The sequence below is a fragment of the Colwellia sp. KU-HH00111 genome (genome assembly GCF_040362745.1).
Classification (GTDB): Bacteria; Pseudomonadota; Gammaproteobacteria; order Enterobacterales; family Alteromonadaceae; genus Colwellia.
Map to the genome: position 1 here is coordinate 1 of NZ_BAABWO010000010.1, position 115,343 is coordinate 115,343.

Consider the following 115,343-nt stretch of genomic DNA (forward strand, 5'->3'; position numbering starts at 1 on the left):
TTCCCATGTGAGAGTAGGACATTGCTAAACGTCTAATTTGTACTTAGGTACTAGAAAAGCCCGCAACTTTGTTGCGGGCTTTTTGTTTTTATAACATTCCTGTATTAAAATTCTGGAGTCTTTACCTTCAATGAGAACGTTGTTATCTTCCCCCGCTAAAATGGCATTATCTGATACTGAAAATTCACTATATCAAAAATCGTTAACCTATATAGCTAAGATCAGCTTAAATTTACTTGCAGTCAAAGTCAGTAATAAACCTGCAGACTTTCTAGGCTGGTGTGTTGAGTTGCTTTCAATATGTAAGCAAGGGGTTAATCGAGATTTATTAGAGGCCGATCAGTTCAAACCGTTAGAAAAGTTAGAGGCAGTATTAGAGCTTGGGGCGAGTGCTAGTCAATTAAAAATGCTACGTATTGCGCCATGGCCTGTTTTTGTTAGTTTTATTGAGCAACAAACCGAAGTTCATGCGTTTGAAGAGCGGCTTCGATTACTTGATTATATGAGTGTTCAGAGGGAGGCATTATTGCAAGAGATGACTGAACTCGATCGCTTGGCTTTTGCAGGTAAGCATACTAGTAAGCATGCACATACCAAATATGATTTTGATGTAGAGTGGTTTACTTCAACTAAAGGTGCGAAAATTTTCCATTCCTTGTTAGCAGAGCAAGCAAGTGATTTCGATTATGCGCTTAGTTTTATTCCATTAACAGGTGATGTTACCCCTGCTCAATACCAGCAGTTTGTACATGCTTATAAAAATATATTTACTCGATATACCAAGGATAAAAAGAATGGAGAAAAAGCGTCTTTAATTCCTGCTACGCGTTTATTAGCAATGCGGCGCCCAGATCAATTTATTGCGTTAACCAACGCTAAAATTGATGTTTTATGCCAAGGGCTTGGTATTGTAAAGTTTAATAGTTACGATTTTGACGGTTATTGGCAATATTTGATAGGTACATTGCGCACCTTTGCTTGGTGGCATGAAAGCGAACCAAGTGATGAAAGTGAACATAAGATATGGTGTTCCCGCGCTATTCTTATCGACTTATTCTTGTATGCGGATCAAGATACAGCTTTTAACTCTAATTATTTACGTTTGCGTGAGAAGGCGTTAAATATTACTGACGGCACTTACAAACCTTCAAGTAAAACACGTACAAAATTGACTGTAGATGAACAAGTTGATCTGGCTTTATCTGCTGATGATTTGCCTGAGTATATTGTAGCAAAGCGAGAATCAATTATTACAGAAGTTAAAAAAGGTAAAAGTGTTGATCATGTGATTGGTTTAATGCGCGCTATTTTTGGTTAAGCGAACATTTTTATATTGGGTGAATATTTACTCTTCTTGTATCTGAGAACCTTGACATTATTTATATAAAAAGCCCGATGCTTAATAAAGTATCGGGCTTTTGTTGTCAGAGACTATTTAGTCGCAGCCTTCATTGAAGCAATAAATTGTGTTAGCTCAGTTATCATTCTGGCATGATCATTTAAGTTGTCTTCAATAATCCTTACAACAGCTGAGCCACTGATTGCGCCGCTAGCGCCCGCAGATAACGCGTCTCTAACTTGTTGTGGCGTAGAAATACCAAATCCTAGTACTGGAGAAGCTCCCTGGTATTTATTTAACGTGCTAATTAGACTTTGTGCAGGGGAAGCTGTAGTTGTATGCTCTGTTTGCTGTTCTACATCAACACCGGTGACACCTGCTCTACTTAATACGTAAGTATAACCATGACTGTAAGCACAAACATCTTGCAACGTTTCATCACTGGCATTTGGAGGGGCAATAAAAATTGGGGCAACGTTATACTTTAATGCCGCCTCTCTAAAAGGTTGGCTCTCGCGAATAGGGATATCTGCGATTAAAACCGAGTCAACACCGACTTGTGCCATATCACGATAAAAATTATCAATGCCACGGGCAAAGACCAAATTACCATACAAGAGTAGACCAATTGGGATGTTCGGCGCATACTCACGCACTTTTGCTAGGACTTCGATGCATACATCTGTGTTGATTCCCGCTTTTATCGCACGCAAGGCGGCCATTTGTATGGTGACACCATCAGCACTTGGGTCTGAAAAAGGGATACCTAATTCAAGAGCATCTGCGCCTGCATCAATTAATGCTTTGATAGCGGACAAGGACTGCTCAGCATTCGGGTCGCCAATCATAACAAAAGGGATGAACGCTTTTTCATTTTTAGTGGCTAGGTCGTTAAAAGTTTGTTGATAACGAAAGCCTACTGGCTGTTGTGCATTAGTCATTACGCTTCCCCTCTGTGTTTAACGCTGGTTTGTTCGTGAGCTTGCTCATCGGGATGTAATACCGCGTGAACATGGGCAAGATCTTTATCGCCACGCCCTGATAAGTTAACTAGATATATCGTTTCCGTGGTCGCTGTTTCAGCCATTTTAAGGGCTTGTGCTAATGCATGTGAAGACTCTAACGCAGGAATAATGCCTTCTTCTTTTGCTAAGGCTTGAAAAGCATCTAACGCTTCATCATCATTAATTGGCACATACTGAGCTCGGCCAGTTTCTTTCAAAAAAGCATGCTGAGGGCCTACTGCAGGGTAGTCAAGTCCTGCAGAAATTGAATATGACTCTTCAATTTGACCGTATTTGTCCTGCATTATGTAAGTGTAATTACCGTGTAACATGCCTTTGCTACCTGCTACTAGTGTGGCGCCATGTTGGCTAGTATCAATTCCTTTACCGCCCGCTTCAACGCCAATAATGTTAACCTCTTCGTGTTGAATGAAATCATTAAACATACCAATAGCATTTGAACCACCGCCCACTGCGGCAATGACATAATCAGGTAAGCGACCTTCTTCAGCTAAAAACTGGGCCTTAGCCTCTTCTCCTATCATTTTTTGAAACTCTCGGACGATTGTTGGAAATGGGTGAGGGCCAGCAGCTGTACCTAATAGGTAATGCGCATTTTCATAATTAGCAGACCAATCGCGTAAGGCCTCATTAACCGCATCTTTTAATGTACCTGAACCGGCTGTGACCGGTATCACCTCTGCACCCATCAACTTCATTCTAAATACATTTGGTTGTTGGCGTTGACAATCAACTGCACCCATATAAACTCTACATTTTAAACCTAGCAACGAACAGGCTATAGCAGTTGCTACGCCATGTTGACCTGCACCCGTTTCTGCGATCACTTCAGTTTTACCCATGCGCTTGGCGAGTAAAGCTTGACCAAGCACTTGGTTGGTTTTATGCGCTCCACCATGAAGTAAGTCTTCTCGTTTTAAATAAATCTTTGCTAGTGGGTTTTTAACAATATTACGACAACATGTCAGTGGGGTTGGGCGACCCGCATATTTTGTTAGTAAGTTATTAAATTCTGTTAAAAAGGCCTCATCAGATTGTGATTCTATGAACGCTTGCTCAAGTTGCTCTAATGCCGGTACCAGTAATTCACCGACAAACATACCGCCAAATTCGCCGAAATAGGCTGGTAGCGTTTCTTTAGCTGTATTGTGTTTAGTATTGCTCATTTCTAGTAATTCCTTATTTGCGTAAAAACTTTATTTAGCTTTTCGCTAGATTTTTTACCTGGACTTGTCTCAACACCTGAGTTGAGATCAAAGCCAAATAAATCTAAATGGGTTAGCTGTTGTATGGCTAAGTCGATATTGTTGCTATTAAGCCCACCTGCAAGTAGGCTGTTAGATAAGTTTTGCTCGCTATCAGCTAACACTTGCCAGTTGAAAGTTTGGCCAGAGCCAGGTGACTTACCATCAAGCACATGATGTGCAGCCTGTGAGCTTAACTGCGGCACTTGCTCTAGAACAGATTGAGCTTGCCAAATATTACAATAGGCACAGTTTTGTTCACTTAACTGTGCTTTAAGTGATCTGATATAAGCTTCATCCTCATTACCATGAAGTTGAACAGCTGTTAACTTTAAGCTTTTGACAAGGTCAACAACCCCAGTTCCTTGGTCATTAGTGAGTACTTGGTTAACAAATACCCCCACGTACTCTAGATAAGGTTTTGTAGCGATAATATTTATTGCTTGTTCTTTAGTAATACAACGAGGTGATTTTTCAGCAAAAATAAGCCCACCAAATCGTGCCCCTGAGACTGCTGCGCTAGTTGCATCTTCAGGAGTGGTTAAACCGCACACTTTGTGGTTGCCAAAGATAAGCTTACGACATGCTAAATCAATGTCGTGATAGACATTGTTGTCCATGGCCATTAATGAACTACCAACCAGAAAACCATCGACAGCTGGTGCTAACTCACGAACTTGAGCATTGTTGTAAATGCCCGACTCTGAGATGATTATTCTATCATCTGGGATCGTGGGGGCAAAATCAAAGGTACGCGAAATATCAGTACTTAAATCACGTAAATTACGATTATTTATGCCGATCATTTTTGCATTTAATTTAATTGCGCGATCACGCTCTTCATCGGTAGAAATTTCAGTTAGCACTGCTAAATTGTATTGCTGTGCAACCTCAGCAAGTGCGAGGTATTCATCGTCTGATAACACACTTAACATTAATAAAATTGCATCAGCGCCATAATATCGGGCTAAATATACTTGGTAAGTATCAAAGAAAAAATCTTTATTAAGCACGGGGCATGCTACTGTATTTGTGACAAGCCTTAAATATTCAAAGTCGCCTTGAAAATATTTTTTATCCGTTAGCACCGAAATAGCTGCAGCGTATTTGTCATAGGTTTGGCAAATACCTTTGACGTCAAAATCAGGGCGGATCAACCCTTTTGATGGAGAGGCCTTTTTACACTCTAAAATAAAACCTGCTTCAGGTTTTTCTTCAGTACGTTTCAATGCGGCGTACATATCTTTTTTAGTTGGTGTTAAGTCATCAATAAAGCTTGCTAGTGGTTTAGCCTTCTTAAGAGCGTCAATTTCAATGCGTCTGTTGGCAACTATTTCGTCTAATATATTAGCCATGATTATGTATTTTCCTGTGAAGCCGTTGATACATCAGCAATACTTTCGTTAGATAAAGACACCAGTAACTCAAGCGTTGTAAGGCCTTTTCCGCTGTTAAGCACCTCACTAGCAAGTTGTGCTGCAGCTTTTAAATCATTGGCTTTATCATGAAGATAAAGCAGCGCTGCACAGTTTATTATTACCGCAGCATTATGCGCTTGTTCACCCTTGCCAGATAAAATTGCTTTGATAATAGCGGCATTTTCTTCTGGGGAGCCACCTTTAATATCATCTAGATTATAATTTTTCAAACCAAAGTCTTCAGGCGAAATAGTATGCTCTAACAATTTTCCATCTTTAATTTCAACCACTTGAGTGTCGCCATGTAAGGCTATTTCATCTAGCCCACTGCCGTGTACAACAAACGCGCGGGTTACACCAGTAAGTTGTAAAGCTTGAGCGATTGGCTGAAGTAGTTCTGGGGTATATACACCTAACAGCATTACTTTTGGCGTTGCAGGATTAACTAGTGGCCCTAAAATATTAAAAAGCGTGCGTACGCCCATGGCTTTTCTAACTGGTGCTGCATGTTTAAAGCCACTGTGATAAGCAGGAGCAAATAAAAAACACAAATTAGCTTTGTCCAAGCAATGGCTAGCTGTTGCCGGGGTCATGGTTAAGTTTACACCTAACGCTTCTAATAAATCAGCGGAGCCAGACATACTAGATACACTGCGGTTACCATGTTTCGCCATTTTTAAACCACACGCGGCACTTAATATTGCGGCAGTGGTAGAAATGTTAATGGTATTTGCGCCATCACCACCTGTGCCAACACAATCAGCAACAGAATAGTTTTTGGCTGGAAAATGGGTCGCAGCGCCACGAATAGCCACGGCTGCGCCGGCAATTTCTTCGGGGGTTTCACCTTTAATTTTTAATGCAGTCAAGACACTAGCTAATAAAGCAGCTTCAACATTACCCTTAAGAACTTCGGTGAAAAATGCTGTTGTTTCTTGTTGAGAAAGGTGTTCATTCTCAAGTAACTGAGTGAGTGGGTTAGTCATGAGCAGCTCCCTGTTGGTTCGTCTTTAAGTGGTTACTTAAGGTAAGTAAATAATCAAAGCTTTGCGCTAATAATGTTGCGCCATAAGTGGTTAAAATAGATTCGGGATGAAATTGGTAAGCTAAAACCGCATCACTCTCGCGGCATATAGCCATAGGCATGCTGTTATAGCTGGCAATAACATCAACAGCAGTAGGTATAGTTATACCCACCAATGAATGATATCGGGCTACAGGTAATGGGTTTTGAATACCTTCGAAAGCGCCACGACCACAGTGGTTTATAGGTGATGCTTTACCGTGCACAATTTCATCAGCTCGGCCAACCCTACCGCCATAGTGCTCAATTAGCGCTTGATGGCCAAGGCAAATACCAAGTATTGGCATTTTACCCACGCATAACTTGATTAACGCCATTAAACAACCTGCATGCTGAGGATCACCTGGACCAGGTGATAACACTAGAATGACTTTTTCGCCAGTATGGTTAGTGTGCTCAAGCATTTTATTAAAAATGAAATCAGCACTTAGAGTATTTCGATAAATCGTTGGTTCAAAACCCAAGCATTGAAATTCGTCAACTAGGTTGTAAGTAAAAGAGTCTAAATTATCTAACATAAACAACTTAGGTTTGATGGGATGATTGGTGGTAGCCATTAGCTCGCTCCTTGATTAAGTAACTGCTGGATCTGTTTATTTGCAATCAGCACAGCATTAATCACGGCTTGAGCTTTTTGTTTGGTTTCATCTGTTTCAGCTTGGGGAATCGAGTCATAAACAACGCCAGCTCCCGCTTGTATGTGGGCAATGTTATTCTTTACAAAAGCTGAGCGAATAACAATGCAAGTATCCATTTCGCCATCACCTGTTAAATATCCTACAGCCCCACCATAACTACCCCGGCGTTTACCTTCAATCTCTCTAATAAGCGATGTTGCTTTTACTTTTGGGGCACCAGAAAGTGTACCCATATTCATGCAAGCCTGATAGGCATGAAGCGCGTCTAGCTCTTCTAGTAAGGTGCCACAAACGCGAGAGACTAAGTGCATAACATGAGAATATCGGTCGACTTTTAGTAAATCGGCAACATGTCGGGTGCCGGCTTTACATACTCGGGCGATATCATTACGCGCTAAATCTACCAACATAATATGCTCTGCAGACTCTTTCTTATCTTGACGTAATTCAAGTTCAATACGTGAGTCTAAATCTAAAGAGATACTTCCGTCGTTATTACGACCGCGAGGCCGAGTACCAGCAATAGGGTAAATTTCAACTTGGCGTTCTCCTTCTGATGAATTATTTTGATATTTTATTGCTGACTCAGGTGACGCACCAAACATACAAAAATCGCTGTCATTAAGATAAAACATATAAGGACTTGGATTACTAATTTTTAAAGCCTGATAAGCAGCAATACTGTCAAAGCACGTTAAGGAAAATGTACGCGAAGGTACAACTTGAAATATGTCGCCAGCACGAATATTTTCTTTTAACTGGTCAACGTTTTGACAAAATTGTTGGTCGCTAATATCAACTGACACCGTTTGTGTTGCAGCATCTTTGATCTGTTCTGCGCTCATCTTTTTTTCTATGTTAAGTAAAGCGACTTCAGATGCGGTAATATCATTTAACAACAGCTGCTTGATTTGAGTAACACGTTCAGCTAATTGTTGCTGTACTGCTTGGGCTTGAGGAGAGTTAGCGCTATCGTCATTAGCAGAAAAAATATTAGCAATCACCTCAGTACTTTGTGCTTCATGATCAATTACTACCAAGGTTTCTGCGAGGTAATAAACAAAGTCAGGGCAGGTATTTTCGCCTTCAGGTACTGAGGGTAATGTTTCACAGAGACTGATCATATCAAATGCAAAGGCACCACCAAGAAAAACAGCAAAATGATGATTATTACTATTATTTAATCGTTTAAATAAGCGCAAACATTCAAAGGAATTAACCGCCATTAACCTTGCTTTTTCATCAAGCTCCGTTGGAATATCGGGAAAAGTCGCGGTTAGGGTCTGTTTATTCTCAGATAGGGTTAATTGCGCGTGGGGTTGTAACTGAGCAACGGCAAATTGCAATGCCGCTTGACCATTGATTGTTAGCGCATTAAAGGTCACAGTATTACCAGAGCATACTATTTTTAACGCGGCATCAGTGAGTAATAAACTCTTTAATAAGTGCTTTTGATCGATTTCTGCTGATTCTAGCAGTAAGTTATTTTCTTTATTATGGCAAAGTAATTGATAAACACTTAACGGGTCACTTTGATAATTGGCACTGTCCGTTAAGGTGCATACGCTTGCTGTCGTTTGAGTATCTTGTGTCATGGGTTTCTTCTTGAAATGGGTAAATTAAAAAATTGTCATCCGGCATAAATTGGCTGAAGCCACCAAAGAAACCATGTTCTTGTTTTATTCATTGTATTTTCTCTATTATTTGTTGTCAAAATCAGTCAGTTAAAACGTAAAAACCCGCTAAGGTTAGCGGGTTTTTGAAATTTGTTTTTTATCTGCTTTAGCTCTTTATTGTTAGCTTTTAGCAAGATACACGCAATTATCACAACCCACTTAAGTAGAGTTATGCCACCACCAACGATGTTGGTTAGAAGTTAAATTAAATTGCTTTGCTAGTATCATTGTTTTGCTCTTGTCAGTAAACTTGTCGTTATGTTTCACCGAGTATTGTTAAAAACTAAGCATACTCACGAGAAAGTCCCTATAGAAGACAATATTATGGCGTTGCTGTCAACCACTGATTTCCCCTTTATTATTGAAAAGCGCGATGGCGTTTCTCATGGTCGTATTGACTTGCACTGTCATACCCATTGCTCAGATGGCAGTTTATCGCCGCAAACCTTAATAGATAGGGCGGTTAATTACCAAATTGCCGTATTGTCAATTACAGATCATGACACGGTTGCAGGTTTTGATATAGCGCAAGATTATATATTGGAAAAAAAAGTTCCAATTAAATTAATTTCAGGCATTGAAATCTCTACAGCATGGCAGGGGTTTGAAATTCATATTGTTGGTTTAAACTTTGATGTTAACAGTGAAGCCATAGTGCAACTCATTGCTAGCCAACAACAAGCGCGTGAGCAAAGAGCCATTACCATAGGTGAAAAATTGGCAAAGTGTGGCTTTGCTGATGCCTACCACGATGCTAAAAAACTGGCGGGAGAAGGCTCTATTACTCGCGCTCATTTTGCTAAAGTTCTCTATCAACAAGGCCATGTTGCTACACTACAAAAGGCATTCGATAATTATTTAGGAAAAAAAGGCCGTAATACCCAAGCCGCTTATGTAAAGCCTAATTGGTGTTCGATAGCTCAAGCGGTTACAGCAATACAGGCTGCTGGCGGTAGTGCCGTGATGGCGCATCCCATTCGATATGATTTGTCAGCGAAGTGGTTAAGACGACTAATTGTTCACTTTAAAGAAAGTCAGGGAGATGGTTTAGAAGTAGTTTTACCGCAAATGAATCCACAACAACGCCAAACAATGCTAAACTACTGTTTAGAATATGATTTGCATGCATCAATGGGTTCTGACTTTCATCATCCCAATAAATGGTCAGATTTAGGGCGTCACTTGACGTTACCTGATGGTGCAAAACCTATTTGGACACTTTGGTCTTAGTAGAGATGCTCTTAGCGAAGGCCTAGCCTTGCAATCAAAAGGAAATTATCATGAGTCAGTTCTTTTATGTACACCCAGACAATCCTCAAGGGCGATTGATGAAACAAGCCGTAGCTATCATCAATCAGGGCGGCGTTATTGTTTACCCAACCGATTCAGGTTACGCCTTAGGTTGTCATCTAGGCGATAAAAAAGCATTGGAGCGAATTTGTCAGATCCGCGATATAGACAAAGCGCACAATTTTACTTTAGTGTGCCAAGATTTATCACAACTGTCAGAATACACACGAATTGATAACAGTGCATATAGGTTATTGAAAGCAACAACTCCCGGGGCCTATACTTTTATTTTTAAAGGCTCTAAAGAAGTGCCGAAAAGGCTATTAAACCCAAAAAAGAAAACCATTGGTATTCGGGTACCCGATAATAATATTTGCCAAGCCTTGTTGGCTGAACTCGGTGAGCCTATAATGTCTACCAGTTTGATCATGCCTGGTGAAAGTATGACAGAATGCGATCCAGAACATATTCGCGATTTGTTAGAGCATCAGGTCGATTTAATTATTCATGGCGGCAATTTAGGAGAACATCCTACCACCGTGATTGACTTTTCTAATGATGATATTGAAATCATTCGTGTAGGTGAAGGTGATCCTTCGCCGTTTGAATAATACTGTGTCATCCAGTGTTTCGATTATAAAAATGAGCCAGAAGTTAGTTTCTAGGGAACTGCTACTGACGTTACAGAGTACAAACTATGTCACAAGACAACAAAACACCCAAAGGTAAGAATACTGCTAAAGATGTAAAACCAGCAAGTAACAAGTATGGTAACCGAGGGACTGGGGGAAAATCTGCGGTTAAAAAGGGCCAAAGTAAACCCGGCCAAAATAAAGGCAAAAAACCGCTAGAGCCAGAAGTCAAAGTCGATTTTCAAAAAGCTAAAGTGAAAGACTCTGAAAAATTACAAAAAGTGCTAGCAAGAGCGGGGAAAGGCTCTCGCCGTGAAATAGAAACGCTGATCAGTCAAGGCCGTGTCAGTGTTGATGGTAAAACAGCGTTTTTAGGCGACAGAATTGATGGCAGCGAACAAATCCGCATAGATGGTCATAACGTTAAATTAACTGCTCAAGCTGAAGATATCTGCCGTGTTTTAATGTACAACAAGCCTGAAGGTGAAATGTGTACCCGCAAAGATCCAGAAGGACGTCCTACCGTATTTGACCGACTGCCACCGCTTGAATCAGGGCGTTGGGTTGCAGTAGGGCGCTTAGATATTAACACCTCGGGCATGTTATTGTTCACCACCGACGGTGAACTCGCCAATCGCTTAATGCACCCCTCACAAAAAGTTGAGCGTGAATACGCGGTACGGGTGTTTGGAGAAATTGATGAAGCAATGCTGCAAAGACTGCGAGCTGGCGTTAAGTTAGAAGATGGTCCGGCACGTTTTCAAAAAATTACTTACCGTGGTGGTGAAGGACGTAACCATTGGTTTCATGTGGTACTTTCAGAAGGGCGTAACCGAGAAGTGCGTCGTTTATGGGAAAGCCAAGAAGTTCAAGTGAGCCGTTTAATCCGAGTACGATACGGCGATATGCAAATGCAGCGTCAATTACCGTTAGGTGGCTGGACTGAGTTAGGCTTAAAAGAAGTCAACTACTACCGCAAATTAGTTCAACTTGATGCTGAAACTCAATCAAAAGTGAAGGTTGATGAAAAAGCAATGGATAACGCTAAAAGTCGCCGTATTCGTCGGTCAGTAAAAAAACATCAACAACGCCATCAGCAATCGACTAGACGCAGAAGACGATAGCTCTAAATACCACAAATGCCAACGAGCGAGAGTTTATCAATATTTAGCGGGATGAAATAAAGAATATATATGCAGTATCAACTAATTGAAGATTTTAACAGTTTACAAATGCTTTGCCAGCAATACAGCACTGCAAAGGTTTTAGCCATAGATACTGAATTTGTTCGTACCCGCACGCTTTATCCTAAATTGGGATTGTTGCAAATATTTGATGGTGAGCAATTAGCACTCATTGACCCCATTGCTATTGAAGATTTAAGTCCTTTTTGGCAGTTATTAACCGATAATGCGATTACTAAAGTACTGCATGCTTGCTCTGAAGATTTAGAAGTGTTTTTAACGTCCGCAAATTGTAAGCCAGTAAACCTAATTGATAGCCAAATTATGATGTCATTTTTAGGATATGGTTTATCTATGGGGTATGCCGCTATGGTGGAGCATTTTACCGGTATTACATTAGATAAGTCTGAATCACGAACCGATTGGACTAAAAGGCCGCTTACGCAAAAACAACTGACTTATGCAAGTGCTGATGTAGAACACTTATTTGCTATTTACCCTAAGCTATTAGCTGAAATCACTGAAGCTGGCTTTTTAGGCTATGCAGAGCAAGAGTCACAAGTATTAATTGAACGAAAGTTTAGTCCCATAGACGAAAATCAGCTTTATCGCCAAATCAAATTGGCCTGGCGATTAAATCCTAAACAATTAAATACTTTGCAATACTTAGCGAAGTGGCGTTATCAGCAAGCAAAAAAACGTGACTTGCCGCTTGGTTTTGTTGTCAAAGAAAATACCTTGATGGCCGTAGCAAAATATAATCCGCAAAGCTTATCAGCAATGAACAAAATTGATGGTGCTGAAGTGCTTGATATTCGCCACAGAGGTAAAGATATGCTTGCAGTCATAAAACAAGCCTCACAAGTTAATGAGGCGGATTATCCACAAAAGATACAACGATTAGATGAATACCCTGGTTACAAACAAATCTTTAAAAAGGTGAAAGATCTGATTATAACCATAGGAGAAAAACACGACTTGGCCATTGAAAATTTAGCCTCAAAAAAACAAATCAATCAGTTTCTAACTTGGCATTTTGATTTGAATGACGCTAAACATTTAAGTCGTGAAACCGGCAATCACCCTGATATTTTGCACGGATGGCGTAATGAACTCTTTGGACAGAGCTTAAAGCATTTTGCTAATAACAACTTTACAGCGTAGCTAAAAACGCTTTAATTTCTTGTTTTAACTCATCATCGTCTATTTGCTCACTGGCAGTTTCTGCTTGTTGAGCATACGTCTTAGCTTTTTCTGTTTGCTCAAATTCTTGCTGTCTTTGTGCCATTGCTAAGTAAATAGATGCAGTGAACACCTCTAGTTTTAAATGCTGTGCTGTGCTCAGCCCTATCTCATAAATATCCATCGCTAAGTCACCATCTTCGGTGAAGTCTGCTAACGCTTCCCATTGCAGTGGGTGATCTTTTGGAGTGCCTTGATGAGTAGCACAGAGCTTTTGTAAATCTTTACAAGCCTGCGCTCTAGCCTCATCATTATCTTTAGCGGATGCATTAGCAATCTGTTGGCAAATGTCGAGAATTTCATTGTATAACGGAGCTTTCATTGGTTTACCTAAAATGCGTTAAAAAAGTTATGATATTTAAGTGTATATTATCGCATATCATTCACAGTGCGTGATATATTAATCATTCATTTATTTTGGTGGTAAACATCAAATAACTAATAATCCCATAGGTCCCCATTATGCTATGTGCCATTTATAAAAGTACCAAAAAAGACCAAACTTACCTGTTTGTAAAAAACCGAGATGATTTTTCAGCTGTTCCTGAGCAACTCATGCTGAGCTTTGGCACGCCCGTGTTAGTGACTATCACAAACCTTGCAACCAAAGACAAACTTGCATTTGCTGATTTAGCTAAAGTAAAAACTAGCTTGGATGCACAAGGTTATTATCTACAATTACCACCGCCACCAGAAAACTTACTAAAACAACATAAAGCAGCCATAGATAAACAAAAACAAGCTGAAAAAGGAGTTTGATTTATGAACATTAAACAAATTGCGGCAGGCGTTGCCGTTATTAGTGTGATCTTATTGCCTTTTAAGAGCTTAAAAGCAAAAGAGCTAAGTGAAAGCGGATTTAATCAATATATTGCAGAGTTGAAAAAAGAAGCATTGACGCAAGGATTCAGTCAAAATTTAATTGAAACAAGTTTTGCTAAAGTGAAATTTCATAAACGTGCGGTCAAAGCGGATCGAAAACAACCAGAGAAAGTAGAAACCTTAGAAGGCTATTTACCTAAACGAGTACCTAGTTGGAAAGTCAAAAAGGCGCGTTCTCTTTACAAGGAGCACCAAGGTATTTTAACTGAAATAGGCGATAACTACGGAGTACAACCACGATTTATTGTTGCTTTGTGGGGGTTAGAAACTAATTTTGGTAAATTTACCGGCGGCTATAACGTTGTTTCTGCACTTTCAACCCTTGCTTATGAAGGACGCAGAGAAAGCTTTTTTAAAAAGCAATTATGGGCAGCATTAACTATTTTAGAACAAGGCCATATCAGCATTAATGATATGAAGGGCTCATGGGCTGGCGCAATGGGGCAAAATCAATTTATGCCTACTTCTTTTTTAGCTTACGCCGTTGATGGCGACGGCGATGGTAAAAAGGATATTTGGCATAACCAAGTCGATATTTTTGCTTCAATGGCTAATTACTTACAAAAAGAAGGTTGGAATGATGATTTAACTTGGGGACGTCAGGTGAGATTACCAACAGAATTTGATCGATCATTAGCCATTCCAAAAAATACTGGCAGCCGAAAAAACTGGTTAAAAGCTTGGGACAATAGAGAAAAAACATTGGCACAGTGGCAAGCATTAGGCGTTCGCCGTACCGATGGAACTAACCTTCCTAATGTTGATATTAAAGCAGCGTTGGTTTTTCCTGATGGTGAAAAAGGGCGTGCTTATTTAGCCTATGATAATTACAAAAGTTTAATGCATTGGAATTTATCATATTACTTTGTTAGCTCAGTTGGTCACTTATCTGATCGCATCAAGTTTCCACCTATTAACTAAAAAGAGCATTACTATGACAGAACAACAAACAGATGCGCCTTTTTGGCAACGTAAAACGTTAGCACAAATGTCGCGAAGTGAATGGGAATCATTATGTGATGGCTGTGCTAAATGTTGCCTAAATAAATTTATCGACGATGAAGCAACGGATGAACAAAGTGAACTACAACCCACAGATCACCTAAACGAGGGTGAAGAAGTATTGTATTCCAATATCGCCTGTTATTTACTTAACGAAAAATCCTGCCAATGCAGTCAGTATGACAAAAGAACAACATTAGTGCCTGACTGCGTACAATTAACTCAAGATAATTTAGCTGATGTTTTCTTCATGCCGCCAAGCTGCACTTACCGACGTTTGCAAGAAGGGCGAGGTATACCATCTTGGCACCCGTTGTTGCATAAAGGCAAAAAATCGGCCATGCACAAGGCGGGTATGTCAGTACGCGGCAAAATCATTAAGGATGATGATATAGCACTAGAAGATTTTGAAGATTACATTGTTAGCTGGCCCCTAAATGATATTGACTAACACAACGGTTATTGACATCCCTACTGATATTTACCCTTAAAAAATAAACACGATAAGATCATACTATGAACGTACAGCAACAAAGTCTTTTGTTTTTGCACACATCAGTACTGCTTTTTGGCGGCACGGCGTTATTCTCAAAACTGATAGGGTTAACCGCGCTAGATATTACCGTATACCGCACTGGCGTTGCAGCAATGGTGTTATTGACATTATTAACGCTACAAAAAAAACGAATTACGCTTGCTAGTGCTAAAGATTATGGTGTTGCGATATTGTTAGGGATGGTGGTAGGTGTTCACTGGGTCACTTATTTTGCTGGTATGCAAATGGCAGGAGTAACGGTGGGTATTATTGCTTTTTTTACCTACCCAGTGATTACTGTTTTTCTTGAGCCGTTATTAAATCGCGCGAAAGTCAGCAGAAAACCTAAAATCAAAGACATCGCGGTTGCCATTATTGTATTAATTGGTATTTTCTTACTTATTCCTGAAATTAATTTGGGTAACCAAGCCACTTTAGGAATAGCGACAGGTGTGCTTTCGGCGTTTTTCTTTTCATTGCGTAATATACTGCACAAAAACTACTTTAGTCACTACTCAGGGCCGCATACTATGTTGTATCAAACCCTCATTGCTTTTCTTATGTTGGGTTTATGGGTTGAAGTACCCCCGATGGATGTAACACAGCAAGATTGGCTATTGATTTTGTTAGTTGGCATTGTTTTCACTGCGATGCCACATGCGCTATTTGCCTCATCGTTACGACATTTGTCTGCAACCACAGCTGGGTTGATTTCATGTTTACAGCCCTTGTATGGCGGTGTGCTTGCCTTTTTATTATTAAATGAACGGGTCAATATACTGACCGTTATTGGCGGATTGTTGGTGATCAGCGCTGCACTTTTTGAAACATGGTCGGTGAGCAAAGGAAGGTAAAAAAACAGCCATTGTATTGATGAATGTAAAGGATAATTTAAGTAAATGTTATTAGTAATTATTTGATTAGCTGGTAAAGATCAGTTTATTTTAAAATGTATGTTTAAAATTGCAACGATAAGTGGTAAAACATTAAACAGTTAGTCTTTTTTATCAACTGTTTAAAGGTGTTTTATGATCATTGGCATTCCAAAAGAGTCGCTAAAGGGTGAAAACCGTGTTGCAGGCTCCCCAAGCGCGACTAGCGCATTATTAAAACTAGGCTTTAGCGTACAAGTACAAAAAGGTGCAGGTACTAAAGCAAGCTTTACCGACGAAGAATACAGCCAGAGCAGTGCAGAAGTTGTTCCTAAGAAACAATGCTGGCAAAGTGACATTATTTTCAAAGTTAACGCACCTACATTAGACGAAGTTGAATTAATGAATGATGGTGCAACTCTCATTAGTTTTATTGCACCGGCACAAAGTCCAGATTTACTTGAAGCATTACGCCAAAAATCAATCACCACCTTAGCCATGGAAATGGTGCCACGGATGACACGTTCGCAGTCAATGGACGCACTAAGCTCAATGGCAAACATTGCAGGTTATCGTGCAGTAATTGAAGCATCACATCATTTTGGCCGATTTTTTACCGGACAAATTACTGCCGCTGGTAAAATGCCACCAGCTAAGATTATGATTATTGGGGCAGGGGTTGCTGGCCTTGCTGCTATTGGCACCGCCAGTAGTTTGGGTGCTATTGTTCGCGCATTTGACACTCGCCCAGAGGTAAAAGAGCAAATTGAAAGTATGGGCGCAGAGTTTCTTGAGCTTGATTATCAAGAGCCTGAAGATACCGGCTCTGGTGATGGTTACGCCAAAGAAATGAGCAAAGCATTTATTGAAGCAGAAATGGCACTATTTGCCGAGCAAGCCAAAGATGTTGATATTATTATTACCACGGCAATGATTCCTGGAAAACCTGCGCCTAAGCTTATTACCGAAAAAATGGTTGAATCAATGAAACCTGGAAGTGTTATTGTTGATTTAGCGGCTGGTGGTGGTGGCAACTGTGAATGCACCATTGCAGGTAAAGTAAACAATGCGCACGATGTTAAAGTCATTGGTTACACCGATTTAGTTTCTCGATTACCCAATCAAGCATCGCAACTTTACTCTAATAACCTTGTTAACTTAGCTAAGTTACTTTGCAAGACCAAAGATGGCACGCTCAATATTGATTTTGATGATGTTGTTGTGCGCAATATGACGGTAGTGAATGGCGATGAAATCACCTTTCCGCCACCACCTATTCAAGTCAGTGCTGCGCCTGCACCCGCACAAAAAGCCGAGACAAAACCCGCTGAAAAAGTGGCAGAAGAGCCTAAATCACCCACTAAAAAATATGCCTTTATGGCCGCAGGGTTAGCACTATTTGGCTGGGTTGCCAGTGTTGCACCTGCTGATTTTATTACGCATTTTACCGTATTTGTTTTAGCCTGTGTGATTGGTTACTACGTGGTATGGAATGTCAGCCACTCGCTGCACACACCTTTAATGAGTGTAACAAATGCCATTTCAGGGATTATTGTTGTTGGCGCGTTATTACAAATAGGCTCTGACAATACCTTGGTGCAAGTGCTTGCAGCCTTAGCAACTTTGGTGGCCACAATAAATATTGTTGGCGGCTTTAAAGTGACGAGTCGTATGTTAAAAATGTTTAGTAAGTAGGGGAGTCGTATGGAATCAACACAGATAGCGTCTAACGGATTTATCAGCGCAGCATACGTAGTAGCCGCGGTATTTTTTATTTTTAGTTTGGCGGGTTTAAGCAAACAAGAAACAGCAAAAAGAGGCAACCTCTTTGGCATGATAGGTATGGCAATTGCCTTACTAACAACCATCATTGACCCGAGAGTGTCTAATGTGTTTGTTATTATCATTGCTATGGTGATAGGTTCGGGCATTGGGCTTAAATTAGCCAACAAAGTTGAAATGACCCAAATGCCAGAGCTGGTTGCTATTTTACATAGTTTTGTAGGTTTAGCGGCGGTATTAGTTGGCTTTAACAGCTTTTATGATGCTGATCACAGCTTGGTATTAACCGCAACACAACAAACAGCGATGAATATCCACTTAACCGAAATATTCCTTGGCATTTTCATTGGCGCAGTAACATTTACTGGCTCTATTGTTGCCTTTGGTAAATTAAGCGGCATGATTGATTCAAGTGCTTTGATGTTACCTCATCGCCATAAAATGAACCTTGCAGCGGGTATTTTTAGCTTTTTTCTACTGCTAGGTTTTGTTAATAATGGCGGTGCAAGTCCAGCCTTATATATTATGACGGTAGTGGCATTAGTATTCGGATGGCATTTAGTTGCTTCTATTGGTGGTGCGGATATGCCAGTGGTAGTGTCAATGCTTAACTCATATTCAGGCTGGGCTGCAGCTGCGGCAGGCTTTATGTTAAGTAATGATTTACTCATTATTACCGGTGCACTAGTTGGCTCATCAGGGGCTATATTATCTTATATTATGTGTAAAGCGATGAACCGGTCATTTATCAGTGTTATTGCCGGTGGTTTTGGTACGGAAGTAGTTGTTGATGAAGACAAAGACTATGGTGAGCACAGAGAAGTTAATGCCGAAGGTGTTGCCGACTTATTACGTGGCGCAAAATCAGTAATTATAGCGCCAGGTTATGGTATGGCGGTAGCACAAGCGCAATACCCAGTTTATGAACTCACTCAACAGCTAATCAATAAAGGAATTAAAGTACGTTTTGCTATTCATCCTGTTGCTGGGCGTTTGCCTGGGCATATGAACGTGCTATTAGCCGAAGCGAAAGTTCCTTATGATATTGTGTTGGGCATGGAAGAAATCAATGATGACTTTAGCGAAACTGATGTGGTACTAGTTATTGGTGCTAATGATACCGTAAACCCTGCTGCCAATGATGATCCAAACAGCCCTATTGCCGGAATGCCGGTGTTAGAGGTATGGAATGCTAAAGAGGTGGTTGTGTTTAAACGCTCTATGAATACAGGTTATGCAGGGGTGCAAAACCCACTATTCTTTAAAGAAAACTCACAAATGCTATTTGGTGATGCAAAAGAAACAACGGAACAGATTTTCAGAGCATTATAACTTAACGCGTTTATGAGCAGTTAAAAAGGTTGGGTGAGGCACTCAACCTTTTTAACTACTATTCACTAGCAGAATACTCAACATTACAGCTAAATAATTAGTGTAATTACTCTTTTTACTTTACTTTAGTTTAAATCAGCGTTTAAATCACAGCATCGAGAAATTAAGCTAGGTTAATAAAATTCATATTTATTATGAATATCAATTGATTTATCATTTCGTTTCTTTAATATAATTTAAAGGCATTGTTCGATGTCTATTCTTCCAATTAGGAGAGCGCTTTATGACAAGTAAAATCTCAATTCCCAGTTCTGGTGACAAAATCACGATAGCTAATGGTAAATTAGTGGTACCTAATAATCCTATTGTCCCCTTTATTGAAGGTGATGGTATAGGTGTAGACGTAACGCCTCCTATGATCAAAGTTGTTGATGCCGCTGTTAATAAAGCTTATGGCAAAGAGAAAAAAATTGCTTGGATGGAAGTTTACGCAGGTGAAAAAGCAACCCAAGTTTACGATTCAGAAACCTGGCTGCCTGATGAAACTTTAGAAATGTTTAAAGAATACAAAGTAGGCATAAAAGGGCCATTAACCACACCTGTAGGTGGTGGCATGCGCTCGTTAAATGTTGCTTTACGCCAAATATTAGATTTATATGTTTGTCAAAGACCGGTGCAGTGGTTTACTGGCGTACCGAGCCCAGTGAAAAAACCGTCTGAAGTTGACATGGTCATTTTCCGAGAAAATACCGAAGATATTTATGCTGGTATTGAGTACCAAGCAGACTCAGAAAGCGCTAAAAAAGTCATTTCTTTCCTTACTGAAGAAATGGGCGTTACTAAGATGCGCTTTACCGAAAATTGCGGTATTGGTATCAAACCTGTTTCTAAAGAAGGCACGCAACGCTTAGTGCGCCAAGCAATTCAATATGCCATTGATAACAACCGAGATTCAGTAACCTTAGTACACAAAGGTAATATCATGAAGTTTACTGAAGGTGCTTTTAAAGATTGGGGTTATGAGCTAGCTTGTGAAGAGTTTGGTGCCGAATTAATTGATGGTGGCCCATGGTGTCGTATTAAACACCCAAAAACAGGCAAAGAAATAATTATTAAAGATGTTATTGCTGATGCGATGTTACAACAAATATTACTTCGTCCTGCTGAGTACAGTGTTATTGCCACGCTTAATTTAAATGGTGATTACCTGTCTGATGCGCTTGCAGCACAAGTGGGTGGTATTGGTATTGCCCCAGGAGCTAATTTAAACGATGAAGTAGCTATTTTTGAAGCGACTCATGGTACAGCGCCTAAGTATGCAGGTAAAAATAAAGTGAACCCAGGCTCTGTTATTTTATCGGCAGAAATGATGTTACGTCATATGGGCTGGGTAGAAGCGGCAGATTTACTACTAAAAGGCATGTCAGGAGCAATAGGTGCAAAAACCGTTACATACGATTTTGAGCGCTTAATGGATGATGCAACCTTAGTGACGTGTTCAGAGTTTGGCGATTGTATTATTGACCATATGTAAGCATTATTGCTTGTTGTAATTACATCAAAAAAGCCAGCGTAATATATAATTACACTGGCTTTTTTTATCGCTTTTTTAATACGTTAACATAGGCGTAAATATTTATCAGAGCAGTCGTTTTAGCCACTGCACTAGCCGGCCTAGACTTTCATGCCAAGCATTGGTTGTTTGCTGTAGTTTGTTACTATTAGGCACATAGTAGCTCCAGTTTTTCTCGCTATTAATATTTTTAACCCAATGCCCCACCGGCGCTGCAACTGGCTCAACACCTTGGTCTTGAAAGTACAGCATTGCTCTAGGCATATGATTGGCATTAGTCACTAACACAATGTTGGTGCCAAAAACTCTAGGGGCAATTAATTGTGCTTCTTCTTCTGTGTCTTTAGGGAAGTTTTCAGTAATTATTTTTTGTTTAGGAATACCTAATAATACTAACGCTTGTTTCATTTTTTGCGCGTGAGAAGTAGGATCAGTATTGTGATGGCCGGAAGTGATTATTTTAGCGTTAGGGTGAAGCTTATGAATTCTCAATACCTCAACCAAGCGCTGCAATGAGTCTGAATTTAATTGACTTGTTACCGGCAATGCTTCGTTACCTTGATGCCAACCACCTAACGCTACAATATAATCGACACGTTTGTTAGTAGGGGAGTAAGCAGGGTAATTATCTTCAATACTAACCATAACACGATCAGACAATGCCGGTATTGATGAAGCAACCAATAACACTAGCGCAGAAAGTAAGCACTTAAAACTGATATGAGGGCGTTTTCGAAAAAAAAGCACCGACAAAAGTAATAAAATCAGCACAATATTAATTGGCATAACAAACACTGAAATGATTTTTTTAAGTAAAAATAAATCCATTACATTGAATAATTATAGTGGGATAGTATCAATACTATATCAAAGTTTATAACAATTTATGTAATGAAATCAGGATATTCAAATAAAGCATATTAGCCGTCTAAAAGTCTATTGCAATTTTTGTTCATTTAAGGTTTAATAGAGCAGTTACTCAATTATGTGTTTGAACACTCTATTAAGTAACACCAGAAGAGGAGCGATAACTAGGTAAATAACGTGATACCCAAGGGTATTAGGAACCACATTCCGATAAGCGTTATTGAGGGAGTTTATCGCCGAGAGTATTAGCAATGTGGCTGTTAATACTCGGTCACTAAGGCTGAATCCTTAGGGCTGTCACCGTATTTTATACCTGAAAAGGTAAAGGTGGAGAGCTTCTGGCTGAAAAAGTTATATTGCGCGTATAAATGTATTAAAATACGTTAGCCTGCCAAACTGCTCAGTCATGCTCTTCCTGTATTAATTCGCCAATGATACTTATTAAATCATAGCACTTAGGAAGAATAACCATGTTTCAACAAGCACAATCTCAATCCTCTGAACAACCTAATCAAAATTTAGCTATGAGTGTGGCCAAATTTGGCGGCACTAGTGTTGCTGACTTTCCAGCAATGTTGCGCTGTGCTCATATTATTAAAAACGATACCCGTAATCGCTTAGTGGTTGTGTCAGCGAGTGCCGGTGTAACCAACCATCTAGTTCGTTTAAGCCAAGCAAATATTTCACTTGAAGAGCAAAACCAAATTATTGCAGCTATTCGAGTAATTCAACTCAACATTACCCAGCATTTAACATCTTCAGTTGAACAGGCTTTAAACACCGAAATTGATAACTTACTTGATCAGCTAGCAACTTTGGCATTAAACCAGTCGCAGCAACACAGCGTTAAACAAAGTGATGCTATTCTTGCGTTTGGCGAGCAACTTAGCTCAAGAATATTTGCCCAAGTATTACAGTCTATTGATGTTAATGGCGCTTATTTTAATGTGCAACAAGTGATGAAAACCAATAGCTTGTATGGCAAAGCCGTGGTTGATGTTGAACAGTTGGCCTTGGCGTGTAATCAATTGTTAGTGCCTAAATTGAGCCAACAAGTACTGGTCACCCAAGGTTTTATTGGTGAAGATGGTTTAGGCGAAACCACCACTTTAGGCCGAGGAGGCTCAGACTATAGCGCGGCTTTGCTTGCTGAAGCACTTAATGCACAAAACCTAGCCATTTGGACCGATGTAGTTGGTATTTTTACCACAGATCCTCGCATTACTGAGCAAGCACGTGCCATTAAAGAAATCAGCTTTGGTGAAGCCGCGGAAATGGCGACTTTCGGCGCTAAAATATTGCACCCAGCCACATTAATACCGGCAATGCGACGCAATATTCCGGTGTTTGTCGGCTCAAGTAAAGAGCCAGAAAAAGGTGGCACCCAAATTAAACAAAAAGTAGCCTCAAACCCTACCTATCGCTCAATTGCGTTAAGACGAGAGCAAACCTTAGTTACCGTTAAAAGCCCAGCCATGCTACATGCCAGTGGATTTTTGGCCCAAGTTTTTGGCATTTTAGCTAAGCATGAGCTGAGTGTTGATTTGATCACCACCAGCGAAATCAGTGTTGCACTGACCTTTGATAACCCGAGTGACTCAACTCAGTCGTTGTTAACCTCAACTGTGGTGCAAGAGTTGGAGCAACTATGTGAAGTGTCAGTAGAGCACGGATTGTCATTGGTTGCGGTGATTGGTAATGGTTTAGACTCTGCAAAAGGCATAGGGCAAAGTATTTTTCAAACAATTAATGACACCAACATTCGTTTAATATGTCATGGAGCAAGTGCCAATAACTTATGCTTTTTAGTTGACGAGCAAGATGCCAACCATGTTGTTGAAAAGCTGCATAGTGCATTATTTGTATAGCATTAACGGGTTTTCATTGTTGTTAACAAGGTGTCTAACTGAGTCGTTAAACCTTGCAAATCATCAATCGACATTCCTGTAACAGAAAACATCTGTGCAGGAATGTTAATTGCTTGTGCTTTTAACTGGCAGCCCGCTTGAGTTAGTTTTATTTCAACACTACGTTCGTCGTTACTATTACGCACCCGACTTAGCAAATCTTGTTTTTCTAATCGTTTCAATAACGGTGATAAGGTGCCAGAGTCGAGATCAAGTTTGTCACCAAGGTGTTTAACTGAAACAACCGAGCGAGTGTTATTATGTTCCCATAACACCAACATCACCAAATATTGTGAATAGGTCAAGCCCAGTTGTTTTAATACCGGGCTATAATGACGATTCATCAATTTTGTCAGGCTATAAAGCCTAAAGCACAATTGGTTTTCTAATTTCAAATTATCATTATTAGGCATAAATTATGACCATCGTTTATAAAAGCTTCTCAATATCAGCTTCAATAGCTGCTGGCTTTGTTGTTGGGGCGTAACGTTTAATGACGTTACCTTCTTTATTCACTAAAAACTTAGTGAAATTCCATTTTATCCCCGTTGAACCAAGTAAGCCAGGTGCTTGAGATTTTAAAAAGGTAAAGAGTGGATGACTATTATCGCCATTTACTTCTATTTTGCCAAACAATGGAAATGTAATGTTAAAGCGCAAATCACAAAATTGTTTAATGTCTTCATTACTGCCTTTTTCCTGCTGTTTAAACTGATTGCAAGGAAAAGCAAGCACCTCAAAACCTTGTGCTTGATGTTTTTGATAAAGCGTTTGCAAGCCTTCATATTGTGGCGTAAACCCACAATCACTGGCGGTATTAACAATTAACATCACTTTGTTTTTATAGCTAGCTAATTCTATAGTTTCGCCGCTGCTATCTTTGGCAGAAAACTGGTATATGTCATGACTCATTATATTTCCTCAGATGAGAACACCTTCTCATTATATTTTTATTAATAAGCTGTTATTCACAGCGCTATCAATAGATTGTCATTCCAGTGGTGTTTTATGCTGGAATGCAAATAAAAACTAAGTTGCTAAAAATTAAATTGTGCACAACCTAATTTCATAGAGTTTATATTGTTTTTATTTTAATTGCAAAAAAGGGTAAACTTCAGTGATAAAAATTAACCTTCAAAAATAACTGATCGGAACTCAAAAAATGAACCCAATTATTCAAATGTTAACTGAACATAATATCAGCGAAGAAAAAATCAGTGAGCTTTTTCAAGCGTTAACCGAAAATCCATTAATGGCAATGGGGATTATTCAACAATTAGGAATTCCACCTGAAAAATTACAAGCGATGATGGGCTTAGTAATGACTCAACCTGAGCTGATTAAAGAAGCTGTAGAAGAGTTAGGTTTAGACTTTTCAAAAGTAGAAGCGGCAAAATCGAAACTTAAAGAAGGGTTGTAATTCGCTAATGTCAGTAAATAATAACAGCGATACCATGAACGATTTGCTTAGCGAAATAAAACAGCAAGCAACAACTATCAACTTTGAGCAAGTCATGCAGGTAATTGCCGATAATTACCATTATCAACCCGCTGACTTTACTAATGGTGAGCTAGTTAACCAAGCGGGCACTAATGAAGGATCATGTAAAATATTTTATTTTGCTCAATTAAATAACTTAACTGAGCAGCAAACACTCGCTTGTTTTGGGCGTTACTACCGAGAAGATGTATTAGCAAACCCAAGCGGTAATGACCATGGTAATATCAGAAACTTCATGAAAACAGGTTGGCAAGGCGTTGAGTTTGCATCGGTCGCATTAGTCAGTAAGTAACTTAAACTAAGACTGACAATAAAACGGGCAATGAATTACCCCTACAAAGGGCACACCATGTCGGGCGGAGTGAAAAACCATTGTAGGGCGGAATTTATTCCGACAAAAAGCGGGCAATGAATTACCCCCTACAAAGGGCAAACCATGTCGGGCGGAAAGTGATAAACCATTGTAGGGCGGAATTTATTCCGACAATAAGCGGGCAATGAATTACCCCCTACAAAGAGCAAACCATGTCGGGCGGAATGAACACTAATGTAGGGCGGAATTTATTCCGACAATAAGCGCGCAATGAATTAGCCCCTACAAAGAGCACACCATGTCGGGCGGAAAGTGGTAAACCAATGTAGGGCGGAATTTATTCCGACAAAAAGCGGGCAATGAATTACCCCCTACAAAGAGCAAACCATGTCGGGCGGAAAGTGAAAAACCAATGTAGGGCGGAATTTATTCCGACAAAAAGCAGGCAATGAATTACCCCCTACAAAGGGCACACCATGTCGGGCGGAAAGTGAAAAACCAATGTAGGGCGGAATTTATTCCGACAAAAAGCGCGCAATGAATTACCCCCTACATAGAGCACACCATGTCGGGCGGAAAGTGATAAACCATTGTAGGGCGGAATTTATTCCGACAATAAGCGGGCAATGAATTACCCCCTACATAGAGCACACCATGTCGGGCGGAGTGAAAAACCAATGTAGGGCGGAATTTATTCCGACAATAAGCGCACAATGAATTACCCCTACAAAGGGCAAACCATGTAGCGTACTCCGACTACGAACTAAATACAGTTAAATTAAAAGTTTAATAAGGAACAGCATAATGAAAGTAGCATTTATTGGTTTAGGCGTTATGGGTTACCCTATGGCTGGTCATCTTCAAAAAGCAGGCCATGACGTTTGTGTTTATAACCGTAGCACTGAAAAAGCAAAAAAATGGCAAAGCGAATACGGGGGCACCTTTGCCCAAACCCCAGCACTTGCTGCCAAAGAGTGTGAAATTGTTTTTTGTTGTGTAGGTAACGATGAAGACGTTCGCCAAGTTGTATTGGCAGAGCAAGGAATATTAGCCGGCATGCCTAAAGGTGGTATTTTAGTTGATCACACTACAGCATCAGCCAATATCGCCCGTGAAATAGCCGAAATTGCAACAAGCCAAGAACAACACTTTATTGATGCGCCAGTATCAGGTGGCCAAGCAGGTGCTGAGAATGGAGTGTTAACCGTTATGGCAGGAGGAGATGCTGAAACTTTTGCTAAGGCACAACCGATAATGGCGGCTTATGCTCGCTTTAGTCAATTAATGGGCGCTGTGGGCAGTGGCCAATTAGCTAAAATGGTTAATCAAATTTGTATTGCCGGTGTGGTACAAGGTTTAGCTGAAGCGTTTAACTTCGCAGAAAAAGCTGGCCTAGACTCCCAAGCACTAGTAGAAACTATCTCTAAAGGAGCTGCAGGCTCATGGCAAATGGAAAACCGTTACAAAACCATGTTTGCTGGCGAATATGATTTTGGTTTTGCCGTTGATTGGATGCGCAAAGACTTAGCCATAGCCTTTGACGAAGCCAAAAAGAATGACGTGCCACTACCAATGACAAAAATGGTTGATGGGTTTTATCAAGAGATTCAAGAAAGTGGTGGTAATCGTTGGGATACCTCTAGTTTAATCTCTCGTTTTAAAAAATAGCTTCACAACCTAGTTAACAACTATGTAGCGTATTCCGATAAAAAAGCGGGCAGCGAATTACCCCCTACAAAGGGCACACCATGTCGGGCGGAAAGTGATAAACCAATGTAGGGCGGAGTTTATTCTGACAAAAAGCGGGCAATGAATTACCCCCTACAAAGGGCAAACCATGTCGGGCGGAAAGTGAAAAACCAATGTAGGGCGGAATTTATTCCGACAAAAAGCGGGCAATGAATTACCCCCTACAAAGGGCACACCATGTCGGGCGGAATGTGATAAACCCATGTAGGGCGGAATTTATTCCGACAAAAAGCGGGCAATGAATTACCCCCTACAAAGGGCACACCATGTCGGGCGGAAAGTGAAAAACCCATGTAGGGCGGACTTTAGTCCGACACAAAGCGGGCAATGAATTACCCCCTACCAAGAGCAAACCATGTCGGGCGGAAAGTGAAAAACCAATGTAGGGCGGAATTTATTCCGACAAAAAGCGGGCAATGAATTACCCCCTACAAAGAGCAAACCATGTCGGGCGGAAAGTGATAAACCAATGTAGGGCGGAATTTATTCCGACAATAAGCTTACTCCGACACAAAGCGGGCAATGAATTACCCCCTACAAAGAGCACACCAATGTCGGGCGGAAAGTGGTAAATCAATGTAGGGCGGAATTTATTCCGACACAAAGCGGGCAGCGAATTACCCCCTACAAAGGGCACACCATGTCGGGCGGAAAGTGATAAACCCATGTAGGGCGGAATTTATCCCGACAATAAACGGACAATGAATCCCTCTAAAACCAATAGATTTTGCTCTGGGATAAATGAAAAGGCATAATAATGTAAAATACGGATGTTTAACACCTGAATGCTAGCAACTAACAACTTGGTTCACACCAAGCTGTTGAGGGGAATTAAATGTTGAAATATCAAGCGGCAATAGCCATTACAGCTTTATTTTTTACTACCTTTTCTCCGCTAGCGCACAGTAGTAACGCCAGTAACCATGAGGATAATGCTAACCGTGTTGATCTGGTTATTTCAGCGCCACCTCAGGGAAAAAAGAGCAGAAATCCTTTTATTGAAGAGCTCTTATCGCAGATTTTTACAACTCAAAACCTAACATTAAACCTTATTTACCATCAGCAACCTTTAGGGCAGAACCGCGCAGTTAAACAATTAAGCAATGATGTTGATATTGATCTTAACTGGTCGGTAACAAACGTATATCGTGAAGAAAAACTAAGGGCCATCAAAATCCCCATATATCAAGGCTATATTGGTTGGCGGGTACTATTTATTCGGCCTGATGCTATTGAAAAATTCAACCAAGTTAAAACTATTAATGATTTGAAGAAATATACCGCAGTACAGCGTTTTGATTGGGCAGATTATGAGATATTAAAGGACAATTTATTACCCGTAGAGGGAAATCTGAGTTTTGTTAATCACTCTAAAGCTGTGCTTGACGGCTTAGTTGATTATTTTCCACGCTCTGTATTAGAGGCCGAAAGTGAAATAAGTGAGACCAGAAATCAGCAATTAATTATTGAGCCTAACTTAGTATTAAAATATCCGTCCGCACATTACTTTTTTGTTAACAAAAACAACTCCGCCTTGGCATCTGTTATTGAAAAAGGTTTTCAAGCGCTTATTGCTAATGGCGACTATCAAGCATTGTTTAACCAATACTTCGGCGCAAGTTTAAAAAAACTAAACCTTGAAAACCGCACCGTGATCCATTTAAAAAACGCTTCTTTTCCTAATAAGTAAATAACACCGACTAGCCTTGCACATATTCATAGAGCGCTTTTAAAACTGACATTTTGCCTTTGTTTTCTTCATGCTCATGTGCCAAGTTTTCAATTTTAATCATAAACTCATCTAAGCTTAGAATGCCCTTGCCACCATATTGTAACTTACCTTTGCAATGGTTTTGCCATTTTGCTTGCTCTTCATTCGTTAAGGTGTGCGGAAAGTTTCGAGCTCTATACCTAAATAACAACACCGACAAACGTTCATCTTGAAATTTAAACGGATAACTTCCCAGCTGCTCAGGGGGTAAACCGCGTAGCACGTCCATTTGTGCTTTATCGCTTTGGCTAAAGAAACTACCACCATAGAGCGCTTGCTCTGCATCGGTATCAGCATTATCAAACGCCTCAGGCGCAAAAACATCACTTAACTTATCTCTTAGTTCACTATGTTTTTTTAACGTGGCCAAGTTTTCTAAACAAAAGTCACGGGGAATAGCTAAACGTTGGGCATTTTCAGGTAAAAGTGTTTTTGCTGGCGCAACAATAGGGCATTTATTGATATGAATAAGTTTAAGAGGAATCGGTTTTTCATCGGGCGCTAAATCATCATGACGCGTATACAAACGTGTTTTAATCTCGTCACTTGTTAATGTTAAAAGTGGTGCAAGATCTTGCGCTAAATCGACACAAATTACCGCATTTTTATTCACCGGATGATAACTAACCGGCGCAAACCAACTAGTACATCCATGCTTTGACGATATTTTAGACGAGGTATGTACCACGGGTGTCATATCAGCAACATTTAATAATTCAGCAACTTGTTTTTTGCCCCTTAAATTAAAGATGAAATCATATAATTTTGGCTGTTTTTCTTTAATTAATTTCGCCATAGCAATAGTGGCGTATACATCACTCATGGCATCATGGGCGGCTTCATGGCTAATGCCATTAGCTTGCGTTAATAGCTCAAGACGAAAACTTACTACCTCTTCACCATCACGCTCAACGGTTGGCCAGTTAATCCCTTCAGGACGGAGCGCATAGCAGGCACGCACCATATCAATAATATCCCAACGGCTATTACCGTTTTGCCATTCGCGCGCATAAGGATCAAAGAAGTTACGATAAAATAAATAGCGAGACACTTCATCATCAAAACGAATATTGTTATACCCAGCAACACAGGTATTATGCGTAGCAAATAAGTTGTGAATACGGGTAGCAAATTCTGCTTCAGACAAACCTTCACTTTGCGCTTTTTGCGGCGTAATTCCGGTAACTAAACACGCTTCAGGGTGCGGTAAATAATCAACCGGAGGTTGACAGTAAAACATCTCAGGCTCGCCAATAATGTTTAAATCAAGATCAGTACGAATACCGGCAAATTGAGAAGGCTTATCAAACTTAGGGGAAATGCCCCAAGTCTCGTAATCGTGCCACAAAATTGTAGGTTGTTTACTAGCATCCATTAGCTTCGATTACTCCATCTTGAACCTTTATTTTTTCTTTTAATATCAGCATCTTTTATCAATTTAGTGTCCGTTAAAATTCATTGCTATTTTTTATCTCTAATTCTAAAGTGTGCATCGTAATGTGCATCATGAAAGTGTAAGATGTGCCCACAGACGGATCGTATTATATTTAGGTTTTACTATGTCATTAAGCGATAACAAACTCAGAAACATAAAAGCACCTTACACTGGTAAAAGAGAATTAGCTGACCGTGATGGTTTGACCGCAAGGATCAGTGCTAATGCAATAATTACGTTCAATTATCGCTTTAGATGGCAAGGTAAGCAACAACCAATTAAAATTGGTCGCTATTCAGATATTAAATTGTCTGAGGCTAGGATAAAGTCAGGAGTGGGAAGTCCACTTTTAGTTACTGATTCTAACGAGAAGGTAATGATCGCTTTGTTAAAAGTGAACTTGTCTCGATAGTGGTAAAAATAACCTTAAGTTATATCTTGGTTTGGGGGCGAAAGCGCAATAGCTTTAACTCCCTAGCTTAGTGACATTTAAATTGTTATAGCTAGAGATTACTTAAACTAGCCCTGACATCAGCAATGGTGATAAATAATTTACTTTCATTGTCTTCAAAGGCAGTAAAACCATATCTTTCATAAAAATGCTTTGAGCCACCTTTTGCCTCGACAATAATTACTGGAAAAGCGACACTATCACTGGCGCTAAGTAATTTGGCAAGTGCGTCAATTAATAACCATTCACCAAAACCTTGACCTTTGTACTTTATATCAACACCAAGGCGCGCAATTAAACCTCCTGAAGTGGATGATTGATGCTTTTTTTGCAGTCTCGAAGGTAAGCTCTCTAATTCGATAGGTGTCATGGTGAGGGTGTAGAAGCCAATTACCTGTGAATTGTTGGTGGTATCTTCGAGAACAAATGTTCTAGTGTTATCTTTTTTTGCCTGCTGGTTTGCCATAGCTTTAAAATAGTGATTTAAGGCTGTAATTTCACAGTTGAAATTATTTCTATCATGCTTAGTTTTATCTAACAGAACAGTTTTCATTATTGTGTTTTACTTTGATAGCGAGAGGCAGCCATTTTTAACTTAGTGTTAGCTGTTGCTGGCTTGTCTAAAGCTTCCATTAGCATAATGGCATCATGCTGGCTGAGTTTAAGTACTTGCTCTTGTTCAATCACTTGTTTGGCTTTTTCTACTGCCGCACTTAAAACGAACGAATTTATACTGGACATCCCAGCTAATGCAGTAGCCTTACTTAGTAGATGTTGGGTATCAATATCAACCCTAGCAGTGATTCTGGGTAATGTAGCAGCCATAATTTTTCCTTTGTTTTTATGTGTCAAAGTGACACATGAATATTATGGTTCATTAATTTAAAATAGGCAAGTGTTGTGTCATTGTGGCACATGAAGTTTTAATAAAATAATTATAGTAAGAACTATCGAACTAACTCAGAAATAAAAGCACTTTTCACTGGAAAAAGAGAATTAGTTGACCATGATGGCCTGGCAGCAAGGATCACAGCTAACGCAATAATTACGTTTAATTATCAAACATCATTTTATTGATGGCCCTTCTGGAGTTAAGTTGTAGCCCTTATTGCTGGTAAAGTACTGTCTATTTTTAATGTTGCTGAATAGAGTAAGCATCCTGTAACCCCACCTATAATTGCAGAAAGCCAAATATTTTTTTCATTTATAAACCCTAGAAATCCCCCAACTGCTGCACCACCGACAGTACAATTAAGCTGTGAGCTTTTTGAGGAACCATGAATTAAGTAGTGCGCTATGTGCTGGCAGTTGTTTGAAATGAGGCAATATCGAGTATCTCCACCAAAAACCTCTTCCAACCTTGAAGTTAAAGTTTCAACATCAAGGTTTTCTGTATGAATAATGTTCACATTTTGTTTATTTGCAAACTCATCGTAATTTATAATATTAACACCCGTCTCAGGTACAGTGTGAACTACTTTACCTTGTCCTAAATAAACACTTGTGTGTTCAAAGATCCCTTTCTTACGTAATAGTAAAGATCCAATTTTTAAGTTAATATGCATATAAATCCTATGTGTATGCGTTTAAAGTATATATAAGTTAAAAGTATATGGGTACAGTGTAAAGGCTTTCTATGAATAATTTACAAACAACATACTCAGCAGTGTTTGGCGCGATTGTCGCTAGTAAAAGAAAAATCCAAGAAAAAGAGCAATCTGAGATTGCTAATGTTTTGGGAATATCTCAAGCATCCTACAGCCGTCTTGAGAGTGGTAAGTCGAGGATGAGTACAGATCAAATCTTTCTTGTTTCTCAGGCATTGGGGGAAACAGTGAGTAACTTAATGATTGAAACTGAATCTTATATTATTCGACTTAAAGATAAAGGTTATAACGTCACTCCTCAGTTAAGAGGAGTTGATAACTCTGGTGCAGGTAAGGTAGTAGCAGGTGCGGCTTTAGGCGCATTACTGATTAGCTTATTATCTAATAGGTAATAAGCTAATAAATAAAATAACTCTAGGCTGCTCATTAATTGTTTATTTAGGTGTACTGTAACTACGTAACAATAAAGATTCTACCCAACCGCCAACTTCGCCGTCTCATGCCACAAATATGCTGGCATGGGATGTTTTAACTTCCATGTAATATTTATCGGCTGACTGCCTTCATATTTAATAAAATCTACAGGACCAAAATTAACAAAGCCCATGGTTCTGCCATTTTCATCCTTGCCTTGCTCACGTACAAATAACAAGAAAGTTTTCTTGGTTTCTTTTTGCGTGATATAACCTAAGCCTCGGCCTGACTCTGGACATGCGCTGTTTTGGGTTTGCCAGTGAAATAAGGTTGGGCTAATGGCGTAGTCGTGATACATGGTGGTGGCGGAAAACTGCTTTTCACATTTGTTTAAGGTAACAAATAATAGTTCAGTATTGGCATCACTAATATTTAACACCCCTTCACGGCTTGATGATTTTTTAGTAAAGCTACTATCACCAAAGGCGACCAGAATATGCTCTTTTGGGTAACGTACATGCATGTTAAGAGGTGATGAATCAACGACTGTGTTGTTAACTTTTGGCATAACAAATTCATTAACATCTAATCGTTCAATCAGCATTGAGATAACCTCACTTAGCTCTTGCTGTAATCTTTCATTTTTTAGCGCCGCAAGGCTTGTTGCTAAGTCTTTAAAACCTAATTGTTTACCTGTGTTGTCCCAAAAATCGTAATGACACATTAGCGCAAACTGTTGCTGGTGTGCGCGAAAATTAGCAGCGAGATTAGCCAGTGAAAAGTTGTTATCGCAAAGCGCTTTTACAAAGCGTAAATAAGTAAGGGAAGTGCAGTTCATTAAGCGATTATTAATAGCGCGATAATAGGCGGCGTAAAGCGCTTTATCATCTGGCGCTATTTCGTTGTCTTTGCTTTGGCTTATACCTTTGCTATTACCTTTGTGCATACTGGCGGCAACGAGTACTGACCAGCCACCGACTTTGCCCACTTTAACCTTGTAGATATCTTCTAGGGTGATGCTGTCGTTTAGGTGCAAAAAATTAGTCAGGGTTAACGGTAAATTAGTCGCATGCTGAAAGCTGATGATTAAGGCGATTAACTTGTTTTTGTTTATTGTTGTTTGGTTAATGTTTTTTAAGATCATCGCTTGCGTTTTTTCTTGCAACTCAATACGACAACCTAACGGCAAATTTGGGAAACCTTGCTTTACTTCTTTGGCAATGGTTTGGTTTGTTTTACCGACTAAGGCTCTAAACTTATGTGAAAAGTCGTATTCTGGTCGTGAATTACCTACAAAATCTAAAATGGTACAGCATTCTTTATCGTTAGTTAATCTAAGACCACGGCCAAGCTGTTGAAGGAATATGGTTAAGCTTTCGGTAGGGCGTAAAAATAGCAGGGTGTCTAGCTCTGGAATATCGACACCTTCATTAAATATATCAACAACAAATAATACATTTATCTGTTTTGATTTTAGTTGTTGTTGCATTACTTCACGGTCTTTAGCGTTATCGCTAGTTAATACACCACAGGCAATATTATGCAGGGTGAATTTTTGCGCCATAAATTTTGCGTGCTCTTTACTGACACAAAAGGCGAGGGCGCGCATGTGTGAAATATCAGTAACCACTTCTTGCAGGCTTTGCAGAATGCGCAAAACGCGTTGATCGTTATAGGTATAAAGGTGAGTTAACTCAGCAATATCATAACGGCCTTTAGACCACGAAATTTTAGTTAAGTCGGTATCATCATCTATAGCAAAGTATTGAAATGGTGAAAGGTGGCGTTGATTTATCGCTTCAGGTAAACGTATTTCTGCGGCAATAACGTTACAAAAATCCTGAAGAATATCACTGCCATCGTGTCGCTCAGGTGTTGCGGTTAAGCCTAAGAGTATTTTGGGAATAAAGTGCTTTAAAATACTGCGGTAACTACTCGCTGAAATATGGTGTACTTCATCAATTACAATGTAATCAAAGTAATCTTCACTTAACGATAACTCGCTTGTTTGGCTGTTAAGTTGATTATTTAATGATTGAATAGAAGCAAAGAGCTGCTGATATTTGCTTGGCTTGTTATTGCCCACCCATAACTCACCAAAGGTGCTGTTTTTTAGTACGCCTCGATAGGCGCCAAGGGCTTGTTTTAGTATTTCTTCTCTGTGGGCAATAAACAAAAACTTGGCTTCGGGATTTTTATTATAAAAACGTGCAAAGTCAAAAGCCGAGATAATGGTTTTACCTGTGCCTGTTGCGGCAACCACTAAGTTTCGGTAGCGATTATGTAAAGTGCGCTCTACCTGTAATTTTTCTAGTATGGTTTGCTGGTGCGAGTGCGGCTTTATATCAAAATAGAAACTTGGCGTTGAAGGGTTAACACTGCTTCTGGCTTCTTGTAAGGCATTGCTTAATTTTTCACGACTTTGTGCTTTACCGTCAAAGTGTTCAAAGTCTGGTGATTGCCAGTAAGTTTCGAAGGTACTGAGCGACTTTTCAATAATATGCGGTATTTCTTGTGAGGTAATTTTAAGATTCCACTCTAAGCCGCTAGTTAAGGCAGAGTGCGATAAATTAGATGAGCCAATATAACCAGTATGAAAGCCAGTATTACGCATAAATAAATACGATTTTGCATGCAGGCGTTCACGATTGGTGTTGTAGCTAAGCTTTACTTCGGTATTTGGCAGTGTTGCTAAAAACTCTACCGCTTTGGCATCCGTTGCGCCCATGTAAGAGGTGGTGATTACTTTTAATTGTTTACCGCTACGGGTGAAAGCCTCTAATTCCTTTTTGAATATGCGAATACCAGCCCATTTTATAAAGGATACTAGCCAGTAGATTTTATCAGAAGATTGGATCTCTCTTTTTATTTCAGTTTCTAGTGAAACACCGACATTGCTGCCACAAAATAGCTCACTTTGTGTAAGCCCAGTAATAGGCATAATTGCGTCAACGTACTTAGGCAAGTCAGCAGCAATAGGGTTGGCTTTGTCAAAGAGTGCGGTAAGGATTTTACCTTGGCTATCAATTAAGTTTTCACTGATTAATTGTTCATCTTTTATATGGGTACTAAGCCATTGAACTATGGTGTTGGCTAGGTTTATTTGATCATGAATTCTAGATTCGCCATTGGGCACTGAGTCCATGGCAATTTCAATAAGTCGGGTTAAAAAACGTGATAGCCAAGTAGCTGCTTCACCCGCTTCTAATGAACGTTCACCAACATGAAAGGTTTCTCTATCTAAGTTTTGCTCAACTAACTGGGTAATTAGCTGCTCGTAGATACCCGTTGTGTTCATGAAAATCCTTTTTATTATGAAAGTTTGTTAACAAAGATAGTATCTTAAAATACATGTGAGATGAATTAGTATTTTCCTTTTAAAAATATATAATTAAGAGGATTTTTTTGATAAATTTTTGCTAACATGAACACGATAACTATTGTTAAGTGCCAATAGTAAATTTTAAAAGGAGTTAATATGACAGTAAACAACAGTGAACCCCCTTTAAGCACGGTCAACGAAGTACAAAAAAATAATATTGAACAGCATCCTTATAAAAGGCTAATTACTATTGCTTCTATAGTATTTGCTGCTTGGGGAGGTATTTCTGTAGCAGGGCACTTCATTGGTTATAGTTTTTTGCAGGGAAGAATTGCAGGCCATGGCTTAGGTGAACATGAACTTACCTTAAGTAGCTTTGAAAGTATCATGCAAGCCGGTTATGCAACAAAGGCAATATTTGATGAGCTTTCGGTAAGTGTTATCAGTTTTTTTGAAATGGGCATATTGGGTTTTATTATTACAGCATTGGGGTTAGGTGGGCTACTTAAAATTTTTTTGTGGAACCCGAATGAAGCGCAAAGTAAAAGTAGAGTGAGGCATATTTTATCAACAAAATTGACAGTTTTACCTAAAAGGGTAAAGGAAATATTAATTTACCCAACAGTGTCACTTTTTGGTTTGATTTTTTTAATGATTTTAAGTTTGATAATACTAAATGCATTGTGGGCAAATCTTACCCTTTCATATGCAACTGGCTTTAGAGCAGGTAAAGCCGATATTGCCATTAAACAATGTGTGGGTGTATCAACATTAAAAAAGAAAGACGGATATGTTGCAAGCTGTAGTCATTTCTATGACGCAAATAAGCGGCTTTATATTGGTAGAATTATCCATAGAAATAAAGAAATGACTTTACTGCAAACTAACTCAGAGAGTGTTTTATTTGATAAAAATAGAAATGTTATCGTCTGTTCTGCCATTTTAGATTTGGCGTTAGATAAGCAAGTAATAAACAAATGCACCGGTGAGTAATTATTGGGTTTTGTGAGCGCTTAGCTCAAAGGTAACTTGTACCTTTTAATCGTTCAATATTATTCTTAAAGAGACACGTAACCAAATAATTATAAAAGCTTATTTAAGTTTTTCTACTATAGTGCGATAATGATTTTAAGTAGTAATTATTAATGTAATTAGAATGGAATCATCCTTTAAAGACTCGGTTAATGAATGTAAGCAAGGCTCATATAAAGTACACATGAACTCTGAACAAGCATACACCAAGGAGGAAATACCTCCTAAACCAGAGTTAACCCAATCAGAGCTGATTGCTCAATGGCGTCTTAATCTCCAGCAATTATTAAAAGATCTTGGTTTCTCATCTTCTGAAAATAATCTTGGTAATGAAATAAACGGCTTAACACCTGATATCAAAGAGAAGTTTGGGTATTTAAATAAAACAGATAATTTACTTAAGGAACATGATGACTTTACATTGTCTGATGCTGGTTTTGAAAAGTATAAATCAGCTAATTTAGCCGTTGTTCGTTACTTGACTCAGCTTCACCAAGAAAAAAAATCTAAAGAAGAAGGTGATAAAAACGTAAAGTTTTATTTTCTCTCTCGGGCCAAACATATTAAACAGCAAGAAAATACTACCCCTTGGTTATTTGCATTTTTTCATCTAGTACTTCTTATTATTACAACATTAGCGCTTATCATTGGCGGTGTTGTAGTTGCAGTATTAAGCCAAATGAATGGCATAGTGCTGTTGTTATTGGCTGCAGTCTTATTGACTACTTTTGGCATAGTAAAAGACAAAGTTAGAAATTATAAAATAAGTGCATTAACCCCTATTCGATTTATAACGAGTCTCCTCAGTATTTGTTCATTAACAATCTTACTTTATGCAGTGATCTTTATTGCGATTCCTGTTTTTATAACTTGGGAATTTAAGCCGGTTTGGCGTGACGATGTGCTGATGATTGGTTTGGGTATTTTCGCTTTTATTATATTAGGACATTCTGCCCAAACTAATGAAGAAGTAGCGACAATACCAAATGCAGAGACTACATAGTAATGCTACGTTTAATCATTATATTATTACTGTGTTTTTATAGTTTATCAGCCAGTGCTGCAGGCATTGATATAGTCAAAGCATGTGAAGAGCGAGATGAACAGAAAAAAGCATTGCTCAGTAAAATGTCGACCTCAATAACCGAAGCCTTTCTTGCAGGGCAGTGTACTGGTTATCAGCAAACTTATTATAGAAGTTCTTATAATGCACACGCTTTTGAAGAGCTACCTGTGGCTTGCGCTGAATTTGTTGAGCAAAAAGAAGCACTACTCCCTCTTAATATGAGTACAACCCTAAAAGAAGCAATGTATTCTGGCATGTGTATTGGTGCAATATATAAGGTTGCAGAAGCTTGTGATGTTAATAAACAGTATATTCAATACCTTTTTATTGCCAAGGGAATGAAGAATATGAATGTGACTCTAGCTCTAACTTATGTTGCTACAGCGTTAAATTGTCACTAAGGGATTCTGATGGCGAAAAAAGGTAATAGCATTGCTGCAATTGCATCAAGAGCATTAGGGATTGAACAAAAACTTCTTCCTGAGCGTTTACGTAATAGGCTCAATTATTATGTTAAAGATGAAAACTTAAAAGAACAGCTTTTAGATGAAGCTGATAGTTATTCTGAAGCTGATAAGTACACACCTCGACCTGTTCGATCAGGAAATAAAAACTTCATCCGAAACTTAGTCATTCTTGATACCTTGTTTGAGGATAAAAAACAGGTAACAAAGTGGTTAAATGGGGCGAAGATCCCTCAAGATAGGCTAGAACAACACTTTGCAGAGTGGCGTGCTAAAAAAATGCTTTATCAGGCATTAGAGTCTCGGCTGCCGGAGTTAGATGCATTTTTATCTAAAGGCAATATTGACTGGGTAAAAGATGAAATACCTTATCCGTTTAGTACTGGTGAATTTACCTCTGTTGAATTAATTGCCAATGTTATTACTGCTGACAACAACCCTTCACAGTATGATAGCGCGATTAAAGCGGTTATAACTAATCAATTTGCTGAGTTGGGTAAGATACTAGAACAGGCTTCTGCTGAATTTATTAATGGTGAAGGGCAGTGGTTAAACCTTCTTTATCAAGCAAAACGCAAAGAATACGAAGAATTCCATTCGCTCCTAAATAAATATTAATTTATTTTCAATAAACTCTTTTTTGTGAAATTCACAGTTTGATACTTGCTCCTGAAGTCACCGCATAGTGTGGTGATGAACAGGAGTACAATATGTATCATTTAATTTTGCTTTATTTACTTAATGCTAAGCACTTAAGTCCCGCAGATAAAGCTATAAAACATCAACTAATGCCTCAGTTCTTCTCTGCCAATGAAGTAGCTAAGAGAGGAAATAATGCTTAAGCCTTTAGGAAAGTTGCTTATTAGCATAGAGCCTCCCTGTGAGAAAAATGGCTATGTTATTTGCTCAAGTAAAATACTCCCTAACGCTGTGCTAACAAAAAGTTCGGAAGTTCTTAATCAATTACAAGCCGGTATGCACCCGCAGCTTTTGGGGGCAAAAAAGATTCGTTGTTTACCAAATCTTTATCGTATGCGTATCAGCCACAGCCATCGCATGTTAATAGGGATTAAAGATGAATATTGGACATCTTTAGGAATTTATACACGCAAAAGCTTTACCACATTTTTAAATCGTCGAAGGCGTTAGTCATGTGACTGCGCAACTTTCAATTTAATAAAATTAAGGAAAACAAAATGAGTAAAAACATCAAACCTAAAGACAATGCAGCTAATCAACAAAACGCTAATAAAGGAACTTCAGGTACTAATCGTCAATACGATCAGGCTCAAGGTAACCGTAGCAAGCAAATTCAGCAGCAAAACAAGAAACAATCATAAACAATAACTAATAGAAAAAGTGCTCATAAGAAGTATGAGCACTTAACTTTTTTAAACCAATTTGCCAAAGCTATAGATAGTTTGAAGTATTATAAAAGGAAAACAAAATGAGTTTACAAGCAAGAATAAAAAACATCGTAGAGCATATATCAGCAGGAATGCATGAGCGTGAGGAAATAATTTCACTTGCCTTGCTAGGTGCTTTATCAAATCAAAATACGTTTCTTTATGGTCCTCCTGGTACAGCGAAAAGTTTAATTTCACGCCGTATTTCGTGTGCTTTTGAATCACCAACGTATTTTGAATATTTGATGAACCGCTTTAGTACTCCTGAAGAGTTGTTTGGCCCTGTATCTATTAAGGCACTAAAAGAAGGCCGCTACACAAGAAAGACAGATAAATACCTACCTAAAGCTGAATTTGCCTTTCTTGATGAAATTTGGAAATCAAGTCCAGCTATTTTAAATACCTTGTTAACAATGATTAATGAGAAAACCTTTAAAAACGGTGATGAGGTTGAACACACACCACTGAAGGCATTAATTGCTGCATCAAATGAGACACCTCCAGAAAACCAAGGTTTGGATGCTTTGTATGATCGCTTCATTGTACGTTTGATGGTAGGTCCAATAAGCAGAAAAGATAACTTTGAAGCATTAATTAATGGAAGCCCTACAAATGCAGACATTAACTTACCTAACAAGTTACTTGTGACTGCAAATGAGTGGCAGAGTTGGGGCAAGAAGATTAACTCCGTCAGTTTATCGAATGAAACGCTATTAATTATTCACTCTATTCGTAAAGTACTTTCTGAACAATTTGAAGAGCTTGGTGTGTATGTTTCAGATCGCCGTTGGCAAAAAGCGGCTCAGTTACTCAAAGCCTCTGCTTTTTTTAATGAACGAAAAGAAACCAATCATAGTGATGCATTATTATTAAGTCATTGTATTTGGACGAGTGAAGAAAACCGTGAGTCTGTAATTGATATTGTTCATGGAAGTATCAAAGGTGTTGGTTTTACTTCTGATATTAGCTTAGCTGATTTAGATAAAGAAAAGGACACGCTTGATAAAGAAATTAATAAGGAGCTCTTTTACAAAAGTGATGTCTATAAAACAGAAAAAATAGGTAATAAAAAATATTTTAAAGCCGTTATAAATTTTGAATATAAAGAGAGTTGGAATAGAAAAACTGCAAAGCGTACTTTATATATCCCAATAGCAGAAATGAAAAGTAAAAATGCATTTAAACCTACTGATGCAAATGGGAATGAGTTAAATGATTATGACTGTAGCTTTGACGGACAGGGAACTTGTTTGATTAAAGCTGAAAATTTTGAAAACTATTATGATTCAGAGGCTAATTTTACCCCCAAGGTACAATTTTATAAGGGAGATAAAAAAGAAGGTATTAATCTAAGGCTTATTGACTCGTTAAAAGGCTCTGTCGTTGAAGTCCGAGAAAAATTAATGGCTACCTTAGAAGTTTGCCAAGTAAAAAATGATACCTATAAAGCTCAGTTAGAGTCACCTTTTGTTAATGTAGAACAACTAAAAGTTCCTTTACTTGGCGTAGAAAAACAACTGAAAGATATAGATGTGAGAATTAAAGATTGCCAACGTTTAGAGGCGCTTTGCTGTGAATAATATCAAAAAAGAAGCTAAGGCTATGATGGCTGAGATTGAAGATAAGTATCAATCTCTATTCGCAGCGAGCCCAGTAACTAGGTCTCAAGTAGACGAAGATATTATAAATTGGCAAAAGAGTACTCAACGACATTTTGATGTTGAGTATCCTTACTATGAGGATGAGCAGTTATATTTATCAATACTTGATAGTACCTCTGAGCTAGCAAACATTAAGCAGCAAATAGGTAACTATAAGGTTTTGTGTTTTAGGTCAAAAACTCGATTTAACAAGTTTTGGGAGCAAGAGCTCGCGAAGCTAGTCTCAACTGTTGAAGTTGATGCATTAACAGAAGAGATGAAACGAGATCTACAAAGCACACATAGTTTGCTTCGAAATGAATGGAGAAAATTGTTAGATAAACTGCGAACTCAGTGGGAGCTAGAGCAGGTTAGTAAGTTGCGAGAAAGGTTCCTAAAAGAGTTGTTTGAAAAGTTAAATGCACTGTTGGAACTGTTACAGGCGGTAGAAACTTTAGGGCTTGAACCAGGAGCATTTTTTGATTTATCGAGTGGTAGTTTATCACTTCATGATATAGGGCCCATAAAGCGTTGGTTGGAATATTTAAAAAATGACCAAGGTGTGAAAGACTTACTAGAAATGATGGGGCGTATTAACCAAGCTAAGCAAAGTGAAAAAATTGAAATAGTACAGAAATTAGTTTGTGAAAAGATTCCCGTACCTGATATCAATTCAAAAGAAGAAATTGTGGGTATACGATTAGGCAAAGATATCGAACATGCCTTGCCTAGTGAATTGGCTTTAATGGCTGATCCAGAAACTTCTTTGCTGTTTGACTTAAAGTATATTGAGTCTGGGCTTCTGTGTTTTGATATGGAAGGAATCCAGCACATTGATAATGAGTACGAAGTAGAAGTTGAACACTCAGTAACTGAAGGTGACAACAAAGGTCCTATGATTATATGTGTAGATACAAGTGGCTCAATGCAAGGAGCACCGGAAACGATTGCCAAAGCTATTACCATGTTAATGGTTTTAAAAGCTAAGCAAGATAACAGGGCGTGTTATTTAATAAATTTTTCTACAAATATTGAAACATTAGATTTATCTTCTGGCTTTGCGTTAGATAATTTGATTAGTTTTTTACAGAAATCATTTCATGGTGGTACCGATGTAGCTCCGGCTATTGAGCAAGGTGTCTCTGTGATGGAAACTGATGAATATGAAAATGCCGATATGTTGATTATTTCTGATTTTATTATGGCGGGGTTGCCAACTCCACTCTTAAATAAAATTGAAAAGCTTAGAGAGGGTGGTAATAAGTTTAACTCTCTTGTTGTTGATTCATGTTTTATGGAACACAGGCTAAAGACAATATTTGACCACGAGTGGGTGTACGATCCAGATACAAGCCAGGTGGTTGAGTTGTTAGGTTTTGAAAGGAAAATGCTAAATTAGCTTGTGGTAGGGTCTCTGGAATATCTGAGACCCTACCACAGATCAAATGAAGACCTTTGCACGCCTAAAAGCTGTGTTAAGTTAACTATCAATCGCTCACCCGTATAATAAACTTACAACCACCCAACGATGATGACTCAACCGAGCATTGGCCTTGGTGTAAATCTATAATGCGTTTTACAATGGCTAGCCCTAAACCAAAGCCGCCATCTTTTTTATTTCGGCTTTTGTTTATGCGGGCAAAGGGTTCAAATATATGGGCTTGATTTTCGGTTGCTATGCCGCAGCCGTCATCACTTACCGTTATCATCAGTTGTTGAGCTTCTATCGAGGCGGCTATTACGACTTGACCTTTAGCGTAACGCACAGCGTTGGTAATTAAGTTTTGGCAAGCTCGTTCTATTAATGAGCCGTGGCAATGAAAATATAAATCTTGCTCTACCGTTAGTGTTAATTTTTTGCTGGTGGCCCGTTGATGTTTATCAACCTGGTTAAACAGTAGTTCACTGATGTTGACGTTTGATTTGTCTAACCCTTGGCTAATGCTTTCAATACGGGCATATCCTAGCATTTCGTCAATGAGGTTTTCCATTTCTTGCACGTCTTTATTAATGTCGATGAGTTGTTCAGCGTCAATGTTGTTCATCATGGCTAATGAAAACCTTAGCCTTGACAATGGCGTTCTTAATTCATGTGATACCGCATTAACTAGTTGTTGCTGTTCGGCAATTAAGCGTGTGATCCGACTTGCCATATCAATAAAGGTTTGTACAACAATAGCCGTGGGAGAGCCAATATTCACTTTTTGTGAAACTTCTAAATCACCTAGGGTAATTTTTTCAGCCATGTTTTTTAATCGTAATAGGTCGGTCCAAATAGGGCGTGACCACAAGGCTAAAAAGGCGGCTAGCAATAAATATGAAACACTTAAAATAATATATTTTAAGTAAGGTTGCTCATTTACTGGTGGGGCCAGTGGTCCTAATTGATACACCAGTTGCTCGGTTGTTGACTTAACATAGATAACCCATTGTTCTTGGTGGTTGTAGGTAACAAGTGGTTCACCTTGTTGTAATAACATTTGTTGATCAGGTAACCAAGAAATATCACTTTCAGCAAAAAAATTGAGAGTAATGCCTGTTTGTTGTTCAAATAAGGCTATTTTTTTCTCGTTTGCTTGAATTAATCCCGGTAGTGATTTTGCCAGTGCTAGGGTATGGGTAAGCTCTGCTGGAATATATTGTGCTGGCTGCCTTGGCTGCTCGGGTGAAACGCTGGCGCTGTTTACTTGTTGGCTAAGGTATTGCCATAACGTTTCTGAAATCCAATTAATGGTTAACAAGCCCAGCACTACAGCAAGGTACAAACTAATAAATAATCTTAGCATCGGTGGTTATTCGTCCCAGGCCGTGGTGCTAAATAAATAGCCTTTGCCCCAAACGGTAATGATTTTATAAGGTGACTTGGTATTATCGCCTAGCTTTTTTCTTAAGCGTGATATGCGCACGTCTACACTTCGGTCTAAACCGTCGTATTCTCGCCCGATCATTTGTTGATGAATATAATCTCGACTTTGGGGTTCTCCGGCGTTAGCGGCAAGTAACCACAGTAATTCATATTCATGACTGGTCAGTTCAATGTGCTTATTGGCTAAAAATACTTGTCGAGAGGCTTTGTCTATGCGCAATTTACCAATCACTATTTCGTTCATTTCTTGTTGCTTATTTGCGCTGACTCGGCGTAAAACCATGTGAATTCGCGCTAAAAGCACGTGAGGTTCAACGGGCTTAATTATATAATCGTCGGCACCAATTTCTAAGCCAGATACATGATCAAAGTCGCTGTCTTTTGCGGTTAAAAAAATAATGGGCTTGCTATATTGATGACGTATTTTTCGACAAATACTAAAGCCGTCCATTTTCGGTAACATGATGTCTAAAATGACTAAGTCGGGCTGTTTACTGAGAATAAAGTCTGCCGCTTTCTCGCCACTATTAAGTACTGTTACCTTAAAATTATTCTGCTGTAGAAACTGTTGAATTAAGGCTGATAAGCGAAAATCGTCTTCAACTAATAAAATATGCTGCATTAAAATAGGCTCCAATCTGCGCGTAGCCTACGTCGATACTTTTGCGAGGTACTTGCGGCGATGGCGACTTGTTGCTGCGCATAAATGGTTTGGTTGTCTCCTTGCAAGGTAAACTTCATGTTTTCACTGAGACTAACCGGAATTTTTTTACTGGCTTTTTGCGTGGCGGCCCAACAATGCAGTTTTTCGCTATTTTGATATAAACAAGCGTCAATAGGCTGGTTTGAATGCCAATCAATTTTCACGGTGATATGGCACACATCGCCATTTTTTTTAACAAAACATGCAAGAGGCGTAAGTGATAGTTCAACCTGATCAGCCGATTCACTGTTAAGTGGGGCACTGTCGCTTTTTGGAATAAATGCTAAGCTTACCACGCATAATAACAACCATGCTTTAGTAGACATAAACCACACCTAAAAATATTGTTTTAATGAGGTTGTTTTTTACTAGCGGGCTGTTACTGATTGCTTTAGGTAAATGCTCAGCGCGTGCGGTAAAGGTTAAGCGCCAATTATTATTTATTTTGTACACGGTATTGAGTTTTATATAAGGATTGATTGCGGATTTACCTTGATAATAATTGCTCTTGTTTTTTGTATCTTTTTTGCCAATACCGTAATAGTAGTCAACTTGTTGTTGGCTTAACCAATTTAAACCTGTGGTTATTTTCCATTGTGTTTGGGGTAAGTCAAAAGCGCTAAAACGGTGGTTATATTCTACTTTACCATTGAAGCCGTTATAAGTGCTGTTTATATCATGTAACAATCGCATCACTAGTGTACTTTGTGCTGAAACATACCAATTAACTTGCATTCCGGCATCAACTGCCCATTTGCGCTGTGCTACATCGTCTAATTCGATTTTTGATATGGTGTTGTCTTGTGTAATCGTTTCGCTGTCGCTTGGGGTGCTTATGCTGCTAGACTCAAGCGGCACAAAAACATTGCTAGGGTGCCAGCGGCTAAAAAAGGTGTTTTCGCGGTTGATTAAGCCAACAGCACTGACAGTAAACTTGTCTGTTTCGTGAAAACTATAGCCTAGCGCATTGTTTTCAAAGAAGATGTTTTCACCATAAAAGCTGATTTTGGGAATCAGTACTAACGGAATATTACTGCTGCCATGTAAAGGGTTAGTTAATATGCCGGCACCAACAGCTAACGAAAACTCCCACTCATTCACGGGGGCGCATTGGTCATTGCTTGCTTCGCACTGAGCAAAGCTGAGTTGGCTAGCAAAAATAAGTAATAGTAGTAAGTATTTCAAAGCGGTATTCTGTCATGATTTTTCTATAATTTAACACCGAATGAGGCTGAGATCACTTACGATTACATCTAATTACATTTGATATCATTTAACAACAGACTTTTATCCTAATAGGTTTATTGTTATAAAAACCCAATAAACACAAAACGCATGGAGAATAACAATGTTTTATAAAAAAAGGTTAACAGTGGCTTTATTTAGTGGCTTGTTAATCACAGTAACGGGCTGTGGCGGTAGTGATAAGCCAGTGATTGAAGTGCCAACTGAGCCACCAGAGTTAAATGAATTAACCGTTGCAATAACACCGTTATCAGCTAATACCCAAACCACATTTGCACAACATATAAAAAATGGTATTTATTTACGTAGTAGTGAAACGTATACCGTTAATACCCAGTTGGAGCTTACCAGCACTGCTGATTCTTCATCAGAGGCAAGCTCTAGCAGTAGTGACAGTAAATTTTCAAGTACTACCACACAAGAGCAAGGCGTAGATGAAGCAGATAGAATAAAGTATGACGGTAACTATTTATTTATTGCTAACAATAATTATTACCCTTATAACATCGCCTCTAGCGTGCCAGAAGGCAGTGCTGAAAAATCTTCAGCGTCATTATCACCAGCCATGCAAGCTACTAGTACTATTCGTGTGATGCAAAGAGCTGACACCGGTGAAATATCCCCGTTAAGTGAAGTGAGTGTTGAGCTTGACTCAAATAATATTGATGGCTTGTATCTTAACAATGACATTTTAACCGTACTTTCTACGTCGCAGCAAAATTACAGTATTTATTCAAGTCAGTTAGTGTCTGACCCACTAGCGTATGTAGAGCCTACCTTTAACATTTCATTTGTTGATGTTAGTACACCTGAAATTTCTAAGGTCACTAATAGCTTTCAGTTTGATGGCAGTATTGTGAATAGCCGAAGAGTTGGTGATGTTTTATATATTGTTAGTCGTTACCAGTCACATATTGATGGCCTGACTTATGCGACCACCGATGAAGAAAAAATTGCCAACTATGTACGGATAAATAATACCGATGTTGCCGATTTACTGCCTAAGTATCAAGGCAAAGATGGTGTTGAGCAAAGCTTAGTGGGCGAACAACAATGTTTGTTAGCCGAAAATGCCACCGATAAAGATGGTTTTGACACCATAATGACGTTAACCGCTATCAATATTAACAATCTCCAACAATTAAGTTCAGTGTGTATAAACACCACTACCGATGGGTTGTATGCGACCGAAAAGTCTATTTATGTGTACGGCACTCATTATGATTATAGTATGGTAGACAGCGTTGAAACCAATACCGAAACGTCAATTATTCATAAGTTTTCTATTGATGATATGACCATAGCGTATGTTAATTCGGCCACTTTAGCTGGACGCTTTAATTGGAGGTTGTCGAACTTACGTTTTAGCGAGCAAGACAATTATTTACGGGTAGTAACCACCGAAGGTAACAGAAGAGTAGGGTATGAACACAAGCTTAATGTACTACTTGAAGCAGACAATAAACTCACGTTAGTTAAGCAATTACCTAATGCGGTTAACACCACTCCTATTGGTAAAGTAAGCGGTGATGGCTTGGTTTATGAAGATATTGAATCCGTACGTTTTTTCAAAGACAATGCCTATATTGTGACCTTTTTAAGAACCGATCCCTTGTACGTGATTGATTTAAGCGATAACAATAACCCCAAAATAGCCGGCGCATTAGAAATTCCGGGCTATTCAGCGTATTTGCACCCTATATCAGACAGTTTATTGCTTGGGGTAGGGCAAAATATTGATGAAAACGGTGTTGTTTTTATTGATGAGTCAACAACGACTGATGATAACAGTGAAACTTCTACCGTAGACCCAATTATAGAAGGTGCCAAAGTGTCGTTGTTTGACGTAAGCGATATCAGTGCCCCCCGTGAAATTCACTCAATTGTTTATGAAAATGGTTATACGCCAGTTGAGTATGACTATAAAGCGTTAAGCCATGTTACCACGCAAAATGGTACGCATAGGTTCGCTTTACCAATTGAACGCTGGCAAAGTACTACAACAACTGATGGTAAAAATACCTTTATGGTATGGCAGCAAGAAAACTTTTTATCGTTATTAGAAGTGACAAACAGCAGTGCTAACGCTGAATTAATGCACATTGGTAATATTATGGCAAAAGGCGAAAGTAAAGACTCTGGTGGATATTCAAGTTGGGATGATCGCTCGGTGATACATGATGACGATGTTTATTATATTCATGGTAATCAAGTATGGCGCAGCTATTGGCCAACCCCAGAACAAGTTACAGGGCCATTTTAATCGCTATTGTGTTAATCCCTCACTGCTGACAGTGAGGGATTAAAAGTTAAGCAGCTTACAATTGTTATAGCAACATGCGTTTATTGCTATTGCTCCAGGTATTTAATTTTATACACTACAGTAAACAGCACAGGTACAACAATTAAGGTCAGTACTGTTGCAAAACCTAACCCAAACATAATGGTGACAGCCATTGATTCAAAAAACACGTCAAACAGCAAGGGTATCATGCCTAAAATTGTGGTAATTGCTGCCATCGATACTGGTCTTACTCTGCTCACTGCAGAATCAAACACAGCCTGATACGGCGCTTTGCCCTCGTTAAGCTCTTGGTTTATTTGATCAACCAAAACAATACCATTTTTAATTAACATACCAGATAAGCTTAATAATCCGAGTAAGGCCATAAAACTAAAGGCCGAGTTCATCATCAATAAGCCAAAGGTCACGCCAATAATAGCCAAAGGTACGGTTGCCCAAATAATAAAAGGGATTTTAATTGAGTTAAACAACAGTACGGTAATAGCAAACATCACTAGATATCCTAACGGTAAACCACCAAACAATGCGGCTTGTGCATCACCTGATGATTCATACTCACCCCCCCAAGCAAATGAATAGCCTTGCGGTAATTCAATGGCTTCAATGGGCGCTCGTACTCTATTAAATAGGCTTGCTGCGGTTTCATTACCTAAAATATCATGATCCGCCATGATGGTAATGGTACGCTTTCTATCACGCCTCATAATCAAAGAGTCTTCCCAATCGGTTTTAAAGCCGTTAACAACTTGTGTTAGCGGCACATGTTTATTTGAGATTGAGCTATAGACTTGTAGTTCAGGTAGGCTGTCTATATTTAATCGCTCTTCATTTGGAGCGCGGGCAATAATAGGGAGTAATTTTGTACCTTCTCGGTACGTACCAACTTGCTTTCCTGAAAAGTTGGTTAACAGTAACTCATCAATATCGCTTTTACTTATCCCTAAACGTCTACCCATAGCTTCATTAAATTGTGGACGAATCACCTTGGTGCGTTCGCGCCAGTCATTGCGGATGTTAAACGCTTTTCCATCATTTTTTAATATGGTAGAGGCTTGTAAGGCAAGTGATCTAAGTACATCGGGATCGGGCCCTGAAAATCTTGCTTCAATTTTAGCATCTGTTGTTGGGCCTATTTCCATGGCTTTTATTTTAAATTGCGCTTGAGGGAAATTATTAGTCACATGATGGCGTAAATTACGCATAACTTCGGTTAATGCGTCTCTATTTTCAACCCGTATTATCAGTTGACCATAGGCTGCATAAGATTTTTCAGGTGCGTAGGTTAGCATAAACCTTGGCGCGCCTCGCCCAGTGGTAGAGGTCATTTGTGTAACTTTGTTTTGCGTGAGTAAATACGCTTGTATCGACTCAAGATCTTTTTGCGTTTCTCTAATATCTGAGCCTTGAAAGCGCCAATAATCTAGATAAAACATCGGCGTATTTGATTTTGGAAAAAACGACTGCTTGACCTGCGCAAAACCTATGATAGAGACGACAAATAATGCAACCATCATTAATAACGTGATAGCTCTATGTTGCATACATAGGTTCAATAGGGCTTTATAACCGGTAAAAATAGCCCCTTGATAAGGTGACGTTTCATTGTCAGTTACCTTGCTCACCTTTGTTTCTTTAAACATTAGGTTGGCAAAAAATGGCGTTAACGTGATTGCAGTTATCCAACTTAATAATAATGAAATAAGCAACACCCAAAATAGACTGCCGGCAAATTCACCAGTGGCATCTGATGACAAACCAATAGGAGCAAAGGCTGTAATTCCTATTACGGTTGCACCTAATAACGGTAAGCTGGTTTGTGAGATTATCGCTAACGATGCTTGTAATTTAGTTTGTCCTTTTTTCATGCCAATTAAAATGCCTTCTGTAACGACAATGGCATTATCAACTAACATCCCCAAGGCAATGATTAACGCCCCAAGAGAAACCCGTTGCAGGTCTATATGAAACATGTTCATGAAAATAAAAGTACCTAAAACGGTAAGCAACAACACACTACCAATTAAAATACCTGTTTTTACGCCCATAAAAATCAGTAAAACGGCGATCACAATAGCAACAGCTTCTAGTAAACTCACCATAAAGCTTTGCATTGATTTATCTACTTCTTCTGGTTGGTTATAGATGTTAGTTAACTCTAATCCGATAGGGCGGAAACTCTCCAATTCATTAATACGTTGTTCAATGCGCTTACCTATTTCTACCACGTTCACACCTGATGAAAAAGAGATACCCACTAACAATGCTTGTTTGTTGTTGTAGTTAGTGATGTGTTGAGGAACTTCAGCGTAATTGCGGCTAATAGTTGCAACATCGCCTAAGTACACTAACTCGGAGCTGCCGGGGCTTGATATAATTAATCGCTCTAATTCTTTTACGGTTTGAAATTCGCCCGTAGGATGCAAACGGATATATTCACTACCAATTTTTACTCGACCAGAGTTAGACACTTGATTTTGTGTTTGTAATAATTGATATATTCTACCGGGGGGAATACCTAAGGCAGACAGTTTATTGCGGGTAATTTCAACGACGATTTGTTCTTGCTGTTCACCGGTTACATTAACTTTACCTACCCCTTTAATTAATACTAACTCACGTCTTAAATAGTCTGAGTAATCCTTTAATTCTTCATAGGAATAGCCATCGCCACTAATGGCCAGTAATACTCCGAAGACATCACCAAAATCATCAATGACGTTTGGCGGGTAAACGCCGGCTGGGAGCCTAGGGGTTAAATCATTAATTTTTCGTCTTAATTCATCCCAAATTTGCTTTAAATCGTCTTTACGGTAGTTTGATTTCATCTCGACCACAATTTGAGAAAAACCAGCGCTTGAAATTGACTTAACAAATTTTACGTAAGGGAGTTGTTGTATTGCATTCTCTAGCGGATAACTGACTTCTTCTTCAACTTGAACTGGTGAGGCGCCAGGGTAGACAGTGGTGACCATGGCCATTTTCAAGGTAAACTGAGGATCTTCCAACCGGCCTAAATCATTATAAGCGACTAGCCCGCCCACCAATAATATGAGTGCGAACATCCAACTTGTAACGCTATTTTTTATAGCGTATTCAGTAATTTTCATTTACAGCCCCTTTTCTCTGTTCCAAGGGCGAACTTGCATGCCTTCGGTTAAGTAGTGGCTACCAGCAGCAACAATTTGATCACCGACGGATAATCCTGAAAGTATCTCAATACCAGTGCTTTTCACTTCTCCTACTTCAACTTCTACTTTTGTCACTTTCATGGTGCTTGGCTCAACTTTCCAAATAAACTTTCTATTATTTGCTAGTGGCTGATCTTCAGCTGAAAAAACCGCGCTTATTGGTAAAATATATTGTTGTAAGTTTAGATCTATGATTTTTGACAGATCAATGCGAATGTTAGCAGACATACCGGGAAGGGCATTAAAGCCTTGCGGTGTAGGTAAAGAGAAGACAACTTTGTAGGTAAGGGTTGAAGGATCTGCTTGGGTATCCCATTCTTTCAGGCTGACTAAAAATTCTTGTTCTGGATGAGAATCAAAAATAACGGTTGGCTGATACTGGTTGTTTTTATTAATACGCGAAATAAGGTTTTCAGGTATTTGCATAGAAATATCAATAATATCGCGTGTCTGTAAGTGAATTATGGCTTGTTTAGCTTGTATATGGTCAAACTTTTCAACAAAAACTTGCGATACATCGCCTGAAAAAGGAGCCCGAAGGTAAGTGTATTCTACATTGCTTTTAGCGACATTTAGTGAAGATAAAGCAACCCCTAAATTGGCTTCGGCCTCATCAAAAGCCGATTGAGGTGCCAATTTACGCTCTAACAATAATTGTGCTTGATCAAATTTAGATTTAGCTAAATTGTAGCGTGCTTTTCTATCATCAAGCTGCAATAAAAAATCACTTGGGTCTAAACGAGCTAATACATCGCCTTTGGTTACTGTCATGCCCGGCTTTATTTTAACATCAATAATTTGACCACTAACCCTAAATGCAAGTTTAGAATCTGCGTTGGCTTCGACTTCTGCTGGAAAATTACGTATTGCTTGTTTGGCTGCATCAACCACGGTAACTATTTTTGCGGGACGTACCAATGGCTGAGTGGGTGTTGATGTTGCATTATCACAACCTGACACTAATAAAATAGAGAAAAATGCGGTGAAAAATGTAGCTTTATGTGCTTGGAAAAGCATATGAACCTCTAATGTAAGCTAATGAAATATTTTTTTGATTATTAATTATACCCTGTGGTGTACAATAACAATACTTATATAAACTAATTAACTTGTTAAATATATTTTATATAGTTGTCCTATAGGACGGAAAGTGAAAAACCAATGTAGGGCGGACTTTATTCCGACAATAAGCTTAGTCCGACAAAAAAGCGGGCAATGAATTACCCCCTACAAGGAGCAATCCATGTCGGACGGAAAGTAAAAACCAATGTAGGGCGGACTTTAGTCCGACAAACCGCGGGCAATGAATTACCCCCTACAAAGGGCAAACTAATGTTGGGCGGAAAGTGAAAAACCAATGTAGGGCGGAATTTATTCCGACAAGAAAGCGGGCAATGAATTCCCCCCTACAAAGGGCAATCCATGTCGGGCGGAGTGATAAACCAATGTAGGGCGGAATTTATTCCGACAATAAGCGGGCAATGAATTCCCCCCTACAAAGGGCAAACCATGTCGGGCGGAAAGTGAAAAACTATGTTGGGCGAAATTTATTCCGACAAAAAAAGCGGGCAATGAATTACCCCCTACAAAGGGCAATCCATGTCGGGCGAAAAGCGTTAAACCCATGTAGGGCGGAATTTATTCCGACAAAAAAAGCGGGCAATAAATTACCCCCTACAAAGGGCACAACATGTTGGACGAAAGGTGATAAACCCATGTAGGGCGGAATTTATTCCGACAAAAAAAGCGGGCAATGAATTACCCCCTACATAGAGCAAACCATGTAGGGCGGAGTGGTAAACCAATGTAGGGCGGAATTTATTCCGACAATAAGCTTAGTCCGACAAAAAAGCGGGCAATGAATTACCCCCTACAAAGAGCAATCCATGTCGGACGGAAAGTGATAAACCAATCTAGGGCGGAGTGATAAACAATGTAGGGCGGACTTTAGTCCGACAAAAAAACGGGCAATGAATTACCCCCTACAAAGGGCAATCCATGTCGGGCGAAAAGCGTTAAACCCATGTAGGGCGGAATTTATTCCGACAAACCGCGGGCAATGAATTACCCCCTACAAAGGGAAATCCATGTTGGGCAAAAAGTGATAAACCCATGTAGGGCGGAATTTATTCCGACAAACCGCGGGCAATGAATTACCCCCTACAAAGGGCAATCCATGTTGGGCGGAAAGTGATAAACCAATGTAGGGCGGAAAGTGTTAAACCCATGTAGGGCGGAATTTATTCCGACAAAAAAAGCGGGCAATGAATTACCCCCTACATAGAGCACACCCTGTTGGACGAAAGGTGAAAAAACCATGTAGGGCGGAATTTATTCCGACAAAAAAAGCGGGCAATGAATTACCCCCTACATAGAGCACACCATGTTGGACGAAAGGTGAAAAAACCATGTAGGGCGGAATTTATTCCGACAAAAAACGGGCAATGAATTACCCCTTCAAATTGACCAATCAATGTAGAGTAAGCATTATGACATTAGATCAAATTAAAACATTATGCCGTATCGTTGAATGTGGCACGTTACAAAAAGCAGCGCAAAGTTTGCATAAAACTCAACCAGCCTTGTCGATGTCGATAAAAAAATTAGAAAACGAATATGGCTTTCAAATTCTAACGCGCGATAATTACCGACTGACACTCACTAAAGCGGGTCAATCTTTTTATCATAAAGCTCAAGAGTTACTGCAATCAGCATCACAACTAAGTTCATTAGGTGAACATTTAGGAGAAGGTAACGAGGCTAAAATACGTTTGGGTTATGATGCTATATGTCCGTTGACCCACATTTTACCTATTCTAAAACGTTGCCAAACCCAATTTCCTTTTACTGAAATTGAATTAATAGGCGGCTCTCGTTTTAGCGCTTTAGATTTATTAAAAAAAGAAGAGATTGATATTGCAATTAGTCCATGGTGGCCCACACTTTATGCATTAGGCGGTTTAGAATCATTACCAGTTACCCACTTCAGCGTTATTTTGGTCGCGACACCTGAGTTATTTCCTGCACATAAACGCATTAGTATTAGTGATTTAAAGCAAGAAGTGCATATTGATGTTGAAGCGAGTGATTTAAGTTTTGATACTCATGATCTTATCTTGTTAAAAGGCTGTCGCCAATGGCGCACAAAAGATGCTTATACCCTAAAAAATATGTTAGTTGAAGGCTTAGGTTGGGGCTATATTCCCGAATTTATGGTGGAAGAAGAACTTCAATCAGGGGAATTAGTTAAACTTAAGCTAAATGAAATTGAACACGAAATTAGTGGAGAAATACGTTTAATAAAACGACAAGAGTGTACCTTAGGACCTGTTTCAACCATGATTTGGAATGAGTTTGTTTGACACGCTGACGTATTAGCCAAAAGTATGACTAACATTATATATTAGAATAATGTAATATTAACATTAGTTTTTTCTAATTTAACAGGTTGAAAGAGTGTCACATGAAACCATTACTGTTTATTCTATTTTTTTGTTCAAATTTATTCTCAGCGGCTTACGCTAATAATATTGTAAGTGAGTATGCCCCTAGTAAAGAATGTAAGACTTGTCATTCACAAATATATGATGAATTTTATAGCTCTATGCACGCAAACTCGACACCTCAAAAAGATCCCATTCATGCTTCTGTGTGGAATCGTCACCCTAAAAATTTAAAACTTAACCAATATGCCTGTGGTAAATGTCATACACCGGCAGCGAATAATTTAGATAAAATGTTAACAAAGGGGCAAAAAGCGTTGCCCAGTGCGGATAATGCTACGCATCAAGAGGGCATTAGTTGTGCCTATTGTCATCGGATTGAAAGTATTAAACTAGCAAGTAAATCGAACATTAATGTGATGAGTGAAGTGCCCAAAAAGTATTTTGGCACTACAAACAGCCAAGTACCTTCTCCGTTTCATGATACGGTAAAAACTGATAACTCAGCTATGAAAAATGGTAATGTTTGTGTTGGTTGCCATTCTCATAAAAAAAATAAGCATGGTCTTAATGTTTGCTCTACTAATATCAATAATGAAATGGATGGCGCAAACTGTGTGAGTTGTCATATGCCAAAAGTTACCGGTAAGCCGTCTGCGTTGAGTCAAACTAAAGCGCATAGCTTTCATGGCTTTCCTGGTGCTCACCAGAATCTTGATATGCTCACCAAATATGTTGATATTTCACTGCTTAGAGAAATTAATAATTTTAAAGTAAATATTGATAATCAAAGTTCTCATGCTTTGCTGCTTCATCCTCTACGTGTTGCTGTGCTAAAAGTAAAAGTTATAAGAGGAGACAAAGAGATAGCACTACCTGAACAGTATTTTAAACGGGTTATTGGCGTAAACGGCAAACCAGCTATGCCTTGGCTAGCAAAAAAGGAAGTTGCCAATACCATGATACAAGCCAATGAAAAAAGAGTGGTTAATTATGATTTTTCGCTACAAAAAAGAGATGAAGTAGAGGTTGTACTGGGTTGGTATTTAGTTAATCCTAAAGCAGTGGCAAAACTAAACTTATCAGATGAAAAAGTTGCTACCCAGTTTATGATGTTTAAACAACAAAGCTTTACCTTTTAGATAGCAATGTACTCTGTTTCAACGAGTTGTAGCCATTATGCTGTGGCTTGTTGATATGCCCAACTAAGCCAAGGTAATAAGGCAATTAAATCAGATTTTACAACGGTAGCGCCACACCAAATTCGTAAACCAGAAGGGGCATCTTTGTATGCGCCAATGTCGAAAGCCACACCTTCATCAGCTAATAATTGAATTAGGGTGTTAATTTGCTCATCGTTAGCCTTTAACTGAAAGCAGACACTGGTGTTTGAACAGATATCAGTGTTTTTCGCTAAAAAGTCTATCCAGTTATTTTGTTCAACATATTCAGCCATTACTTGCAGGTTAGCTTGGCTTTTTTCAATTGCCGCATGCACGCCACCTATACTGTCAATCCATGCTAGGGCATCAAGGTAGTCTTCAACACACAACATTGATGGTGTATTTATCGTGGCACCTTTGAAAATGCCATCTATGAGCTTACCTTTACTGGTTAAGCGAAATACTTTTGGCAGTGGCCATGCTGGGGTATATGACTCAAGGCGTTTTACCGCGTTTGGACTAAGGATCAGCATGCCATGAGCTCCTTCACCACCAAGCACTTTTTGCCAACTAAAGGTGGCAACGTCAATTTTGTGCCAATCAATGTCCATGGCAAAAACAGCGCTAGTGGCATCACAAATGGTCAACCCACTGCGGTCATCGCTGATCCAGTCTGCGTTATCAATCTTTACTCCTGAGGTGGTGCCATTCCAAGTAAAAATAATATCGTGCTCAGGGTTGGCTTGGGCAAAGTCAGGTAATTGACCATAATCAGCAATAAAGGTACGGGCGTCTTTAAGATGTAATTGTTTGGTAATATCTGTTGCCCAACCTGAGCCAAATGATTCCCAGGCAAATACGTCAACCGGTCGTTGACCCAAGAGTGACCACATTGCCATTTCCATTGCACCGGTATCAGAGCCGGGTACTATGCCTACTTTATAACCTTGCGGTAAATTTAATAACCGTGATGTTTCATCAATGGCTTTTTTCAAACGCTCTTTGCCTATGTTACTTCGATGAGAACGCCCTAAGCTGTCAATATTTAGAGCACTAAGGTTATAACCAGGGCGTTTAGTACAGGGCCCTGAAGAGAAATTTGGATTGGCCGGTTTAACAGTCGGTTTCATTTGTTTTCCTTGTCGGCTCTATTATATTTTGAGCGCCTTAAGTTAGTAAAAATTTAGCGTGCTTGGTAACGCTAATTATTTGTTCTAATGGTGCGTTAATTTTAATTATTACTCAATAGTGCCAAGTCATTAACCATAAGAAACAATATGCATAGTTAAAGGAAAAAAAGAATAAACGTGAAGCAAAGAGGTAAGTTGCCTATCATGGTCTATTCAAGTGAACCTATACTCATTAACGGTAAACCGCTTTCTGGCTATTGTTCTTCAATATATGCTTATTTATCGATCCCACCCATGCATAAGTACTTTATTTCCATATAATCATCTAAACCGTACTTAGAGCCTTCACGGCCATTGCCTGATTGTTTTACCCCACCAAAAGGCGCTGCGGCATTGGAGATAATGCCTTCATTGATACCGATCATGCCAAACTCTAGGCCTTCGGCAACACGCCAAATAACGCCTATATCACGAGAATAAAAATAGGCGGCTAAGCCGTATTCAGTATCATTGGCTAGCGCTAATGCTTCAGCTTCATTGGCAAATGATATCAGTGGCGATACTGGCCCAAAAATTTCATTGCTAGCTACCGGCATGTCATTGGTCACATTAGTTAAAATAGTTGGTTGATAAAAACATGAACCGGCTTGTTCGATTTTGCCACCTAAGATAACTTTAGCGCCCATGTTAATAGATTCATCGACCAATGTTTGGACATCAGCAACGGCTTGTTCGCTGATCATTGGACCGACATTAACGTCTTCATGCAAACCATTGCCCATTGATAAGGTACTGACGGCTTGTGCAAATTTTTCACTAAAAGCTTCCATAACGTCTTGATGGACTAAAATACGGTTGGTGCACACACAGGTTTGACCGGCATTTCTATATTTAGACGCCAACGCCCCTTGTACTGCGGCGTCGAGGTCGGCATCGGCAAAAACAATAAAGGGCGCGTTGCCGCCAAGCTCCATTGACACTTTTTTCACTGTTGAGGCACATTGGCTAATTAATGCTTTGCCAACAGGAGTTGAGCCGGTGAAAGTAAACTTAGCCACATCGGGGTGCTCTGTTAACACCTTACCCATGCCGCGCGCATCATCACCTACTACCACATTAAAAACACCGGCAGGAATACCTGCACGCTCTGCCAGTTCGGCCATGGCTAAAGCAGAAAGTGGTGTTTGAGTCGCAGGACGGACAACAAATGTACAACCGGCTGCTAATGCCGCTGCCGCTTTACGTGCGATCATCGCATTGGGGAAGTTCCATGGTGTTATCGAAGCAACCACGCCAACCGGCTGTTTAATCACAACAATGCGCTTGTCGTTTGCTGGCGCGGGAATAGTATCACCATAAACACGTTTACCTTCTTCAGCAAACCATTCAATAAATGCTGCACCATAAGCAATTTCACCTTTTGCTTCTGCCAGCGGTTTACCTTGCTCCAACGTAAGGATTTTTCCTAAGTCGTCTTGATGTTCCATCATTAAGTTGAACCAATTTCGCATTAATACTGCACGTTCATTGGCTGATTTTCCAGACCACATTTTATAGGCAGATTTAGCGGCTTTTATCGCTAATTCTGTTTCGGCAATGCCGGCATTACTAACGTTAGCAACTAACTCACCAGTGGCAGGATTATTAACGGCTAAATTTGTTTCACTGCTATGCCAACTTCCGTTGATATAGGAAAAGTTTTTAACTAATTGTTGATCTTTTAGACTGTGCATATTTGTCTCCACAATAGGATCGCTTCAAATGATTCATTCACTTTGTTTAGCATTAAATCAAACTCAGGTTAAACATAAAACACAAATATAAAATATTCATCAGAATAACAAAGTTAAGAGGGACGGCAGAGGCAACTGTCATAACGGTTGTGTGCATAACGCGATGCCCATCTATGGCTAAGAGGTAAGCTCTTCACAGATCGCTTGCTTTAGCTGTCATGCCACATTGAGAAAAGAAAAGCGCTACTACATCTAAGACCTGTTTATATTGGCTGAAAATTTAGCCGCTATGGACACATTGGGCTTAATGAGTTTGCTATTTTTTCGGCTTCAACAAGAAAATCAGAGTTAAAAGCATCTTGATAAACAAAAAAAGTGACACCATTGGGGAGTAGATTAATAAAGTTTCCACCATAACCGGCCATTCTTGGGATCCAATATTCACAATCCATATTAGTGCCTTTTATTAACCAAAAGGAAAACCGATAATTTATATTGTCGTTTTGAATTGAGTTATCGTTAAATGATGGCAGCGAATGCATGGTACTAGCTGCAAGTGCTTTTTCAGTGACGGAAGTGTTTAGCAGCGTCACGCCATTGTGTACACCTTTATTTTGCAATAACTTACTGATTAAAACGGTGTCAATGGCTGTAGGAAACAACCCCGTCCCCAGCAATGGTATGCCACGAGTGCCATTTGTTTCTATAGTGTGAATGGCGGGTAACACGGCAATACCAATAGGGTTCAACACCTCAACTGTAAAGCGATCCCATAAATTTACATCATTACCTTCCTTTTGTTTTATTAATGCGTCCATCACCGCAGCTAAGGTAAATGTATCAACAGTTCTATAACGGAAAACTTCCCCAGGACTCCAAGAATAATGAGAATAGCTATTTGAAATATCGAGCTTTTCTTGTGCGCTAGTTGCCCAAGTCCAAGGGCCTGTTTTTTCATTATACTCATCTGAAAACATATCATTTTCTGGATAAATACCTAACTCCCCAATACTTGAGCTCATATCAATTAAATGTTGAATGGTGACTTGATCCCATTGGTTATGATCAGCTTCAATTGGCAAGTATTTTGTGACAACATCATCTAGAATTTCTTCACCGTATTTTTGGGTTAACCACATTAATAGCATCCCCGCACCCATTGACTTTGCAGCAGAAAAGCTGCCCTGACGCATCTGAGCACAAAATGGGAAGTCACCATAAGGTGTCGGACATGCTTGTAAGTACAATGTGTCATTATAATGCAACCCAATCGCACTATAATCAGCACCGTTTGGATCACTTACTATGGCATTCACATAATCTTCTTCTACTGCTGCGGTTAAGCTTTGCCATGTTGCTATATTTGGCAGCGCTGCTAAGTATTGATTAAACATCGCTTTATGGGCTATGAAATCTTCACTAGACTCATTGTTAAAAAGTAAATCCAGTTGTCCCCAAAAATGATACTGGAAATAACTTGCCGTTTGTTGGACTACTTGAAAGCGAAATTTTGAGACTTCATTGTTAGTGGGATCAAATAAAAAAGTAGCAATACCATTATGTGTTTGGCTACGTAGCTTATCTGTTAATACAAAGGGAAAGGCAACTCGCAACCAGCCTTGGTCGTCTGCTTCAGACCAAATCTTTCCAGGTGATAAAATAATCCCCCAAAAACTGTCATAACCTGTGGAGTAGATAATATCTTGCTTGACGGGTACAAAATGCTCGCCTTGAGTATAAAAGTCTGTAGTAAAGCCAGGAAAGAACAAATAACCCTTACCCCGATTATCTTCTTCTGGGCCGTTACCTAACATTTTTGTTTCTTTCATTGTTAAGTTGCCACTAAAATTATCTAGTGTGGTAAGTTCAGCATCAATAGGCATGAAATAGCTATTATGAATTGGTGACGGCTGACTATATTCTCCCTGCTGCAAGTGATTAAGGGTCAACCATGTTCGTTTACTTGCAGGTGCGTGTGTTAAATAACTTAACTCCTGTGTAGAAGTGTCATCTATTGGTACAGCTTCATCCTGCTTTGAATTGCACCCGACCAGCAATAGCACCAATAACAATAATGTAAAGCGTATTTCCATCATAACTTTTTCTCATTTTTTTATTTTAAGTTGATGAAGTTTATACCTCATGGCAGGATGTAATACTTTATAACTCTAAGTAAAAAAGATGATTTTTTTATGATATTTACACATTCACGGCTAAAAAATGACTAAAGTCAGTCAAGTCGCCGATTTTACTCAACCATTTAGATTAGCTGAATACTTAGTTGTACCTGAGCATCATTATATTGAACGACTTCATACTCGAGTTGAGTCAAAAAACGCTAGAATAGAAATTGAACCTTTAGCCATGGCAATGCTGGTGTATCTTGCAAAACATCAAGGAAATGTTGTCAAAAGGGAAACCTTATTTGAAGCACTTTGGCCAGGTAAAATTGTCAGTCAAGGTGCATTAACGCGAATTATTAGTGTGTTGAGATTGGCGTTGAATGAGAGTAAAGGCGCACCCAAATATATTAAAACAATACCAAAACAAGGATATTGCTTAATTGCTGATGTATCGCCGTTCACACTCGATTTGAAAAAAGCACGCGTTTGGAGTAAAAAAAACGTCATCATTATGATGACTGTTTTGGTGAGTTTTTTTACCATTTATCTTTCGACAGACAAGCAAGAGTCTGCAATTGCCAACACATGGTTTGGCCCAATAATTGGCGTGACTAGTTTAGTTGGGGTAGAAAGGTTACCTACTATGTCTAGTGATATGCGATCAATATTGTTTAGTTATCGTCCTCAGCAAGCCCAAACAGATAGCTTGGTTATTCAAAACCTAAGCGACTCAACAATGGTCACTTTACAAAATAGCCATTCACAATATTTAGCGTTAACTTGGTCAAAAGACCAAAAGTTTATTGCTTATGCGGCTTATAGCAATGGAGAATGTTTGGTTGAGGTAGCAGCCTATTCACCAGAGAGTAAATCGATGCATGCTCGACAAAAAGTGACAAGTTGTAGCGCATTTTTTCAAATCGATATTAAATTCAGTTTAGATAGCCAATTTTTATATATTTTATCTAGCCAAGAAACCGGCGGTTATTTAATTGAAAGCTTTGATTTATCTTCAAAGTCAAAAAGTGTGTTACTTGATCGGAGTGATTCGCAACAGTATGCTGATCATTTAAGTATCACAGATCAATTGAGCACTTTAGCCTTTGTTGAATCAGATCTTGTTAAAAATATCTCGCACATTAATTTGCTGACTATCAATGAAAATCAACAAACAGCGTTAGAAACTTTAGCGACGCTGGCAACGTTACCTAAAGCACTCTCTTGGATAAACAGCCACAATGCCTTTATTGTTTGGCAAGATCAAAATTATCAATTATTAGCGTTAACAGGGCAGTGGTTTTCAATTAATAATGCTCGGGGTTTACATCTTAACAACTTAACATCACCTGCCCAGGAGAAAATATTATTTACCCATGAGATAAACTCTCATTTTATTGAAGAGCATAGTAACCCTTTATTAATGCACAACAATCAAACAAGCACAGTGGCTGATTCAAGTTTGATGGAAGGTGCTGCAGCATATGCCAATCATACAAGTCAATTTGCTCTATTAAGTGACCGACGCAGAAAGGGAGTAGAATTATGGCTAGCTAACGAAAAACTAACATTGTTTCAACCCAACAGTCTTGATATTCAATATGGGCCAATCAAATGGTCACCTGATGATAAATACCTTATGGTATTAAGTAAGCAACAACGACTGGCAGCCATCGACCTGAAAACAAAAAAGCATACGTGGCTAACAAATGAAGAAGATACAGTACTGGCGGGGAGCTGGGGCGTTAATGCAGATAAGATATATTTCAGTAAACTAGTTGATGATGAATTTCAGTTGTTTTCAACCGGCTTAATGTATCCAAAAGAGAAACAACTCACGTTTAATGGCGGTTATTTTTCACAAATCACCAGCGATGGCAAAAGTATTTATTACAATAAACGTAATCAAGCAGGGCTATGGAAAATTGATATTCAAACAAACAAGCAGCAATTGGTGACAGAAGAGTTCGGCACGCAAAATTTTTCACGCTGGCAACTATTTGATAATGGTATTTATTATCGCCATAACACCAAACTAGGTGAGGGAATAATTTTTTTCGATTTTGTCAATCAAACGCATACCATGTTATACAAGGATCTCAATATTTGGATGTTTGATGTTTCGCCAGACCAAACAAGGCTGATGTTATCCAAAGAAGAGCGTCAGTCAGATATTATGTCAGTCACAGTTGAAAGAGGTAAGTGAAATAGTGTTTTTAGTACCTTTTAAATGTCAAAACTTTTATGTTTCTAACGTAATTCTCAGTATTATTTAGCACGAGTTTTCGTCTCCTAGAGTTGAGCTTAAATAATTCATAAAGGCTTTACTTGCTTTTGATAGGTAATGGCTTTTTTTCCATGCCAAGCTTAACTTAAATTCGATTTTTGGTGAAAAAGGCACAGAGGTTAATTTAGGCTCTTCTTTTAAAATACGTGCTAAACAAGTAGTAATGCCTACTTCATTGCGAACCAGTGATTTTTGAAGTTCAATTAGGTTGGTTTCTGTGCGTATATCTAACGCTAGATGATGTTGATTGGCATATGCGCTTACTACTTCACGTAAAAAATAACCTTCATGGAAGAGCACTAGTGGTTGTTGACTAAATTGTGCCATTGTTAGGGTTTTTTGCGTGGCTAACGGGTGTGATTTTACCATGCCAGCAACAATTTCCTCGTTGATTAGTTCAGTATAACGAAGTTGTGGGTTTTCTATATCACCGCGAACCAATGCTAAATCAAGTTCACCATTGAGTAACATTTTCTCAAGCGCCGCTGTACCTTGATCTACTAGGTGAATTTTAATATGCGGATAAGCTTGTTTAAAAGAAGTTAATACTTGTGGAAAATAATATGACCCCATCATTGCTGAAACACCAAAACGAATGCTACCTCGTTCAAGATCTTTTAGCTCTTGTAATTCTATTTTAACTTGTTTTGCTTGGTTTAACAGTTGAGTTGCTAGCTTAAACAGCACCTCTCCTTCAGCTGTTAACAGCGCGTTTTTTTCAGCGCGATTGATCAGTTTTAAACCGGTTTCTTGCTCTAATTTTTGTATTGAAATCGTCAGTGCTGGTTGGGCTATACCTATTTCATTGGCCGCTCTAGTGAAGTTGCCCATAACAGCCAACTGGCAAAAATGCGCTAAACGCTTAAGGTTAATATTTTGCATATATAAAATATATAGAAATTATAAAAACTATATATTATATTTATTTTGGCTTTAAGGATAGAGTATAGCCATTATTTTAAAACAATATTGCACAATAACAACTAAACGGAGTATTCATATGAGCCCCAAACTAACCCCTTTTAACTGGCAAGACCCGATGTTTCTTGATGAACAATTAACAGAAGAAGAGCGAATGATTCGAGATACTGCTTATGATTATTGCCAAGAAAAACTATTACCACGAGTACTTGAAGCTAATAGGCACGAACACTTTGACCGCGAAATAATGCGTGAATTAGGTCAGTTGGGCTTGTTAGGAGCAACGTTACCAGCAAAATATGGTGGTAGCGAAGTAAATTATGTTAGTTATGGATTAATTGCCCGTGAAGTTGAGCGTGTTGATAGTGGTTATCGTAGTGCTATGAGCGTGCAGTCATCATTAGTTATGCACCCTATTTATAGCTATGGTACTGAAGAACAACGACTAAAATATTTACCTAAATTAGCGTCGGGTGAATGGGTTGGTTGTTTTGGTTTGACTGAGCCTAATTCGGGTAGTGACCCTGCGTCTATGAGCACTCACGCAACTAAGGTTGATGGCGGGTATTGTTTAACAGGTAATAAAATGTGGATTACCAATTCACCTATTGCTGATGTTTTTGTGGTTTGGGCTAAGCTCGAAGGAAAGATCCGTGGTTTTGTACTAGAAAAAGGCATGGAAGGGTTATCAGCGCCAAAAATTGAAGGTAAATTTTCATTACGTGCCTCTATCACCGGTGAAATTGTTATGGACAACGTGTTTGTTCCTGATGAAAATATCTTCCCTGATATTAAAGGGTTAGCAGGGCCTTTTGGTTGTCTTAATAAAGCACGTTACGGTATTGCTTGGGGCGCATTAGGTGCAGCAGAATTTTGTTTTAGCTCTGCTAGACAATATTCAATAGACAGACAGCAATTTGGCCGCCCTTTAGCCTCAAACCAATTAATTCAAAAGAAATTAGCTGATATGCAAACTGAAATCAGTTTAGGTTTACAGGGATGTTTGCAAATGGGACGTTTGATGGATGCCAATCAATGCCCCGTTGAATTGATTTCTTTATTAAAACGCAATAACTGTGGAAAATCGCTTGATATTGCCCGAGTTGCTCGTGATATGCATGGTGGAAATGGAATTAGCGACGAGTTTGGCGTGATCCGTCATGTGATGAATCTTGAAGCAGTTAATACCTATGAGGGCACTCATGATGTCCATGCGCTTATTTTAGGCCGTGCTATCACGGGTTATCAGGCTTTTTGCTAATGACTAGCGCATTAAAGCACATTAAAGTTGTCGATTTAAGCCGAATATTAGCGGGGCCTTGGGCTTCGCAAATGCTGGCTGATATGGGCGCAGAAGTTATAAAAGTAGAGCGCCCGATAAAAGGTGATGATACACGCTTTTGGGGGCCTCCTTTTATCAAACAAGCTACTCAAGAGCAGCCACCGCAAGCGGCCTATTTTCATTGTGTAAATCGTAATAAGCAATCGATAGCGATTGATATTACCCAAGCACAAGGTCAACAAGTGCTTAAAGACTTAATCGCTCAAGCGGATGTGTTAATTGAAAACTATAAAGTGGGTGGCTTAGCAAAATACGGTCTTGACTATCAAAGTGTGAAAAAACTCAATCCGCAATTGGTGTATTGCTCGATCACTGGTTTTGGTCAAACGGGTCCTAGCGCACATAAAGCCGGATATGATGGCATGATTCAGGGCGAGGGAGGGTTGATGAGTTTAACCGGTGAGCCTGATGGTATGCCGATGAAAGTGGGGGTTGCCCTAGTTGATGTGATGACCGGACTGTATAGTTGCAATGCGGTACTGGCTGCATTAATGGCACGACAACATACCAACGAGGGACAACATATCGATATTGCGTTGCTTGATGTGCAGGTAGCGGCATTAGCCAATCAAGGGATGAACTACTTAGCGACAGGTGAAAATCCACAGCGCTTAGGTAACGGCCACCCTAATATTGTGCCGTATCAAACCTTTGCTACTCAAGATGGTAGTATGATTTTAGCGGTTGGCAATGACAGCCAGTTTGTGAAATTCTGTCAAGTGGCTCAGTGTCCAAAAATTGCGGAGGATCCTTGGTTTGCTTCTAACGAACAGCGGGTGATTAATCGTGACAAATTGATCCCTATTTTAGCCGCCAAACTTGCATCACATAAAAGTCAGTGGTGGTTAGAACAACTTGCAGAGGTTGGGGTGCCCTGTGGTCCGGTGAATACCTTAGAGCAAGTCTTTAATCACCCACAAATAAAGCACAGAGAAATGGTGCGAAAAATCGCTAATCAACAAGGGGAGCAAATAGATACGGTTGCATCACCGATAAACCTTTCAGCGACGCCATTGCAATATAGCAATGCAGCGCCTGACTTAGGGCAGCACAGCTATCAGGTGTTATCAAAAACATTGAACTACAGTGATGATGATATTAGCACGCTATTTTCTAAGGCGGTGGTGAGTTGAGGTTATACCATTTACATCGTTGAGTGGTTATAAAAATTTGCCAGGTATTTAAATTAATTTTAACAATACAAATACGGTAAGACTGGTGCCCAAGGTTAAGTAAACACTATGACTTTTATAAGCAGTAATAATTGCCACCGTTGCTGCTAATAAATAGGGGTTAGTTAAGCTAGTATTAAAGCTATTCTCTTGGATAAAAATAATAGGTACCCAAATTGCTGTTAACACTGCGGGAGCACTAAAACTTAAAAAGTGCGTGGTTTTAGCGCCGATACGTATGGGTAGTTTAGGGTGTAAAAATAAATAGCGACTTGCAAACGTAATAATGGCTAATAAAACGATGGTTATAAGTGTCATGGGATGTCCTTGTTATTTTTCATTATAGGTGTTTTTGCTTGTTTATTGGCGGTTATGTAACCGCAGTACATAGCAATAAGCGAAGCTATTACTAAGCCTAATTCCCAGTTAAATAATTTAAATAGCACAGATAAGCAACCAGCAACGACTACCGTCACTAACATTGCCACATTAGTAATTGATGGAATAACTAATGCGATGAATGTTACGGCAATGGCAAAATCTAAGCCTATACTCGTTAAATCAGGTAAATAACTACCAGCGACAATACCAATGATATTCCACAATAACCAACACAAGTAGAAGCTCCCACCGGCACTAATGGCATATACTAGTTGAAGATTTCCTTGATAAGCTTTTTGATCTCCAGAAAGTGCAAACAGTTCATCAGTTAATAAAAATCCTAGACTGCCACGCCATTTGAAGGGCAGATTTTTCAACTTATCTCTAAGGGCTAAACCATATAAAAAATGCCGAGAACTAATGATCAAGGCAGTAAATAGAATTGTGGCTAATGGCGTATTGTCATTGATCAACTCAATAACCACTAGTTGTACAGCACCAGCAAAAACTAAAATGGGCATTAACAGAGCTTCCAAAACGCTGAAGCCACGTTGTATCGATAAAGAGCCGCATAATATGCCCCACGGCAGTACAGCAAGGTTTAAAGGCAACATAGCCAATACACCTTTTTGTATTATTTTTAACCTAGCCTGTTTTCTATTAAACGACATCGCATACCTGTTGTTGGTTTTTCTGACGGTGTGACATTAATAAAAGCATCATGGTTTTGTTAATGTCAATTGAGTGATGTTCTTAATTAAGTTAGTTTTTTAAAGAACAAGGGTGCTGATTAGCCAAGCAAATAACGGGGCTAAAATAGCAGTTAAAATTCCACTGATTACTAATGCTAAAGAGCTGAACGCACCTTGCTCTGTGCCTACTTCCATTGCTTTTGCAGTACCAATAGCATGAGCGCTACACCCCATGGCTAAACCTTGTGCTTGTTCATTGGTGATGTTAAACAGTTTGAGTACAGTAAAACCTGCTAGAGCGCCTAATAACCCCACCGCAATTACAACGGCAGCGGCCAATGACGCTAAACCGCCTACTTCATTGGCAATGGCCATAGCAATAGGACTAGTGACTGATTTTGGTAATAACGATAACAATAATACCTTGTCTTGGGTTAGTAATATTGCCATTAGCAAGCAGCTTGATATACCTATTACTACGCCAGCAAAGCAACTGATCATGATAGGGATAAACTGCTTTTTAATTTGAGATATTTGATAAAATAATGGAATAGCTAGTGCTACCACAGCTGGCTCTAGTAGCCAAACAAAGGGTTGATTGGCCTCTGCGTAGTGCTGATAATTTAAGGGGGTAAAACTAAATAGGGCAATAAAAAATAAAATGCTCACTAATAAAGGGTTTGCCAAGGGATTTTGTATCGGTTGTAATATTTTTCGAGCGGCTAAGAAAACTAATGTAGTGGCAATCAAGTAAGCATAAATCATTTTACTAACCTTTGATATATCCAGCCAACACCGACTAAAACAGCCAACGTACTCACTACACTGCTTACAATGATGGTAAACCAATGGTTCGATAATAATTCAGTGTATTGCAATAAGCCTACGCCTACAGGTACAAAAAAAAGCGTGATATAGCTGAGTAAAAAATTACCGGAGGGTAACACTAAGTGTAGCGGGAGTATGCGGGCATTAAGCGCAATAAATAACATCAACAACCCAAAAATACTACCGGGAATAGGGACATGGGTCAGGTACTGCAGCGCTTTTCCTAAATAAAGAAAACACAATAGTATTAAAGCACTTCGGGTGAAATGACCTATTGAAATCAAACGCGTTTTATTTAGCATAATTTAGTACAACACATTTACCATCAATCACTGAGAGTTTTGCGGTGAGTTAAGTGGCAAGTATTATACCTAAGTGCGATATCCTATCAATACAAGGGGCGTGGTTATACCTTTATAATTATTGTGTTCGACACTGTTACTCTGAAGCCAAAGCGATGATGTCAACGTTTAGATAGCAGCATAATGTCGTTATAGTTGTGTATTTAAGCTTGTTTTAATGCCTTGCTAACTTGTGTCTGTGCAGCAGGTTGCAGCGTATAGTGGGTGTTTGCACATGGAGAAAATAAACTATTGTTTGAATCAAGCGTCATATCGTCAATAGCCATTTGCTGACAAAAGTGTGTAAATACTTCAATATCTTGGTTACTAATTTTTTGTTGGCTTTTTTGCATTATGCCGTCAATGTATGCACTGCTGCCATGTAAGTTAATATTAGCAATAGCGCTATAAGGCTCGCCATATTTTTCAACACGTAAAGCTCTGACCATTTTTACTTCAAAAATCCAATTATCAATTTTTATATGGCGTTGTATTATTTTGCTCATTCGGATTTGCCTCTGTCGATACACATCCATGCGTTTATCATTATTTAATGTAGGGTAGCTAAAATATAAAAAAACCGACTGAATAGTTGGGAGAACAGTCGGCTAAAAGGGGGTAAAACTGTCGCTAAGATGGTTATTATTAACCGGTACTTTTGGCTAAATCGGTAATTTTACCGTTAACTTCTTCAAGGTAGTTATTGAATTCAGCTTCATCTATTTGCTTATCTTGGTTGGCATCAATTTTATTAAACTCAACGTTTAATAAGTGGTTTTGGTCAGCCGCTGCTTCATTTTGACTTAATATGCCATTTTTATCTTGGTCAAATGCGGCAATTAATCCTGAAAAGCTTGATAGCTTAGCTGGTTTAGTTAATGTTGATTGCGCCTTTTCTGTGATTTTATCTTCAGCCTTGACAAAACTCGAAGCAAAAGCAATGGTAATGACTAAGGCAGAAACCTTAAATAAACTAACGTTTTTCATATGAGATCCTTGTGTATGATTATCGGGTAAAACTTAAGGTTTTATTTATTAAAACAAAACCATTAAATATATTTTATGCTTGTTCACGGTAACTCTTAGTAAAAAGTAGAGAATAAAGAGTGATGTGATCCAAGTTCAATCTAGTAATAGCACACACTGTGCCAACTGTTTATGTTATTGTATTTTAAGTAAAAAATCACATTGTGGTTAATGCGACTGTCGCCAGATAGCAACAGGTTATTTAATCCGAGAAACTTTCTCATTGATAAATCGCCAAAAATTAAAATTAAATTTTAAATATCAATGAGATACGTATTTATGTTTGTAGCTTTACCTTGTCTCTAAATAGAGACATCATTGTATTTATCATGAAAATACTCTAAAAAGGCGTTCATTAGATCAAACTTGTATTTTACTGTAACTGAGCGTTAATAAACGTATAAGGATTTTTTCCGTGTTCTGGTTCGATAAATTGATGATTATCGTTAGCAATAAATTGCATATCGTAAAATCACTTTCTATTAAAAGGCTAACCTTACTTGGGTTTTCGCTAGTGGCTTTTCCATTGGTGGTAGCGCTATTGTATAGTGCCAATCAAGTTAACGAACTGTCTAAACAAGGTGAACGTTCTATCTTTACTGTGGCAGAACTCATCAATACCAGCCAACAAATGAGTAGTACCTTAAAAAAAATGCAACGTTATGCCAGTCAGTATTTGGTTTTGCAAGATAAGGAGTTGATGGTTAGCTATCAAATAGAGCAACAGTTACTTTTAACTACAAACGATAGACTTAGGCAACATCAAGATGAAAAAATCAGAAAAAAAACCAGGCAATTTGCACAAGCGATTTCTCTCGTTGACCAAACGATCACAACGATATCTGCTGGTTCATCAAGCAATGATTCCCCAGTAGAGAAAGTCTCGCTAGAAGGCTTGCAAACACAATTTAAACACTTGATTGCAATCAATGAGCAAATAAACACCCGTATTAGTGAATTAATAAACCAACAAGCGCAAACTATTAAAGATGCTACGGCTAAGGTCAGTAAGACCTTATTGCAAAGTTTGTTTATCATTCCTGTTTCGCTGTTGATTGCTGGTATATTTATTATGTTAATTACGCAACCATTGAAGCAATTAACGTTAAAAATACAGCAATTACAACAAGGTAACTTTGAAGCGGGTGTTGAGTCTCAGGGGGATCTTGATAAAAGTAGTGTGGTGCTTGGCTTTGTCGAAGTAAAGGAAATTAATGATGCCTTAAATAGTATGCGTGACCGGTTACATGTTTTAGAGTTACAGAAGTCGAGTTTTATTCGCCATATTTCACATGAATTAAAAACCCCATTAGCGGCTATTAGAGAAGGAACAGAGCTACTTTACGACAATAGCGTAGGTAGGCTAAATAGCGAACAGCAAGAAGTCACTAAAATTATTCGCACTAGCACCACAAGGCTACAGGGGTTAATTGAAGCCTTACTAGATTTTAATATTGTTTTAGACTCAACAAGTTTGCAAGACAAAGAAAGTATCAATTTTTCTGTACTCATTGAACAAGTACTCAATGATCGGACGCTAGATATCAAACGCAAGCAATTAATAATAGAGAAACACTACCCAGATATTACCTTTGAAAGTAATGCCAAACAACTTAATGTGATTATTGATAATTTACTCTCTAACGCCATAAAATATTCACCAGAGCAAGGCGTTATTACTATTTCAGCTCAGCTTGTTAAGCAACACCTCGTCTTTTCAGTAGAAGATCAAGGCGCGGGGATCAAAGCTGAGCAACAAGACAAAGTCTTTGATGCCTTTTATCAAGGGACGCCGCCTAATGATTCTTCAATTAAAAGTAGTGGTCTTGGTTTAACCATTGTTAAAGAGTTATTATTGAGGCTAAACGGCCAAGTGTCAGTGCAGAGCCAAACAGTATCACCCAGTGGTACCAAATTGGAAATCACACTCAACAGTATTGTAAAAGGAGCGCACTCATGAAGTTAGTCTTAAATCTGTTTAACAATCCACATAAGTGTGTACCAAGCTTTAAATTCACCCAGAGGTTGCCATTGAAAAAAGTTATTTTAATCCTAGGGGGGATTGTTTGCTTGTCAGCCTGTCAGCTAACTGAACCGTATAGCAATGCTAATTCCCTTGTTTCAAATACAATAAATTATAGTCAGTATTACTTGGCGTTAAAAAATCTGTCAAAACCTGAGTTACAACGTGAAATACAACTACAACAGTTAAAAGAATCACAAGGCAGTATTGCAGCAGAAATAAATTTAATGTTGCTACATAGCTTACCTAACTCACCGTCACATAATGTTTATAGCGCTAAATCTAAATTGAATGAGCAATTAAAGCGACACGATAGCTATCAGCTAAACTCAGACGATCAGGCTTTTTTTAGTTTACTTAAAGACCAACTGAATCAGCAATTATTTTTATTTCAAAAATTAATTAATCAAGAGTTAGCGCATGATAAACAAGCAGAAAAATACAGTATTAACGATAAAAAGCAAAAAAATAAAATTGCCGCTTTAGAGCTAACAGTGGCACAACTAAGCAAACAAATAACGCAACTTAAAAAAATAGAACAAACGATCAGCGGCCATGGACACTAACACAATGAAATTATCTGAACAGGTAGCCTGTAATAGTCAAGAAAAAATTCTGATCGTTGATGATGACCCTAGTTTATTACGTTTGCTTGGTATTCGATTATCTGCTGCTGGCTACTTAGTTGAATCAGCGGCTAATGCTAAAATAGCCTTGGGCATGTTAAAAAGCTTTCATCCGCAATTAGTGATCAGTGATTTGCGTATGGAAGGGATGGACGGTATGGCGTTATTTGAACAAATTCGTCAGCAGTCGCCTAGTCTACCGGTGATTATTATGACCGCGCACGGTACTATTCCTGATGCAATTAGTGCCACTAAACAGGGCGTTTTTAGCTTTTTAACTAAGCCCTTTGAAAGTCAACAGTTACTGGAAGTTGTTGAACAAGCAATGAGGTTACAGCCTGCTGATACTACCCAAAACAATGAACAAGAGCGGTGGCGAGCAAAAATCATCAGTCGCAGCGCTATTATGGAATCGCTATTGCAACAAACTAAACAAGTTGCTAGCAGTGATTTTAGTTTATTAATTCATAGCGAAAGCGGCACCGGTAAAGAGTTACTCGCTCAAGCTATCCATCAATCGAGTCCACGCGCTAAAAAACCATTCACGGCAATTAACTGCGCGGCAATTTCAGAGCAATTATTAGAGTCAGAGTTATTTGGTCATGTTAAAGGTGCATTTACCGGAGCAGAAAAAAACCACCAAGGCCTATTTCAAGCGAGCGATGGTGGCACATTATTTTTAGACGAAGTGGGCGATATGCCCATGAGTTTTCAGGTAAAACTATTAAGAGCACTACAAGAAAAAGAAGTGCGCCCAGTAGGAAGTACCAAGGCCGTTAAAGTTGATGTGAGGATTATTTCAGCTACCCATAAAAACCTGCAACAGGCGATCAAAGACAAAACCTTTAGAGAAGATCTTTATTATCGCTTAAATGTGGTAGAACTTGAATTACCGCCGCTGGTAGAGCGCCGTGAAGATATTCCTTTACTCGCTCAGCATTTTCTTAATCATTGTAACCAACAAGCAAGCCTTGATGTTAAAGGATTCACACAAGAGGCGATGGAAGTACTTATTGCTGCGCCATGGCCGGGAAATATCAGGCAACTACAAAATGTCGTCGAACAAAGTGTCGCTTTATCAAGAGAAAGTATCATCGCTGCTAGTTTGATTAAAAATGCTTTACGAGATGAAAGTAGTCCATTGCCATCTTTTGCTCAAGCCAAAGATGAATTTGAGCGTGATTATCTTGCCAAGTTATTAAAACTTACGGCTGGAAATGTGTCTCAAGCGGCAAGGATAGCGCAACGCAATCGTACTGAGTTCTACAAGTTGTTAAATCGTCATCATTTAACCGCTGAAGCGTTTAGGGAAGAATTATAATATCGCTCAATGCGGTTTAATTTTAATCGTTGAGCCTTTGATTACTGTTTTATCTGCACAAAGTGGAGCGTTATACTAGTTTCGCTATGCCATGAACACTGTGCTCCTTGTGGAACAAATAAGGCTTCACCAGCATTGATTTTATGCGCAAGACCTTGTTCGTCAATACACATAAGACAGCCTTGTTTTATGTAGATAAACTCATTATAAGGGAAAGTAATGCTCCCTGTTTTAAACGAACTTCCTTGCCATACGCCGCTTGTAAATTTATGGTTTTTGCTTTGATATAATAACTTTTTCTTGAAGCCATCAGAGGTTGCCTGCCAAGGCATGGCATGCTGATCATCAATACGTATGACATGTTCGCATACAGGTGTTGCAGGTATGTCTTGCATGGGAGGCTCGTAAATCAGGTAAAACTTACGCAAATAGTCGCTTTGTTGCCACTGATAGTCATAGCCTTGAGGAATAACCAAACTGTTTTCTGCTGATACGATTTCGACCTCACCCGTTTTGTTGTTTTTAATTTCAGCAGTGCCTTCTATAATAATTATAAACTGGTCAATCGCTTGAGATGTTGCTAAGGCTAAACCGCCGACGCTATCCCAATCACCGATAGTTAAACCAAGCGTTTTATCTTGGTAATAGCAATGATTACCTTGCTCTGTAGAGGTATGTTCTGATAATTGAGTTTTGTGTTTATTGGATACTTCTTTACACCCAATAGGGTTGAGATCTAATTTAATAATTGTCATTTGTGCTCTAGTACAGGTTGTTTGTTTAATATTACGTCTAGATCAAACTTTGCACTTTATTCTTGGCGTGCAGTTTATTATATCCTATGCTTATCAAAAGACACTCTTCAAAATATGATTAATAATTCGATGGAAGGAATTAATATGCAGAAAGTACGCGCTAATATATATAGTACAGGATTAATGATCACCCTTGTTAGTTTAACTTGTTTAAGCGCAACTGCCGTTGCTGATAATGAGCTAGGGTTGAGTTTAAAAGGCAGTACCTTAGGTGCAGGAATAGAGTTAGATTATCGAATCAATAATCGTTTTAATGTGCGTTTACAAGCCAATGGATATAACTATGATGATGATTTTGAAGAAGATGATATAAGCTATGTTGGAGAATTAGAGCTATCTACTCAAGGGTTATTACTAGATTGGCGTCCTTTTGCGGGTAACTTTCGGGTGACGGGGGGGATTTATTCTAATGCCAACCAACTTACTGGTACAGCAACTGATGCTGGCGAGCAAAGTTATGATATCGGTAACGTAGAGTATTTCTCCAACCCAGATAATCCGTTACGGGTTGATGCTAATGTTGATTTAGGAAAAAGTAGCGCAGGGTATTTAGGTTTAGGCTGGGGTAACGCTATGCCCTCGGGGTGGATGTTCTCTGTTGAAGTTGGGGTATTATTAGCCGGTGAGCCGCAAGTGCAAATTGATGCCAGTGGCTCTGCCCAAGTTTATGCAAATGGCAGCTATCAGGTGTTTGATGTCTCAGATACTAGTAATCCGTTAGTCCAAGAGCTAAATGAGAATATTCGAGCAGAAGAGCAAAATTTAGCAGACGATATCTCAGGTTTTAAAGCGTACCCTGTCATTGCTTTAGGGGTCGGCTATCGTTTTTAGTAAGTGATAATATTGAGAAGCACGTAACTAACGGCTTAAGGGGGGCCTTGAGCCGTTAGTTCAATAATAAACTACTAATCTTCTAGATCATCAGGCTCGGTTTCAACTTCAGGGTCTACTTCCACTTTACTTCTACCGAACAAGGTATGAAATTGTTTTGGGGTTAAGGTTTTATTTTTATATTTTACCCAAGTTTTTTCTTCTGCGGTTGTTGGTGATAGCTCTCCTTGACACACTTTTAAAAACTGAGTTTCAATATCATTTATTGGCGTTCTTTTACCATCAGCTAATGCCAAGAATGCAACGCCGTGATTTTCTAACAGCGAGACCTCTTTTAAAGAATAGTCCCCTGAACGACTTATCCCCCGTGGGTAGTTAACATCATCATAAAACTTACGGCTTGTTTGGAAACTCTCTAAAGAATGGTTAGTTGTACTCATAATATTTCCCAAAAAAATCAACAAATATAATTAGCGAATTTTTATCGTAAATACAATTAAAAATCAATATAAAATTAAGATAAAAAAAGTATAAAATAAATCAGTTGAAGATTGAAGGTTTCAGCAATCTCAAACCCCAAATTATGTGTTAATAAACCAGTTGTTGACTGAGGACAAATGCAATAGGCTTGGTATAATACAACTTATTATTAATAAACGAACCAGTAGTATGCCAATGGAAAAAAATAATATCAGTGGGCTTTATCAGTACTTAGATAGCTTGTTTGAGCAAGATGTTGACAGTGATACCTTATTTGCGAGTAGTTATGTACGTGGCTTTATTGCGTTAGCCGCATCTGATCAGGGAGATGAACAACAGATGATCACGGCTTTATTAGTTGATAACATCAGTGAAAAGCTAGCAAAGGCTAAAATAGAGTTGAGCCCACAAGATCAAGTGATAGTGCAAAATTTTTGGCTAAGTTTGCAGAAAAAAATAGACTGGGTAAGTTAACGTTTTCGTTTAACCATATCTCTAATAATAAAGCGATTAGGGCTTAAATTAAACAGCATTGTATTGTCAACAGGATAAGGGCTGCCACATAAGTCTGCCGCTAAAATATCTGCTGCTAGCGGTGCTGAACACAAACCACGTGCGCCAAAGCCCATCATTAGATACAAATTGTCAATAACGGGGGCTGGTTGTGAATATTTCCAGTTTTTATCTTTTGCTAAATGTGGGTACTGCTTTATATGCTGTTCAATATCGGGCATTGGCCCAACGACGGGTAAATGATCGGGGGTCATACACCTTAACCTAGATTTACTGGTGGCAATGTCAGGTGTATTCCAATTAATGTCTTGTGCCAACTCGGGTAAACAAGTTGATAACATCTCAAGATTGAATTGATCTTCTTTTGGGCAGGGGGAAACACGCTTGCTGTTTTTGTTAAAGGTAGCACCAATACAATGTATTTGTTTGTGGCTAGGAGTTAAATAGCCTTTATGGCAAAGAACGGTAGCAAGTTTACCAATATGCTCATTGCTTTTCATACTGGTCACTTGCCCTTGCACTGAGCTAAAAGGCAGCTGATTGACCCAATCAAAATCAATCATGTCTGCGCCGCCACAAACAACAACCACATTTGCGGATAATTCACCTTTGTTGGTACTTAATAACCAATTTTTATGATGACTATTTGCTGGTACCTCGGTATTAATTCTTTTAATCTTAGTGACTAGAGTATTATGTTCAATACGGAGCTTACCCGTTGTTTTAGCAGCATTTACTAGTTGTTTAACCGCACCTTGTGGTGATAACCAACCTGCATTGGGTATAAATAAACCACCATAAGGTAAATCTATATTAGCCACTTCACTGGCTTTGTTGGCATCGATGTGATGAATCAACGCCGAAGGCCAAGGTGCTAATTCACTGAATTTTTTATGTTGGTTAACAATACTTTCTTTGTAAGCGATATCTAATAATCCACACCATTGATGCGAAAATGAAAAGCCTTGCTCTATTATTTCATCATATAGCGCTCTAGCACGCCAAAAAGCTTGCTGATAAAAAAGACTGATATCATCGGCTTGTTGGTGAAGTAAGGGATATAAGGCGCCAATAGCGTTACTTGATGCACCTTGTGCAAGTGAGTTGTCTTTACAATATAAGGTGACTTTAATTCCTTTTTTAGTCAATGCTAATGCCGCGCAAGCCGATGCTATGCCACCCCCAATAATACTGACCTGTTGTGGCTTAATGATTTTTGGCCGCTGTTGATAGCCTTTATTTGAAAACGGGTCTTGTTGGAAAATACCCATTAGCATTTCATTTTTATTACCCAGACAAGATATTTTCTTAGTTCGAAAGCCTACCTTTTGCAGCTGACGTTTGACAAAACCAGCGACGGTAAATGTAGCAATTGTTGCTTGTTGTTTAGACAAACGTCCAATGTGTTGAAATAGTAGGTCAGTCCACATTGCTGGATTTTTTGCAGGAGCAAAGCCATCAAGGTACCAAGCATCCATTACCCCTGATTTTTCAGACGGTATTTTGGCAAGCCCAGCTGCGGCATCATCAATAATAATTTTTAGCCTGACTTGGTTATTAAAAAAACTCAAGCTATATTCATTAAGTACTTTATTGCCAGATACAAACTCAGGATACTGCGCTAAAAGCAAATCAGCATAATGTTGCAACTGAGGGAGTGCTTTTAGCGATTTACACAGTTGCATTTTGGTTAAGGGATATTTTTCAATGCTGATAAATTCAACAGTAGTATTCGTATCATTAGGAGCGTTTGCTATTAATTTTTGGTACGCTTGTAAGGTCAATAGAAAATTAAGCCCAGTACCAAACCCGGTTTCACCAATAATAAAATGTTTGCTAGATTGGGCTAACCTTTGGTAAAGGTTATTACCACGAATAAACACTTGTTCACTTTGTTGGTAGCCAGATTCACTATCAAAGTAAATGTCGTTAAATTGCTCAGAAATAGGGGTTCCATCTTGCTTGAAACGTAGTTTAGGGACTGTAATTACGGAGTTTTTCAAAGAAATGTAGCTTAATGATTACTAGGTAGTATTATTTTACGTTAAAATTTACTTTAGATCAGTGTTATTGCATGTTTATTGATTATTATTATGTAAAGAACGTAGATTTTCTTTTAGTAACTATATATTATAGCGTACAAGTGTACGCTGGAGTGTGTTAAAGCTGGAGTATATTTAAATATATACTAGTAATACCAGTTCAGGAGGGTTTATCAAGTATCATAGCCCCAATTTAAAATTTTATATTTAATTTAACAAAATAATGGTTGTTTAAATGAAACGTGTAGTCATCACAGGTATCGGTATTGTATCGAGCATTGGTAACAATGCAGAAGAAGTTTTAGCTTCATTAGAAACGGGAAAGTCAGGTATAACTTATTCAGAAAGCTTTGCTGAGCAAGGTTTGAAAAGTAATGTTTGGGGTAAGCCAGATCTTGATATCAAAGATCACATTGATCGCAAAGCGCTTCGTTTTATGGGTGATGCTGCAGGTTATGCTTACATTGCTATGGATCAAGCCATTAACGATGCTAAGTTGACCGAAGCGCAAGTTTCTGATGTTAGAACGGGCATTGTAGCCGGCTCAGGTGGTGCATCTTCAGCAAATATTGTTGCTTCAAGTGATACATTACGCAATCGTGGTATTCGCCGTGTTGGTCCGTACGCGGTGCCAAAAACGATGTCGAGCACGGTTTCCGCTTGTTTAGCAACACCGTTTAAAATCAAAGGTGTGAATTATTCTATTAGCTCTGCTTGTGCAACCAGCGCTCACTGTATTGGTCATGCTATGGAGCTTATTCAGCTTGGTAAACAAGATGTAGTTTTTGCAGGCGGTGGCGAAGAAGTTGATTGGTCTTTGGCAATGATGTTTGATGGTATGGGAGCTCTTTCTGCGGGTCGCAATGACACACCAGAACTAGCGTCACGAACTTATGACGCTGATCGAGATGGTTTTGTTATCTCTGGTGGTGGCGGTATGGTTGTGGTTGAAGAGCTTGAGCATGCCCTAGCGCGTGGTGCACATATTTACGCTGAAATTGTTGGTTATGGCGCAACGTCTGACGGGTACGATATGGTAGCTCCTAGTGGTGAAGGTGCTGTACGCTGTATGCAGCAAGCGATGGCGGGTGTTGACGGCGAAGTAGATTATCTAAATACTCATGGCACTTCAACGCCGGTTGGCGATGTTAAAGAGCTTGGTGCTATTCAAGAATTATTTGGTGAAAAATCTCCAGCGATCAGCGCAACTAAGGCGATGACGGGTCATGCGCTAGGCGCTGCTGGTGTGCATGAAGCCATCTATTCAATTTTAATGATGGAAAACAACTTTGTTGCTCCGTCAATTAACGTTGACAATTTAGATGAGCAAGCACAAGGCCTAGATATTGTTACTGAAAAACGTGACGCAAAATTGAACTTGGTAATGTCGAATAGTTTTGGCTTTGGTGGCACCAATGCAACGCTAGTGATGAAAAAATATCAAGGTTAATATGAAATAGGGAGGTATTCCCTTAATTTGTGTAATCTCAGATAAACCTAATGCCATATTAAGCTTAATATGGCATTGTTTTTTCTAGCCGCACAGCAACAAACCATTCTATAATGCCCTTTTAATTCTTTAGTCTCTCTTCTTGATGAAAATACTTTTTGACGAAAATATGCCTTATGCCAAAGATTTTTTTAGCGGCTTTTGTGAAGCCGATGAATTAATCCCATTTTCTGGCCGAGAGTTAACTGCACATCAGGTTCGTGATGCTGATGTATTATTGGTGCGCTCGATTACAAAAGTGAATGAATCACTCCTAAAAGATAATAGTAAGATTAGTTTTGTTGGCACAGCTACCATAGGTACGGATCATATAGATAATGATTATCTTGCTAAACGTAATATTGCTTTTCATTCAGCACCCGGCTGTAATGCAATTTCTGTTGCCGAATACGTAATTAGCAGCTTAGTTATTTTAGCTGAACGTTATTTACTTGAGTTAAATCAACTGAGTGTTGGCATTGTTGGTGGTGGTAATACCGGAACGCGTTTAAGTGAGAAACTAACCGCATTAGGTATAAAATACAAAATTTGTGATCCGATCCTTGAGCAAGATCCCAATGATAATCGAGCGTTTGTTTCATTAGATGAAGCACTTAATTGTGATGTCATTTCGTTACATGTACCAAAGGTGTTGGATGGGCAGCACCCAACCTACCACTTGCTTGATAAAACTCGATTAAATAAGTTAACAGCTAAACAAATATTAATCAGTGCCTGTCGCGGTGAAGTTATTGATAATCAAGCGCTATTAGCTCTAAAGCAGCAAGGTCATGGTTTAAAAGTTGTGCTTGACGTTTGGGAAGGTGAGCCTGAGGTGTTAATGCCTCTGATTGAGCATACCGAAATAGCAACTGCACACATTGCTGGTTATAGCTTAGAAGGAAAATCTCGTGGCACTGAAATGCTTTATCAGGCACTATGTTGCCATAGTAAAATTGAACCAAAAACTAAGTTGGTTGATCTTTTGCCCATAGCCAGTATATCTAAGCTAGAATTAACTCAAGAATTTAATCAAATAGTACTAAACCAGTTAGTTAAATTGGTTTACGATGTTAGAAGAGACGATGCAATATTTCGTCAACAATTATCAGTGCAGGGTTTTGATAACCTGAGAAAAAATTACCCAATCCGACGGGAATTTTCAGCGGTGCAGGTAACCTTGTTATCCAACGCCCTAAGTGATGTGCCACATCGCTTAGGTTTTAGTAAAGCTTAGGTTTTACGTGTAATACAAATATCACATAAAAGAGAGAGGAACATGGCACAGAAATTTGACGTATGCATACTTGGCGCAACTGGGTTAGTTGGCAAAACCATTATTGAAATTCTAGAGCAACGAGATTTCCCAATTAATAAATTATACCCATTAGCAAGCGCTCGCTCGGCAGGTGAGTTTATTGACTTTAATGGTGAAAGCATTGAAGTACTTGATGCTGACAACTTTGATTGGAGCCTCGCACAAATTGGTTTCTTTTCAGCAGGTGGCGCAACGTCAGCTAAATATGCACCAATTGCAGGCGATGCAGGTTGTATTGTCGTTGATAATACCTCAGAATTTCGATATGACGATGATATTCCGCTTGTTGTGCCAGAAGTTAATCCACAGGCACTGTCTGAATACCGTAATCGTAATATTATTGCTAACCCAAACTGTTCTACCATTCAAATGATGGTGGCATTAAAGCCTATTTATGATGCCGTGGGAATTAGTCGCGTAAATGTATCTACCTATCAATCAGTTTCTGGCGGTGGTAAAGCAGCCATGGATGAGTTAGCAAAACAAACAGCTGATCTACTAAGTGGTAAGCCGGTTGAGACGAAAAACTTTTCTCGCCAAATTGCCTTTAATGTTATTCCTCAAATTGATGTTTTTCTTGATAACGGTTATACCAAAGAAGAAATGAAAATGGTGTGGGAAACTAAAAAAATATTAGGTGACGACAATGTATTAGTTAACCCAACTGCTGTACGTGTTCCGGTATTTTTTGGCCATGGTGAAGCGTTGCATATTGAAACTAATGCTCCTATTTCTGCTGAAGAAGTTAAAGCACTGCTTGCACAGGCTCCGGGAATTGTTGTTTGTCATAACGACGAAGATTTCCCAACTCAAATTGGCGATGCTAGCGGTAAAGATGAGACTTATGTTGGCCGTATTCGTGAAGATATTAGCCATAACTGCGGTATTAACATGTGGATTGTTGCCGATAATGTTCGCAAAGGAGCGGCAACAAATAGTGTACAAATTGCTGAGCTATTAATAAAAGAGTATTTAAACTAGGCTTTAGCTTAATTCAGCCGTCATTTCAGTATTGCTAATATAGTTGAATTTTAAAATAAAAAACTCACTAGCACTACTTAAGAAAATATCAAACTCGCCGTTAACATTAGATAACTAGTGTTAATTGCGAGTTTTTTGTTTTTAACGTGTAAAAAATTGAGATATTTTTTTTGAATTTGGTATGATTTACTGGTCGTCTAGCAGTCTGTGTAAGCTGAGAGAGTTAAAGGTGGAATGAATTTTGCTTTAACTTATAATGATTTGTGCCGTTATCTTTCATCTTAATTTTGTCAAATAACTGACAATTAGCTAATTTTGTAAAAAAATAATAATTAGGGAACTTTGATGCAAAAATTATTACGCCTGTGCCTACGGCAGGTTGTTCTTAGCATATCAATAGCTAGCATGCTTACTACTGGTATTATTTCGCTAAGCGTTATAAGTATTAGTTTGCCGGCGTTTGCCCAAGAAACTCCTGTTCAAGAGCGTGGCGTACGCATGCGAGGCCCTAAAAGTAGCGATGTTTTTCCCTATGAGCGCTATGGTCCAATCAATACGCGGGATACCCTATGGAAAATCGCGTTAACGGTTCGCCCTGACAGTCGTTTAACTGTTTATCAAGTGATGCAAGCCTTGTATCAAGCAAATCCAAATGCCTTTGTTGAAGGTAACCTTAATCATCTGGTGGAAGGACAGTACTTAAAGATCCCATCGTTTGACCGCATGATGTCGATTAATGACAGTGTGGCTCAGCAAAAATCTCAAAAAGATGATGAAGCATGGCAAAAAAAATTACCTAAAAGAAAAACCTCGAACTCAGCCCCTGTCGACAGTGTTAATAAAAAAGACTTAGATACTGTCAAAGTCGAAATAAATGATCAATTAGAAAAAATTGATAATAAACAACAAGTTCGTTTAGAAAGTATTCAAAAAGATGTTTCAGATTCTATTGATGGTTTACAAGCCATTTTAAAGGAGAATGAAGCATTACGTCAGCGTTTATCATCATTTAATAGTCAGTTAGGTGTAATGCAAAAGGAAGTGGCTAAGAGCGAAGAAATTAAAGCTCAAATGGATGATATGATCAAGTTACAACAAACGTTACTTGCCAAAGCACAAGCAAGGGAACAAGAGTTGTTACTTGCTAAGCAACAGGCTGAACTTGAAAAAAACAATATCTTTTCTAGCGTTTGGTTTACCGCATTATTAGCTATTTTACCTGCGGTACTAATATTGCTTATTTTTGCGCTAATTTATAGAAAACGCAAAGCCGCTGCCAATACACCAGAGATATCAGTAGAAGCACCCCTTGAAACACCGCCAGAAAAGGCCTCTGAAACCAAAGCTCAGGACAACACTGAAAAATCAGCCGCACCAACCGAAGAATCAAAAGATGAAGAGCTTTCAGTCGACGAAGAACTCTCTTTAGATGATGATTTATCCGTAGACTTGCTTGAAGATGACGATGATGTGATTCACTTAGATGAAAGTGACGATGACGCGTTAGATGATCTTGATGATTTAGATGATATTTTACTTGATGAAGACAATGATGCACTAGACGGTGGTGAAGTCGGCCAAGATGATTTGGATGACCTGCTTAATGATGTAGAGGATGAAGCGCTCGCCGCAGGTGAAGTTGCTCAAGATGATTTAGATTCACTGTTATCTGAAGTAAATGAACTTGCTGCTGAGGACGATGATAAAGATGAGCCAGAGTTAGATCAAGATGATCTGGATTCATTATTATCAGCAGTCGATGAAGAAGTAGTAGATATTGATGAATTAAAAATAGATGAATCAGCAGAAGAAACAGCCGATGCTGAAGTGACAGATCCTGATGATGTTGATGCATTACTAGACTCGATTAATGCCAATGAAGAAGCAGCGCAGGAGGAATCAACTGATGATGATCAAGTTGAAATCTCGGATCCTGATGATATTGACGCTTTATTTGACTCAGTTAATACACCTGCAATACCTGAGCCAGCAGCAGATGCGCAAACAGAAATCACGGATCCAGATGATATTGATGCGCTATTAGATTCAATGAATATTGATGAAGCACCTGCTGCAAAGGCTGAACCAGAGGCTAAACCTGAGCCTAAACCAGAACCTAAGCCAGAACCTAAGCCAGAGCCAACACCTGAGCCAGCAGCAGATGCGCAAACAGAAATCACAGATCCAGATGATATTGATGCGTTATTAGATTCAATGAATATTGATGAAGCACCTGCTGCAAAGGCTGAACCAGAGGCTAAACCTGAGCCTAAACAAGAAGCAAAGCCAGAGCCAACGCCTGAGCCAGCAGCAGATGCGCAAACAGAAATCACTGATCCAGATGATATTGATGCGTTATTAGATTCAATGAATATTGATGAAGCACCTGCTGCAAAGGCTGAACCTGAGCCAGCAGCAGATGCGCAAACAGAAATCACGGATCCAAATGATATTGATGCGCTATTAGATTCAATGAATATTGATGAAGCACCTGCTGCAAAGGCTGAACCAGAGTCTAAACCTGAACCTAAGCCAGAGCCAGCAGCAGATACGCAAACAGAAATCACGGATCCAGATGATATTGATGCGCTATTAGATGCAATGAATACTGATGAAGCGCCTGCTGCAAAGGCTGAACCAGAGCCTAAACCAGAACCTAAGCCAGAGCCAACGCCTGAGCCAGCAGCAGATACGCAAACAGAAATCACTGATCCAGATGATATTGACGCGCTATTAGATGCAATGAATATTGAAGCAGCTGAAACCTCGACTGAAGATATGGCAATAGTGGAAGATAGCCCAGTCGAAATCACCGATCCTGATGATATCGACGCACTACTAGCAACCATGGATATAGAAGATCCTGCTGCGAGTGATGCGCTAGCAAGTGAAGATGAATTGGCCGCCAGTGTACTCAACGATATGCAAGATGAGTTTGCACAAGCTGATGATAGCGAAAACCTAGCAAAAATTGAAAACTTAACAGAGGAATATGTCTCACCACTACTATCAACAGATTTTAGTGATATTTTAGCTAACAACTCAGCCACTTCGTTATCCGAAGATGACTCAACTCAGCAACAAGGACCGAGTGATAATGAGACTGGCGAAGACGAAATTGATATAGATGAACTGATTGCAGAGGTAGCGCAATCGAGTGAGGACTCGCTAGAAAATAATGCCTCAGCGGAAGTTGTCGAACAACCCCAAGCAGAAGAACTGAGTTCTGAACAAGATTCTATTGAAGAAAATTCGAATGAACCTCCCCCCTTAGATACAAGTAATTCTGTCGATAGTAGCGAAGAAAATATTAACATCGATGAAATCATTGCAGATGTTGAGCAATCCCAAGAAGAAACGGATACTGAGGCGAAGCAGGGCGGACTTGAAGACGAGATATTAGCAGATGCGTTTGATGAAGCTTTTGATGAAGATACACTTGTTAAATTGCTAAATGAAGAAGAGTCATCAGCAGAATCACCTTTAGAGACATCAGAGCCTGCAATCGAGCTATCACCCGATTTTTCAGATCAAAATGTTCTTGCTGCGCTGCTTAATGATGAGAATAGCGATGCGGATAATGAAGTAACAGAAGCAAATGAAATTAATGATATTCAAGAACTCAACAATTTAGATTTTGATGAGCTTTTAGCTAATATAGAAGAAGAGTCTAATGTAACTGGTCAACCTGTTGATTTTAATCAGAGCCTTGATGTGGGTGATGAAATCACTTTGGATGACTTTGATAATGTAACAGCAACTAATGAGTTTATACCTAGTGGTACGGGCGAGCCTGTTGACTCAGAAAAAGAGTTTGTTTCAGTTGACTCACTACTTTCTGATAGTCAAGAGCAAGTCAGTTTAGAAGAACCCTATGAAAAAACAGACATAGATGTTGGTTTAAATGATTTTCCTGAATTTACTGATGATGTTAACCATGTCGATGTTGATGCTGATGAGAATGCGGTTGCAGCCAAGTTAGATTTAGCTAAAGTGTATTTAGAAATTGGTGATGAAGATAATGCCCAGGTGATTTTAAAGGAAGTGGCCAAGCTAGGAGATCACAACCAGCAAGCTGAAGCAAGAACACTCTTAAATGAATTTTTACGCCCATCGTAATAAACAGCATTGGCATCGTAGGGTAAAATAATAGATAATGCAGCACTTTTTTAGTCCTTAAACGTAAGTGGGTTAAGGTACTAGAGCAATGTATTAAGAGGTTTGCATGCGTTATGCGTTAGGCATCGAATACGATGGTAAGAATTATTGTGGTTGGCAAAGACAAAAAAATGTTGTTGGTGTTCAACAAAAAGTTGAACAAGCGCTATCGAAAATTGCCAATGAGCCAATAGAGATTATTTGTGCTGGCCGCACAGATACAGGGGTGAATGCTACCAATCAAGTTGTCCATTTTGATACCAGTCAAACACGTAAAGATGTCTCTTGGACCCTAGGTGTTAATACATATTTGCCCAATGATATAGCGGTTACCTGGGTTAAATCCGTTAGTGATGATTTTCATGCGCGCTTCAGTGCTACGGCAAGGCGATATCGTTATATCATTTATAATAACCGGCTAAGACCTGCTATTTTGAGTGCGGGTATTAGTCATTATCACTACCCCTTAGATGAGAAATTAATGCACCAAGGGGCACAACACCTTGTTGGTAAACACGACTTTACTTCATTTCGTACCGTGCATTGTCAATCACATTCTCCAGTTCGTACTATTTATCATTGTGATATAACTCGCCAAGGCGAGTATATAATTGTTGATGTTAAAGCGAATGCGTTTTTGCATCATATGGTAAGAAATATTGTTGGCAGTTTGATGCGTGTAGGCCAATCGCAAGAAAACACTTGCTGGATTAAAGAAATACTTGCGCATAAAAACCGTTGTTTGGCAGGAGAAACGGCTCCACCAGAGGGCTTGTACTTTGTTGAAGTCGATTACCCCGACCAATTTTTATTGCCGAAGCGGCCTTTTGGGCCACTTTTCTTAAGTTAATACTTTATTTTTTACAAAACAGACCAGTTTTTTATATAAAACATAGGCTAAAGTATGGTTTAATTCTCGGTTATATTTATTATCACATTCTACTTAGCTTTTTATGAGTGTATTTCCTCTAAAAAGTTGATTTATATTCGTTGCAATAGGCAAAAATAAAATTATGAGCTGGATTGAAAAAATTCTCCCAAAAGCAAAATCTACCCAAAAACGTAATATTCCTGAAGGCGTTTGGAGCAAGTGTACTTCATGTAATGCTGTACTTTATAAGGTTGAATTAGATAGACAAATATCAGTTTGTCCAAAATGTGACCATCATATGCGTATTAGTGCGCGCAAACGTATTGATAGCTTTCTTGACCCTGATAACCGTCAAGAATTAGGCGAAGAGTTTGAAGCTCAAGATATTTTGAAATTTAAAGATTCAAAACGTTATAAAGACAGACTCTCTGCTGCCCGCAAAAATACGGGTGAGAAAGACGCATTAGTGGTAATGAAAGGAGAACTTCATGGCATGCCAATTGTTGCAGCAGCCTTTGAATTTTCTTTTTTAGGGGGCTCTATGGCTTCCGTTGTTGGTGCACGCTTTGTTGCTGGTGTTGAGTATTGTTTAGAGCACAACTTGCCGTTCGTTTGTTTTTCGGCAAGTGGTGGAGCACGTATGCAAGAAGCCTTGTTTTCACTAATGCAAATGGCTAAAACCAGTGCTGCATTGGCTAAAATGAGTGAAAAAGGATTACCTTATATTTCAGTTTTAACCGACCCGACTATGGGTGGTGTTTCAGCAAGTCTTGCTATGCTAGGCGATATTAACGTGGCTGAGCCCAAAGCGCTGATTGGTTTCGCTGGTCCTCGAGTTATTGAGCAAACCGTTCGTGAAAAGTTACCTGAAGGTTTTCAACGCAGTGAATTTTTACTAGAAAAAGGTGCGATTGACTTGATTGTTGATCGCCGAAATATGCGTGAAACTTTGGCCCGTGTACTGGCTAAATTTATGGGGCAAGTGAGCCCGTTGTAATACCAGCTCTTACCCACTGTTTGTTAAGATATTAAGTTATAAAGAAATTAAGTTGTAAAGATATTAACTTATGCTAAAAGAAACCAAAAGCCACTCGAAAGACTTTCATAGTCTTAGTGAGTGGCTTTGTTATTTAGAAACGATCCACTCTTTTGAAATTGATTTGGGCTTATCAAGGATCAGCCAAGTAGCTCAACGTTTAGCTATTGATTTGAGTTTTGCACAAGTTATTACAGTTGCAGGCACAAATGGTAAAGGAACCACTTGCGCTTTTTTAGAGCATGCATTATTGGCTGAAACCATCAAAGATCATGATAACGCTAATACTTTACAACAAGTAGCCGTATACTCGTCTCCGCATATTGAGCATTTTAATGAGCGATTGCGCATTAATAAGTGTGATGTTGACGATGAAGCCTTTATTGCTGCTTTTGAACAAATAGAACAGGCTAGGGCAGAAATATCCCTGAGTTATTATGAATATACTACGTTAGCGGCCTTTTTAGTCATGATGGCGGTTAAGCCTGACGTTATCATTTTAGAAGTAGGCTTAGGTGGGCGTCTTGATGCAACCAATATCATCGATGCAGATGTGGCTATTATCACCAGTATTGATTTAGATCACCAAGCCTTTCTTGGTGATGATAGGGAAAGTATTGGTTTTGAAAAAGCCGGTATTATGCGTGCCGATCAGCATATTATTATCGGTGATCTGGCTCCGCCACAATCAATGTTAAGCCATGCACAACAAATTAATGAAGCTATCTGCAATGACTCTAGCTCAACTTACACTGATAAAAATCGCCATGCTAACTCTGACAAGCAAAGCCGAGCACAGACTAATAGGGATAATCATTCTGCTATCAATAAAATCAAGGTACGAAATAAAGATTTTTATTTAAGCTCAAAAAACACAAGTGAACAGCAACTTTGGCAATGGCACTGTGTTGATAACGCAGCTGGGGCAACTGAATTTCAACTGACTGATTTGGTGCCTACCCATATTCCACAAGATAATGTTGCCACAGCATTAATGGCCTTAAAACAGTTAGGGGTTAAGTTAACTACCGATAAGGTCAACGCTTTAATTGAAAAAACGAAAGTTGCCGGAAGAACTGAGTTGTTTTCTCGTGAGACGTTGCACGCTAGAAATATTTCGTGTCCATGTGATGTCATGCTTGATGTTGCACATAACCCTCATGCGGGGCGTTATTTAGCCAAAAAAATAACCCAATGTTGTCAGCAAAAAACATATACCAGAATTATAGCTGTAGTTGCTATGCTAGCTGATAAAGATATTGCTAATACGCTCTTACCTTTAACAGATATCATTGACCAATGGTATATTGCTTCGTTAGATGTCCCCAGAGCGGCTAACATTGAGCAAATGACCTCAAACTTGGCTCCTTTTGCTCAATCTATCAATTGTTTTGACAATATCTCTCAGGCATTTAAAATGGCTAGTAACCAAGCTCAATCGACTGACTTAATTCTTGTTTTTGGCTCTTTTTTTACTGTCGCCGAAATAAGAAAGCTACTAATTTAAAAAACACCTATAGTTACTTGGAGTATCGTTTGTCTACACCATTACAAAATCGCCTTGTAGGTACCGTTATCGTCGCAGCCGCGGTGATCATTTTTTTACCTGACTTACTTGATGGCAAGAAAAAATCGAATCAAACTGAATTTGATGCAATTCCTCAAGCACCCACCTTTACTGGAAAAGTTATCGATAAGCCATTTCCACAACAAAAGTTAGTCCGTAAAGAGCAAGTAGCCGTTGAAAATGAACAACCTCAAGATGCGCAGTTATTCACCAAGGAGCAAACCAGTCAAACCGCGTTTGAGGCAAATCAAGCCAAAATAAATAACAGCGAAAAAACTAAGGTGACACCTGCGACTAAAGCTACAAAGATTGTCACTAATATCGCTGAAACAACAAAAAAAAGCGCTATCGACAAGCCCGTGTTAGGACAACAACCGACTAAAGCGGCTAATAAAAAGGCGTGGGTTATTCAGTTGGGGAGCTTTAAGCATCAAACCAACGTCGCAGAATTAGTCACAAAATTAAAACGTAACGGTTATAGTGTTTTTACCAAGCCGATAAAAACCAAACAAGGCACGCTTACCAAAGTCTTTGTTGGGCCAGAACTCATTCAAGCCTCTTTAGTAAAAAAGCTTCCCGCATTGAAAACATTAACCAATGTTCAAGGGAAAATTGCACGTTTTCAGCCAACAAAATAACCTGAGTTTATAAAAATAAAAAAGGCATTTATAATTTGATTCTGGTAGAATGCGCGCCTCTAATCAATGAGAAACTTAAATTATGGTTTGGATAGATTATGCCATTTTGGCAGTAATAGGTGTATCAACACTAATTAGTTTGGTACGAGGTTTCGCAAAAGAAGCTGTATCACTCATTATTTGGGTCAGCGCATTTTTTATTGCCAGTACTTTTTATGCCAATCTAGCCACTCTTCTAACCAATATTTCCGATCAATTCTTACGAAATGCCGCTGCAAGCTCGATTTTATTTATCGCTACCCTAATTATTGGGGCGTTAATTAATTACCTTATCGGGCAACTAGTTAGTAAAACTGGGCTCTCAGGCACTGACCGTATATTAGGGTTAGTGTTTGGGGCGTTACGCGGCGTATTAATTGCCAGTGCTGTGCTATTCTTTATGGATGCATTCACTGGTGTTGCACAAAGTGATTGGTGGAAAAATTCACAACTAATACCTGAATTTAGGTTGGTTGTTGAATGGTTTTTTGAGTATTTCAAGCAATCATCAAGTTTTCTAACGTAACATTAACTATTGATGTTATTAACTAAGTTCGAAGCGGAGTAAAATTCATGTGTGGTATTGTTGGTATTGTCGGTAAAACCCCGGTTAATCAATATTTGTATGACGGATTAACCGTGTTACAGCATCGCGGACAAGATGCAGCCGGTATTGTTACTATTCATGACAACACCTTTCGTCTAAGAAAAGGCAATGGTTTAGTCAAAGATGTTTTCCATACTCGCCATATGTTGCGTTTACAAGGCAATATTGGTATTGGCCATGTTCGTTATCCTACAGCCGGTACGTCGAGTTCATCAGAAGCGCAGCCGTTTTATGCTAACTCACCCTATGGCATCTCGTTAGCTCATAATGGTAATTTAACCAATGCTGATGAGTTAAAGCAATGGTTAAATACTGAAGCTCGCAGGCATGTTAATACCACTTCAGATTCTGAATTGTTATTAAATATTCTAGGCCATGAATTACAACAGTCTGAAAATACCACCTTAACACCCGATGATGTTTTTAAATCGGTAGCCAATGTTCATAAACGTGTCCGTGGTGCTTATGCCACTGTAGCACTGATTATTGGCTATGGTATGGTTGCCTTTAGAGATCCTAACGGTATTCGACCATTAGCTTTTGGTAAGCGAGAAACTGAGCATGGTATTGAATACATGATAGCCTCTGAGTCTGTAGCACTCGATGCTTGTTCATTTGAATTTGTCCGTGATGTAGCGCCGGGTGAAGCCATATTCTTTTCTGAAAATGGTCAAATTCACAGTAGACAATGTGCTGAAAACCCAACCTATACTCCTTGTGTTTTTGAATTTGTTTATTTTGCACGACCAGATTCAACCATAGATAAAATGTCTGTGTATGCTTCACGGGTAGAATTAGGTACTAAGTTAGGTGAAAAAATAGCCAAAGAATGGGAAGATGTCGATATAGATGTTGTTATCCCAATTCCTGAAACCTCGTGCGATATTGCATTACAAATTGCCAAGCAATTAAATATCCCTTATCGCCAAGGGTTTGTAAAAAACCGCTATATCGGTCGTACGTTTATTATGCCAGGCCAAGAGCAGCGTAAAAAATCCGTACGTCAAAAACTTAATGCTATAAGCGCTGAGTTTAAAGGCAAAAATGTACTATTAGTTGATGACTCGATTGTTCGAGGAACGACTTCTGAGCAAATAATCGATATGGCTCGTGCGTCAGGAGCAAACAAAGTTTATTTTGCTTCTGCTGCACCTGAAGTGCGTTTTCCTAATGTGTATGGTATTGATATGCCGAGCGCCAATGAACTGATTGCCCATGGTCGTGATGTTGATGACGTGTGTGATTTGATAGGTGCTGATAAATTAATTTTTCAATCGATTGAAGATTTGGTTGCGGCGGTACAATCAGGTAACCCTGAAATAAAGCGCTTTGATACTTCAGTATTTGACGGTGATTATATTACCAATGATATTGATAATTCTTACCTAGAAAGGCTAGATGCTTTGAGAAATAATACGAGCAAAGAAAACTCAGACAAAAATGCAGACTCAATTATTGATATGCACAATGAAGGCGCAGAATAAATAGTTACTGACATAAACCTCAAGCAGTGGCGAACAGCTTAACTACTGCTTGAGGTTAAAAGTGCTTATGATAAGTACTCAGGGCCAAATCCCAAGGTCCACATTACCGCACTAAATGCCATTATGCCCACCAATAATACTAGGCCACAGGTAACAACTGAGCTAGCGTAAATAAAGCCTCTATCTTCAGGAATATTCATCATAATTGGTACGCCAGAATATAATAAATACACTGAATAACAAACCGCGCCAAGTCCTGCTAAGGTCACAAACCAAAGCACAGGAAATAAAGCAGCCACACCAACCATTAGCATAGGTGTTGCTGTATAAGCAGCAAGCTCTAACGATTGAACAAAACTAGGTGTTGAGTCAAATGTTTTTGCCATCCATTGAATTAAATAGGCAAGGGCAAACACACCAAATACTAAAGCGAAATACATTGCAATTGCCATTAGCTGAGCACTATTTTGGCTAATTTTTATTGGGTCTCCAGCTCCTATAGTCCAGCCGATATGAGCCGCCGCATAATATCCACAAATTGCAGGTATTAATGACACGACTAAAATATGCATCAAACTATACATTAAGCTTTCATGACGTTTCTCAATTGTTTGCCATTCATCTTTTGGATGAGCATACAGCCCCCAGATATGATTTAAAATCATAATAACTCCTCTTACAGTCCCCAATTAATCATTTAACAGTGTGATAAAATTATTTATTGTTATTTGCTAAATGAACGTTCGACATGAGTATTTTTTATTGTCGATATCCTATTTATGAGAGATGGCAGAGCATTCGTCAAGAGCTGATTGAAAAAGCAACGAAAAAAGCGAAAAAAAACCTCTTTTTATATTTATAATGCATATTGGTGCTTTTACTTAGTGCTAAATAGTATAAAAACAAAAATCATTACCATTTAGCTTTGTTGCTAATGTTTTATCGATAATTGTAATCACGAGGTTAGTTAAGCAACTTTGACCCGAACAACTTTCATCGTTTCTATGGTAAATCCGGCGATGCTTTCATTCTCTGGGTAGTAAGTTATATTTACTCGCTGTCCTTGTATGCTTTTATACATCTTTTTTCTTTTGTATTTAAAGGCAACATCAACGCCTTCAAGCATTAAAGTATTGAGAAACCAATCATCACTTTCACGTTGAACATGAGAAGTAACCTTAATATTTTCAGTGTGGGTTAGTTGTTGGTGGCGTTTAATTAACTGCTTTGCGTCTTTATTAACTGGAGAATTATTATTAGAAAACTTAGTCATGATTTAAGTGCTTTGTGCTAATAGGTAGCACTAGTATCTCAATTATTAGCGGTTTAACATAGGGTGATTTTAAAAATGAAGAAAAGCATTTTTCAGTTACCGTGTTTGGTATATAATTTAGCTATTAACTTATTAATTTAATAGTGTTTAATTATGCTCTATCAACTGTTTTGTGATGCGTTAGCTATTGAAAAGTCTGCTAGGGATGATTTTCTTAAAAGCGCTTGTAAAGGTGACAAAGCATTATTGGCTCAAGTTAAGTCGATGTTAGCGAATGACGAATTGAACTCATCTGACAATGGCAATGTTACTTGGTCTGCATTGGGGCAAAGCTCTGTGAGCGAGTTTAATGAGCAATTAATCGGCGTTACTATTAATGCTTTTACAATAGTTGAGTTACTAGGACAAGGGGGCATGGGCAGTGTTTACCTAGCTGAACGACTGGATAAAAAGTTTGAACAAAAAGTTGCCATTAAAATTATACATAACTACTTTGATGAGCTGATTGGCAAGCAGCCGCTGATTCGCGAAGCCAGTTACATGGCGCGTTTAAATCATCCCAACATTGGCAAGGTGTTTGATGCTGGCGTCAGTGAGTCAGGTTTAAACTTTATTATAATGGAGTATATTGAAGGGGTTGATTTTAACGCCTATATTGCACAAACAAGCACAGAATTGACTGGGGCGCTTAGGGTATTTGTAGATTTGTGCAGTGCTGTTCAACATGCGCACCAGCATCAAGTCGTTCATGCCGATCTTAAACCTGAAAATATTTTGGTCGATCAGTACCAGCAAGTCAAAGTATTGGATTTTGGGGTGTCACGACTATTTGATAGTCGTGAGTCTAAAAACTCACCCATTTTAATCGACTATTTAACAGCGATGACCAAAGAATTTGCTGCACCAGAACAATTGCAAGGAGCAGCTGCCAGCGTTTTAACAGATGTATATGCCCTTGGCAAAATATTGCATTTAATTGTTAAGCGCTTTTGTGAAAATTGCAATCGTAATGACTGTAAAGAGTTACAATCTATCGTCAATAAAGCGATCAGCTTAGCCCCTTGTCAACGCTATACTTCAGTAGATTTACTTTGTAATGATGTTGTTCGCTTTCAGCGAAAAAAAATACCAACGGCATTTGCGTGTTCACGTTGGTATCGCTGGCAAAAACTCTGTTTGGTAAGACATCCTTATCTTTTTAGCTTTGTTTTAGTGTTTTTATTTGCATCCGTCTTTTTTATTACTCAACTGCTACAACAAAATGCACAAATAGCGCAAGAAAAATCCCAGTCAGATGCCGTAGTGAGTGGCGTTGAAGACATCTTACGTTTAAGTCATCGAGAAAAATTAAAGTCGAATAACTTATCTGCAGTCACATTTTTAGAAAATGCTTATCAGATTTTAACTAAAGATATTAATGCTGATATTACCGTTAAATCTAGAATTGCATTAATACTAGCAGAGACCTTATTAAGCCAGAGTAAAGAAGCGCTAGCCGAACAAATATATATTGATACTATCAATAGCACTCGAGCACTTGCGGATAAGAGTTTAGTCATTAAAGCTGGAACTGGCTTAGCGAAAATGTACCGAACCACGGTTGCTTATGCACCCTTAGGCACCCAGCATTTAGAGAAAATTTTCCCTTTTATTAATACGCAGCAACCAGCAACGGTAGAGCATGCTATTTTTTATTTGGAATACCTTAGATTTAAAGCAATGGAAACAAAAGATGATGATGAATTTGTTGCCAAAGAGCAACAGCTGATCCGTTATATTAGCAGCCACTTTATTGAGCAGTTAAGTAAAGAGCAGCAGCTTGATATTACTTTAACACAAGTAAAAAATGATTTTTATCGATTGTCGGGAGGAAGGGATGTTACTTTTTTTGGCATCGAAGATGATAAGTTTAATCATATTCATAAACCTATACTAATAAAAGGATTAGAAAGGTTGCAAAAGAGTATACGCCTTATACCTTTAGATGATGTAGTGCGAAGAGCGGAATACACCTTATGGCAAGCTAGACTAACTTATGAACTTGCCGGCACTATACCCGCTGAAAAATTAGCACTACGTGCGCTTAAGCTCTATCAACAAAGTTTGGGTGATAAGCATCCTAAAACTATTAGAGTTTATTTTGTTCTATTTCTAGTAACTGAGCTCGAACAGCCGATGAAAGCTTTTTATTATATTAAGCAGGCCAAGCAATTCATTAATAAAGATAGTTCTCAATTATCAATATGGAGTTGTCTTTATCTAGATAACTTATTAATGACTGGCCAATATAAATTATTTCAAAACGCATCCTTTACGATTAATGATCTTTTGGCTCAAGATATATCAGGTTTTAACTTTGTAGTTTCTTTGTATTTGTATGATTATATTGATTATTTTAATTTTGTCCCCTTTGATGCTATAAGATTATTATATAAAAATAGTTTAAAAGAGGAATTATTAAACTCAAGACCAATTGGGAATGTAGTAGAAATAACCAAAAAAGTTGCCACCTATGCCAAGTCAGATAATATAATTAACACTAGGATTTCTGAAATTGAAGCTAAAATGAATTCAGTTTCAGCAGGCGAACTTGATTATACCACCAAACTTCACTACGCCTGGTTTTTGAGTGTTGCTGGCGATACTGACAATGCAGTAAAGTATATGAACAATTTACAACCTAGTGCCTACAGTTCTCGTGAGAAGAGACACTCGCATTATTTGTTTTTTCAGTTGTTACAAAGAGCGCGAATATATTTGAATGCTAATCAGCCGAGTAAAGCAAACACCGAAATAATGGCGGCAGAAGTCATTCTTAGTCGTCTTTCATTACCTCTTAACAATGGTAACCTCGCTGAATTACTAGTGCTAAAAAGTGAATTAGCTTATCTTCAAGGCAATAAGGCGCTAGCTAAGCAGATTTTTGCTGAGGCAAAACCTATGGTTGAACTACAATTTCCGGCTAAATCATGGTTGGCTGAACACGTAGATCGTTTATCAACACAATATTATTTTTAATATGTGAAGTTTTTCTTTATTTATTTTTGTGGTTTTTTAAGTATTTTACGTTGCTGTCATGTTTGGGAGGATTACTGATATAGTAATCGTAAGATGAAAGCGCATAAAATACAGACAGTTTAAATTTGAGTACCTTATATAAAGCCCATCGAGCGGTTGCATCTAACGCTAAAGGCATCGATTACTTTGTTGGAGATATTCACGGCAATTTATCGGGGTTATTGGTGCATCTTCACAGTTTAGGGTTTAACTTTTCGACTGACCGTTTGTTTGCCTGTGGTGATCTTATTAATCGCGGCGAAAACTCTATTGGTTGTCTCGAATTATTAATGCAACCTTGGTTTTTTTCTGTGTTAGGTAACCATGAAGAGATGTTCTTGCGAAGTTTTGATGAACCAGCTTTTTATCAAGCATTAGTTAAAAATGGCGGCGAATGGATTAAAGCTTTGTCACACCAACCGGGCAAGCTAATGGCGTTAGCCCAACTTATTCGAATAAAAATGCCTTTAACACTCTCAGTGAGTAGCAAACATGGGAAAGTAGGGGTTGCACATGCAGACTCACCACAAAACTGGCAAGCAATTAGCTTAGATAACACCTGTATACATCATTGTTTGTGGTCTAGGCGCAATATGAATGAAAAAAACAAAGGGATAAAAATTGCCCAAATCTCTTTTACTGTTCATGGACATAATTCTGTGCATTCACCTGTAATAATTAATAATCAGATCTGGATTGACACCCTGCAATTTAGTGGTAATTTTACTATTTTATCTACTGCACAACTGGCACAATTAATAGTTTGATATGAAGCATTTGAGTAACGAAGAGCTATTAAGTTTAATTACTGCATGGCAAAATAAAGATCCGGTTGCCACACAGTTACTGATGGAATTAGCTTATGCAAAAATTAAAGAATTATCCTTGCAGCAAGTTGAAAACACACCAGAAGACGCCAATACCGCCTTTGTTTGTCAATCTGCAACAGACATTGCCCATGATGCGATTGTTAAACTATCACACGTCAATACCAGTTTGCCATTTGAAACACAACGGGAGTTTCATCGTTACCTAAATGCGGTTGTTAGAAGTACCTTTATTGACGCTTATCGAAAGCAAGTAAAGAGTGTGCGTAGAAACCCAGATAAAAGTCGATTGAATTTACAAGCTGAGCAATCATTTCCGACTAACCCTTATATCAAACATAGTATGAATTATGATTTGCTGTTTTTGTTAGAGTCACTAGAAAAAGAATACCCTAGACAAGCTGAAGTTATTCAACTTAGGTATTTAGCGCAACAAAAAAACAAAGATATTAGTCGCTTGTTAAATGTTTCAGTGAGAACTGTTGAAAATGACATTCGTTTTGCTAAGGCTTGGTTAAAAAATAATTTTTAAAAGTAATGTGGATTTTTTCTTATTTTTCGTCTCTTTCTTTTCAATGGCAATAGGCTATCTTACAAGCCGTTTATTTTGACGTTATAATAATAAGAGAGAACCATGCAGCACTGCTATTCAGCAATTTACTGTTCTGATTGTTTTTGTCCTGATTGTGGTGAACCATTAGCACAAAACGTTCAAACAAAATCATTGGAGGATATTGACCCAAGTCTCATAGCTTCTCTAGATGAAACTAAAATAAGGTCAATTTTTACCGGTGCAGTTCAACGGGTTCATTATTATAGCTTGCATCAATTGGAACATACCTACACCAAGAAATTAGGTTATTGCTATTATTGGCTTGAGCTTGAAGACGCTGAAGGTAATGAAAAAAAGATTAATATATCTGCATATCTTAACCATATAGAAACCATTAACGTTGGTGATATTGTCACTGTTTGTGGCGATTTTAATGATAAAATAACCATTCCACGTTTTAACACTATTGATCATAATATTATAAAAAACTTAGATCTTGCTTCTTGTGTTATTTTACATTCGAATAAAGCAGCCATTACCAGTAAACCGAGCAGTAAACCGAGCTTTGAAAACAATGCCATAGCAAAACCTAGAAGCATCTTTACCCGATTTAAAAGCCACATTTATGTGCATATTGCACTGTCATTAGCGTTATTTTTTGTCACATTTTATCTAACACGCACAGAAGTACCCGCTATTATTGTGTCGCTGCTGTATCTTTTGGTTGTAGTGCCTAGTTTGCTAGGTATTATAGGTCACCGCTTATTGCATCAGTATAATGAGCTCAATAGTACCCTAATCAAAATAGCAGCCATTACCGCTGAACAACTTGGCTGTAAAAATATGAAACGACGCTTTAAAAGTGGTGACTATTTTTGTCATGAGTGTAAGAGCGCTGTTGCGTTTGGATCTGTATATTGTGTAAGCTGTGGCCATAAACAAAGCGATAATGATAATTGGGCGTTTACTCAAAGCATGGAGTGAGTTTGCTTCCCTAGGTTGCTATGATAAAATACTGCTCCTTGTCATTCATCTTGAGTCGTTGTTGTGTCTTCTGAGCAGTTTTTAGCCCCCATCTTATCTTTTTTACAATGTGAAACGCCTGACGCTTGGATCAATGAAGCAAAAAAAGCTGAAAACTTAAATTTATTACTGATTGACCATATGATTTGCGAGCTAAAAGCAGGTCAAAGTGCATTATTTTTAATTAGAAAGTATGCACTAGATAAAAGTAGTAGCGCAGAGCTTTTAGCATGGTTTAAACCCTACGAAGATTTTATTTATAAAAAACAAGGTGATCTAGCAAGTTTAGGCCAAACACCTAAGTTATCTAAAGCCGTGGTACTCAAAGCGACGCCGAGTGACACGTTCACGCTATTCTCTCAGGATTTAGTTGATAAAATGATCTTATTAATTAAAGAGGAGTTGCATCATTTTTATCAAGTGCTTGAAATTATGACTCATCGGGGTATTGAATATCAAAATATTACCGCAGGTCGTTACGCTAAAAGCCTGCTCAAGCATGTTCGCACTTATGAGCCGCAAGCGCTGATTGATAAATTGATTATTGGGGCATTTATCGAAGCACGCTCATGTGAACGGTTTGCTAAGTTAGCGCCGCACCTTGATGATGACTTAAATCAGTTTTATGTGTCTTTATTGCGCTCAGAAGCGCGCCACTATCAGGACTACCTTACCTTAGCGCAGCAAGTCGCAGGTGAAGGGGTTGATATTAATGAACGAATTAATGAGTTTGCTCAGGTAGAGGCAGATTTAATTACCAGCCCAGATCAAGATTTTAAATTTCATTCAGGTGCGCCGATAAGTGTGTAACCGGCTATTTTAAAGGCTCGAAAACTAACTCCATGGTATCAGGCGTTACTTTCAGCCATGCTCCCTGTTCATACCAATCACCAAGTACAATGCGTTGGGCTTTTTTATCGTTAGCGACTAACTCATGTTTAGCGGGTCTGTGAGTATGACCGTGTATTAATATTTGGCACTTATATTGTTCAAGGCAGCTAACTACCTCATCGGGGGTAACATCCATAATGTCTTGCGATTTAACAGCTGTGGCAGCTTCACTTCTTTTGCGGTAATCAGCGGCTATTTTTTTTCGAACAAAAAGCGGCAGGCTTTTAATTAAGGTTTGCCACCACCATGAGCGCGATTTCTTGCGAAACTTTTGATAAGCAATATCTTTAGTACACAAGGTGTCACCATGCATAATAACCATATCTTTTTCATATAACTGAATTAAATCTACTTCGGGTAACAGTATCATTGCTGATTTTTTAGCAAAACCTTGCCCGAGCAAAAAATCTCGGTTGCCATGAATGTAATATATTTTAGTGCCAAAGCCTGACAAGGTAGTCAGGGCATTGGCAATAGTCACTAGGTAGTCACTATCATCGTCATCTCCAAGCCAAGCCTCAAATAAATCACCAAGAATATACAAAGACTGAGCTTTGACAGCTTCATATTTTAAAAAGCGAAGAAAGCAGTCAGTAATATCGGGTCTATTATCTGCTAGGTGTAAATCAGCAATAAAATAGGTGATTGGTTTTTTTTTGTCTGGCATTGGTAACGACTTCTAAGTAGTTATTTATTGGTATGGCTTATTCAACAATCGCAGATTCAATGACGATTTCGTCTTTGGGTACATCGCCATGACCAAACATATTGCCGGTTTCAACTAAGGCCATTTTATCAACAACATCCATTCCCTCAACTACTTCACCAAACACGCAGTATCCCCAACCTTGAATAGATTCATTTTTAAAATCTAAAAAGTCATTGTCATTTAAATTAATAAAAAATTGCGCTGAAGCTGAGTGAGGCTCTTGAGTACGAGCCATAGCCAATGTACCACGCTTATTGCCTAAGCCATTATTTGCTTCGTTTTTGATGCTCGCCCGGGTTTCTTTTTCTTCTAACCCTGGAGCAAAACCACCACCTTGTGCCATAAAGCCTTTGATCACACGGTGAAAAATGGTGCCGTTGTAATGACCATCTTCAACGTATTGTTGAAAGTTTTTTGCAGTATTAGGCGCTTTATCAAAGTTTAACTCAATTTTAATATCACCAAGGGTTGTTTTGAAAATAATCATAGGTTTCTCGTTCATGTTAAATATTTAGCCAAATTGTACGCTAAGTTTAGATAAAGTGCATCTGCTATGGTGATTCCAAACAACGCATGGGGTACAATCCTTTTTCAATTTATCTCTTTTATGTTTAATTAGCTGGAGTCGTAAAACCTCATGTTGCAGATATACAATACTTTAACCCGTAAAAAGGAAGCTTTTACCCCTATTAACCCAGGTAAAGTAGGATTGTATGTTTGTGGTTGTACCGTGTACGACTTATGCCATATTGGTCATGCACGCACTTATATTAGCTTTGATAATATTGCTCGCTACATGAGATTCTCCGGTTTTGAAGTGAATTATGTCCGCAATATTACTGATGTTGAAGATAAAATCATCAACCGTGCGGCGCTAAATAATGAGACGCCAGATGAATTAACAGCGCGAACTATTGCTGATATGCACGCAGATTTTGACGCGTTAAATATCGCGCGCCCCGATCTAGAGCCACGTGTGACTACACATATGGATGAAATCATCTCCATGATTGAAACCTTGGTTGCTAAAGAGCATGCCTATATTGCTGGTGACAATGCAAAACTTACCGGTAAGGGGGATGTGTTATTTAATGTTTCAAGTTATGCTGATTATGGTAAGTTAAGTGGTCAAAACTTAGAGCAGTTACAAGCAGGTTCAAGAGTTGATGTTGATCACTCAAAAAATAATCCGTTAGATTTTGTTTTATGGAAATCTGCTAAACCGGGTGAGCCAAGTTGGTCTTCTCCTTGGGGAGAGGGACGTCCAGGTTGGCATATAGAATGTTCAGCGATGAATGCTAAAGAGTTAGGCCATCATTTTGATATTCATGGTGGAGGCTCAGATTTACAGTTTCCTCATCATGAAAATGAAATTGCACAAAGTTGTTGTGCGCTTGATACGCCATATGTAAATTATTGGATGCATGCTGGTATGGTGCAGGTCGATCAAGAAAAAATGTCAAAATCATTAGGTAACTTTTTTACGATACGTGATGTACTTGCTCAATATGATGCTGAAACCGTGCGTTTCTTTCTTACAACCGGTCATTATCGCAGCCAGTTAAACTACTCTACCGATAACTTAACTCAAGCTAGAGCGTCATTAGAACGTATTTATACAGCATTAAGAGACGTAAAAATTAGTGATGACTTTGTACTAGATAAATCTTCAGTTCACGTTAAACAGTTTTGCCAGGCCATGGATGATGATTTCAATACCCCGCAAGCCATTGCGGTATTATTTGAGATCGCCAAAGAACTTAATGTGGTTAAAGATCAAAATACAGCACAGGCAGAAGTGCTTGCAGCTACGTTAAAAATGTTAGGTGCTGTTATTGGTTTACTTCAACTTGAGCCTGAAAGCTTTTTACAAGGGCAAAATGATAAAGATGAAGTTGCTGTTATTGAAGGTTTGATAGCTCAACGTAACCAAGCACGTATTGATAAAAATTGGGCGCTTGCCGATGAAGCAAGAGATAAGTTAAACGCGATGAACATTGTGTTAGAAGATAGCGCAGGTAAAACTACGTGGCGAAAAGCTTAAACAATACTGTATTATTGATGATAACTAAAAAAACCAGCAATGCTGGTTTTTTTATGTCGAATTACTACAAAGTTGACAAGTTTTTAGTTTTATTATTTACCAAATTGTTCACAGGCAATCAAAGTATTCTCAATTAGGCTTGCCACTGTCATTGGGCCAACACCACCAGGAACAGGAGTTATAAATGCTGCTTTTTCTTTTGCTAGCTCAAAACCGACATCACCAACAAGCTTTCCGGAGTCTAGGCGGTTAATACCTACATCAATAACAATAGCACCGTCTTTTATCCATTCTCCTGGGATAAATGCAGGCTTACCAACAGCCACTACAATTAGGTCAGCATTTCTGACTTTACTTTCGAGATCTTTGGTAAATCTATGAGTTGTTGTTACCGTACAACCAGCAAGCAATAACTCTAACGTCATTGGACGGCCGACAATATTCGACGCACCAACCACTAAAGCTTCTAGGCCGTGAGGCTTTATAGCGGTTGACTCTATCAGTGTCATAATACCTTTTGGTGTACAGGGTCGAAGGCCAGGTTGGCGTAGTGCAAGTTTACCAACATTGGAAGGGTGGAAGCCATCAACGTCTTTTTCTGGGTTTATATGTTCAATAATTAAATTAGCATCTAATCCTTGAGGTAAAGGTAACTGCACTAAAATACCATCAATAGCATCATCATTATTTAGCTCGTCAATTAATTGATACAGTTCATTTTGAGAAGTGGTTTCAGGCAAATCGTAGGAGCGAGAAATAAAACCAACTTCTTCACATGCTTTACGTTTACTACCAACATAAACTTGAGATGCTGCATCGCATCCAACTAAAATAACAGCAAGTCCGGGAGCACGTTGCCCATTGTTAATACGTAAGTTAACTTGTTCTTTAACTGAATCTCTAAGTTTTTTGGCAATAGCTTTGCCGTCAATTAATGATGCCGTCATAATACTTTATTGTAACCTTGAATAATTTCTTTAAATAAAAACGGTGTTATTTTGCCATAAACCCCAAGCTAGTCATAGTTAAGAGTTAGATTAAATTTTCATGAGTAACACATTAACGTCATCTACGCGGGATAAAATTAGGGTTTAGCATTATTTGTATAAATTTCCGCGCTTTTCGACACTAAACAAGCAAGTTGCACTAAAAGTGAACGAACGTTTGTTTTTTTATAAAAAAAGTTTGACTGGGCCCGCGCAACTCGGTAATATCCGCACCCGTTGAAAGCAGCTAATTTATTAGCTTGTTTTTTACAAATGTCGGTGATTAGCGCAGCTTGGTAGCGCACTTGGTTTGGGTCCAAGGGGTCGCAAGTTCGAATCTTGCATCACCGACCACTTTTTCTTTTAAAGTATATTGAAAGACAATGTGTTGAAAGACCAAGTATTGGTTTGGGTGTGTTCAAGTTCAGTCGTAAGTTCGAATCTTGCATCACCGACCACTTTTTCTTTTAAATTTTAAACGTTAAAGAAATGCTTTTGTAGGAAATGTGCGCCCTTAGCTCAGCTGGATAGAGCAACGCCCTTCTAAGGCGTGGGTCGCAGGTTCGAATCCTGCAGGGCGTGCCATACACAAAGGCAAAATGTAAAGTGTTATGGTGGCTATAGCTCAGTTGGTAGAGCCCCGGATTGTGATTCCGGTTGTCGAGGGTTCAAGTCCCTTTAGCCACCCCATCTTTTTCTTCATCCCTTGAAGTTTAAGAGTAAAGTTGAAAATCGGTGATTAGCGCAGCTTGGTAGCGCACTTGGTTTGGGTCCAAGGGGTCGCAAGTTCGAATCTTGCATCACCGACCACTTTTCTTCCTCTAGATTTACTGATAACCAAGAGTTGGTTTGGGTGTCATCAAGTTCAGTCACAAGTTCAAATCTTGCATCACTGACCACTTTTTATTAATTCTCCTAGCGAAAAATTAGATCCAAAGTTAAATTAATATCAAGAACTTGCGAAGCAATTCGACAAAATTGTCTGGAACAATTTTGAACGCACACAGTGCGACCCGAAGGGCGAAGTACAGGATGTACGCAGTAATCTTGCATCACCGACCACTTCTTTTTTTCTCCTAAAGCTAAATAAATTCTAAAGTGAAATAAAACATAAGAGCTTGCGAAGCAATTCGACAAAATTGTTTGTATTTTCTTTATTGTCATTATATATCAATGATTTGAACTGTTATAACCCTTGTTGTTGGCAAACGAATTAAGCTACTTCTAAAACATAATTTATAGGGCTAAAGTTTATCCTTGCAACTTATATAGTGCCTCGCTATAATTCCGCGTCATAAATTTTAACCGTTCGTATGAGCAAGGCACTTTTTTATTACAGGCTATTAAAAAGTTGAGTAAAAAATTGGTGCATTATAAGAAAGCGTAACACGCTAAGTTTTGAGGTATATAAATGCAAGTTTCAGTTGAGACTACACAAGGTTTGGAACGTCGTTTGACTATTTCTGTTCCGGCCGAAACAGTAGATGTTGAAGTTAAAAATCGTCTTCGTCAAGTAAGTAAAACCCAACGTATTAACGGTTTCCGTCCGGGTAAAGTGCCACCTTCAGTTATTCAAAAACGTTATGGTAAATCTGTACGTCAAGAAGTAGCTGGCGAAATTATGCAACGTAGCTTTGTAGATGCCATTGTTGCAGAGAAAATTAATCCTGCAGGCCGTCCATCATTTGTTGCTAAAAGCAACGAAGATGGTAAAGAGTTGAAGTTTGAAGCAACGTTTGAAATTTACCCTGAAGTTGAATTAAAAGATTTAGAAAAAATAGCGGTTGAACGTCCTGACGTTGAAGTAACCGATAAAGATGTTGATGAAATGTTTGAAACATTGCAAAAACAACATCAAACGTGGAAAGAAAACAAACGTAAAACTAAAAAAGGCGACAAGCTAACTATCGATTTCACTGGTCGTGTAGACGGTGAAGAGTTTGAAGGCGGTAAAGCTGAAGCGTTTGAACTTGAATTAGGCGCTGGCCGCATGATTCCAGGTTTCGAAAAAGAAATTACTGGCATGAAAGTGGGTGAAGAAAAAACCATTAAAGTTACTTTCCCAGATGATTACCATGCAGAAAACCTAAAAGGTAAAGAAGCTGAGTTTGATATCGTTGTCCATAAAACTGAAGGCTCTGTATTACCTAAAGTAGATGATGAATTTGCTAAGCTTTTCGGTATCGAAGAAGGTGGTGTTGAAGCCTTACGTGAAGAAGTAAGCAAAAATATGGCGCGTGAATTAACTCAAGCAGTTAAAGCTAAAGTTAAAGAGCAAGTCATTGAAGGTTTATTAGCCGGTCACGAAGTTGGCTTGCCATCTGCCTTAGTTGCACAAGAAGTTGATGTGCTTCGTCAACAAGCAATGCAACGTTTCCAAGGTCAAATGGATCCTAAAAACTTACCTGAATTACCAAGTGAAATGTTCAAAGAGCAAGCTGAACGTCGTGTAAAAATTGGTTTACTATTAGGTGAAGTCATTAAAGTTAATGAATTAAAAGTTGATAATGCTAAAGTTGATGAACTTATCGCAACGGCTGCTTCTGCTTATGAAGATCCTAAAGAAGTTATTGATTACTATGCTAACAATAAAGAACTAATGCAACAAATGCAAAATGTTGCCTTAGAAGAGCAAGCAGTTGAACTTTTAGTTGAAAAAGCTAAAGTATCAAACAAAAAAGCTAACTTTAAAGATATTATGAACCCTGAAGGTAAGTAATAGCGCTTTTTTATTGACAAAAAGCTTAGCAATCGCTTAGATTTAATGGCTTGTATGAATAGTTTCATACAAGCCATTTTTATTTGACATATTTTTACCTAATGCGAGTAGCAAAATGAAAGCTGCTTAGTTAAAGTAGTTAGGTATTTTATACTTAAGGGACGGAACACATTTGTTTAATTCTCAACTCAACTCACAGACAAACTCTCAAAATTCAGCTATCAGCCCAGAAAGTGCTTTAGTGCCTATGGTGGTAGAACAAACATCCAAAGGTGAACGCTCTTACGATATTTATTCAAGATTACTTAAGGAGCGAGTCATCTTTTTATGTGGTCAAGTTGAAGACCATATGGCAAATTTAATCATTGCCCAGTTATTATTTTTAGAGTCTGAAAGCCCAGACAAAGATATTTTTCTTTATATAAACTCTCCCGGTGGCTCGGTAACTGCAGGGATGGCAATCTACGATACTATGAAGTTTATTAAGCCAAATATTTCAACTGTGTGTATTGGCCAAGCTGCTAGTATGGGAGCTTTCTTGCTTTCAGGCGGTGAAAAAGGCAAGCGCTATTGTTTACCTAATGCGCGAGTAATGATTCACCAGCCACTAGGAGGCTTCCAAGGTCAGGCGTCTGACTTTGAAATACATGCCAAAGAAATTCTCTACATTAAAGAGAAGTTAAATCGTTTAATGGCTGAACATACCGGTCAATCACTTGAAAAAGTTTCTCAAGATACAGATCGAGATAATTTCTTAAGTGCAGAGAGCGCAGTTGAATATGGATTAGTTGACTCCATATTAGAACAAAGACAAAATTAGTTTTTATTTACGCTTAACGCTTAGGTGATATTCATTTATTAAAGATCACTTAACATAAGATGATAGAACTACTATGCTATAATTTATTTATAGAACTAGAATAGTGAAATTTAGTAGTTAATAATGGACTTGAAGATTTAGAGGTAGGGCATGACCGATATAAAAAGTGGTGACGGTGACAACGGTAAATTACTTTACTGCTCATTTTGTGGCAAAAGCCAACATGAAGTACGTAAATTAATTGCTGGCCCATCAGTGTTTGTGTGTGACGAATGTGTTGAGTTATGTAATGACATTATTCGTGAAGAAATAAAAGAAATTTCGCCAAAAGAAGAGAAAGCAGCATTGCCTTCTCCGATTGAAATTCGTGAAAGTCTCGATGACTATGTTATAGGTCAAAACCATGCGAAAAAAGTACTCGCAGTAGCTGTTTATAATCATTATAAACGTTTGCGTAATGGTGATACACATAATGGCATTGAATTAGGCAAAAGCAATATTTTACTTATTGGTCCTACAGGCTCAGGTAAAACGTTATTAGCACAAACGCTAGCACGTTTGCTTGATGTACCATTTACTATGGCTGATGCAACGACGTTAACCGAAGCTGGTTATGTGGGTGAAGATGTTGAAAATATCATTCAAAAACTTTTACAAAAGTGTGATTATGATGTTGAAAAAGCACAGCGCGGTATAGTGTACATTGATGAAATAGATAAGATTTCACGTAAATCAGATAATCCTTCTATTACTCGAGACGTCTCGGGAGAAGGGGTTCAACAAGCGCTATTAAAACTTATAGAAGGCACTGTGGCTTCTGTTCCACCTCAAGGTGGTAGAAAACATCCTCAACAAGAGTTTTTGCAAGTTGATACTTCTAAGATCTTATTTATCTGTGGTGGTGCTTTTGCTGGCTTAGATAAAGTGATCGAACAACGTTGTCAAACCGGTACAGGTATTGGTTTTGGCGCCGAAGTTCGCGGTAAAGATCAAGAAGTTACTTTAACCAAGCGTTTAGAAGATGTTGAACCGGAAGATTTAGTGAAATATGGTTTAATCCCTGAATTTATCGGTCGTTTACCTGTTGTTGCGACGTTACGTGAGTTAGATGAATCAGCATTAATTCAAATTCTACAAGAGCCTAAAAATGCGTTAACTAAACAGTTCACCGCGTTATTTGATATGGAAGATGTTGAACTTGAGTTTAGAGAAGATGCACTTATTGCGATTGCTCGTAAAGCGATGGAAAGAAAAACCGGTGCGCGTGGTTTACGTTCAATTGTAGAAGCGGTATTGCTTGATACTATGTATGAATTGCCTTCAATGGAGAGTGTTAGCAAAATTGTTGTTGATGAAACAACCATTAAAGGTGAGTCAAAACCTTTAGTGATTTATGACAGTCATCCAGAGCAAGCAGCTTCAGAATAAGTTGTATTGTTTTTTATTGAAAGAGCCCTTGTGGCTCTTTTTTTTTCATCAATTATTACTATAAACTTAACTTTATTGCTTGTAAGTTTTCTATTGATCCCCATATAGTTTTAATCTGTAATTTATAATAATTTTCAAAGAGACACACATGACTGAAGAATTATCTAGTGTAGTTGAAATCCCCGTTCTTGCCTTAAGAGATGTTGTTGTTTATCCCCAAATGGTGATCCCTTTATTTGTTGGGCGAGAAAAGTCTATTCGATGTTTAGATCTTGCGATGGAAAATGATAAGCAAGTTTTTTTGGTGGCCCAAAAAGATGCCAGTGTTGATGATCCTCAAGCTGATGATGTCTATCAAACCGGTACAGTTGCAACCATTTTGCAAATGTTGAAGCTACCTGATGGCACGGTAAAAGTATTAGTTGAAGGTGTTCAGCGTGCTCTGGTTACTGAGTTTGTTGAAACACAAGAGTATTTTAGCGCTAATATCGAATATATTACGGTAGAAAATAGTGCAGCAGATGATATGGAAGTATTGATCCGCTCAGCTATTTCTCAATTTGAAGGTTATGTAAAGCTTAATAAAAAAATTCCACCTGAAGTGCTTACTTCAGTGTCAGGTATCGATGATGCTGAGCAACTAGCTGATACTATGGCAGCACATATGCCATTAAAGTTAGCTGACAAGCAGAAAGTTCTAGAAATCATTGACGTGAATAAACGTTTAGAGCACTTGATGGCTCTGATGGAAGGTGAAATTGACTTGCTTCAAGTTGAGAAAAAAATCCGTACGCGCGTTAAAAAGCAAATGGAAAAAAGTCAACGTGAATACTATTTGAATGAGCAAATGAAAGCGATTCAAAAAGAGTTAAATGATGGTGATGAAACACCCGATGAACTTGAACAAATGGCTAAGCGAATTGATGAAGCTCAAATGCCGTCAGAAGCTAAAGATAAAACCTTAGCAGAATTACAAAAGCTGAAAATGATGTCTCCAATGTCAGCGGAAGCCACGGTAGTGCGTAGTTATATTGAGTGCATGATCAATGTACCTTGGAAAAAGCGCAGTAAGTTAAAACGTAACCTAGCATTAGCGCAAGAAGTGTTAGATAAAGATCATTACGGTTTAGATAAAGTTAAAGAACGCATTTTAGAGTATTTAGCTGTTCAACAACGTGTTAGCCAACTTAAGGGACCCATTCTTTGCTTAGTGGGACCACCTGGTGTTGGTAAAACGTCATTAGGCCAATCTATTGCCAAATCTACAGGGCGAAAATATATTCGCATGGCGTTAGGTGGGGTTCGTGATGAAGCTGAAATTCGCGGTCATCGTCGTACTTATATTGGTTCATTACCAGGTAAGCTAATTCAAAAAATGTCAAAAGTGGGGGTTAAAAACCCATTGTTTTTACTCGATGAAATCGACAAAATGGCCTCTGACATGCGCGGCGATCCCGCCTCAGCCTTATTGGAAGTGTTAGATCCAGAGCAAAATTCAAGTTTTAACGATCATTATTTAGAAGTGGATTATGACCTATCTGATGTAATGTTTGTTGCAACGTCTAATAGTATGGATATACCAGGCCCCTTACTGGATCGTATGGAAGTTATTCGTTTATCAGGGTATACCGAAGATGAAAAACTCAATATTGCTCGAAACCACCTTGTTAACAAACAGATAGAACGTAATGGCCTAAAAACAAAAGAAATAACAATCGATGATAGTGCGATTATTGGTATTATTCGTTATTACACTCGCGAAGCTGGGGTGCGAAATTTAGAACGTGAAATATCTAAACTATGCCGCAAAGCAGTGAAAGAAATTTTACTTGATAAGAAATTGAAGAAAGTTGAAATAAACCAAGATAATTTAAATGAGTACCTGGGTGTTCAACGTTTTGATTATGGTAAAGCCGATGAGCAAAACAGGGTAGGGTTAGTGACTGGTTTAGCATGGACTCAAGTGGGCGGTGAACTACTTACCATTGAAACTGCTTCAGTACCGGGCAAAGGTAAACTTACGTATACCGGCTCGCTTGGTGATGTAATGCAAGAGTCGATTCAGGCGGCAATGACAGTAGTACGCAGTAGAACTGAAAAGTTGCGTATTAATAATGACTTTTATGAAAAACGTGATATTCACGTACATGTACCTGAGGGTGCAACACCAAAAGATGGTCCAAGTGCTGGTATTGGTATGTGTACGGCCCTTGTTTCAAGCTTAACCGGTAATCCTGTTAAAGCCGATGTTGCTATGACCGGAGAAATAACCTTACGAGGTGAGGTACTTGCAATTGGTGGTTTGAAAGAAAAATTATTAGCAGCCCATCGTGGTGGCATAAAAACGGTTGTCATCCCACATGAAAACGAGCGTGATTTAAAAGAAATACCTGAAAATGTGAAAGCAGACTTAACTATTCATCCGGTAAAATGGATTGATGAGGTACTTGCTATAGCGCTTGAACAACCTGTTGAGCAGTGGCAGGCAGAGTGATTTTCGTCCGAAAAAAGTTGTTTTTTTATTAGAAATAAGCAAAAAATGACAAAAAGGGCAAAAAAATAGGAAAAAAACGAAATAAAGGCTTTTCAAACGCTGAAACTATGTTAAGTTAACTACGCTTATGTCGCTAGACCCCTTGTTCAGTATACCTAAGAGGTAATATTGATTCGGGTTTAGTCGTAATAGTATTTTTCTAAACTCGATGCTTGGTGTTCAAAAGAATTAATAAATGATCTAATCAATTTTAATTTCTGCAGGACGAACTTTTATTGAACTCTTACGAAAGAGAGATAAAAATAGCGTTGTAATAATAACAAATTAAGGGGTATACACTGTGAATAAATCTCAACTTATCGAGAAAATTTCTGAAGGCGCGGACATTTCAAAAGCTGCTGCTGGTCGTGCATTAGATTCATTTATTGGCGCTGTAACTGAAGAATTACAAAGTGGTGAGCAAGTAGCATTAGTTGGTTTTGGTACTTTCTCTGTACGTGACAGAGCAGCTCGCACTGGCCGTAACCCACAAACTGGCGCAACTATCCAAATTGCTGCTGCTAAAATCCCATCTTTTAAAGCGGGTAAAGCGTTAAAAGATGCTTGTAATGACTAATATTTAAAGAATTGTTTTTAGTAATTCTTAAATTATTAAAAGACCACCACTAGGTGGTCTTTTGCTTTTAGTCTATTTATACCATTAAGTTGATTAAGTTGATTAAGTTCTTTCCCACTCAGCAAGAATTAAAAGTAAATTAAGAAAATAAAGCAATCTAGCACTTCAAGCGGTGGACGGCTTCTGCTAAAATCGCGAGCAACAAAAAAGTACAGCTAGATCTATGGGTATTTTTTTAAACTTATAGAAATTAGCTATATCAGCGATACCTTAAAATAAACGAGATAAAGATGTTAGAAGATATTAGAGAAAGCTCGCAAGGGGTAACGGCCAAAATTATCCTTGGTCTTATTATATTAACCTTCGCTGTTGCAGGCATAGGTAGTTACACCAATTCAGTGGACACTTCAGTTGCAACCGTTAATGGTGAGAAAATTAGCCAGCAAGAATTTAATAAAGCTTACCAAGCTCAGCGTAGCCGTATGGCTCAACAATTTGGTGAAATGTTTGAAACTTTATCAAGTGACAGCAGTTACATGGCAAACTTTCGTCAAGGTGTTTTAGATAACCTAATCAATGAAAAGTTAATTGATCAAAGCACACAAGCGTTGGCAATGCGTGTTTCTGATGCGCGTATCAAAGAAACTATAAGAAAAATGCCTGAATTTCAAGTTGATGGTGTTTTCGATAATAACCGTTACTTAGCTGTTATCAATCAAGCTGGCTTTTATCAGTCGTCAGCTTTTCGTGATTACTTACGTGTCGAAATGTCACGCCGTCAGCTGTCTCAAGCATTAGTCGCAACTGAATTTAATCTACCTTATCAAGAAAAACTACAACAAAACTTACAAAACCAAACGCGTGATATTCGTTACGCGACTATCTCAGCCAAACAATTTGAAGCGAGTGTTGAAGTTGGTGATGATGAAATACTTGCGTATTACCAAGCAAACCAAGCACGGTTTGAAAATAAAGAAAAAGTAAAAGTGGATTTTATTCGCTTAAGTGTTGAGGATATAGCGAAAAGTATTGAAGTATCAGAAGCAGATGTTGCAGCTTATTACCAAGAAAATATTGCAAGCTTTACCCAGGCAGAGCAGCGTCGAATAGCTCATATTTTAATAGCGTTTGATGAAGGTGATAGCGAAAGTGAGTTAGCAGCTAAAGCTAAAGCTGATACTGTGCTTAACCGCCTTGCTCAAGGTGAAGAATTTGCTGAGCTTGCTAAAACATTATCAGATGATACCTTCAGTGGTGAAAATGGTGGCGATTTAGAGTATTTAGAGTCAGGTGTTATGGAAGAGGCCTTTGATAAAGCAGCATTTTCTTTAACTACGGTAGGAGATACTTCAGAATTAGTTAAAACCAGCTATGGATATCATGTCATTAAGCTGACAGAGCTTAAACCTCAAGTAATAAAGAGTTTGACAGAGGTTAAAACAGACCTATTTGATAAGCTAAGTAAAGAGAAAGCCCAAGATCAATTTTACCAGCAAACTCAAGAAATGGCCCGTGTAAGTTTTGAGTTTCCAGACAGCTTAGATGATGCTGCCAGTACAGTGAATGCCTCAATCGAAACCTCTCAATGGTTAGCTCGAAATGGAAACCCTGCACCTTTTGATGACGTGAAAGTCATTGAAGCTGCTTTTTCTGACTTAGTGTTACAAGACAACATGAATTCTGACGTTGTTGAGCTAAGTGATAGTGTTGCGTTAGTCTTGCGATTAAACGCGTATCAAGAGGCAAATGTAAAACCTCTTGAGGAAGTTACTGCGTCAATAACTAGCATTTTAGTTGCCCAAAAAGCTACTGAACAAGCGCAAAGTATTATTGATGCATTATTGATTGAGTTTAAATCTGGTAATGATATTACAGAGCAGCTCACTAAAAACTACGCAAGTTTTACTACTAAAAAGAGTTTGGCCCGTTATGATGCAGAGTTAGATCAAAGTATTACCCGTGAAGCGTTTGTTTTGCCTCACCCAAGTGAAGGTATTATTTCGGCGTCAACCGTTGCCTTAAGTAATGGTGATTTAGCATTAGTTGAACTACAGGCGGTTAATGTAGTTGATGCTGAAGTGAATCCGCAACTTAGCCAACAGCAAACGTCTCAGTTAGCACAGTCTGCCTATAAAAGTTATGTAGACTCACTAAGAGCAAATGCTACCATAACCAGTAAAACTGTGGTTGAACCTGCCAACTACTAGAAAAATTTGAGTAGCGAGTTTTTACTCGCTACTCAAACATTTACCACTTTGAGCTAGCGTGTTTTTCTGTTGGGCTTAAGCTGAAAGTTTTGGTTCATTAACAATTTTTGAGTGACCTTGTGTTGAGGGTTGTTCATTACCTCTAACGTTTTTCCTGATTCCACTACCTTACCTTGCGATAGCACCATAATATCATCACTAAAATGGCGAATAATACCTAAGTTGTGAGATATTAAAATGTAGGCTAAGCCCATCTGTTGTTGAAGATCTAACAAT

General features: G+C 38.7%; 101 protein-coding genes, 4 tRNA genes and 1 riboswitch (1 of these 106 running past the window's edge). Of the genes, 65 read left to right on the forward strand and 40 right to left on the reverse strand.

The annotated features are described in order from the left end of the window. The first annotated feature begins 130 nt into the window (after window positions 1–130). Window positions 131–1,318, forward strand: a complete 1,188-nt coding sequence (locus ABXG98_RS16055; RefSeq protein ID WP_353539712.1) for a hypothetical protein — start codon at window positions 131–133, stop codon at window positions 1,316–1,318. A gap of 113 nt (window positions 1,319–1,431) precedes the next feature. Here ABXG98_RS16055 and trpA read toward each other — a convergent pair whose 3' ends face one another. From trpA to ABXG98_RS16085, 6 genes are read right to left on the reverse strand one after another with little or no spacing between them, the layout of a single operon-like run. Beyond that, window positions 1,432–2,280: a tryptophan synthase subunit alpha gene (gene trpA, locus ABXG98_RS16060; protein ID WP_353539713.1), complete on the reverse strand. Its 849-nt coding sequence runs from the start codon at window positions 2,278–2,280 to the stop codon at window positions 1,432–1,434. Next, the gene (gene trpB, locus ABXG98_RS16065; RefSeq protein ID WP_353539714.1) at window positions 2,280–3,530 is read right to left on the reverse strand and encodes a tryptophan synthase subunit beta; all 1,251 of its coding nucleotides are present in this window, start codon (window positions 3,528–3,530) and stop codon (window positions 2,280–2,282) included. The genes trpA and trpB overlap by 1 nt, the downstream gene beginning before the upstream one ends. A gap of 2 nt (window positions 3,531–3,532) precedes the next feature. Next, a complete protein-coding gene (gene trpCF, locus ABXG98_RS16070; protein ID WP_353539715.1) occupies window positions 3,533–4,963 on the reverse strand; it encodes a bifunctional indole-3-glycerol-phosphate synthase TrpC/phosphoribosylanthranilate isomerase TrpF in 1,431 nt (476 codons plus the stop codon). A 2-nt stretch (window positions 4,964–4,965) separates the two neighbouring features. Further along, window positions 4,966–6,012, reverse strand: coding sequence for an anthranilate phosphoribosyltransferase (gene trpD, locus ABXG98_RS16075; protein ID WP_353539716.1), 1,047 nt, complete (start codon window positions 6,010–6,012; stop codon window positions 4,966–4,968). Next, window positions 6,005–6,667 (reverse strand): aminodeoxychorismate/anthranilate synthase component II, encoded by a 663-nt coding sequence (locus ABXG98_RS16080; RefSeq protein WP_353539717.1) that lies wholly within the window; start codon window positions 6,665–6,667, stop codon window positions 6,005–6,007. Before ABXG98_RS16080 ends, trpD begins: the two co-directional genes overlap by 8 nt. Then, the gene (locus ABXG98_RS16085) at window positions 6,667–8,343 is read right to left on the reverse strand and encodes an anthranilate synthase component 1 (protein ID WP_353539718.1); all 1,677 of its coding nucleotides are present in this window, start codon (window positions 8,341–8,343) and stop codon (window positions 6,667–6,669) included. Before ABXG98_RS16085 ends, ABXG98_RS16080 begins: the two co-directional genes overlap by 1 nt. Before the next feature lie 405 nt (window positions 8,344–8,748). Between ABXG98_RS16085 and rnm the strand changes: the two genes are divergently transcribed. From rnm to rnd, 4 genes are all read left to right on the forward strand, one after another. Continuing rightward, complete coding sequence (gene rnm / locus ABXG98_RS16090; RefSeq protein ID WP_353539719.1) at window positions 8,749–9,654, forward strand: RNase RNM; 906 nt, start codon at window positions 8,749–8,751, stop codon at window positions 9,652–9,654. A gap of 50 nt (window positions 9,655–9,704) precedes the next feature. Beyond that, window positions 9,705–10,325, forward strand: a complete 621-nt coding sequence (locus ABXG98_RS16095; RefSeq protein WP_353539720.1) for an L-threonylcarbamoyladenylate synthase — start codon at window positions 9,705–9,707, stop codon at window positions 10,323–10,325. 86 nt (window positions 10,326–10,411) lie between these two features. After that, the gene (gene rluB / locus ABXG98_RS16100; protein ID WP_353539722.1) at window positions 10,412–11,470 is read left to right on the forward strand and encodes a 23S rRNA pseudouridine(2605) synthase RluB; all 1,059 of its coding nucleotides are present in this window, start codon (window positions 10,412–10,414) and stop codon (window positions 11,468–11,470) included. A gap of 69 nt (window positions 11,471–11,539) precedes the next feature. Then, window positions 11,540–12,694, forward strand: a complete 1,155-nt coding sequence (gene rnd, locus ABXG98_RS16105) for a ribonuclease D (RefSeq protein WP_353539724.1) — start codon at window positions 11,540–11,542, stop codon at window positions 12,692–12,694. Here the strand turns inward: rnd and ABXG98_RS16110 are convergent. Next, the gene (locus ABXG98_RS16110; protein ID WP_353539725.1) at window positions 12,684–13,094 is read right to left on the reverse strand and encodes a hypothetical protein; all 411 of its coding nucleotides are present in this window, start codon (window positions 13,092–13,094) and stop codon (window positions 12,684–12,686) included. The genes rnd and ABXG98_RS16110 overlap by 11 nt on opposite strands. A gap of 140 nt (window positions 13,095–13,234) precedes the next feature. Here ABXG98_RS16110 and ABXG98_RS16115 point away from each other — a divergent pair, with 140 nt between their 5' ends. From ABXG98_RS16115 to icd, 7 genes are all read left to right on the forward strand, one after another. Continuing rightward, a complete protein-coding gene (locus tag ABXG98_RS16115) occupies window positions 13,235–13,531 on the forward strand; it encodes a YcgL domain-containing protein (protein ID WP_353539726.1) in 297 nt (98 codons plus the stop codon). An 18-nt stretch (window positions 13,532–13,549) separates the two neighbouring features. Next, the gene (locus tag ABXG98_RS16120) at window positions 13,550–14,575 is read left to right on the forward strand and encodes a lytic murein transglycosylase (protein WP_502901567.1); all 1,026 of its coding nucleotides are present in this window, start codon (window positions 13,550–13,552) and stop codon (window positions 14,573–14,575) included. Between the two features lie 13 nt (window positions 14,576–14,588). After that, on the forward strand, window positions 14,589–15,107 hold the full coding sequence (locus ABXG98_RS16125; RefSeq protein WP_353539728.1) for a YcgN family cysteine cluster protein: 519 nt from the start codon (window positions 14,589–14,591) through the stop codon (window positions 15,105–15,107). Window positions 15,108–15,172: 65 nt separating this feature from the next. Then, entirely contained in the window at window positions 15,173–16,045 is an 873-nt protein-coding gene (locus ABXG98_RS16130; protein ID WP_353539729.1) for a DMT family transporter, read from the forward strand. Window positions 16,046–16,219: 174 nt separating this feature from the next. After that, window positions 16,220–17,758, forward strand: coding sequence for a Re/Si-specific NAD(P)(+) transhydrogenase subunit alpha (locus ABXG98_RS16135; protein WP_353539730.1), 1,539 nt, complete (start codon window positions 16,220–16,222; stop codon window positions 17,756–17,758). Window positions 17,759–17,767: 9 nt separating this feature from the next. Further along, on the forward strand, window positions 17,768–19,177 hold the full coding sequence (gene pntB / locus ABXG98_RS16140; protein ID WP_353539731.1) for a Re/Si-specific NAD(P)(+) transhydrogenase subunit beta: 1,410 nt from the start codon (window positions 17,768–17,770) through the stop codon (window positions 19,175–19,177). 283 nt (window positions 19,178–19,460) lie between these two features. Further along, window positions 19,461–20,711 carry an NADP-dependent isocitrate dehydrogenase gene (gene icd / locus ABXG98_RS16145; RefSeq protein WP_353539732.1) on the forward strand — a complete coding sequence of 417 codons (1,251 nt, stop codon included), beginning with the start codon at window positions 19,461–19,463 and terminating at the stop codon, window positions 20,709–20,711. A 105-nt stretch (window positions 20,712–20,816) separates the two neighbouring features. Here the strand turns inward: icd and ABXG98_RS16150 are convergent, their stop codons facing one another. Then, window positions 20,817–21,536, reverse strand: coding sequence for an ElyC/SanA/YdcF family protein (locus ABXG98_RS16150; RefSeq protein WP_353539733.1), 720 nt, complete (start codon window positions 21,534–21,536; stop codon window positions 20,817–20,819). A gap of 223 nt (window positions 21,537–21,759) precedes the next feature. After that, window positions 21,760–21,963, forward strand: a riboswitch (Lysine riboswitch). A gap of 124 nt (window positions 21,964–22,087) precedes the next feature. Between ABXG98_RS16150 and lysC the strand changes: the two genes are divergently transcribed. Beyond that, complete coding sequence (lysC, locus tag ABXG98_RS16155; protein ID WP_353539734.1) at window positions 22,088–23,485, forward strand: lysine-sensitive aspartokinase 3; 1,398 nt, start codon at window positions 22,088–22,090, stop codon at window positions 23,483–23,485. A gap of 2 nt (window positions 23,486–23,487) precedes the next feature. Here lysC and ABXG98_RS16160 read toward each other — a convergent pair whose 3' ends face one another. Continuing rightward, complete coding sequence (locus ABXG98_RS16160) at window positions 23,488–23,937, reverse strand: MarR family winged helix-turn-helix transcriptional regulator (protein ID WP_353539735.1); 450 nt, start codon at window positions 23,935–23,937, stop codon at window positions 23,488–23,490. 16 nt (window positions 23,938–23,953) lie between these two features. Then, window positions 23,954–24,436 carry a glutathione peroxidase gene (locus ABXG98_RS16165; protein ID WP_353539736.1) on the reverse strand — a complete coding sequence of 161 codons (483 nt, stop codon included), beginning with the start codon at window positions 24,434–24,436 and terminating at the stop codon, window positions 23,954–23,956. Window positions 24,437–24,686: 250 nt separating this feature from the next. Here ABXG98_RS16165 and ABXG98_RS16170 point away from each other — a divergent pair, with 250 nt between their 5' ends. The 4 genes from ABXG98_RS16170 (at window position 24,687) to ABXG98_RS16185 (ending at window position 28,777) form a co-directional block, all read left to right on the forward strand. Continuing rightward, window positions 24,687–24,944 (forward strand): DUF2999 family protein, encoded by a 258-nt coding sequence (locus ABXG98_RS16170; protein WP_353539737.1) that lies wholly within the window; start codon window positions 24,687–24,689, stop codon window positions 24,942–24,944. Window positions 24,945–24,951: 7 nt separating this feature from the next. Next, window positions 24,952–25,317, forward strand: a complete 366-nt coding sequence (locus tag ABXG98_RS16175; protein ID WP_353539738.1) for a HopJ type III effector protein — start codon at window positions 24,952–24,954, stop codon at window positions 25,315–25,317. Window positions 25,318–26,142: 825 nt separating this feature from the next. Then, entirely contained in the window at window positions 26,143–27,006 is an 864-nt protein-coding gene (locus ABXG98_RS16180) for an NAD(P)-dependent oxidoreductase (RefSeq protein WP_353539739.1), read from the forward strand. A gap of 916 nt (window positions 27,007–27,922) precedes the next feature. After that, window positions 27,923–28,777, forward strand: a complete 855-nt coding sequence (locus ABXG98_RS16185) for a substrate-binding periplasmic protein (RefSeq protein WP_353539740.1) — start codon at window positions 27,923–27,925, stop codon at window positions 28,775–28,777. Window positions 28,778–28,787: 10 nt separating this feature from the next. Here the strand turns inward: ABXG98_RS16185 and sbcB are convergent, their stop codons facing one another. Next, window positions 28,788–30,233, reverse strand: coding sequence for an exodeoxyribonuclease I (gene sbcB / locus ABXG98_RS16190; RefSeq protein WP_353539741.1), 1,446 nt, complete (start codon window positions 30,231–30,233; stop codon window positions 28,788–28,790). Between the two features lie 184 nt (window positions 30,234–30,417). Here sbcB and ABXG98_RS16195 point away from each other — a divergent pair, with 184 nt between their 5' ends. Then, window positions 30,418–30,705, forward strand: coding sequence for an Arm DNA-binding domain-containing protein (locus ABXG98_RS16195; RefSeq protein ID WP_353539742.1), 288 nt, complete (start codon window positions 30,418–30,420; stop codon window positions 30,703–30,705). A 91-nt stretch (window positions 30,706–30,796) separates the two neighbouring features. Here ABXG98_RS16195 and ABXG98_RS16200 read toward each other — a convergent pair whose 3' ends face one another. The 3 genes from ABXG98_RS16200 to ABXG98_RS16210 all read right to left on the reverse strand — a co-directional run bounded on the left by ABXG98_RS16200 (window position 30,797) and on the right by ABXG98_RS16210 (window position 32,309). After that, window positions 30,797–31,300: a GNAT family N-acetyltransferase gene (locus ABXG98_RS16200; RefSeq protein ID WP_353539853.1), complete on the reverse strand. Its 504-nt coding sequence runs from the start codon at window positions 31,298–31,300 to the stop codon at window positions 30,797–30,799. Next, window positions 31,297–31,569: a type II toxin-antitoxin system TacA family antitoxin gene (locus ABXG98_RS16205; protein WP_353539743.1), complete on the reverse strand. Its 273-nt coding sequence runs from the start codon at window positions 31,567–31,569 to the stop codon at window positions 31,297–31,299. The genes ABXG98_RS16200 and ABXG98_RS16205 overlap by 4 nt, the downstream gene beginning before the upstream one ends. A 266-nt stretch (window positions 31,570–31,835) precedes the next feature. Continuing rightward, window positions 31,836–32,309, reverse strand: a complete 474-nt coding sequence (locus tag ABXG98_RS16210) for a C40 family peptidase (RefSeq protein ID WP_353539744.1) — start codon at window positions 32,307–32,309, stop codon at window positions 31,836–31,838. Between the two features lie 71 nt (window positions 32,310–32,380). Between ABXG98_RS16210 and ABXG98_RS16215 the strand changes: the two genes are divergently transcribed. Next, window positions 32,381–32,743, forward strand: a complete 363-nt coding sequence (locus ABXG98_RS16215; protein ID WP_353539745.1) for a helix-turn-helix domain-containing protein — start codon at window positions 32,381–32,383, stop codon at window positions 32,741–32,743. 80 nt (window positions 32,744–32,823) lie between these two features. Here ABXG98_RS16215 and ABXG98_RS16220 read toward each other — a convergent pair whose 3' ends face one another. Next, complete coding sequence (locus ABXG98_RS16220; RefSeq protein ID WP_353539746.1) at window positions 32,824–36,063, reverse strand: DUF3427 domain-containing protein; 3,240 nt, start codon at window positions 36,061–36,063, stop codon at window positions 32,824–32,826. 180 nt (window positions 36,064–36,243) lie between these two features. Here ABXG98_RS16220 and ABXG98_RS16225 point away from each other — a divergent pair, with 180 nt between their 5' ends. The 9 genes from ABXG98_RS16225 (at window position 36,244) to ABXG98_RS16265 (ending at window position 43,094) form a co-directional block, all read left to right on the forward strand. After that, window positions 36,244–37,080 (forward strand): hypothetical protein, encoded by an 837-nt coding sequence (locus ABXG98_RS16225; RefSeq protein ID WP_353539747.1) that lies wholly within the window; start codon window positions 36,244–36,246, stop codon window positions 37,078–37,080. A 163-nt stretch (window positions 37,081–37,243) separates the two neighbouring features. Beyond that, on the forward strand, window positions 37,244–38,122 hold the full coding sequence (locus tag ABXG98_RS16230) for a hypothetical protein (RefSeq protein WP_353539748.1): 879 nt from the start codon (window positions 37,244–37,246) through the stop codon (window positions 38,120–38,122). A 2-nt stretch (window positions 38,123–38,124) separates the two neighbouring features. Next, window positions 38,125–38,586, forward strand: coding sequence for a hypothetical protein (locus ABXG98_RS16235; RefSeq protein WP_353539749.1), 462 nt, complete (start codon window positions 38,125–38,127; stop codon window positions 38,584–38,586). A 9-nt stretch (window positions 38,587–38,595) separates the two neighbouring features. Continuing rightward, window positions 38,596–39,267, forward strand: a complete 672-nt coding sequence (locus ABXG98_RS16240) for a hypothetical protein (protein ID WP_353539750.1) — start codon at window positions 38,596–38,598, stop codon at window positions 39,265–39,267. A 92-nt stretch (window positions 39,268–39,359) separates the two neighbouring features. After that, complete coding sequence (locus tag ABXG98_RS16245) at window positions 39,360–39,491, forward strand: hypothetical protein (protein ID WP_353539751.1); 132 nt, start codon at window positions 39,360–39,362, stop codon at window positions 39,489–39,491. Then, window positions 39,484–39,798 (forward strand): ParE family toxin-like protein, encoded by a 315-nt coding sequence (locus tag ABXG98_RS16250; RefSeq protein ID WP_353539752.1) that lies wholly within the window; start codon window positions 39,484–39,486, stop codon window positions 39,796–39,798. The genes ABXG98_RS16245 and ABXG98_RS16250 overlap by 8 nt, the downstream gene beginning before the upstream one ends. 47 nt (window positions 39,799–39,845) lie before the next feature. Then, complete coding sequence (locus ABXG98_RS16255) at window positions 39,846–39,989, forward strand: hypothetical protein (RefSeq protein ID WP_353539753.1); 144 nt, start codon at window positions 39,846–39,848, stop codon at window positions 39,987–39,989. 107 nt (window positions 39,990–40,096) lie between these two features. Next, on the forward strand, window positions 40,097–41,635 hold the full coding sequence (locus ABXG98_RS16260; RefSeq protein ID WP_353539754.1) for an AAA family ATPase: 1,539 nt from the start codon (window positions 40,097–40,099) through the stop codon (window positions 41,633–41,635). Further along, the gene (locus tag ABXG98_RS16265; protein WP_353539755.1) at window positions 41,628–43,094 is read left to right on the forward strand and encodes a VWA domain-containing protein; all 1,467 of its coding nucleotides are present in this window, start codon (window positions 41,628–41,630) and stop codon (window positions 43,092–43,094) included. The genes ABXG98_RS16260 and ABXG98_RS16265 overlap by 8 nt, the downstream gene beginning before the upstream one ends. A gap of 88 nt (window positions 43,095–43,182) precedes the next feature. Here the strand turns inward: ABXG98_RS16265 and ABXG98_RS16270 are convergent, their stop codons facing one another. The 4 genes from ABXG98_RS16270 to ABXG98_RS16285 are packed head-to-tail and all read right to left on the reverse strand — an operon-like array spanning window position 43,183 to window position 46,449. Beyond that, window positions 43,183–44,481: an ATP-binding protein gene (locus ABXG98_RS16270; RefSeq protein ID WP_353539756.1), complete on the reverse strand. Its 1,299-nt coding sequence runs from the start codon at window positions 44,479–44,481 to the stop codon at window positions 43,183–43,185. Window positions 44,482–44,487: 6 nt separating this feature from the next. After that, the gene (locus tag ABXG98_RS16275; protein WP_353539757.1) at window positions 44,488–45,183 is read right to left on the reverse strand and encodes a response regulator; all 696 of its coding nucleotides are present in this window, start codon (window positions 45,181–45,183) and stop codon (window positions 44,488–44,490) included. Then, complete coding sequence (locus ABXG98_RS16280; protein WP_353539758.1) at window positions 45,183–45,590, reverse strand: DUF3019 domain-containing protein; 408 nt, start codon at window positions 45,588–45,590, stop codon at window positions 45,183–45,185. Before ABXG98_RS16280 ends, ABXG98_RS16275 begins: the two co-directional genes overlap by 1 nt. Continuing rightward, window positions 45,580–46,449 (reverse strand): MipA/OmpV family protein, encoded by an 870-nt coding sequence (locus ABXG98_RS16285; RefSeq protein ID WP_353539759.1) that lies wholly within the window; start codon window positions 46,447–46,449, stop codon window positions 45,580–45,582. The genes ABXG98_RS16280 and ABXG98_RS16285 overlap by 11 nt, the downstream gene beginning before the upstream one ends. A 163-nt stretch (window positions 46,450–46,612) precedes the next feature. Here ABXG98_RS16285 and ABXG98_RS16290 point away from each other — a divergent pair, with 163 nt between their 5' ends. Further along, window positions 46,613–48,772, forward strand: coding sequence for a beta-propeller domain-containing protein (locus ABXG98_RS16290; RefSeq protein ID WP_353539760.1), 2,160 nt, complete (start codon window positions 46,613–46,615; stop codon window positions 48,770–48,772). An 86-nt stretch (window positions 48,773–48,858) separates the two neighbouring features. On the opposite strand, the gene ABXG98_RS16295 is transcribed toward ABXG98_RS16290, so the two are convergent. Next, window positions 48,859–51,921, reverse strand: coding sequence for an efflux RND transporter permease subunit (locus tag ABXG98_RS16295; RefSeq protein WP_353539761.1), 3,063 nt, complete (start codon window positions 51,919–51,921; stop codon window positions 48,859–48,861). Further along, window positions 51,922–53,019 (reverse strand): efflux RND transporter periplasmic adaptor subunit, encoded by a 1,098-nt coding sequence (locus ABXG98_RS16300; RefSeq protein WP_353539762.1) that lies wholly within the window; start codon window positions 53,017–53,019, stop codon window positions 51,922–51,924. It lies immediately after the preceding gene. Between the two features lie 1,472 nt (window positions 53,020–54,491). On the opposite strand from ABXG98_RS16300, the gene ABXG98_RS16305 reads away from it, so the two are divergent. Together ABXG98_RS16305 and ABXG98_RS16310 are read left to right on the forward strand one after the other, a co-directional pair. Continuing rightward, complete coding sequence (locus ABXG98_RS16305) at window positions 54,492–55,364, forward strand: LysR family transcriptional regulator (RefSeq protein WP_353539763.1); 873 nt, start codon at window positions 54,492–54,494, stop codon at window positions 55,362–55,364. A gap of 101 nt (window positions 55,365–55,465) precedes the next feature. Beyond that, window positions 55,466–56,587 carry a multiheme c-type cytochrome gene (locus ABXG98_RS16310; protein WP_353539764.1) on the forward strand — a complete coding sequence of 374 codons (1,122 nt, stop codon included), beginning with the start codon at window positions 55,466–55,468 and terminating at the stop codon, window positions 56,585–56,587. A gap of 35 nt (window positions 56,588–56,622) precedes the next feature. On the opposite strand, the gene ABXG98_RS16315 is transcribed toward ABXG98_RS16310, so the two are convergent. From ABXG98_RS16315 to ABXG98_RS16325, 3 genes are all read right to left on the reverse strand, one after another. Further along, complete coding sequence (locus ABXG98_RS16315; protein WP_353539765.1) at window positions 56,623–57,738, reverse strand: phosphoserine transaminase; 1,116 nt, start codon at window positions 57,736–57,738, stop codon at window positions 56,623–56,625. Between the two features lie 275 nt (window positions 57,739–58,013). Further along, window positions 58,014–59,471, reverse strand: coding sequence for an NAD-dependent succinate-semialdehyde dehydrogenase (locus tag ABXG98_RS16320; RefSeq protein ID WP_353539766.1), 1,458 nt, complete (start codon window positions 59,469–59,471; stop codon window positions 58,014–58,016). Window positions 59,472–59,758: 287 nt separating this feature from the next. Beyond that, window positions 59,759–61,567 carry a serine hydrolase gene (locus tag ABXG98_RS16325; RefSeq protein ID WP_353539767.1) on the reverse strand — a complete coding sequence of 603 codons (1,809 nt, stop codon included), beginning with the start codon at window positions 61,565–61,567 and terminating at the stop codon, window positions 59,759–59,761. Window positions 61,568–61,691: 124 nt separating this feature from the next. Between ABXG98_RS16325 and ABXG98_RS16330 the strand changes: the two genes are divergently transcribed. Continuing rightward, entirely contained in the window at window positions 61,692–63,797 is a 2,106-nt protein-coding gene (locus ABXG98_RS16330; protein WP_353539768.1) for a winged helix-turn-helix domain-containing protein, read from the forward strand. A 66-nt stretch (window positions 63,798–63,863) separates the two neighbouring features. Here the strand turns inward: ABXG98_RS16330 and ABXG98_RS16335 are convergent, their stop codons facing one another. Further along, window positions 63,864–64,751, reverse strand: a complete 888-nt coding sequence (locus tag ABXG98_RS16335; RefSeq protein ID WP_353539854.1) for a LysR family transcriptional regulator — start codon at window positions 64,749–64,751, stop codon at window positions 63,864–63,866. A 127-nt stretch (window positions 64,752–64,878) separates the two neighbouring features. Here ABXG98_RS16335 and ABXG98_RS16340 point away from each other — a divergent pair, with 127 nt between their 5' ends. After that, entirely contained in the window at window positions 64,879–66,060 is a 1,182-nt protein-coding gene (locus tag ABXG98_RS16340; protein ID WP_353539769.1) for an acyl-CoA dehydrogenase, read from the forward strand. Then, on the forward strand, window positions 66,060–67,274 hold the full coding sequence (locus tag ABXG98_RS16345) for a CaiB/BaiF CoA transferase family protein (RefSeq protein WP_353539770.1): 1,215 nt from the start codon (window positions 66,060–66,062) through the stop codon (window positions 67,272–67,274). The genes ABXG98_RS16340 and ABXG98_RS16345 overlap by 1 nt, the downstream gene beginning before the upstream one ends. Before the next feature lie 48 nt (window positions 67,275–67,322). Here the strand turns inward: ABXG98_RS16345 and ABXG98_RS16350 are convergent, their stop codons facing one another. From ABXG98_RS16350 to ABXG98_RS16375, 6 genes are all read right to left on the reverse strand, one after another. Then, window positions 67,323–67,631: an AzlD domain-containing protein gene (locus ABXG98_RS16350; protein ID WP_353539771.1), complete on the reverse strand. Its 309-nt coding sequence runs from the start codon at window positions 67,629–67,631 to the stop codon at window positions 67,323–67,325. Continuing rightward, the gene (locus ABXG98_RS16355) at window positions 67,628–68,365 is read right to left on the reverse strand and encodes an AzlC family ABC transporter permease (protein ID WP_353539772.1); all 738 of its coding nucleotides are present in this window, start codon (window positions 68,363–68,365) and stop codon (window positions 67,628–67,630) included. Before ABXG98_RS16355 ends, ABXG98_RS16350 begins: the two co-directional genes overlap by 4 nt. Window positions 68,366–68,464: 99 nt before the next feature. Further along, the gene (locus tag ABXG98_RS16360) at window positions 68,465–69,151 is read right to left on the reverse strand and encodes an LrgB family protein (protein ID WP_353539773.1); all 687 of its coding nucleotides are present in this window, start codon (window positions 69,149–69,151) and stop codon (window positions 68,465–68,467) included. After that, window positions 69,148–69,516 (reverse strand): CidA/LrgA family protein, encoded by a 369-nt coding sequence (locus ABXG98_RS16365; RefSeq protein WP_353539774.1) that lies wholly within the window; start codon window positions 69,514–69,516, stop codon window positions 69,148–69,150. Before ABXG98_RS16365 ends, ABXG98_RS16360 begins: the two co-directional genes overlap by 4 nt. A gap of 203 nt (window positions 69,517–69,719) precedes the next feature. Continuing rightward, window positions 69,720–70,061: a hypothetical protein gene (locus ABXG98_RS16370; RefSeq protein ID WP_353539775.1), complete on the reverse strand. Its 342-nt coding sequence runs from the start codon at window positions 70,059–70,061 to the stop codon at window positions 69,720–69,722. Window positions 70,062–70,200: 139 nt separating this feature from the next. Continuing rightward, entirely contained in the window at window positions 70,201–70,542 is a 342-nt protein-coding gene (locus ABXG98_RS16375; protein ID WP_353539776.1) for an EF-hand domain-containing protein, read from the reverse strand. Window positions 70,543–70,996: 454 nt separating this feature from the next. On the opposite strand from ABXG98_RS16375, the gene ABXG98_RS16380 reads away from it, so the two are divergent. From ABXG98_RS16380 to ABXG98_RS16390, 3 genes are read left to right on the forward strand one after another with little or no spacing between them, the layout of a single operon-like run. Then, window positions 70,997–72,541: a sensor histidine kinase gene (locus ABXG98_RS16380; RefSeq protein ID WP_353539777.1), complete on the forward strand. Its 1,545-nt coding sequence runs from the start codon at window positions 70,997–70,999 to the stop codon at window positions 72,539–72,541. Continuing rightward, window positions 72,538–73,170: a hypothetical protein gene (locus ABXG98_RS16385; protein WP_353539778.1), complete on the forward strand. Its 633-nt coding sequence runs from the start codon at window positions 72,538–72,540 to the stop codon at window positions 73,168–73,170. The genes ABXG98_RS16380 and ABXG98_RS16385 overlap by 4 nt, the downstream gene beginning before the upstream one ends. Before the next feature lie 4 nt (window positions 73,171–73,174). Next, window positions 73,175–74,551 (forward strand): sigma 54-interacting transcriptional regulator, encoded by a 1,377-nt coding sequence (locus tag ABXG98_RS16390; RefSeq protein WP_353539779.1) that lies wholly within the window; start codon window positions 73,175–73,177, stop codon window positions 74,549–74,551. A gap of 41 nt (window positions 74,552–74,592) precedes the next feature. Here ABXG98_RS16390 and ABXG98_RS16395 read toward each other — a convergent pair whose 3' ends face one another. Further along, window positions 74,593–75,306 (reverse strand): cupin domain-containing protein, encoded by a 714-nt coding sequence (locus ABXG98_RS16395; protein WP_353539780.1) that lies wholly within the window; start codon window positions 75,304–75,306, stop codon window positions 74,593–74,595. A 144-nt stretch (window positions 75,307–75,450) separates the two neighbouring features. Here ABXG98_RS16395 and ABXG98_RS16400 point away from each other — a divergent pair, with 144 nt between their 5' ends. Next, the gene (locus ABXG98_RS16400; protein WP_353539781.1) at window positions 75,451–76,197 is read left to right on the forward strand and encodes a hypothetical protein; all 747 of its coding nucleotides are present in this window, start codon (window positions 75,451–75,453) and stop codon (window positions 76,195–76,197) included. Window positions 76,198–76,271: 74 nt separating this feature from the next. Here ABXG98_RS16400 and ABXG98_RS16405 read toward each other — a convergent pair whose 3' ends face one another. Beyond that, window positions 76,272–76,637 carry a MaoP family protein gene (locus tag ABXG98_RS16405; protein ID WP_353539782.1) on the reverse strand — a complete coding sequence of 122 codons (366 nt, stop codon included), beginning with the start codon at window positions 76,635–76,637 and terminating at the stop codon, window positions 76,272–76,274. A 235-nt stretch (window positions 76,638–76,872) separates the two neighbouring features. On the opposite strand from ABXG98_RS16405, the gene ABXG98_RS16410 reads away from it, so the two are divergent. Continuing rightward, window positions 76,873–77,151: a YfcL family protein gene (locus ABXG98_RS16410; protein ID WP_353539783.1), complete on the forward strand. Its 279-nt coding sequence runs from the start codon at window positions 76,873–76,875 to the stop codon at window positions 77,149–77,151. Here the strand turns inward: ABXG98_RS16410 and mnmC are convergent. Continuing rightward, a complete protein-coding gene (gene mnmC, locus ABXG98_RS16415; RefSeq protein WP_353539784.1) occupies window positions 77,148–79,193 on the reverse strand; it encodes a bifunctional tRNA (5-methylaminomethyl-2-thiouridine)(34)-methyltransferase MnmC2/FAD-dependent 5-carboxymethylaminomethyl-2-thiouridine(34) oxidoreductase MnmC1 in 2,046 nt (681 codons plus the stop codon). The genes ABXG98_RS16410 and mnmC overlap by 4 nt on opposite strands. Window positions 79,194–79,467: 274 nt before the next feature. On the opposite strand from mnmC, the gene fabB reads away from it, so the two are divergent. The 10 genes from fabB to purF all read left to right on the forward strand — a co-directional run bounded on the left by fabB (window position 79,468) and on the right by purF (window position 93,420). Beyond that, on the forward strand, window positions 79,468–80,682 hold the full coding sequence (gene fabB, locus ABXG98_RS16420) for a beta-ketoacyl-ACP synthase I (protein WP_353539785.1): 1,215 nt from the start codon (window positions 79,468–79,470) through the stop codon (window positions 80,680–80,682). A gap of 145 nt (window positions 80,683–80,827) precedes the next feature. Further along, window positions 80,828–81,958, forward strand: a complete 1,131-nt coding sequence (locus tag ABXG98_RS16425) for a 4-phosphoerythronate dehydrogenase (protein ID WP_353539855.1) — start codon at window positions 80,828–80,830, stop codon at window positions 81,956–81,958. Window positions 81,959–82,000: 42 nt separating this feature from the next. Beyond that, window positions 82,001–83,020 (forward strand): aspartate-semialdehyde dehydrogenase, encoded by a 1,020-nt coding sequence (locus ABXG98_RS16430; protein WP_353539786.1) that lies wholly within the window; start codon window positions 82,001–82,003, stop codon window positions 83,018–83,020. A gap of 345 nt (window positions 83,021–83,365) precedes the next feature. Further along, on the forward strand, window positions 83,366–87,139 hold the full coding sequence (locus tag ABXG98_RS16435; RefSeq protein ID WP_353539787.1) for a FimV/HubP family polar landmark protein: 3,774 nt from the start codon (window positions 83,366–83,368) through the stop codon (window positions 87,137–87,139). Between the two features lie 106 nt (window positions 87,140–87,245). Next, window positions 87,246–88,028 (forward strand): tRNA pseudouridine(38-40) synthase TruA, encoded by a 783-nt coding sequence (truA, locus tag ABXG98_RS16440; RefSeq protein ID WP_353539788.1) that lies wholly within the window; start codon window positions 87,246–87,248, stop codon window positions 88,026–88,028. 163 nt (window positions 88,029–88,191) lie between these two features. Beyond that, window positions 88,192–89,046 (forward strand): acetyl-CoA carboxylase, carboxyltransferase subunit beta, encoded by an 855-nt coding sequence (accD, locus tag ABXG98_RS16445; protein ID WP_353539789.1) that lies wholly within the window; start codon window positions 88,192–88,194, stop codon window positions 89,044–89,046. A 70-nt stretch (window positions 89,047–89,116) separates the two neighbouring features. Beyond that, a complete protein-coding gene (gene folC, locus ABXG98_RS16450) occupies window positions 89,117–90,592 on the forward strand; it encodes a bifunctional tetrahydrofolate synthase/dihydrofolate synthase (protein WP_353539790.1) in 1,476 nt (491 codons plus the stop codon). Window positions 90,593–90,621: 29 nt separating this feature from the next. Further along, on the forward strand, window positions 90,622–91,290 hold the full coding sequence (locus ABXG98_RS16455) for an SPOR domain-containing protein (RefSeq protein WP_353539791.1): 669 nt from the start codon (window positions 90,622–90,624) through the stop codon (window positions 91,288–91,290). A gap of 82 nt (window positions 91,291–91,372) precedes the next feature. Continuing rightward, window positions 91,373–91,855 (forward strand): CvpA family protein, encoded by a 483-nt coding sequence (locus ABXG98_RS16460; RefSeq protein ID WP_353539792.1) that lies wholly within the window; start codon window positions 91,373–91,375, stop codon window positions 91,853–91,855. Between the two features lie 47 nt (window positions 91,856–91,902). Beyond that, entirely contained in the window at window positions 91,903–93,420 is a 1,518-nt protein-coding gene (gene purF, locus ABXG98_RS16465; protein ID WP_353539793.1) for an amidophosphoribosyltransferase, read from the forward strand. Window positions 93,421–93,485: 65 nt separating this feature from the next. Here purF and ABXG98_RS16470 read toward each other — a convergent pair whose 3' ends face one another. Together ABXG98_RS16470 and ABXG98_RS16475 are read right to left on the reverse strand one after the other, a co-directional pair. Continuing rightward, entirely contained in the window at window positions 93,486–94,085 is a 600-nt protein-coding gene (locus ABXG98_RS16470; RefSeq protein ID WP_353539794.1) for a Yip1 family protein, read from the reverse strand. 302 nt (window positions 94,086–94,387) lie between these two features. After that, window positions 94,388–94,693, reverse strand: coding sequence for a hypothetical protein (locus tag ABXG98_RS16475; protein ID WP_353539795.1), 306 nt, complete (start codon window positions 94,691–94,693; stop codon window positions 94,388–94,390). 153 nt (window positions 94,694–94,846) lie between these two features. Here ABXG98_RS16475 and ABXG98_RS16480 point away from each other — a divergent pair, with 153 nt between their 5' ends. From ABXG98_RS16480 to miaE, 5 genes are all read left to right on the forward strand, one after another. After that, the gene (locus tag ABXG98_RS16480) at window positions 94,847–97,711 is read left to right on the forward strand and encodes a serine/threonine protein kinase (RefSeq protein ID WP_353539796.1); all 2,865 of its coding nucleotides are present in this window, start codon (window positions 94,847–94,849) and stop codon (window positions 97,709–97,711) included. A 125-nt stretch (window positions 97,712–97,836) separates the two neighbouring features. After that, window positions 97,837–98,517, forward strand: a complete 681-nt coding sequence (locus tag ABXG98_RS16485; protein WP_353539797.1) for a metallophosphoesterase — start codon at window positions 97,837–97,839, stop codon at window positions 98,515–98,517. Between the two features lies 1 nt (window position 98,518). Further along, window positions 98,519–99,109, forward strand: a complete 591-nt coding sequence (locus ABXG98_RS16490; protein WP_353539798.1) for a sigma-70 family RNA polymerase sigma factor — start codon at window positions 98,519–98,521, stop codon at window positions 99,107–99,109. Window positions 99,110–99,211: 102 nt separating this feature from the next. Next, window positions 99,212–100,114, forward strand: coding sequence for a hypothetical protein (locus ABXG98_RS16495; protein WP_353539799.1), 903 nt, complete (start codon window positions 99,212–99,214; stop codon window positions 100,112–100,114). Window positions 100,115–100,177: 63 nt separating this feature from the next. Further along, window positions 100,178–100,963, forward strand: coding sequence for a tRNA isopentenyl-2-thiomethyl-A-37 hydroxylase MiaE (gene miaE / locus ABXG98_RS16500; protein ID WP_353539800.1), 786 nt, complete (start codon window positions 100,178–100,180; stop codon window positions 100,961–100,963). Window positions 100,964–100,967: 4 nt separating this feature from the next. Here the strand turns inward: miaE and ABXG98_RS16505 are convergent, their stop codons facing one another. Together ABXG98_RS16505 and ABXG98_RS16510 are read right to left on the reverse strand one after the other, a co-directional pair. Continuing rightward, on the reverse strand, window positions 100,968–101,711 hold the full coding sequence (locus tag ABXG98_RS16505; protein ID WP_353539801.1) for a UDP-2,3-diacylglucosamine diphosphatase: 744 nt from the start codon (window positions 101,709–101,711) through the stop codon (window positions 100,968–100,970). Window positions 101,712–101,748: 37 nt separating this feature from the next. Beyond that, a complete protein-coding gene (locus tag ABXG98_RS16510; protein WP_353539802.1) occupies window positions 101,749–102,240 on the reverse strand; it encodes a peptidylprolyl isomerase in 492 nt (163 codons plus the stop codon). A 150-nt stretch (window positions 102,241–102,390) separates the two neighbouring features. Between ABXG98_RS16510 and cysS the strand changes: the two genes are divergently transcribed. Beyond that, the gene (gene cysS, locus ABXG98_RS16515; protein ID WP_353539803.1) at window positions 102,391–103,797 is read left to right on the forward strand and encodes a cysteine--tRNA ligase; all 1,407 of its coding nucleotides are present in this window, start codon (window positions 102,391–102,393) and stop codon (window positions 103,795–103,797) included. 92 nt (window positions 103,798–103,889) lie between these two features. On the opposite strand, the gene folD is transcribed toward cysS, so the two are convergent. Continuing rightward, complete coding sequence (gene folD, locus ABXG98_RS16520; RefSeq protein ID WP_353539804.1) at window positions 103,890–104,744, reverse strand: bifunctional methylenetetrahydrofolate dehydrogenase/methenyltetrahydrofolate cyclohydrolase FolD; 855 nt, start codon at window positions 104,742–104,744, stop codon at window positions 103,890–103,892. 316 nt (window positions 104,745–105,060) lie between these two features. On the opposite strand from folD, the gene ABXG98_RS16525 reads away from it, so the two are divergent. The 10 genes from ABXG98_RS16525 to ABXG98_RS16570 all read left to right on the forward strand — a co-directional run bounded on the left by ABXG98_RS16525 (window position 105,061) and on the right by ABXG98_RS16570 (window position 115,067). Then, a tRNA-Pro gene (locus ABXG98_RS16525) sits at window positions 105,061–105,137 on the forward strand. A 154-nt stretch (window positions 105,138–105,291) separates the two neighbouring features. Then, window positions 105,292–105,368, forward strand: a tRNA-Arg gene (locus tag ABXG98_RS16530). A gap of 29 nt (window positions 105,369–105,397) precedes the next feature. After that, a tRNA-His gene (locus ABXG98_RS16535) sits at window positions 105,398–105,473 on the forward strand. Window positions 105,474–105,516: 43 nt separating this feature from the next. Beyond that, window positions 105,517–105,593: transfer RNA gene (locus ABXG98_RS16540), tRNA-Pro, on the forward strand. 601 nt (window positions 105,594–106,194) lie between these two features. After that, window positions 106,195–107,502 carry a trigger factor gene (gene tig, locus ABXG98_RS16545; RefSeq protein WP_353539805.1) on the forward strand — a complete coding sequence of 436 codons (1,308 nt, stop codon included), beginning with the start codon at window positions 106,195–106,197 and terminating at the stop codon, window positions 107,500–107,502. 220 nt (window positions 107,503–107,722) lie between these two features. Then, on the forward strand, window positions 107,723–108,322 hold the full coding sequence (gene clpP / locus ABXG98_RS16550; RefSeq protein ID WP_353539856.1) for an ATP-dependent Clp endopeptidase proteolytic subunit ClpP: 600 nt from the start codon (window positions 107,723–107,725) through the stop codon (window positions 108,320–108,322). 150 nt (window positions 108,323–108,472) lie between these two features. After that, a complete protein-coding gene (clpX, locus tag ABXG98_RS16555) occupies window positions 108,473–109,750 on the forward strand; it encodes an ATP-dependent protease ATP-binding subunit ClpX (RefSeq protein ID WP_353539806.1) in 1,278 nt (425 codons plus the stop codon). 148 nt (window positions 109,751–109,898) lie between these two features. After that, window positions 109,899–112,244, forward strand: coding sequence for an endopeptidase La (lon, locus tag ABXG98_RS16560; protein WP_353539807.1), 2,346 nt, complete (start codon window positions 109,899–109,901; stop codon window positions 112,242–112,244). A 340-nt stretch (window positions 112,245–112,584) separates the two neighbouring features. Continuing rightward, the gene (gene hupB / locus ABXG98_RS16565; RefSeq protein ID WP_353539808.1) at window positions 112,585–112,860 is read left to right on the forward strand and encodes a nucleoid-associated protein HU-beta; all 276 of its coding nucleotides are present in this window, start codon (window positions 112,585–112,587) and stop codon (window positions 112,858–112,860) included. Between the two features lie 290 nt (window positions 112,861–113,150). Further along, on the forward strand, window positions 113,151–115,067 hold the full coding sequence (locus ABXG98_RS16570) for a SurA N-terminal domain-containing protein (protein ID WP_353539809.1): 1,917 nt from the start codon (window positions 113,151–113,153) through the stop codon (window positions 115,065–115,067). A gap of 53 nt (window positions 115,068–115,120) precedes the next feature. Here ABXG98_RS16570 and ABXG98_RS16575 read toward each other — a convergent pair whose 3' ends face one another. Beyond that, window positions 115,121–115,343, reverse strand: partial view of a peptide ABC transporter ATP-binding protein gene (locus ABXG98_RS16575; protein ID WP_353539810.1) — the 3' end only. 572 nt of this gene lie beyond the right edge of the window; the window shows 223 of its 795 coding nt (coding positions 573–795); its start codon lies beyond the right edge, outside the window; its stop codon occupies window positions 115,121–115,123.

Excerpts from the sequence above, each read along its gene's own strand:
- ABXG98_RS16095 (WP_353539720.1), top strand. The coding sequence starts at position 9,705 with ATGAGTCAGTTCTTTTATGTACACCCAGACAATCCTCAAGGGCGATTG.
- tig (WP_353539805.1), top strand. The coding sequence starts at position 106,195 with ATGCAAGTTTCAGTTGAGACTACACAAGGTTTGGAACGTCGTTTGACT.
- rnd (WP_353539724.1), top strand. The coding sequence starts at position 11,540 with ATGCAGTATCAACTAATTGAAGATTTTAACAGTTTACAAATGCTTTGC.
- ABXG98_RS16340 (WP_353539769.1), top strand. The coding sequence starts at position 64,879 with ATGAGCCCCAAACTAACCCCTTTTAACTGGCAAGACCCGATGTTTCTT.
- ABXG98_RS16295 (WP_353539761.1), bottom strand. The coding sequence starts at position 51,921 with ATGAAAATTACTGAATACGCTATAAAAAATAGCGTTACAAGTTGGATG.
- ABXG98_RS16430 (WP_353539786.1), top strand. The coding sequence starts at position 82,001 with ATGGCACAGAAATTTGACGTATGCATACTTGGCGCAACTGGGTTAGTT.
- ABXG98_RS16240 (WP_353539750.1), top strand. The coding sequence starts at position 38,596 with ATGGCGAAAAAAGGTAATAGCATTGCTGCAATTGCATCAAGAGCATTA.
- ABXG98_RS16220 (WP_353539746.1), bottom strand. The coding sequence starts at position 36,063 with ATGAACACAACGGGTATCTACGAGCAGCTAATTACCCAGTTAGTTGAG.
- ABXG98_RS16210 (WP_353539744.1), bottom strand. The coding sequence starts at position 32,309 with ATGCATATTAACTTAAAAATTGGATCTTTACTATTACGTAAGAAAGGG.
- ABXG98_RS16315 (WP_353539765.1), bottom strand. The coding sequence starts at position 57,738 with ATGAAACCGACTGTTAAACCGGCCAATCCAAATTTCTCTTCAGGGCCC.
- pntB (WP_353539731.1), top strand. The coding sequence starts at position 17,768 with ATGGAATCAACACAGATAGCGTCTAACGGATTTATCAGCGCAGCATAC.
- ABXG98_RS16235 (WP_353539749.1), top strand. The coding sequence starts at position 38,125 with ATGCTACGTTTAATCATTATATTATTACTGTGTTTTTATAGTTTATCA.
- ABXG98_RS16510 (WP_353539802.1), bottom strand. The coding sequence starts at position 102,240 with ATGATTATTTTCAAAACAACCCTTGGTGATATTAAAATTGAGTTAAAC.
- ABXG98_RS16410 (WP_353539783.1), top strand. The coding sequence starts at position 76,873 with ATGGAAAAAAATAATATCAGTGGGCTTTATCAGTACTTAGATAGCTTG.
- ABXG98_RS16250 (WP_353539752.1), top strand. The coding sequence starts at position 39,484 with ATGCTTAAGCCTTTAGGAAAGTTGCTTATTAGCATAGAGCCTCCCTGT.
- ABXG98_RS16055 (WP_353539712.1), top strand. The coding sequence starts at position 131 with ATGAGAACGTTGTTATCTTCCCCCGCTAAAATGGCATTATCTGATACT.
- ABXG98_RS16490 (WP_353539798.1), top strand. The coding sequence starts at position 98,519 with ATGAAGCATTTGAGTAACGAAGAGCTATTAAGTTTAATTACTGCATGG.
- ABXG98_RS16435 (WP_353539787.1), top strand. The coding sequence starts at position 83,366 with ATGCAAAAATTATTACGCCTGTGCCTACGGCAGGTTGTTCTTAGCATA.
- folD (WP_353539804.1), bottom strand. The coding sequence starts at position 104,744 with ATGACGGCATCATTAATTGACGGCAAAGCTATTGCCAAAAAACTTAGA.
- ABXG98_RS16325 (WP_353539767.1), bottom strand. The coding sequence starts at position 61,567 with ATGATGGAAATACGCTTTACATTATTGTTATTGGTGCTATTGCTGGTC.
- ABXG98_RS16275 (WP_353539757.1), bottom strand. The coding sequence starts at position 45,183 with ATGCAGCATATTTTATTAGTTGAAGACGATTTTCGCTTATCAGCCTTA.
- trpA (WP_353539713.1), bottom strand. The coding sequence starts at position 2,280 with ATGACTAATGCACAACAGCCAGTAGGCTTTCGTTATCAACAAACTTTT.
- rnm (WP_353539719.1), top strand. The coding sequence starts at position 8,749 with ATGGCGTTGCTGTCAACCACTGATTTCCCCTTTATTATTGAAAAGCGC.
- ABXG98_RS16425 (WP_353539855.1), top strand. The coding sequence starts at position 80,828 with ATGAAAATACTTTTTGACGAAAATATGCCTTATGCCAAAGATTTTTTT.
- ABXG98_RS16125 (WP_353539728.1), top strand. The coding sequence starts at position 14,589 with ATGACAGAACAACAAACAGATGCGCCTTTTTGGCAACGTAAAACGTTA.
- purF (WP_353539793.1), top strand. The coding sequence starts at position 91,903 with ATGTGTGGTATTGTTGGTATTGTCGGTAAAACCCCGGTTAATCAATAT.
- ABXG98_RS16390 (WP_353539779.1), top strand. The coding sequence starts at position 73,175 with ATGAAATTATCTGAACAGGTAGCCTGTAATAGTCAAGAAAAAATTCTG.
- ABXG98_RS16245 (WP_353539751.1), top strand. The coding sequence starts at position 39,360 with ATGTATCATTTAATTTTGCTTTATTTACTTAATGCTAAGCACTTAAGT.
- ABXG98_RS16385 (WP_353539778.1), top strand. The coding sequence starts at position 72,538 with ATGAAGTTAGTCTTAAATCTGTTTAACAATCCACATAAGTGTGTACCA.
- ABXG98_RS16370 (WP_353539775.1), bottom strand. The coding sequence starts at position 70,061 with ATGAGCAAAATAATACAACGCCATATAAAAATTGATAATTGGATTTTT.
- ABXG98_RS16305 (WP_353539763.1), top strand. The coding sequence starts at position 54,492 with ATGACATTAGATCAAATTAAAACATTATGCCGTATCGTTGAATGTGGC.
- ABXG98_RS16185 (WP_353539740.1), top strand. The coding sequence starts at position 27,923 with ATGTTGAAATATCAAGCGGCAATAGCCATTACAGCTTTATTTTTTACT.
- ABXG98_RS16480 (WP_353539796.1), top strand. The coding sequence starts at position 94,847 with ATGCTCTATCAACTGTTTTGTGATGCGTTAGCTATTGAAAAGTCTGCT.
- ABXG98_RS16570 (WP_353539809.1), top strand. The coding sequence starts at position 113,151 with ATGTTAGAAGATATTAGAGAAAGCTCGCAAGGGGTAACGGCCAAAATT.
- ABXG98_RS16175 (WP_353539738.1), top strand. The coding sequence starts at position 24,952 with ATGTCAGTAAATAATAACAGCGATACCATGAACGATTTGCTTAGCGAA.
- ABXG98_RS16270 (WP_353539756.1), bottom strand. The coding sequence starts at position 44,481 with ATGCTAAGATTATTTATTAGTTTGTACCTTGCTGTAGTGCTGGGCTTG.
- ABXG98_RS16375 (WP_353539776.1), bottom strand. The coding sequence starts at position 70,542 with ATGAAAAACGTTAGTTTATTTAAGGTTTCTGCCTTAGTCATTACCATT.
- ABXG98_RS16345 (WP_353539770.1), top strand. The coding sequence starts at position 66,060 with ATGACTAGCGCATTAAAGCACATTAAAGTTGTCGATTTAAGCCGAATA.
- ABXG98_RS16080 (WP_353539717.1), bottom strand. The coding sequence starts at position 6,667 with ATGGCTACCACCAATCATCCCATCAAACCTAAGTTGTTTATGTTAGAT.
- ABXG98_RS16230 (WP_353539748.1), top strand. The coding sequence starts at position 37,244 with ATGGAATCATCCTTTAAAGACTCGGTTAATGAATGTAAGCAAGGCTCA.
- ABXG98_RS16330 (WP_353539768.1), top strand. The coding sequence starts at position 61,692 with ATGACTAAAGTCAGTCAAGTCGCCGATTTTACTCAACCATTTAGATTA.
- clpX (WP_353539806.1), top strand. The coding sequence starts at position 108,473 with ATGACCGATATAAAAAGTGGTGACGGTGACAACGGTAAATTACTTTAC.
- ABXG98_RS16460 (WP_353539792.1), top strand. The coding sequence starts at position 91,373 with ATGGTTTGGATAGATTATGCCATTTTGGCAGTAATAGGTGTATCAACA.
- ABXG98_RS16115 (WP_353539726.1), top strand. The coding sequence starts at position 13,235 with ATGCTATGTGCCATTTATAAAAGTACCAAAAAAGACCAAACTTACCTG.
- ABXG98_RS16310 (WP_353539764.1), top strand. The coding sequence starts at position 55,466 with ATGAAACCATTACTGTTTATTCTATTTTTTTGTTCAAATTTATTCTCA.
- ABXG98_RS16470 (WP_353539794.1), bottom strand. The coding sequence starts at position 94,085 with ATGATTTTAAATCATATCTGGGGGCTGTATGCTCATCCAAAAGATGAA.
- folC (WP_353539790.1), top strand. The coding sequence starts at position 89,117 with ATGCTAAAAGAAACCAAAAGCCACTCGAAAGACTTTCATAGTCTTAGT.
- lon (WP_353539807.1), top strand. The coding sequence starts at position 109,899 with ATGACTGAAGAATTATCTAGTGTAGTTGAAATCCCCGTTCTTGCCTTA.
- ABXG98_RS16225 (WP_353539747.1), top strand. The coding sequence starts at position 36,244 with ATGACAGTAAACAACAGTGAACCCCCTTTAAGCACGGTCAACGAAGTA.
- ABXG98_RS16130 (WP_353539729.1), top strand. The coding sequence starts at position 15,173 with ATGAACGTACAGCAACAAAGTCTTTTGTTTTTGCACACATCAGTACTG.
- ABXG98_RS16150 (WP_353539733.1), bottom strand. The coding sequence starts at position 21,536 with ATGCCAATTAATATTGTGCTGATTTTATTACTTTTGTCGGTGCTTTTT.
- ABXG98_RS16165 (WP_353539736.1), bottom strand. The coding sequence starts at position 24,436 with ATGAGTCATGACATATACCAGTTTTCTGCCAAAGATAGCAGCGGCGAA.
- ABXG98_RS16360 (WP_353539773.1), bottom strand. The coding sequence starts at position 69,151 with ATGATTTATGCTTACTTGATTGCCACTACATTAGTTTTCTTAGCCGCT.
- ABXG98_RS16320 (WP_353539766.1), bottom strand. The coding sequence starts at position 59,471 with ATGCACAGTCTAAAAGATCAACAATTAGTTAAAAACTTTTCCTATATC.
- trpD (WP_353539716.1), bottom strand. The coding sequence starts at position 6,012 with ATGACTAACCCACTCACTCAGTTACTTGAGAATGAACACCTTTCTCAA.
- ABXG98_RS16400 (WP_353539781.1), top strand. The coding sequence starts at position 75,451 with ATGCAGAAAGTACGCGCTAATATATATAGTACAGGATTAATGATCACC.
- cysS (WP_353539803.1), top strand. The coding sequence starts at position 102,391 with ATGTTGCAGATATACAATACTTTAACCCGTAAAAAGGAAGCTTTTACC.
- lysC (WP_353539734.1), top strand. The coding sequence starts at position 22,088 with ATGTTTCAACAAGCACAATCTCAATCCTCTGAACAACCTAATCAAAAT.
- ABXG98_RS16350 (WP_353539771.1), bottom strand. The coding sequence starts at position 67,631 with ATGACACTTATAACCATCGTTTTATTAGCCATTATTACGTTTGCAAGT.
- ABXG98_RS16260 (WP_353539754.1), top strand. The coding sequence starts at position 40,097 with ATGAGTTTACAAGCAAGAATAAAAAACATCGTAGAGCATATATCAGCA.
- ABXG98_RS16365 (WP_353539774.1), bottom strand. The coding sequence starts at position 69,516 with ATGCTAAATAAAACGCGTTTGATTTCAATAGGTCATTTCACCCGAAGT.
- ABXG98_RS16195 (WP_353539742.1), top strand. The coding sequence starts at position 30,418 with ATGTCATTAAGCGATAACAAACTCAGAAACATAAAAGCACCTTACACT.
- ABXG98_RS16495 (WP_353539799.1), top strand. The coding sequence starts at position 99,212 with ATGCAGCACTGCTATTCAGCAATTTACTGTTCTGATTGTTTTTGTCCT.
- ABXG98_RS16085 (WP_353539718.1), bottom strand. The coding sequence starts at position 8,343 with ATGACACAAGATACTCAAACGACAGCAAGCGTATGCACCTTAACGGAC.
- ABXG98_RS16475 (WP_353539795.1), bottom strand. The coding sequence starts at position 94,693 with ATGACTAAGTTTTCTAATAATAATTCTCCAGTTAATAAAGACGCAAAG.
- ABXG98_RS16160 (WP_353539735.1), bottom strand. The coding sequence starts at position 23,937 with ATGCCTAATAATGATAATTTGAAATTAGAAAACCAATTGTGCTTTAGG.
- ABXG98_RS16300 (WP_353539762.1), bottom strand. The coding sequence starts at position 53,019 with ATGCTTTTCCAAGCACATAAAGCTACATTTTTCACCGCATTTTTCTCT.
- truA (WP_353539788.1), top strand. The coding sequence starts at position 87,246 with ATGCGTTATGCGTTAGGCATCGAATACGATGGTAAGAATTATTGTGGT.
- trpB (WP_353539714.1), bottom strand. The coding sequence starts at position 3,530 with ATGAGCAATACTAAACACAATACAGCTAAAGAAACGCTACCAGCCTAT.
- ABXG98_RS16290 (WP_353539760.1), top strand. The coding sequence starts at position 46,613 with ATGTTTTATAAAAAAAGGTTAACAGTGGCTTTATTTAGTGGCTTGTTA.
- ABXG98_RS16135 (WP_353539730.1), top strand. The coding sequence starts at position 16,220 with ATGATCATTGGCATTCCAAAAGAGTCGCTAAAGGGTGAAAACCGTGTT.
- ABXG98_RS16110 (WP_353539725.1), bottom strand. The coding sequence starts at position 13,094 with ATGAAAGCTCCGTTATACAATGAAATTCTCGACATTTGCCAACAGATT.
- ABXG98_RS16405 (WP_353539782.1), bottom strand. The coding sequence starts at position 76,637 with ATGAGTACAACTAACCATTCTTTAGAGAGTTTCCAAACAAGCCGTAAG.
- ABXG98_RS16170 (WP_353539737.1), top strand. The coding sequence starts at position 24,687 with ATGAACCCAATTATTCAAATGTTAACTGAACATAATATCAGCGAAGAA.
- accD (WP_353539789.1), top strand. The coding sequence starts at position 88,192 with ATGAGCTGGATTGAAAAAATTCTCCCAAAAGCAAAATCTACCCAAAAA.
- ABXG98_RS16280 (WP_353539758.1), bottom strand. The coding sequence starts at position 45,590 with ATGTCTACTAAAGCATGGTTGTTATTATGCGTGGTAAGCTTAGCATTT.
- ABXG98_RS16215 (WP_353539745.1), top strand. The coding sequence starts at position 32,381 with ATGAATAATTTACAAACAACATACTCAGCAGTGTTTGGCGCGATTGTC.
- ABXG98_RS16255 (WP_353539753.1), top strand. The coding sequence starts at position 39,846 with ATGAGTAAAAACATCAAACCTAAAGACAATGCAGCTAATCAACAAAAC.
- ABXG98_RS16205 (WP_353539743.1), bottom strand. The coding sequence starts at position 31,569 with ATGGCTGCTACATTACCCAGAATCACTGCTAGGGTTGATATTGATACC.
- rluB (WP_353539722.1), top strand. The coding sequence starts at position 10,412 with ATGTCACAAGACAACAAAACACCCAAAGGTAAGAATACTGCTAAAGAT.
- ABXG98_RS16355 (WP_353539772.1), bottom strand. The coding sequence starts at position 68,365 with ATGTCGTTTAATAGAAAACAGGCTAGGTTAAAAATAATACAAAAAGGT.
- trpCF (WP_353539715.1), bottom strand. The coding sequence starts at position 4,963 with ATGGCTAATATATTAGACGAAATAGTTGCCAACAGACGCATTGAAATT.
- fabB (WP_353539785.1), top strand. The coding sequence starts at position 79,468 with ATGAAACGTGTAGTCATCACAGGTATCGGTATTGTATCGAGCATTGGT.
- ABXG98_RS16395 (WP_353539780.1), bottom strand. The coding sequence starts at position 75,306 with ATGACAATTATTAAATTAGATCTCAACCCTATTGGGTGTAAAGAAGTA.
- sbcB (WP_353539741.1), bottom strand. The coding sequence starts at position 30,233 with ATGGATGCTAGTAAACAACCTACAATTTTGTGGCACGATTACGAGACT.
- ABXG98_RS16180 (WP_353539739.1), top strand. The coding sequence starts at position 26,143 with ATGAAAGTAGCATTTATTGGTTTAGGCGTTATGGGTTACCCTATGGCT.
- icd (WP_353539732.1), top strand. The coding sequence starts at position 19,461 with ATGACAAGTAAAATCTCAATTCCCAGTTCTGGTGACAAAATCACGATA.
- ABXG98_RS16505 (WP_353539801.1), bottom strand. The coding sequence starts at position 101,711 with ATGCCAGACAAAAAAAAACCAATCACCTATTTTATTGCTGATTTACAC.